Source organism: Streptomyces sp. SN-593 (assembly GCF_016756395.1).
In the GTDB taxonomy this organism is placed as follows: Bacteria; Actinomycetota; Actinomycetes; order Streptomycetales; family Streptomycetaceae; genus Actinacidiphila; species Actinacidiphila reveromycinica.
Genome location: NZ_AP018365.1, coordinates 8,165,858 through 8,281,200 on the forward strand (window position 1 = coordinate 8,165,858; position 115,343 = coordinate 8,281,200).

Consider the following 115,343-nt stretch of genomic DNA (forward strand, 5'->3'; position numbering starts at 1 on the left):
GTGATCCCGGCCCGGTCGACGACCACCACGACCGGCAACCGGTGCAGCCCGATGTCGAACAGCAGTTGGTCCTGGGCCCGGTTGAGGAAGGAGGAGTGGATGGACAGCACGGGGTGCCGACCCGCCATGGCCAGTCCGGCGGCGAGTCCCGCGGCGTGCTGCTCGGCGATGCCGACGTCGAGTAATCGGTCGGGGTAGCGCTCCTGGAAGACGTCGAGTCCCGACGGGCCGCCCATGGCGGGCGTGATCACCACCAGGTCCGGGTCCTCGGCGGCGAGTTCCACCAGGCACGGGCCCAGCACCGAACCGGCCGGCACGCGGCCCCGCGGCAGCACGTACTGGCGGCCGGTGCCGGCGTCGAAGGGGCCGACGCCGTGCATGTGCTCGGTACGGTCGTCGAGGGCGGGCTGGTAGCCGCGGCCCTTCTGGGTCCTGACGTGCACCAGCAGGGGACCGCGCTCCGCGCCGGCGTCGGCCAGAACCTTCTCCAGAGCACCCAGGTCGTGCCCGTCGACGGGTCCCAGGCAGCGGAAACCCAGCGCCTCGAAGACACCCGGCGCCACACCCGGCCGGGAGTCCCGCAGGTGCCGCGCCAGCGCGCCGGTGGTGGGCGCGTAGCTGCGGTTGTTGTCGTTGAGCACGATGGTGACGTCCAGCCCGCGGTCGCCGATGTCGTTGAGCGCCTCCAGCGCCATGCCCGTGGTGAGCGAGCCGTCGCCGGTCACGGTCACCACCCGCCGGTGACGGCTCGCCGGGCCGGCCGCGAAGGCGGTGGCGAGCCCGGCGGCGTAGGACAGGGACGTGCCGGCGTGCGAGTTCTCCACCCAGTCGTGCGGGCTCTCGGCCCGGCTGGGGTACCCGGACAGTCCGTCCAGCTCGCGCAGAGACTCGAAGGCCGGGGCCCGCCCGGTCAACATCTTGTGCACGTACGCCTGGTGACCGGTGTCCCACAAGATGACGTCCTCGGGACTGCGGAAGGCCCGGTGCAGCGCGATCGTCAGCTCGACGACGCCCAGGTTCGATCCCAGGTGGCCGCCGGTGGCCGAGACACTGCTGACGAGCAGTTCACGCACCCGCGCCGCCACACCGGGCAGGTCCTCCGGCTCCAGCCGACGCAGGGAATCGGGCGTCCACACGTCAAGGGCGGTCATGCAGCCGAACCTCCGTCGCCGGGTCGGGGATTCACGGGGCCTGTCGGCGCGACGCCGCCCTGCGCGTGTGAGGCGGGGAGGGGGCGGGTGGCGGATGGGCTCACAGGGGTCAGAGCTCGGTGGAGGTCTGGCCGGTGCCGGGATCGGCCGGCTTCTCCTCCGGGTCCTCGGCCTCGAGCTCCTCGACGTCCTGAAGCGCCTTCAGGTAGAGATCGCGCACCTTGTTCAGTTCCTCGTCATTCAGAAAACGAGAGAATGAGTTCGGCATGTGTGACTTCTCCTCGAATGTCCGTCGGACGTGCGAGAACAAACCAGCAGCCCGCGCCGCAGGTGTGACGGCGGACGCAGGGTGGGACGCTGCCTCAAGACCCCTGATCGAGTGCGCGGTCAGCGTAGCCCAGCGATCACCTGACTGTCTTTAGGCAAATCAAGCCACATAACGGGCTCGATCCGCCCGGAAGCCGGTTCCGGTTCCGGTTCCGGTTCCCGACGGGACCAGTGTCGTACCCGCGGACGTTCACCTGCTGCGGGTGCTGCGGGTGCTGCGGGTGCTGCGGGTGCTGCGGGTGCTGCGGGAGCCGGCCGCCCGTACCCGGGCACTGTGCCGGTCCGTCTCCGTCGCCGTGCCCGGCGAAACGGCCTCACTGGTCCCGCCGGGCACGGACGGGTCGCCGGGTACGCCGGCCCTGGCGCCTTCCCGCTGGTGCCGACCTCGGCGCGGCCGGGGAGCGCACCCGCGCCTGACGGCCGTCTACCGGCCGCCCACCGGGGGCAAGATCGTTCGCGGGGCGGGGAGGTAGCCCGACCGGTGGCCGTGTTCCAGGTAGCGCACCAGGACCTCGTCGGTCAGCGGCGGCAACTCGACCCCGAGCGCGGCCAGTGCGCGCGCGGTGCGGGTGGAGTCGAAGCTCCGCGGGTCCCCGGCCTCGTGCCGGGCGCGGTCCTCGTCCTCCCCGAGGAAGAGCTGGGCGGCGTTGTCGGCCTGGGCCGCGACCCGGGCCCGCCACTCGGCCAACGGCAGCCGCCGTACCCGGTGGCCGAGGCGGGTGGCCACCTCGAACACCCGGTCCAGCCGGGGCGCCCGGGGGTTGGTGAGGTGGTACGTCCCCTCGCCGACCGGTCCTGCCGCCACCGCGACGGCAGTGACCGCCGCGCTCACGTAGTCGACCGGTACCCAGTCCGTGGAGCCGTAGGGCAGGTCCGGCACCGACTCCGCCTGGAGACATCCCTTGATGAGCTGCCAGAGCAGGTCGCGGTCCTGGCAGGCGCCGGTCGCGGTGCTCCCACTGATCCGTCCGGGCCGGTGCACGGCCACCGGGAGCCCGCGGTCGCGGGCCGACGCCACCAACTGCTCGGCCACCCACTTCGTCTGCGCGTACCCGCCGTTCAGGGACTCCACGGGACCGGTCGGCGTCGACTCGGTGATCACGGAGGGGGCCGTGTCCGGCGCGGCCGGGAAGACGCTCGTGGTCGACACGTAGTGCAGCCCCGGCGACGCCGAGTCGGCGAGCAGGCGCAGCAACTCCTCGGTGCCGGCCACGTTGGGGGCGCGCAAATCGCGGTAGCCCGCCGCGAAGTTCACGCGCGCGCCGTTGTGGAGCACCGGGCCGAGGCGCGCCGCCAGGGCCGCCCGTTCGTCCCCGGGCAGGCCCAGCCCGGGGGCGGCCAGGTCGCCGGGCACGGCGTGGACCAGCCGGGCGTAGTGCGGACGCCACAGGCCGTACCGCTCCAGGTTGGCGCGGACCCTGCCGGCCGCCTGGTCCGCGCCGGCGGCCCGGACCAGGCAGTCGACCGGGCCGCCGGTGGCCTCCAGCAGGTCACGCAGCAGGAAGGCACCGAGGAAGCCCGACGCGCCGGTCAGCAGCGGTCGCGGGGACGGCCGCCGGCTGCGGGCGGGCGCGGGGACCGGCGCGGGGCGGGCGGCGGCGGTGATGTCCGCGGCCAGCCGCACCTCTGCGGTCGGGTCCCACGGCGCCGCCTCGGCGTCGGACGCGTTCGGGCCGGGCGCGTCGGCGCCCGCGGTCCCCGAGCCGTCCGCCTCGTCCAGCAGGCGGCCGACGCCCTCGACGGTGGGCGCGGCGAAGAGCTGACGCAGCGACAGCCGCCGCCCGCACCGCTCCTCGATCCGCTGGGCCAGCGTCACGGCGAGCAGGGAGTGGCCGCCCAGGGCGAAGAAGTCGTCGCCGAGGCCGACCTCGGCCACGCCGAGCGTCTGCGCGAAGGCGGCGGCCACCGCGCGTTCGCGTTCCGTGCGGGGCGCACGGCCGGCGACGGGCACACTCCGCCCGGGGGCGGGCAGCGCCTTCCGGTCGACCTTGCCGTTCGGTGTCAGGGGCAGGGTGTCCAGCCGTACGACGGCGGACGGGACCATGTGGCCGGGCAGGACGGTCGCCAGGTGCGCGCGCACGTCCGCCTCGTCCGGCGGGGCGCAGCCTTCCGCGGCCACGGTGTAGGCGACCAGCCGCCGGTCGCCGGGAGCGTCCTCGCGGACCACCGCACAGGCCGCGGCGATGCCGTCCAGTGCGGTGAGGGCGGCCTCCACCTCGCCCGGCTCGATGCGGAAACCGCGCAGCTTCACCTGGTCGTCGACGCGGCCGACGTAGACGAGGCCGTCCTGCCGGGTCCAGCGGACCAGGTCGCCGGTGCGGTACATCCGGGTGCCGGCCGGGCCGAACGGGTCCGGCACGAACCGGGTCGCGGTCAGCGCCGGGCGCCCCAGGTAGCCGCGGGCCACGCCGGCCCCGGCGACGTACAACTCGCCGGTCACGCCGTGCGGCGCGGGCGCGAGCCGGTGGTCCAGGACGTGCACCCGGGTGCCGTCGACCGGCAGGCCGATCGGCACCGTGCGGCCCGGGGCCCGGGGGCCGTCCGGCACGAGGGCACCGCTCATCGTGGCGCAGACCGTGGTCTCGGTGGGCCCGTAGGCGTTGACCAGCACCCGGTCCCGGGCCCAGGAGCGGGCCAGGGCCGGCGGGCACGCCTCGCCGGCGAGGACGACGGTGGTCGCGGCGGGCAGCGACCCGGCCGGCATCACCGCCAGCGCGGCGGGCGGCAGGGTCAGGTGGGTGACGCCGCGGGCGCGGACCAGCGCCGCGAGCGCGGAACCCGGCAGCAGCGCGTCCCGTTCGGCGACCTCCACGCACGCGCCGTTGAGCAGGCCCATGCACAGCTCCCAGAACGCGGCGTCGAAGCTCACCGAGGCGAACTGGAGCACCCGGCTGTCCGGGCGCACGCGCAACCGGTCGCGCTGTGTCGCCGCCATCGCGCCCACGCCCCGGTGGGTGACGACGACGCCCTTGGGCCGCCCGGTGGAGCCCGAGGTGTAGATGACGTACGCGGGGTGCTCCGGCCGCGGCGCCGTGCCGGGGCCGGGCGGGTCGACCGGTCCCGGCGCCGCCGCGAAGTCGGCGGCGTACAGGTGCGGCAGGTCGGTGCCGGGCAGCGCGCCGCGCACCTCGGCTGTGGTGAGCAGCAGCCGCGGGCGGGCGTCCTGGAGCATGTACGCCAGCCGGTCGGCCGGGTAGGCGGGGTCCAGCGGCAGGTACGCCGCCCCCGCCTTGAGCACGCCCATCAGCGCCACGACGAGCGTGTGGTCGCGGGGGAGGGCGACGGCCACCCGGTCCTCCGGCCCCACTCCGAGCGCGGCCAGCCGCCGCGCCAACGTGCCCGCGCGGGCGTCGAGTTCCCGGTAGGTGAGGGTGGTGCGGGCGTCACGGACCGCGGGTGCGTCCGGGGAACGCCGCACCCATCCGGCGAACAGCTCGGGCACGCTCCGCGCGGGGACCCGTTCGGCCGGACCGGTCCCGAGCACGGCGAGGCGGTCGCGCTCGGCCGGGGGCAGCGCCGTGTACGCGTGCAGCGGGCGGCCCGGGTCGGCGGTGACGTCGTCCAGCAGCAGGACCAGGCGCTCGGCGAGCGCACGGACGGTGGCCTCGTCGAACAACTCCGTGGCGTAGTCGACGACACCCCGCAGACCGGCCGGTTCCCCGGCCTCGTCGCGCGTCTCGGTGAGGGTGAAGGACAGGTCGAACTTGCTCACCGCGGGAGCGGCGGGCAGCCCGGTGACCTTCAGTCCCGGCAGGTCGAGCGGCGCGGCGGGGGAGTGGTTCTGAAGGACCAGCATGGTCTGGAACAGCGGGTGGTGGTTCTGCGACCGGGCCGGGTTGAGCAGCTCCACCAGGCGCTCGAAGGGGACGTCCTGGTGGGCGTACGCCGACAGGTCCGTGTCCTTGACCCGCTCCAGCAGTTCGCCGAAGGTGACGTCGCCGCTCAGATCGGTGCGCAGGACCAGGGTGTTGACGAAGAAGCCGACCAGGTCGGCCGCGGCTTCGTCGGTGCGCCCGGCGACCGCCGTGCCCAGCGGGACGTCGTCGCCCGCGCCGTGCCGCGACAGCAGCAGCGCCAGCGCGGCCTGCAGCACCATGAAGACGCTGCACCCGCCCTCCCGGGCCAGCCGCGCGATCGCGCGCGCGGTCGACGGCCCGACGGCGAAGGCGTGCGCGGCGCCGGAGTGCCGCGGCGCCGCCGGCCGGGGCCGGTCCCAGGGCAGTTCGACCAGGTGCGGGAGGTCGCGCAGCGCCTCCCGCCAGTAGGCGAGCTGACGGCTGACCAGGCTGTCCGGGTCGTCCTCGCCGCCGAGCAGGCGCCGCTGCCACAGCGTGTGGTCGGCGTAGTCCACGGGCAGTTCGGGCCACACCGGCGACGCACCGCGCACGCGCGCCCGGTAGGCGGCTGCGAGATCGGCGGCGAGCGGAGCCAGGGACGACCCGTCGGCCGCGATGTGGTGCACCACCAGCACGAGTACGTGGGCGTCGTGGCCCAGGCGCAGCAGGGTCGCCCGCAGGGGCAGCTCGTGCTCGATGTCGAGTGACGCGCCCGCGGCGGCCGCGATCCGCTCCCGCAGCAGGGACTCCTCGACGGCCTCCGCGGTGAGCGGCAGCCGCACCTCGTCCGGAGGGGTGACGTGCTGGCGCGGACCGTCGGCGCCGGCGGGGAAGGAGGTGCGCAACGCCGCGTGCCGCACCACCACGTCGTGCAGCGCCCGACGCAGCGCTCCGGTGTCCAGCGGGCCGTCCAGGCGTACCGCGAAGGGGATGTTGTAGGTGGCGGACGGACCGTCCATGCGGTGCAGGAACCACAACCGCCGCTGCGCGTAGGACAGGGGCAGCACCGGCGGGCGCTCCTGCCGCACGAGCGGGAGCCGCGGCGGTCGCGCCGCGGCCTGGAGAGCGGCGGCGAGCCCGGCGACGGTGGGGTGCTCGAACAGCGCGCGGATCTCGGTCTCGGTGCCCAGCCCGGTCCGGATCCGGCCGACCAGCCGGGTGGCGAGCAGGGAGTGGCCCCCGAGCGCGAAGAAATCGTCGTCGACGCCGACCCGCGGCACGCCCAGCACGTCGGCGAACAGGCCGCACAGGATCTCCTCGTGGGCGCCGCGTGGCGGCCGCCCGGACCCGGGGGCGGACCGCTCGGGCGCCGGGAGCGCCGCGCGGTCGAGTTTGCCGTTGGGCGTCAGCGGCAGCGCGTCCAGCGGCAGGACGCAGGACGGCACCATGTACGCGGGCAACCGCCGGCCCAGGTGCGCGGTCAGCGCGTCCGGGTCCGCGGACACGCCGGCGGCCGGCACGACGTAGGCGGTCAGCCGGGGGTCTCCCGGCCGGTCCTCGCGGACCATGACGCACGCCGCCCGCACCGACGGGTGGGCCCGCAGCACCGCCTCGACCTCGCCCGGCTCGATGCGGTGGCCGCGCAGCTTGACCTGCTGGTCGGCCCTGGCCACGTACGCCAGGTCGCCGTCCGCGGTCCAGCGGACCAGGTCGCCGGTGCGGTACATCCGCGCGCCCGCGGGCCCGAACGGGTCGGCCGCGAACCGCGTCGCGGTCAGCCCGGGCCGCCCCAGGTAGCCGCGGGCCACACCGGGACCCGCCAGGTACAACTCGCCCTCGGCGCCCTGGGGTACCGGGCGCAGCATCGCGTCGAGGACGTACGCCCGCGTGCCGTCCAGCGGGCGGCCGATGGGCGGCACGCCCTCCGTGTCGGCGGGGCGGACCCGGCGCAGTGTGGCGAACGTGGTCGTCTCGGTGGGGCCGTAGGCGTTGTGGAAGACGGTGCGCGGGTGGGCGGCGGCGAGGTGGCCGAGCACGCCGGGGGCCGCCGCCTCGCCGCCGCTGGCCACCAGGCGCAGCAGGCCGAACACGTCGGGGTCGGCCTCGGCGATCAGGTTGAGGAGCGCGGTCGTCACGAACGCCGCCGTCACGCCGTGCCGGGCCACCAGATCCCGGAGGACCGCCGGTTCCAGGGTGCCGGGTGGGGCGACGACGACGCGGCCGCCGTGCAGCAGGGGGGTCCAGATCTCGAAGGTGGAGGCGTCGAAGACGTAGGCGGAGTGCATCAGGACGGCGTCGGCGGCGCCGTTCCAGGCGGAGTCCGCGGCGAGGGCGGCGATGTCGGCGTGGGTGACCGCGACGGCCTTGGGCAGGCCGGTGGAGCCGGAGGTGAACATCACGTAGGCGAGCCGTGCGCCGCCCGCGGCGGGCGGCAGCGCGCCCGCAGTGGGCGGAGCCCCGGCGGTCACCCGGCCGGCGGCGTCGACCGTCACCACCGGGACACCGGCACCGAGCCCGCGTACCCAGGGATGCGCGCCGCGCGCTTCGTCCACGACCAGGGCCCGCACGCCCGCCGCCCGCGCGACGTGCTCCAGCCGGTCCTGCGGCCACTCCGGGTCGAGCGGCACGTAGGCCCCGCCGGCCCGCAGGGCCGCGAGGGAGGCGGTGACCGTGGCCGCCGACCGGCCCAGGAGCACCCCCACACCGTCCTCGGGCCGCAGCCCCCCGCCCGTGAGGGCGCCGGCCACCTCGTCGGCGGCACGGACGAGTTGGCGGTAGGTGAGCTCTTCTCCCGGGCCGGACACCGCCACCGCCCCGGGGTGTTCCCGGGCCCGCCGTGCGACGGCCTCGCCGATGTCCGCCGTGCACACGCCCGGCGGCAGCAGCGCGCCGCGCCCCCGGGCCAGCAGGGCGTCGCGCTCGGCGTCCAGGAGGAGGGGGAGGGCGACGACGGGTGCGTCGAGGTCGGCGGCCATCGCGGTGAGCAGGCGCTCCATCCGGGTGCGGGCGTCGGCGACGGCGCCGCCGTCCAGGACGGACGCCCGGTGGCCGAAGGTGACGCGCAGCCTGTCACCGGGGGCGATGGTGAGGGTGAGCGGGTAGTGCGCCGCGTCGGTGCCGTCGAAGCCGACCACGGCGAGACCGGGCAGGCCCTGCCGGGCGGACCTCAGGGCCTCGGCGTCCATCGGGTAGTTCTCGAAGACCGCGAGCGTGTCGAACAGCTCGTCGAGTCCGGTGGCCCCGCGGATGTCGGTGAGCCCCACGTGCTGGCTGCCGATCAGGCCGGCCTGCTCCTCCTGGAACCGGGTCAGCAACTGCGCCACGGTGTGGCCGGGGCGGATCCGCAGCCGTACCGGGAGGGTGTTGATGAACAGGCCCACCATCGACTCGACGCCCGGGACCTCCGGCGGGCGGCCCGAGACCGTGGTGCCGAACAGCACGTCGGAGCGCCCCGTCAGGTGACCGAGCAGCAGCCCCCAGGCGCCCTGCACCAGCGTGTTGAGAGTGAGTGAGTGGGCACGCGCGGAGCTCCGCAGCCTGGCCGTCGTCGCCTCGTCCAGCTCCAGGACGAGGGTGTCGGGCAACTCGCCCGCCCGGCCGGCCACCGGTGCGCGCCCGGCCAGGAGCGTCGGTGACCCGACGCCGTCCAGCGCGGACCGCCAGACGTCCAGAGCGGCGGCCCTGTCCTGCCCGGCCAGCCAGGCGAGGTAGGTGCGGAACGGGGTGACGCGCGGCAGCGCGGCGTCGTCGCCGTGGCGCGCGTACAGCTCGAACAGCTCGCGCACCAGCAGCGGCATCGACCAGCCGTCGAGCAGGATGTGATGGCTGGTCATGACCAGCCGCAGGTGGCGCGGGCCGGTGCGCACGAGCGTGAACCGCACCAGGGGCGGCGTGGCCAGGTCGAACCTGCGGGCCCGGTCCTCGGTGAGGAACGCGTCCAGCCGCGCCTGGACGGTGCCCGCGTCGTCCGCGGCGGTCAGGTCGCGCACCTCCAGCGGCACGGGCACCTCGGCGGCGATCGCCTGCACCGGCTCGTCGAGGTCCTCGTGCAGGAACCCGGCGCGCAGGTTGGCGTGCCGCCGCAGCAGCGCCGCGACGGCCGCGTGCAGCGCGCCGGGGTCGACCTCGCCCTCCAGGGTGAAGACGAACTGCGAGGTGTACACGTCCACCGCGCTCGCGTCGTACAGCGCGTGGAAGAGCATCCCCGCCTGAGTCGGCGTCAGGGGAAGCACGTCCTCCAGACGGAACCCGGTCACTTGCGTCCACCCCACTTGTTCTGCAGTCGGTCGAGTTGCCCCTGGTCGAGGGAGACCAGGGGCAGGTCGGACGGCGTCCAGCCGCCGGCCTCGGGACGGTCCGCCAGTTCGGCGACGGCCCGCAGGGCGCGGGTGTGGAGCGCGGACAACTCCTCCACGTCCTGCTCCGCGAGCAGGGCGCCGGCCCAGGTCCAGCGGGTCACCAGGCAGGGGCCGTCCGGCAGGTCCTCGGTGTGCGCGTTGACGTCGAGGACGTGGTGCGCGGGCATGCCCGGGTCCTGGCCGCGCGGGCCGCCGCCGTCGAGCACCGGCTGCCAGTCGGCCGCCGGACCGCCGCCGGCCGAGGGCGCGGAGTACCGCCCCAGGTAGTTGAAGCCGATCTGCGGCTGCCGGAAGGCGGCGAGCCGGACCCGGGCCGCGGGGTCGAGGTGGCGCAGCACGCCGTAGCCCAGGCCGTGGTCCGGAATCGCCCTCAGCTGCTCCTTGACGCGCTTGAGGGCGCGCTCGGCCAGTGCCGCGCCGAAGGGCCGCGGGCCGTGCGGATCGACCGGTCCGGGGTGCAGCCGCACCGGATACAGGCTGGTGAACCAGCCGACCGTCCGGGACAGGTCGACGTCGTCGGTGAGGGGTTCACGGCCGTGGCTCTCCAGGTGCAGCAGCACGCCCGCGCCGTCCCGGGCGGAGACCTCCCCCCTGCCGGCCCGCCAGGCGGTCACGGCCAGGGCGAGGGCCGTCAGCAGCACGTCGTCCACTCCGGCGTGGAAGGCGGCCGGCACGCGGGTGAGCAGCGGCTCGGTCCACGTGGCGGGCAGCCGCCCGGTCAGCGTGCGGGAGCGCTCCGCGGTGTCCAGGCCGGGATCGAGGGGCCGGTGCCCGAGCTGCGGGTCGGGCGCGTCCAGGACGCCCTCCCACAGCGGGAGTTCGGCCAGGCGCCGCGGGCTTCCGGCCTGCGCGCGCAGCAGCCGCGCCCACTGCGGGTAGGAGGTGCCGGTGGGGACGAGGTGCGCGTCCCCACCGGAGCCGTCGTCCTCCTCCTGGCGCCACGCGGCGGCCAGGTCCTCGGCGATCACCCGCCAGGAGACCGCGTCGACGGCCAGGTGGTGCACCACCAGGAGCAACCGCCCCTGGGTACGTGGCCCGGTGTCGCACCACACCGCCCGCAGCACGTCGCCGCGTTCGGGCCGCAGCAGGGCACGCGCCCGCTCGCCCTCCTCGGTGACCGCGGCCCGCAGCCCGGCCTCGTCCAGGCCGGCGGCGTCCACGCGGACCAGCCGGTCCCGGGCCGTCACCGCGCCGGGCGGCAGCACGTCGAGGACCGGCGTGTCCCCGGCGCCGCGGTCCAGCCGCAGCCGCAGGGTGTCGTGGTGGTCGACCAGCCGCTGGAGGCACGCGGCGAGCGTGTCCCGCGTCGCTCCCGCGGGGGTGCGCAGCACCGCCGACTGGTTGTACCCGTCCGTGGGGCCGGGCCGCTCCAGGAACCAGGCCGCGATGGGTGTCGGCGGCATCGGGCCGGTGCTCGGCGCGGACGGCACGGCGGTGCGTTCCGTCGCGGTGGCCACGGCCGCGATCGCCCCCGGGGTGCGGTGCACGAACACGTCGCGCGGGCCGATCCGCAGCCCCGCCTCGCGGACCCGGCTGACGAGCTGGATGGACATGATGCTGTCGCCGCCCAGCGCGAAGAAGTCGTCGTCGGCGTGCACGTCGGTGCGGCCCAGGACGGACCCGAAGGCCGCGCACAGGGCGCGTTCCCGCGCGGTGCGCGGCGCCGCCCCCGGCCGGGCGGCGGGCCGCGGCGGTGCCGGCAGCGCCCGCCGGTCGGTCTTGCCGTTGGGCAGCAGCGGCAGCGCGTCGAGCGGCACGAACACCGACGGCACCATGTACGGCGGCAGTGCGGACGACAGGTGGGCGCGCAGCGCGGTGTCGGGCGGCGGGTCGGCGGGCTGCCCGGCGACCGTGTAGGCCACCAGGCGGCGTTCACCCGGCCGGTCCTCGCGGACCACCACGCAGGCGGCGGAGACGCCCTCCAGCGCGGCGAGCGCCGCCTCGATCTCGCCGGGCTCGATGCGCAGGCCGTTCAGCTTGACCTGGTCGTCCGCCCGGGAGACGTAGCTCAGCAGCCCGTCGGCGGTCCGCCGGACGAGGTCGCCGGTGCGGTACATCCGCGCGCCGGGCGGCCCGTACGGGTCGGCCACGAAGTGGGCCGCGGTCAGCGCGGGGCGGTGCAGGTAGCCGCGGGCCAGACCGTCGCCCGCCAGGTACAGCTCGCCGGTCACACCGGGGGGCACGGGGCGCAGGCGCGCGTCGAGCACGTAGGCACGGGTGTTGTCGACGGGCCGCCCCAGTGGTACGCCCCGCTCGCCGCCGTCCCCGGTGGGCCCGTCCCCGGTCGGCCCGTCTTCGGGAGACCCGGCCGCGGACAGGTCCCGCGTGGACAGGTCCCGCGCGGGCGGGAGCCCCGACGCGCACCGGTACGCGGTGGCGTCGACGGTCGCCTCGGTCGGCCCGTACAGGTTGTGCACCCGGGCCCGCCAGGCCCGGGTGACCCGCGCGGCCAGCCGCACCGTCAGCGGCTCGCCGCCGCACAGCACGGCGCGCAGCGCGGGGGGCGGCGCCTCGGCGGCGGTCTCGGCCAGGACGAGCGACAGGTGCGAGGGCACGAACTGGGCGATCGTCACCCCCGCGGTCCGCATCCGGGCCAGCAGCCCGGCCGGGTCGTGGTTGAGGGCCGGGGGCACCGGGCAGGTGGAGCCGCCGTGCAGCAGCGGCAGCCACGTCTCCCACACCGAGGCGTCGAAGCTCGGCGAGGTCCGGGCGAGCACCCGGTCGTCGTCGGTCAGCGCGAGGTGGCCGGCCATCCACGCCATGTGGTTGGTGAGCGAGGCGTGGGTGACGGCGACCCCCTTCGGGCGGCCGGTGGAGCCGGAGGTGTAGATGACGTACGCCAGGTCCCGCGGATCGGACGGGACCCGCGGGGCGGCGGCGCCGGTGGACCAGCCGGCCCGGTCGGCGAGGTCCAGCACCGGCACCGCCGAACCCGCCGGGACGTCCGGTGGCGCACCTCGCGTGACCAGCACCGCGGGCCGGGCGTCGTCGAGCATGTGCGCGATCCGTGCCCGCGGGTACTCCGGGTCGACCGGCAGCGCCGCCGCGCCCGCCTTGGCCACCGCGAGCATGGCGACCACCTGGTCGGCGGTGCCGGGCGCGGCCAGCGCGACGAGGTCGCCGCGGCCCACACCCCGGCCGTGCAGATGGTGTGCCAAGTCGTCGGACTCGGCGTCGAGTGCGGCGAAGGTGAGGGTGCGGGCACCGTCCCGCACGGCCACCGCGGCGGGGGTCCGCGCGCACTGCGCGCGGAAGGCCGCCGGCACGGTGCGCTCCGGCACCGGCCGCCGTGCGCCGCGCGCGGCGCCGCCGAGCGCGGCCTCGTCCGCGGGGTCCAGCACCGGCACGGCGTGCACCCGTCGCTGCGGATCGGCCGCGAGCACCGCGAGCAGCCGGGTCAGCCGGGCGGCCAGGGCGCGCGCCGTGCTCTCCTCGAACAGTTCGGTGGAGAACTCCAGCACGCCGTGCAGCCCGTCCGGTTCGCCCGCCGTGTCCCGGGACTCGGTGAAGGTGAACGTCAGGTCGAACTTGCTGATGCCGGTGTGCACCGGCTGCTCGGAGACCGTGAGGCCGGGCAGGTCCACCGCCGCCGCCTCCTGGTTCTGGAGCGCCAGCATGACCTGGAACAGCGGGTGCCGGTTCTGCGCCCGGTCCGGGCTCAGGGAGTCCACCACCCGCTCGAACGGCAGGTCCTGGTGCGCGTACGCGGCCAGGTCGAACTCCCGCACCCGGTCCAGGACGTCGGCGAAGGTCGGGTCGCCGGTCAGATCGGTGCGCAGCACCAGGGTGTTGACGAAGAAGCCGACCAGGTCGTCCAGCGCCTCGTCGGTGCGCCCGGCCACCGGCGTGCCCAGCGGGATGTCCTCACCGGCCCCGTGCCGGGACAGCAGCACCGCCAGGGCCGCCTGGAGGACCATGAACAGACTGCACCCGCGGGCCCTCGCCAGAGCGGCCAGCGACCGGTGGGCGGCGGCGTCCACGGCGAAGCCGAAGGCTTCACCGCGGTAGCCGGTGACGACCGGGCGCGGCCGGTCGTACGGCAGGTCGAGTTCCTGCGGGACACGTGCCAGCGCCGAGCGCCAGAAGGCGAGTTGGCGCGCGGCGAGGCCGGCCGGGTCCCGCTCGTCGCCGAGCAGGTCGCGCTGCCAGAGGGTGTAGTCGGCGTACTGCACGGGCAGTTCGGTCCAGCCCGGTTCCTCCCCGCCGGTGCGGGCCCGGTACGCCGTGCCCATGTCGCGTACCAGCGGCGCGAAGGACCAGCCGTCGCCCGCGATGTGGTGCAGGACCAGCACCAGGACGTGGGAGTGCGGCGACAGCCGCAACAGGGCCGCCCGCAAAGGGGGTTCGGCGCTCACGTCGAAGCAGTGCGCGACCTCCGCCTCCAGCGCCGCGTCGAGCCGGTCCGGCCGGACGTCGCGCGGCGCGAGGCCGGGTGCGGCCAGGTCGGGGTCGAGCACCTCCTGGCGCGGCACGCCGCCGGTGTCGGGGAACACGGTGCGCAGGCTCTCGTGCCGCGCCACGACGTCCGCGAGCGCGCTCCGGAGCGCCGGCGCGTCCAGCGGTCCGTCCAGGCGCAGCACGAGCGGCACGTTGTACGTGGCGCCCGGCCCCTCCAGCCGGCCGAGGAACCACAGGCGCCGCTGCGCCGCGGACAGGGGCAGCGGGTCCGGCCGGTCCGCGGCCCGGCCCAGCGGGGCCCGCGCCTGCTCGGCGGTGTCGAGCGCGGCCGCGAGCCGTGCCGGCGTGGGGTGCTCGAAGACCGTTCTGACCTGGACCTCCACCCCGAGCAGGGTGCGCAGGCCGGCCGCGAGCCGGGTGGCGAGCAGCGAGTGCCCGCCCAGCGCGAAGAAGTCGTCGTCAGGGCCTGCCGCCCGGACGCCGAGGAGTCCGGCGAACAGGCCGCACACGATCTCCTCGCGGGCGGTGCGGGCGGTCCGCCCGGCCGCCGGGGCGTGCGCGCGCGGTGCCGGCAGCGCCCGCCGGTCCACCTTGCCGTTGGGCGTCAGCGGCAGCGCGGGGAGCAGCACGAACTCCGTCGGCTTCATGTAGGCCGGCAGCGACCGGCCCACCACACGGGCCAGGTCCGCGGGCGCGGGCCGCGCCCCGGCCGCGGGCACCACGTAGGCCACCAGTCGCGGGTCGCCGGGGACGTCCTCGCGCACCGTGGCGAACGCGTCCGCGACGCCTTCGCTCGCGGCCAGCACGCTCTCGACCTCACCGAGTTCGATGCGGTGCCCGCGCAGCTTGACCTGGCCGTCGGCGCGGCCCACGTACGCGACCTGGCCGTCCGGCGTCCAGCGGACCAGGTCGCCGGTCCGGTACATCCGCGCGCCGGCGGGGCCGAACGGGTCGGCCACGAAACGTGTCGCGGTCAGCCCCGGGCGGCCGGTGTAGCCGCGCGCCACGCCGTGCCCGGCGAGGTACAACTCGCCCACGACGCCCGGCGGGACCGGGCCGAGCCGCTCGTCCAGCACGCGCAGCCGCATGCCGTCCAGGGGGCGCCCGATCGGCGGCGGACCCGAGGGCAGGTCCGCCGCCACCGGAAGGCGGGTGGCGAAGGTGGTGGTCTCGGTGGGGCCGTACACGTGCAGGACCCGTAGTCCCGGCACCGTGCCCGCGATCCGCTGCATGGCGTCCGGGGACGCGAGTTCCCCGCCGGCGCACAGCAGGCGCAGCCCGCTGAAGACGCCCGGGTCGGTCTCCGCGAGGACGTTGAACAGGGCGGTGGTGAGGAAGACTGCGGTCACCCCGTGCTCGCCCAGGACGTCGCCGAGCACGCTGGGCTCCAGGGCGCCGGGCGGGGCGACGACGACGCGGCCGCCGTGCAGCAGGGGGGTCCAGATCTCGAAGGTGGAGGCGTCGAAGACGTAGGCGGAGTGCATCAGGACGGCGTCGGCGGTGTCGTCCCAGGCGGAGTCCGCGGCGAGGGCGGCGACGTCGGCGTGGGTCACCGCGACCGCCTTGGGCAGGCCGGTGGAGCCGGAGGTGAACATCACGTAGGCCAGGGCCGCGGGGGAGGGGACCGCGGGCGGTGCGGCGGGAGCGGCCGCCTGGGGGCGCCCGCCGGCGGTGCGCAGCACCCTGCCGGCCGCGTCCACCACCACGACCGGCGTCCGGCGGGCGGCCGCGGTCGCCCAGGGCGAGGCCGCGGCGCTCTCGTCGACCACGAGCACGCGCACGTCGGCGATCCCGGCGACCTGGTCGAGCCGGTCCGACGGCCAGCGCGCGTCCATCGGCACGTAGGCGCCACCGGCCCGGACCACGGCGAGGGACGCCGAGACCACCGCGGGCGAGCGCTCCAGCAGCACGCCGACACGCGTCTCGGAACCCGTGCCCGACGCCCGCACCGCGGCGGCGAGTTCGGCGGAGACACGGTCGAGTTCGGCGTAGGTGAGGCTGCCGGCGCCGGCCGGCGCGACGCCGTCGGCCGCCGCGACCGCCACGGCGTCGGGCGTGCGGCGCACCTGGGCCGCGAAGAGCGCGGGCAGGGTCGTGTCCGCGGCGCCGGCCGGCAGGGCGCGTCCTTCGCTCCAGCCGCGCACCCGCTCCCGTTCCGCGGGGGCGAGCAGGTCGTAGGCGGCCAGCCCGCGGTCGGGGTCGGCCGCGACCTGCTCCAGCAGCCGCAGCAGGCGCTCGGCGAGCGCGCGCACGGTGCCGCGGTCGAACAGGGCCGTGGCGTACTCGATGCCCGCGGACAGGCCGCCCTCGCCGCCGGGGCCCCAGGCCGACCGGCCGTCCCCGCCCTCCTCGGTGAAGGCGAAGGTGAGGTCGAACTTGGTCAGACCGTTGTGGACGAGCCGGTCCTCGACGGCCAGCCCCGGCAGGTCGGGGCGGGAGACCTCCTGGTTCTGCAGCACGACCATGGTCTGGAAGAGCGGGTGGTGGTCGCGGGCCCTGACCGGGTTGAGCACCTCCACCAGCCGCTCGAACGGCACGTCCTGGTGCGCGTACGCTGCCAGGTCGAAGTCCTTGACACGGCGAAGCAGTTGACGGAACGTCGGGCGGCCGGACAGGTCGGAGCGCAGCACGAGGGTGTTGACGAAGAAGCCGACCAGGTCCTCCAGCGCCTCGTCGGTGCGCCCGGCGACGGGGGAGCCGAGCGGGATGTCCTCGCCCGCGCCGTGACGGTGCAGCAGGGTCGCCACCGCCGCCTGGAGGACCATGAAGAGCGTGGCCCCCGATTCGCGTGCCAGGCGGGCGAGTCCGGTGTGCAGGGCGGCGGGGACCTCGAAGTCGTGCACCGCTCCCCGCGGGTCGGCGACCGCGGGACGCGGCCGGTCCAACGGCAGGTCGAGCAGTTCGGGCAGGCCGGCCAGGGCGGTACGCCAGTGGCGGAGCTGCTCACGCAGCACGGGTGTCCCGACGTCGCCGGCGCCCCCGTTCGCGCCCGCGCGCGGATCCGGGCGCCCCTGCCCGCCGGCGCCCCCGTTCGCGCCCGCGTTCCCGTTCCCGTGCCCGTTTCCGTGCGTGTTCCCGTCCCTGTCGGCGTCGCCGAGCAGGGCGTATTGCCACAGGGTGTAGTCGGCGTACTGGAGGACCGGGACGTCCGGTCGCCGCGGCGGCCGGCCCGCCAGGCGCGCCCGGTAGGCGTCGCCGAGTTGCCGGGCGAGCGGAGCCAGCGACCAGCCGTCCCCGGCGATGTGGTGCAGGACCAGCACCAGGACGTGGTGCTCGGGCGCGGACCGCAGCAGACGCGCCCGCAGCGGCAGGTCGGTGCGGACGTCGAACGGCTCGCGCACGGTCGCCAGGACGAGGTCCTCCAGCGCTCCCGGTGCGACGCTCTCAGCCGCAGGTGCCGGCGTGGCCGCCTCGGCGGGCAGGACGCACTGGTACGGCACGCCGTCCCGCTCCGGGAACACGGTGCGCAGCGCCTCGTGGCGGGCCACGACGTCGCCGAGGGCGGAGCGCAGCGCGCCCGCGTCCAGGCTGCCGCGCAGTTCGAGCACGAGCGGGATGTTGTAGGCCGGGCTCGGGCCGTCCAGCCGGCCCAGGAACCACAGGCGCCGCTGGGCGAAGGACAGCGGCAGCGGGTCGGGCCGCCGTTCGGCGACCGTCACCGCGGGCCGGGCCCGGCCGGGGGCGTCGAGGGCGCGCGCCAGGCCGGCGACCGTCGGGTGCTCGAAGAGGGTGCGCACGGCGACCTCGGCGCCCAGCACCGCGCGCACCCGGCTGATCAACCGCATCGCCAGCAGGGAGTGGCCGCCGAGGTCGAAGAAGTCGTCGTGCGGCCCGATCGACGGGCGGTGCAGCACCTCGGCGAAGAGCCCCGCGAGCAGGTCCTCCTGCGGGGTGCCGGGACGCGTACGACTCGTCCCGGCGCCGGTGTCCCGGGGCGGCTCGGGCAGGGCGCGCCGGTCCACCTTGCCGTTGGGCAGCAGCGGGAGGGCGTCCAGCAGCACGACGGCGGCGGGCACCATGAAGTGCGGCAGCACCTCGGCGACGGCCTCGCGCAGCGCCCCGGCCCGGACGCCCGTCCCCGTGGCGACGGCGTAGCCGACCAGGCGGCGCTGCCCGGGCCGGTCCTCGCGGATCACCGCGCGGGCGGCCGCGACACCGGGGTGGGCCAGCAGCGCCGCCTCCACCTCGCCGAGTTCGATGCGGAAGCCGCGGAGCTTGACCTGGTCGTCGGCGCGCGCGACGTACTCCAGCAGCCCGTCGGTGTTCCAGCGGGCCAGGTCGCCGGTGCGGTACATCCGTGCGCCGGCCGGGCCGTACGGGTCGGCGACGAAGCGGGCGGCGGTGAGCGCGGGACGGTTGAGGTAGCCGTGGGCGAGGTTGGGGCCGGCCAGGTACAGCTCGCCGACGGCGCCGGACGGCGCCGGGCGCAGCCGGCCGTCGAGGACGTAGGCGCGCGTGGAGTCCACCGGCCGGCCGATCGGCACGCGGTCCGTGCCGCGGGGGCCGCCGGGACCGGCCCGGTGGGCCGTCGCGTCGATCGTCGCCTCGGTGGGGCCGTACAGGTTGTGCGCCTCGGCCCCCCACACCTCGGTGACGGCGTCGGCGAGCGCGCGCGGCATCGCCTCGCCCCCGCACAGCACGGCCCGCAGCGCGGGCAGCGGCCCGCCCCGTGCCGCCTCCGGCAGGACGATCGCCAGGTGCGAGGGCACGAACTGCGCGACCGTCACCTCGAACCGGCGCATCCAGGACACGAGATGCTCGGGCTCGTGGTTGGCGCCCTCCGGCAGCACGCACACCTCGGCGCCGTTCATCAGCGGCAGCCACACCTCCCACACGGAGGCGTCGAAGCCGGCGGAGGTGCGGGCCAGCACCCGGTCGGCCGCGGTCAGGCGCAGGTGGCGGGCCATCCACGCCATGTGGTTCGCCATGGCCCGGTGCGGCACCACCACGCCCTTGGAGCGGCCGGTGGAGCCCGAGGTGTGGATGACGTAGGCCGGGTCCTCCGCGTGCGGCGGCGCGGGCAGCGGCGCGGCCGGGTCCGCGGGGCGTGCGGCGGCGTCGTCGATCGCCAGCCACGGCAGGTCTCCCGCGGGCAGGCGGGGACGCAGCGCCGCGGTGGTCAGGAGCAGCGAGGGCCGGGCGTCGTCGAGCATGTGCCGGACCCGGGCCGCGGGATAGACGGGATCGATCGGCAGGTAGGCGGCGCCGGCCCGCAGCACGGCCAGCATCGCCATTACCGTCCGCGCCGACGGCGGCGCCGCGAGCGCCACCACGTCCCGGCGCCGCACCCCGCGTTCGCGCAGGAGGCGTGCCCACGCGTCCGCGCGGGCGTCGAGTTCGGCGTACGTCAGGTGCGAGCGGATGTCGCGCACGGCGGGCGCGTGCGGGGTGCGGGCGGCCTGCTCCCGCACCGTTTCGGGCGCGGTGCGGGTGGGGAGCGGCCGGTCCCGGCCGCGCCCCTGCGCGAGCAGGCGGGCGCGTTCGCCGGGGGCGAGGGGGTCGAGCCGGCCGACGGCGCGGTCCGGGTCGGCCACGGCCTGCGCCAGGAGACGGGTGAACCGGTCGCACAGGGCGCGCGCGGTGGCCTCGTCGAACAGGTCGGTGGCGTACTCCAGGTAGCCGGTGAGACCGGCGGCGGCCGTGTCGTCGGCGGCTGCGGGACCGGTGTCGGCGGCTGCGCCACCGGCCGGTGCGGTCCGGTCGGGCCGCGTGCGGCCCGCGTCCGTCCGGGCGGCCTCCCCGTCGCCGGAACCTGCCTCGGTCAGGGAGAACGTCAGGTCGAACTTGCTGACCCCGGGATGACGGGTCCGGTCGCGCACGGCCACGCCGGGCAGGTCGAGGGCCGCCCGCTGCTGGTTCTGCAGCACCAGCATGGTCTGGAACAGCGGGTGGTGTCCGCCGGACCGGTCCGGGTTGAGCTCCTCCACCAGCCGTTCGAACGGCACGTCGCCGTGGCTGAACGCCGCGAGGTCGAACTCCGCCACGCGGCGCAGCAGTTCGCGGAAGGTCGGGTCACCGGACAGGTCGGTGCGCAGGACGACGGTGTTGACAAAGAAGCCGACGAGGTCGTCCAGCGTCTCGTCGGTGCGTCCGGCCACCGCCGTACCCAGCGGGATGTCCTCTCCCGCGCCGTGGGCGTGCAGGGTCGCCGCGAGGGCGGCGTGCAGCACCATGAAGGGGGTGCAGCCCGAGGCGCGGGCCAGCCGGACGAGCGCGGCGTGCACCGGAGCGGGGACCGAGAACGGGTGCGCGCCGCCGCGGTGGCTCGGCACCGCCGGCCGGGAACGGTCCGCCGGCAGGTCCAGCACGTCCGGGGCGCCGCGCAGCGCCTCCCGCCAGAAGGCGAGCTGACGGCCGGCCAGGCTGTCCTCGGCCTCGCCGAGCAGGTCGCGCTGCCAGAGGGTGTAGTCCGCGTACTGTACGGGCAGCGCGGGCCAGTCGGGCGCACCGCCCCCGGTCCGGGCGCGGTAGGCCGCGCCGAGGTCCCGGCACAGCGGCGCCAGCGACCAGCCGTCGGCGACGACATGGTGCAGGACGAGCACCAGCAGCCCGCGGCCGGGGGCCGTGCGCAGCAGGTGGGCGCGGACGGCGGGGTGCTCGCCCGCCAGGTCGAACGGGGCCGAGGTCAGCAGGCGCACCCGCTCGTCGGCCCAGGCGCCGGCACACCGCGCGTCCGCCCCGGCCGGAGGCTCCTCCACGGCCAGGCGCGTCGCCCGTGCCGCCCGCTCCGGGTCCAGGACCACCTGGTGCGGGACGCCGTCCCGCTCGGCGAAGACGGTGCGCAGGCTCTCGTGCCGCGCGAGCACGTCGGCCAGCGCCTCCCCGAGGGCGGCGGCGTCCAGCGGCCCGTCCCACGCCAGCACGAGGGGGACGTTGTAGGCGTCGTCGCCGGAGTCCTCGGCGCGGTGGAGGAACCACAGCCGCTGCTGCGCGAAGGACAGCGGCAGCACCTGCGGCCGCGGCCGCGGGGCCAGCGCGGGGCGGGCGCCCGCAGCGGTGTCCAGGGCGGCGGCGAGCGCGGCCACCGAGGGGTGGTCGAAGACGGTGCGCAGGTCCACCTCGGTGCCGAGCGCGGTCCTGACCCGGCCGATGAGCCGGGTGGCGAGCAGCGAATGGCCGCCGAGCGCGAAGAAGTCGTCGTCGGCGCCCACGGCGGCGACCCCCAGCACGTCCGCGAACAGCCCGGCCAGCACCTCCTCCCGGGCGCCGCGCGGGGCGCGTCCGGTCGGCGTGGCACCGCGGGGGGCGGGCAGCGCGCGGCGGTCGACCTTGCCGTTGGCGTTCAGCGGCAGCGCGTCCAGGACGACGTACGCCGAGGGCAGCATGTACGCGGGCAGCGCGTGACCCAGCCGCCGTGCCGTGGCGGCCTCCCGCGGCGCGGCGGCGCCGCGGGCCGGCACGACGTACGCGACGAGGCGGCGGTCGCCGGGGACGTCCTCGCGGACCACGGCGCACGCGGCGCCGATCCCCGGGTCGGCGAGCAGTGCCCGCTCGATCTCGGCGGGCTCGATGCGGAAGCCGCGGAGCTTGACCTGGTCGTCGGCGCGCGCGACGTACTCCAGCAGCCCGTCGGTGTTCCAGCGGGCCAGGTCGCCGGTGCGGTACATCCGTGCGCCGGCCGGGCCGTACGGGTCGGCGACGAAGCGGGCGGCGGTGAGCGCGGAGCGGCCGAGGTAACCGCGGGCGACGCCGGCGCCGGACACGTACAGCTCGCCGGCCAGGCCGGGCGGCATCGGGCGCAGGTCGGTGTCCAGGACGTACAGCGCCGTCCCGTCCAGCGGGCCGCCGATGGGGGGCACGCCGGCGGCGGTGGCGTCCACGGGATGGCGGGTGGCGAAGGTGGTGGTCTCGGTGGGGCCGTACACGTGCAGGACCCGGGTGTCCGGTACGGCCGCCGCGACCCGCTGCATCAGGTCCCGGGAGGCGGCCTCGCCGCCGGCGCCCACCACGCGCAGCCCGGCGAACGCGGCCGGGTCCGCCTCGGCGACCACGTTGAACAGCGCGGTCGTCAGGAACACCGCGGTGACCCGGTGGCGGGCGACCGCCTCGCGCAGGTCGCGGGCCTCCAACATCCGGCCGGCCGCGACGACGACCCGGCCGCCGCGCAGCAGCGGCGCCCAGATCTCGAAGGTCGTCGCGTCGAACACGTAGGCGGAGTGCAGCAGGACCGCGTCGGCGGCGCCCCCGCCCCACGCGGAGTCGGCCGCCAGGGCCAGGACGTCGGCGTGGGTCACGCCGACCCCCTTGGGCAGGCCGGTGGAGCCCGAGGTGAACATGACGTAGGCCAGCCGGTCGCCGCGCGAGACGCCCGGCACCCGGCCGGGCCGTGGCGGCGCGCCGCGCACCACGGTCCCCCGGGCATCGACGACGATCACCGGCAGCGCGGTGGCCGCGCGCACCCAGGGGGCCCCGGCCGTCGTCTCGTCGACGACCAGGGCGCGGAGCCGGGCGACGTCCGCGACGGCGTGCAGCCGATCGTCGGGCCAGGCGGCGTCCAGCGGCACGTAGGCGGCGCCGGAGAGCACCGCGCCGATCGTGGCGGTCACCAGGGCGGTCGTGCGGCCGACCAGGACGCCGACACCGTCCTCGGCGGCCACCCCCCACCCGCTGAGCGCGGCGGCCAGGTCGTCGGCGGCATGCTCCAGTTCGCGGTAGGACACGGTGCTCCCGCCGTCCTGCACCGCCGGTGCGTCCGGGCTGCGCCGGCACTGCGCGCGGAACGCCTCGGGCACGCTCGCGGCGAGCGGCGGCAGGTCGGCGCCGCGCCCTCGCGCGAGCGGCCGCGCGGCGCCGGGGCCGGCGTCCCACGGGACGGCGCGCAGCGGGGTGTCGTCATCGGCTGAAGCCAGCGCGGTGACGAAGGAGACGACGGCCTGCTGCTGGAGCCGGACGTCGTCCGGGTGGTACAGCTCGGGGGAGGCGTCGAGGCCGATCAGCGGCCCCCTCCCCTCCGATCGCTCGGACACGAAGAGCGAGACGTCGTCCACCGGTCCGATCGACAGCACCCGCGACGAGGCCGGACTGCCCGCGAAGTCGAGGTCGTAGTCGTAGCCCATGACGTTGACGACGATGTCGGTGAGCCGCGCCGGGCCGCCGGCGGTGCGCAGTTCGCGGGCGAGCTGCTCGCGGGAGAACCGGCGGTGCCGCAGCGCTCCGCGCATCTCGGCGGCGGTGGCCCGTATCAGGCCACCGAGGGTCGGGTGCGCGGCGAGGTCCAGGCGTACCGGCAGGATGTTGGCGGTCATCCCGACGGCGTGCCGCATCCCGCCGTGGCGGCCGGTGGAGGCGATGCCCACGGTCACGTCCCGGCGTCCGGTGGCGCGTCCGACGTAGGCGGCCGCAGCGCTCACCAGCACGACGCTCCAGTCGGTGCGGGCGGCGGCCGCCAGGCGTCTGAGACGTTCGAGGACCTCGGGCGGTAACGTTTCTCCGTCGTGCAGCCGGACCTCCGGCGCGCTGGAACCGCTGTCCGCCGCGGACGCGGACGCGGACGCGGAGCGGCGCCGGAGCAGGGGCCGGTCGTCGGAGTCCGCGCCCCGCCCGTCGGCCAGGTCGGCGAACCTGCCGGTCCAGTAGGCGCGGTCGGCCGCGTAGCGGTCGGAGGCCAGGTAGGCGCGTTCGTCGGCCACCAGTTCGCGGACGGAGGCGGCCGGCGGACCGGGCACGTCGAGATCCTCTCCGCGGACGGCCCGACCGTACGCCTCGGCGACGGCGCGGGCGACGGTGGCGCCGCTCAGGCCGTCGATGGCGACGTGGTGGTACCGGGTGTACCAGTAGTGCAGCCGCGGGCCGAGCCGGAGCAGCGCGAAGTGGTGCCGCGGCGCGGAGAGTTCGTCCACGGTCGCCATGTCGGCGGCCATGTACCGCTCGGCCTTCGCCGCGGCGTCCGCGGGGTCCGTGCCGTCTGACAGGTCGACGAACCGGAGCCGGTCCGCCGCGGCGGGGGAGGGGCGGTCCACGCACTGGCGGACACCGCCCTCCCGCTCCTCGAAACGGAGACGGAGGCTGTCGTACCGGGCGACCACGTGCGCGACGGCACGTGCGAGAAGGGAGACGTCCAGGTCGCCGCGAATCACCAGGCATTCCGCGATGTTGTACTTAGGACTGTCAGGATCGACCCGCTGCCCGTACCACACACCCTGTTGGGCCAGGGTGAGTTCGAAGAACTCCGGCGGGAACTCGGAAGGCAGTGAATTCGTGGGGACGGAACGCTCCTCGAGCATGGCGGAGGCACCTCTTCGCGACATGGTGAACGGGTTCGATGAGAGCGGCACGGCTCGATCAGGTCATGCCGGCGCGTGGATATCGGGTGGACGCCGACCGGCGAATAGCGGGCGGAAACCGCCCGGCCGGGAAGGAGAAGACGGAGAATGCCACACCGTCATATGCCCGCCGCATACCGCGAACCCGCCAGGGGGTTCCCGTCCGCCCGGCACGGCCCCAACGGCAGGGGCGGTGCGGGGAATTCGACTGCGGCGATCGGGGTTGCGGAAGCGGCCCGTCCGCCCGGGACGCGCGGCGCGTCCCGGGCGGACGGGGTCAGCCGGCCTCGTTCTCCATGGCCCGGACCAGGCTGGCGGGCCGCATGTCGGTCCACACCTTCTCGATCGAATCCAGACATTCCTGGCGCGTCCCCTCGGGACCGTCGGCGATCCAGCCGTCCGGGCGATCAAGGTGCGCCGGCCACAGCGAGTACTGCCGTTCGTCGTTCACCAGAACGACGAAGGTGCCGGACTCGTCATCGAAAGGATTGGTCATGTCCCCTCCCCGTATCTCTTCTCCTGCAATCGCATTAACGGCCGTGCCGTCCGTCTGCCCGGCGTGCGCCGACGTATTGCCGGCGCACTCGGGCGGCGCGGTCGTTAATCCGCCACTCGCCGCATCCCCTCCGCGGCCTGGTCAGCGTACATGAGCGCGCATCGTGAGTCCGAAAGACTGATTATTCCTTCGGGGTTGGCCGATTCCATGCTGGTGGATCGGGCGTCGCACGGTGTGCCGGAGTGAGGGCGGGGACCGGGGAACCGGGCCTTCGTACGCGGGCGAACCCCTTTTCGAATGCGTGCGAAGGAAGCCCGCATCTGCGGTTTTTCCCGCGGCCGTTCGATGGGTTCCGAGAAGCGTGCATTAATCATTGGGCAATGCTTCACTACTGGTCCGGGCCGGCGGGAGGGAGCACCGCGCCCCCGCCCGGCCGCCCCTCCTCGAATCGGCCGCAGCGTGGCCGATTCCCGCCCCTGCCGGAGGTGGTACGGCGGAGCCGGATGCGTAAGCGGAGCGTGGAGTGCGCCGGGGGAGTGGGCCCGCGCGGTGGCGGGCGGGCTCGCGCGCGGTGGTGCTCCGGGAGCCGGGGCGGGACAGGCGCTCGGCCGGAGAAGGACGGCCGAGCGCCTGGACCCGCGTGGCTTCCGCTGTTTCCGGCTGGCCGGGGCGGGAGGTGCTACGGCAGGTTGCCGGCGGCGGGCGGGTTGCCGGCCTTGCCGACGACCTTGGCGATCCAGGCCATCGCCTCCGGCACGTCGTAGTTGCCGGCGTGCGGTTGGTTCCAGGCGAGTTGGTAGTTCACGTCGCGGACCTGGGGGTCGGCGGCGAGTGCCCGGTCGAGGTTGATCGAGACGGTGAACGAGGTGTCCCGGTCCCGGGTGCCGGCGCGGACGTACCAGTTGGGCGCGGTGTCGGCGGCCGTGGAGCCGATGAAGTCCATCGGGTCGATGAGGTGGACCTGGTCGTCGACGGTGGTGCTCTTCCTCGCGGTGTACTGCTTCCAGGTCAGCCCGGTGTCGTCCAGGCCGCTGCCGTCGCCCGCGACGTCGTTGTGGTCCCAGCCGAACTCGGTGTAGTTCATGTACGTCCGGGTGGACGGGCCGAACAGGTTGGTCTCGGTGCCGCTGGTGGTGTTGCCGTGGACGCCGACCGCGTCGAACGCCGGTGTCGTCTTCAGGGCCTGCTGGGTGGCGACGAACTTCAGGTAGTTCGTCATGTCGACCGCGCGCACGGTGTCCGCCGCGTTGTCGACGTCCAGCCAGTCGTTGACGTACGACGTGGTCGTGCCGCCGCCGGGGCCGGGGGAGGTGATGACGAAGTCCTCGCCCAGTGCCGGGATGGTGCGGGCGGGGTCGGCCCTGAGGTAGGTCTCCGCGGAGCGGACGACCTCCTTCTTGATGGTGTCGAGCATGGTGGCCGCGGTGAGGGGCGAGCCGTCGGGGTTGCGCAGGCCCAGGCCGTTCTCGTACGCGGCGAACTTCGCCGCGATCGTCGCCGCGTCCGCCGGCTGCGGGTTCTGGCCGGTCGCGTCGCGGGTGCCGAGGACGGTGTACAGCCACTCGTAGGCGGTGTCGGCGTTGCCGAGGTCGGTGATCGGGCAGTAGGCGTCGACCGCGAACACGTCGTCGCGCAGCGTGCTGCGGCCTGCCGCGTCGATGCCCGCCGCCCCGATCGCCGCCAGGTACGGGTCGTACTCCCTGTCGTTGCCGGAGGCGCCCAGGATCGAGGCGAGCGCTCCGCCGCCGCTGGTGCCGTTGACGACGATCCGCTCGGCGCTGCCGGGCATGGCCGCGTCGTTGAGGCGGAGGTAGCGCACCGCCGCCTTCGCGTCGACGGCCGCCGCCGGGGCCTTCCCCGGGGAGGAGCCGTCCGCCCCCACGAGGCCGCGGCTGCGGTTCGCGACGTCGACGAGGACGTAGCCGGCCTTGAGCGCCGCGCCGACGTTGCTCGTCGCACTGCTGTAGGACGCGCCCTCGGTGATGCTCGGCCTGATGTAACTGGCCATCCACCCGCCGTTGTTCACGGCGAAGTAGATCGGCGCCCGCTGGTCGCCGAACGCGCTCTCCGGCACGAACACGTTCATGGACTCGTAGCCGCAGCGGGTGTTCTGGATGGTGGTGGTTCCGCCCAGGCCGGGTTGCTGCGGGGCCGCGGCGACCGGGTCGGCGACGTAGCAGATCTCCTTGTAGTACCGCAGGTTGACCGGCTGGCCGTCGATCGTGACGGTGATCGGCGTGTAGGAGGCCGGGTCGAACGCGAGCGCCGCGTCCTGCGCGTCCACGACGTGGCCCGGCACGTGCGGGGTGGACGCGGCGGCCAGCGACGCCGGCGTCACGACCGCCGTGAGGGCGAGAGAACCGGCGATCGCGATGCCGCGCAGGGAGCGCCCGCGGACCGGGGCGCGTCGTGCCGGGGGCCCCGCGGGGGGAAAGGGGGTGCGTCCCAAGGACGCGTGGAGCCGCTGCATGGAGTCTCCTCATCGAGTACCAAGTGCTGCGCCGATGCCTCGGGTCAAGGCGTCGAGCACGCTACAAGATTGGTGACAATGTGGACATCGATTTCACGTCATCTTTTTGTTGACGATTCCTGGCCGCGCTCCGTCGAGCACGAGGGGGAGGTGGTGGCGTGCTTCGGTCGGGGCGGACGCGGTCCGGATGGCCGTCCATGCGGAACGCTGCGGGTCGGCGCTACCATGCGTTACCTTGTGTGTTCCAACGGTCACCTCGGGCTACCGGGTGGGTGGCGGGATCACGGGGGTAGGGGTCATGCCGGACGACGGGGACGAGATCGCCGGCCGCTACCGGCTCGTGCGGCGCATCGGCAGCGGCGGCATGGGCGAGGTGTGGCTGGCCTACGACAGCGGGCTGGAGCGGCAGGTGGCCCTCAAGCGCGCCCGGTCGCAGGAGGGCATGGCCGTCAAGCGGCTGCGGAAGGAGGCACGCAACGCCGCGAGGCTGCACCACCCGCACATCACCTCGGTCTTCGATCTGGTGGACTCGCCGGGGGGTTGCTGGATCGTCATGGAGTACGTGGCGTCGCGCAGCCTGGCCCAGACGCTGGCGGAGCGGGGGACGATGCCGCCCGGTGAAGTGGCCTCGATCGGCTGCCAGTTGGCCGTCGCGCTGGAGGTGTCGCACCGCGCCGGCGTCGTGCACGGCGACGTCACCCCGGACAACGTGCTGATGGCGGAGGGGGACTTCGCCAAGCTCACGGACTTCGGGATCGCCCGCGCACTGTGGCGGGAGGACTCGCGCAGTTGGAACGGCGGCGTCTACGGCAAACCGCGTTACATGGCCCCCGAGGTGGCGCGTGGCCAGCGGTTGACGGCTGCGGCGGACCTGTTCTCGCTGGGCGCCACGCTGCACGCCGCACTGGAGGGGCGGTCGCCCTACGGCACGGCGGAGGACCCGGTGGCCTACCTGGAACTGGCCAGGAAAGGACGTGTCGTGCACAGTGGCCGGGCCGGCGCGCTCTCCGCACCGCTGCGGGCGCTGCTGTCCGGCCGGCCGGAGTCGCGGCCCAGCGCCGCCGAGGCCGCGCGGCAACTGCACGAGCTGGCGGGCGGCGCGTGCGCCTGTGTGCGGCCGCCCGGGGACGGCGACAGACCGCCGGTCCCCCCGGGAGGACAGGCGTGGACCTGGCGCCGCGCCGCGGTGGCGGGCACGGCGGCCCTGGCGCTGGTGGCGGCCACCGCGACCGTGGTGACCGTGGCCCAGCCGTTCCGGGGCCGGGCCGGCTCCTCGGGGGCGGGTGCGCCGGCCGACCCGGGGCGGAACCCCGGCGGGCCGGTCGGCGACGTCTACTCCGCCGATCCGTGCAGCCTGCTGGCACCCGACTCGCTGGCCCGGTACGGATCGGTCGAGATCGACCCGGCCTACGCCAACTTCGACCGCTGCGACCTGCTGGTGGACGAAACCGGCGGTGCCGGGGGGAGCGCCGTGGTCGTCGACGTGTCGGCGACCTTCCTGCTCGCCGGGGCACAGGAGCCGTCCGCCCTGGCGGAGGTGGAACGGGTCGGCTCGGTGACGGTCGTGTCGGAGCCGCTGGAGGACGAGGAGTGCCAACGGCTGCTGCGGACCTCGCAGGGGGCGTGGGTGAGGGTGGTCGCGAAGGCCGCCGCGGGCAGCCCGACCCGGGTGTGCGCGCTCGCCGACACGGCGGCGGACCGGGCGACCGGGGTGCTCAACCGCGGTGGGGTGGCCCGGCGCAGTCCGGTGGCGGCGGCCGACCGGTCCTCGCTGATCCGATCGAACGCGTGCGCGCTGCTGAACGCCGCCGCCCTCGGCCAAGTCGCCGGTCTGGACTCCCGGCACGTGGAGGCGGGGGTGGGCGGTTGGAGCTGCGGATGGCGCGGGTCCGGGAGTTCCGCCGAGGTGGACCTCCGCTTCGACCAGGGGCAGCCGCCCACCGCCGACGACGACGGCCAACCGGTACGGCTCGGCGGACGACAGGCGTTCGTCCGGGCGCAGGGCGGTGAGACGGGCGGTTCGTGTACGGTCAAAGTGCTCTACCGCACGTACCGGGGCGCCCACGGCCTCATCTCCGAAACGCTGCTGCTGGACGTCTCAGGTCCCGGCTCGGCCGCGCAACAGCGCGCCAACGCGACGGCCCTGGCAACCGCGGTGGCCCGCAGCCTGCCCACCGCCGACTGATCCCGACTGATCCCGACCGATCACCGCGGATCGTCGGCCCGGGCTCCGGTTCCCACGGCATCGCAACCCGCCGGACCTTCCCGGCCGAACCGCCGTCCGGCACACCTGATCAGCCCTCGTCCGCCCGCGCCGGCGTCGGAACCACCGGCCCGCGGCCCGACGGCACTCCACCGGGGAGTTCCGTCTTCTCGCCCAGCGCGGCCGGCAGGGATGCCGCCGCAGCGGGACGGCCCTCGGTGAGATGCGCCAGGGCCCGGACCACGGGGGTGAGGACCTCGCGGAAGTCGGCGCGCGCGGCAGCTCCGGGCGGACACGGCCTTCTCCGGCGCCTTGTCCAACGCCCCTGCCGCGAGGGGCGGTTGCGCGTCCGTAGGCTCCTCGGTTCGTCAGAGGAGGGTGACGTCGGTGCGCCGGTGGTCGGGCTTGAACGGGAGCGAGGCGACCACCGCTCCGATGGTCTGCTGCGGGGTGCCGGGCCGGCCCCAGATCACATCGACCGCGGTGCCGGGCGCCGCGTGGGCCCGGTCGATGACGCAGAGCGAGATCGTCGCACGGAGGGCGGGGCTCAGGGTGCGTCCGGTGGCGACCCCGACGGGGGCGCCGGCGATGGTGACCTGGTCGAAGTGGGGGCCGGGCGCGCGGGGGACGTCCATCTGGTCGGGGAGTTCGCCGTCTCGGAACAGGGACGTGAGGACGCCGGCGACATCCTCGGGGTTCCACACCAGGCCGACCAGGACACGTGCGGGTCCGCCGCGTGCGGCCTGGGCGGCGAGGGCGTCGCGGCCGACGAACCGGCGGTCGGGGACATCGTTGCGGAAGCCCCAGCCGAGTTCGCCGGGGGTTCGGAAGTAGTCGGTGAGGCCGTTGGTCGGGACGAAGCTGCCGCCGGGGGTTCCGCGGCGGAACTGGCGGGGGGCGCCGGGGGTGGGGATGGACGCGGGAAGGTAGTCGAGTCCGTTGGTGGCGATGCCGGCCTCGATGTGCTGGACCGGCTGGGAGCGGAAGCCGAGCTGGCGGATGCCGTGCTCCTCGCCCGCGGACAGGACAGCCGTCCACACCGCCTCGGCGTCGTCGGTGGCGCCGTGCAGTTCGTAGCCGAGTTCGCCGGAGATGCCGGTGCGCAGGATGACGACGGGGATGCCGTTGACGTGGGTGGGCCGGCCGCGGCCGAAGTCGATGTCGCGGAGGCCCTCTCCGGTGGCCTTCTCCAGGACCGGCAGGGAGCGGGGGCCCTGAACGCCGAAGATGAACCGCTCGGCGCTGATGTCGGTGGCCTCTGCGTCCCATCCTCCGAGGGAGAGCTGCCACAGCAGCCAGTCGCAGCTTCCGGCGGTGTAGACGAACTCCTGGTCGCCGGTGCGGGTGAGGACGCCTTCGGAGGCGACATAGCCGTTGTCGTCGAGTTGGACGTGGTGCTTGATCCGGCCGGTCCCGAAGCGGGAGAGGTCGCGCATGCCCAACTGACTGAGGAAGGCGAGAGCCTGCGGCCCGCGGACGCGGACCTTGTGGAGGGAGGTCCAGTCGCCGATGTAGCAGGACCGGACGTGGGCGGTGGCTTCCTCGGTCCAGTGGGTGTACTCCAGGGGCAGCAGGATCTGCGCGAATCGCCCGTAGGTGCCCCGTACGTTCAGGATGTCCTGGGCTGCGGCGGCCGGGCTGAACAGCGCGGGCCGTTCGGTCAGGAACGGCCCGTCGGCGCCGCTGGCGGCGAGGGCCTCGTACGCGGCGCGCTGCCTGTCGACGATGCTCATGGTGGGCTCCGGTTCTGGTGCGGGTTGCTGGTGGTGGGCCGGTCGTGTCCGCGGTCGGCTCGCCGGCTGCCCCGAAGGGGGTGATCCGTGCGGTGGGGCGAGGGCCTGTCCGGCGGATCCTGCCGGGCCCGCGGCGCTCGGCGCGCAGAGAGCCGGCCCCGTGACCTGGGGGACTCGGGGGCTGCGGGGCACGACATCGTTCCTTCAGCGGCGGGAAGCCGCGATCAGCGGGTGCGGGGGAGAAGACGGCAGGCCCTCAGGGACCGTGCCGGTCCGTCCCTCCGCGAAGTCGGCCGCCAGCTTCGCCTTCGACGGACGGAATCGCCAGCGATCCGGCCTGCTCCGTCGGAGAAACTCCACCGCGGTCCGGCACCGTGTGATGATGCCTCCATGACGGACGACACGGACAGGAGGATCATCCATTCCCTCCGGTGCGCTCCGCGTGCGGCCTTCCGCCGTATCAGTGAGGTGATCGGCGCGTCCGAACAGACGGTGGCCCGTCGGTACAACGCGCTCCGCCGCGACGGCGTCCTGCGCGTCGTCGGCCGGGTGAACCCGGCGGTGGACGGCCAGGTCGAGTGGGTCGCGCGCCTGCACTGCCGGCCCGGCCGCGTCGACCCGCTCGCCGAATCGCTCGCCCGCAGGCCCGAAATCACCTATGCCAGCATCGCCTCCGGCGGTTCGGAGATCATCTGCATCGTCCGCTCACCCTCGGGCGAGCGTCGGGAGGACCTGCTCCTGAGCCGTCTGCCGCAGGTCGCCTCCGTCCTCGGCGTCAGCGTCGACCTGCTCCTCCACTCCTTCAATGCCCCGGGCACCACGGGCTGGACCGGTCACGAGGCCTCCCTCACCCCGGAGCAGGTGCGGCGCCTCACCGTGGAGCGGCCGGTCCCCGCGGGGCCGGCTGTCGTTCCGACCGCCGAGGACGCCCCACTCCTCGACGCACTGGCGGAGGACGGCCGTGCTTCTCAGACCCGCCTCGCGGAACTCACCGGCTGGTCCACTCCGCGGGTCGCGCGCAGACTCCAAACCCTCGAATCCTCAGGCAGCCTGACCTACGACGTCGACGCTCTACCCGAACGGCTCGGATACGAACTGAACGCCACCCTCTGGATCCGGGTGGACCTGACCGACCTCCACCGCGTCGGCGACGAGATCAGCCGGCACGACGAATGCGCCTTCGCCGGGGCCATGAGCGGGCGGCACAACATCATCGCCGTCATCGTCGCCAGGGACACGGCGGACTTCTACCGCTATCTCACCGGCCGACTCGCCCGCGTCGACGGCATCAAGGGCTACGAGATCAGCATCCGTGTACGCCGCCTGAAGCAGGCCGCCTCCCTCATCCACCACGGCCGTCTCGTCAGTCCGGCCCACGCCTGACGCAGGCCGTTCCTCCGACGGGGCAGGAGCCGGCGCGGTTCGGTGGTGTCGAACTGACCGCCTGGCGGAAAGCGGCGGCGGGTTCACCGCAGACGGACGACGTCCAGGTCGCCGCCGACCAGTACCTGCCCGTCGTACCCCTGCCGGGCCCAGCGCTTCCACTTGCGCGGGTCCAGCGTCTGCTCGGCCATGTCACCGATGTGGCTCAGCACCAACCGGTCCGCCTCGGCGCTCTGCGCGACCTGGCCGACCTCCTGGACTTCGACGTGGCTTTGCAGGAGGTGGTCGGCGAGCGCCTCGGGACCGGACCCTCCACGCACGTTGATGGCCTCGTGGACCAGCACGTCCGAACCCCGGGCCAGGGTGACCACGTTCTCGTGCCGGGCGGTGTCCCCGGAGAAGGTGACCGAGCCGTGGTCGGTGTCGAAGCGGTAGGCGAAGGCGGGGAAGGCGGGGCCGTGCGGCACCAGCACGGCCGTCACACGGACGCGATCGTCCTCCATCACGACGAAAGGCCGCATGACGGGGGACGTGTGCTGGAAGTCCGCGTGCACGGGAAGGGCGATCTCGTGCACGTCGGCGAGGCCGCGCGTCTCCCGGATGCCCGAGTCACGCATGAAGACGTTGGTGCTGTACGCGAAGGCGGCGTTCGCGTGGTCGAAGAAGCCTTCGAGTCCGGGCGTGGGGTCGTGGGGGCTGGTCGTCGGCGACTGGCCTCCCCCGTACGTCGGGGGCAGACCTCCGGCGGGCCCCGGACCGTACACGGGAAGCGGTCCGGTGAGGGTGTCGCCCTGCCCGGGGAGGACGAAGCCGCCGAGGAGGAACACCTGGAACAGCTCCGCGACGTGGTCCGCGTGCAGGTGCGTGACGAAGACCGCTTGCAGGTCGGCCCACGCGAGGCCGGCCCCGACGTACTGCGAGACCGCCTTGCGGCCCGCATCGACCAGGTACGTGGCGCCGTCGACGACGAGGGCCGAGGCGATGCCCGCACGGTTCCTGTCCGGAGGCGGTCCGCCCTGCGTCCCGAGGAGCACCACCGACGTGCCCCGGCGGGCAGGTCCTTCCCGTTGGACGGACGTCTGTGCGACGGCTCGGCCCGCGGGGAGCACGGCGGCGGTGAGGCCGACGCCGCCGGCCGCCGCGAGGAGTCCGCGCCGACTCGTCGCCCGCTCGGGGGTTCGGGCAGCCGTGGCATCGCTCGCCGGGACTTCCGGGCAGCAGGACTTCATGGACATCGCCTCCACGACGCAACACCGGGTCGGGTACCAGGCAGAGCGAGCCTTCACCGCGGACGTCACCGCCGTTGGCCGGCATTGCCGTGGCCGTCACTGCCGTTGGACGTCTCGCGCGGGTGAACGCGTCGTCGCAGCAGGTGCGCCTCCTGCTCGCTCCGACGTGCGGACCGTAACAGTGCCTCACCTGCCTCGGGAGGGGGTCGTTTGTTGCGGACAGTGCAAGCATCGCGTGCATCCAACGCCGCCTTCCGCCGGCGCAACGGGTCCGGGAGCACGCAGGATGCCGGGTTCCGGCGGGATGCCGGGTTCCGGCGGGACCTTGCCCCGGGAGCGGTCAGGACACCGCCGCCGGCAAGCGGGACGTGGAGCAGGACGTGGAACGACCTTCCGACGGCAAGCGGCCGCCCGGAAACATGTGCTGGCGCCGACCCACCCAGTGTCGACGCCAGCGGAACCCGTGCAGTCAGGAAGTGACGGGGTGGGACTTACAGGTGATCTTGAGGCCGTTCCTCTGTGCACAGATCGTCATGTCGTACGTGTGGTTTTCGGGAAGGTTCGGTCCCACCCACGGGCTCACGTACACGGCCGTGTGGCCGCTCGTGGTCGCCACCCGGTTGTCGGCGCTGAGGTAGCCGTAGACGGCGTACCCGTCGGTCAGCGTGTCGGCCACCCTCAGGGCGTCCCCCGGCTGCCCGTTGTAGGGGTCCTGGCTCCACTCGCCCCAGCCCATCACCTCCCCAGTGGAGTTCACGACCACGACGAGCGGGTAGTCCTCGCTCGATACGGCCGTGATCTGCAGCGTCGGCACAGCAGCGTCGGCTGCGCCCCCTCCGGTAGCGAGCACCCCGCCGGTCAACACGGCGACCGTGGCAGCTAAACCGACCATCCTGATACGCATCGTTGCTCCCCCTCCACCTCGCTCGGAACCCTTCCGGCGAGGACACCGCCTTCCACGCAGCGACAGATCCGTCCGGTTGGCGCCGTATTCGGCCAACCTCTCGCCTCCCGTCGTGAGCCGTTCGATCCGGCCCGTCGTCCTGTGCCGTCGGCACGTGGTCGACGGGCCGGGCGACGCCTTGATCCGGCCGTCATCCTCGGTTCGGGTACCGGTGCCGAGGTCCGCTGCGGCGACGTGGTGCGGCCGGCGGCCCCAGCGGCCGGCCGGGTTCTGCCCGCGAAATCCTTTGTCCTGGGTACGTCACAGGAGCCTGGCAAGTGCGGACGCCGGAGTGCCTCGCAAGTAATTTGGAAGTGCCGGACACGTGTGCACGATGCGACGCATGATGCGTGTGCGGCCGACGACATCCAAGGGGGGACGATGACGGACTTCGCGGGTGTGAACCCGCAGCGATTACGGCAACTGGCCGACCGGCTCAAGGATCTGGCGATGGCACTGGCCTCGGACGGCGGCACGATCCGGACGAACTTCGACCGGTGGGGCGGCTCCCTCCCAACGGCGTCACCAACAAGGTGGTCACCAAGGGCTTCAAGTACTCACAGACGCTCGCCACCTGGAGCCGATCCGTCAAAGCCCCGACCACCGACCCGTTCTCCACCGGCAACGCCGCCGCGCAGCAGGCCGTGAACTCGGATGACGCCAAGGACGTCGAGAAGGCGTACTCGCCGGCGCTGGCCCAGGGACTCATACGGTCGGGGAGGGTACCGGCGCCCACCGACCAGTCGTGGTACGACCCCAAGACCCGAACCGTGTCCCCGGACGCTTGGCAGAACACCGATTTCGCCAGCTGGTTCACCGGCACGAGCATCGCCTCCACGACGGACGGCGTCATGGGCGCCCTCGACAGCGGTTTCAGGACGTATGAGGGGTCACTCGATGGCAACTAGCCCACGGCCCGGCACCCGGACCAAGCGGTATCTGGCAGCGGCGGCGGTGCTCGGCCTGCTGGCCGGGTGCTCGGGCGGCGGCCACAAGGCCGACCCGGCCGGCCTGCCGACACCCACCGCGGGGAAGGTCGCCGCCTTCGACCTCGGTGCGCTCAGCGACCGGTACGACCTGAACGAGGAGGTGATGTCCGGCGACACCCTGGTGACCACCGCCGGGTCGGGCGACGTGTACCTGCTGGAATGGGACGGCGCCGACCATCCCGACGTGATGCGGATGACCCCGCGGGGTGTCGTCGGCAAGTACGTCCAGGTCGACCACCGGGTGGACAACGGCTCCATGGTGGTCCGCTCCGACGGCTCCGTCGTCTTCGGCGTCCTCAAGCAGAACCCGCCCACCCAGGTCCGGGAACTGCCCGTGACGGACAAGGACGGCCGCACCACCGCCCTCGCGGTCCCGCCGACCTCCGACAACGCGGTGCCCATCGGCGAACGCCCGGACGGGTCACTCGTCATCAGCGAGGGCGGCGACCTCTGGGCGGTCGAAGCCGGCAAGTCCACCCGCCTCTACCACCAGTCGAAACCGATCTTCACCGGCGCCGTGGTGGACCCGGCGGGAACGGTTTACTCCGCCACCGGGGACCTCTCGGACATCGTGGCGATCCCGGTCGGCAAGGCGCCCCGGCACCTGCACGTGTCCGGCACCCTGCCCGGCGCCCACACGGCGATCGCCTCGCTGCAACTGTCGCACCTGGCACCCGCGGGTGGCGGCGGCTTCTACGCCCTGGCCCAGAACGTCTCCCACTCGTCGGCGGCCGTCGTGTACGTCCACGGGGACCACGCCACGGTGCTGGCGGAGACCCCGAACGACGGCCACTCCTGCACGCCCGGCAAGCAGTACCCCGCCCTGACCAGCACCTGCGGAACGCAGGCGTACATCGCCCAGAGCGGCAAGCACGTCCTGCTCATCGGCAACCTGGTCCACCACAGCCCCGCGGATCCCGCACTCGCACTCGACGCGCCCGTCTCATGAGAGCCGCAGCGTGACGGCCTGGGACGGACGATTCTCCGAGGAGGACACATGAGTTTCCTGAGTCAACCTCTATGCCGCCAGGGGGGCGTCGGCGGTCGTGTTGATCTTGTTGTTGGCTTGGTGGATGTCGGGGTCGTAGCAGGTGCCGGTGCGCCAGCAGGCCCACATCACCCGGAGCCAGGATCGGGCGAGGATTCGGACGGCGTGGGGGTGCCGCTTTTTGCGGGCCCGGGCGTCGTCGTAGATCTTGGCGGCCCACTGGCTGCCGTGTCGGCTGTTGTCGGCGAAGGTCGTGAGCGCGACGCGGGCTCTGCGGTTGGTCGCGAAGCGGAAAGCGACTGTGCGGGACTTGCCCGAGGCGCGGGTCACGGGGACGACGCCGGCTTCGGCGATCAGCTGTTCGCAGGTCTGGGCGCGTTCCAGGAGCGGGCCGATCTCGCCGATGACCTGGCCGAGGCTGATCGTGCCGATGCGCGGCAGGGTGGCGAACAGCGGCGCGTAAGGGTGCGTGGCGGTGGCCTCGGTGATGGCCTTGTCCAGGGCGCGGATGGTCGCGCGTATGCCGTGCACGAGCTGGACCTGGACACGGATGAGGTGCTCGACGACCGTCTCGCTGAGGCGGGAGGCGGCTGTGGGGGCCGAGCGCAGGCGTTCGATGAGGACGCTGCCGGGCTTCTTGCCGGAGTAGCCACGGCGTTTGCACCAGGTTTCCAGGCGCCCCGCGGTGAGCTTGGCGGCGGAGGCCGGGGTCGGGTAGCGCTCCAGGAAGGCCTGGGCGATGTCGCTGTCGAGCTTGCCGAAGACTGCCTTGCCGCCGGGCCAGTGTTCGTCCAGGAGCGCGGCGAGTTGGTTGACGGCGGCGATGCGGGCCTCGATGTGGTCGGCGCGCTGGCGGGTGAGGGCCTGCAGGTCGAGAGTGGCCGGCTCGGTGGGCTCCAGCCGGGGCAGCAGGTGGCCGTCGGTGCGCAGGTAGTCGGCGAGTTTCATGCTGTCGCCGGCGTCGGTCTTGGCTTTGGAAGCGCCCCAGCGTGCCCGCATCGCGTGAAAGGCGTTCGGGTGCACCGGCACCACCGGGTGCCCGGCGGCCAGGAGCCGGTCGACGGCCAGGCCCCTGGTGGTCTCGATGGCGACCGGCAGGTCGGCGGGATCTGCGTGCTTGCGCAGCCGGGCCAGGGTCTTGGCGAACCCTTCCTCGGTGTGGGTCGGTTCCCACCGGTCGATGCGTTTGCCGGTGTCGTCCATGACCGTCACGTCGTGCGTTTCGGTCGCCCAGTCCCATCCGATGAACACGTGCGTCGTACTCCTGTACCGCTGGCGGAGCACCTGCCCGGTGGTGAGGTCGTCTGCCGGGAGCTCATTAATCGGCCCTCTGCGGGGCGTGTCCCTGAAGCCGATCAGACGGCCTCGGCCCGGCAGGGCTGGCAGAACTCACGCTGGCCGTCGAACGGCTCGCGACGATGGCCATGCACCCGCCGGGACCGAGAGGTCACAACCCTACCGAAGAGGGCTGCAGAAGGGATGGTCCTCTAATGAGCGACGTGGACGACTGCAAGAAGGACATGACCGCGGTGGAGACCGCCGAGGGAAACATCAGGTCCGCTGTCGAGAAGGTGAACCAGATGATGACCGGCACCTGGGTCGGGGCCGCGGCAGACAAGTGGGGCACCGACTTCCACGGCCGGATGAGCACGCTGAGCAGACTGTTCGACCAGTTCCCGGCGGAGGAGCAGCGGCTGATCGACAAGGCGCAGAAGGCCGACAAGACACCCAAAGGGGCCTCCTGACCTCGCGGCACCGGCACGCAGCCCCATCGGGCGTGGTACAGCGAAGGGCGCCCGACCGCCGGAGATTCCGGTCAGGCGCTCTTCGCGGGGGAGGGACTGGAGGAAACCCCGCGCTTCCGGGGAGTACGAGACGAGGAGGTTCTTGGTCTGCTGGTGGTACGGCGTCAGCGGCTCGCTGACCTGCGCGTACGGCAGCCCCGGAAGCCCTGTCCGGGCCACCGGCCCGGAGACTGCCCGGATCTTGTACCGCCTGACCGTGGCCCGTCGACTCCGTCCGGCAAGGTGCAGCGCGCCGCGCGGCAGATGGGCGGTGCCCGTGTGAAGTCCCCCGCGGGTGCGGGGACGACCATGCGCGTCCGTGGGCGCGGGCCTCGGCTAGCGGAAGGCCCCCGCGGGTGCGGGTACGCAGCACACCGCTCGACCTCATCGACGCCCCCACCGACAACGACCTCGACGAGACCGAACGGACCATCGCGACCCTCCTGCGCACCGGCATGACCGACGACCAGATCGCCCGCAGGATGTCCATCACCCGTCGCACGGTGCAGCGCCGCATCCGCAGCCTCATGGACCGCCGCGGCGCACGGAGCCGATTCGAACTCGGCATGCACCTCGCCCCGCTGATCGAAAACGCTCTCCCCGACTCCCTGGCACGTCTCCGGTGACCCTCCGCGTCGTTCGGGCCGCGCTTGGTAGGTTCGCTCGACGGATGAGTACCTGTACGGATACATCCCGACGGCCCCTGCTCCTACGGTGAGGGCATGAGCTGCCCGCATCCGCCGTTTCCCGCCCAAACAGTCCCGGAGACATGCCCGGATCCCGCCCGGCACAAGGTGGCGCGCGCGTACGCCCGGGTGGTCGCGACGATCGCGGTGGCCGTGGCCATCACCTATACCGTGCGGTTCCGCAGCACCGACGGCGACCCGGCTGACCGCTCGTTCACCTGGCTGCTGGCCGGCCCCACGTGGTGTATCGGCGCCATCACCGTCGCCAGCATCGCCGCGCTCTTGCTGCCGGCAGATCTGCACCACACGCCGCTTCGGTGGATCGGCCTGTCCGCGGCCGCAGGCGCCGCGACCGTCCTGGCCGGGCTGACAGCCGAGTTCGGCGGATACGTCCTCCTGGACCTGCTCCACGCGGCATCGTAAGCCACACCCACACGGCCCCGATGACGCGCAGAAGCACCACCTACGCGACCAGCACACCGCGAAGAAGACGGTGCCTTGATGGCCCGAGGCTGCCAGGCGCACCCAGGCGCGCAGGAACGATTCGCACCACCCGGTGAACCTATGCGGTCACAGCACCAGCGAGGACGCTGGTCATGCAGGAAGCAGCGAACCGTCTCGCGGACGCCGTATCCACGCTGACCCGTCGGTGGAGCAAGGGCCACGAGGCCCCCCAAGTTGGCCGTTGGTGCCCCGTCCCGGGAAGCCTGGCCGCAGGTGGCACGATCCTCCGCCTCGCCCGCCCCCGCGCCACCGAACCTCGGCGACCGTGGGAGAAGCAAGCCCCGGTGCACAATCTCACCCCGGCGCCGGGGGTGTCGATGAGGCGGCAGACCGTCGGGTAGGAGGCCAACGGCCCGAACACGGCCCGAACACGGCCCGAACACGGCCTTCTCGGCCCGCAGTGTCGCGACGTCCGCGAGGCGGTCCCCACCCGGCGCGACCGCCAAGGCCACGTCCAGCAGGATCTTGCCTGGATCGTGCACCGCCCGGGCCCGCAGCCGTGGCGGAGGCCGGGGACTTCGAGCGGGGCAGTAGGGTTCGGTTGTGGGGAGGGACAACTTCGTGGACGGGCGGGCCATCGGCGACTTCACCGCGACGTGGCGCCGCGTGGAGGACTGGCTGCGAGTTCACGCGCCGGAGGACTTCGCCGCGCTGCGGGGGCCCGCTTCCGCGCGGGACATCGCCGCGGTCGCCGAGGACTTCCCCCCGCACCCCTTCCTCGTCGCGCTGCTGTCGGCCCACGACGGCAGCGAGCTGTCGTCCGGCGCTGAACTGCTGCCGAGGTACGGGCTGCTGCCCGCTGCCCGGATGGCCGGCTGGCGCGCCGCGGGCGCGGGGTGCCCCGAAGCCGAGTGGTGGGTACCGTTCGCCGCCACCTCGACCGGTGAGTACCTGGTGGTCGACCACCGTCAGGGGCCGGGCTACGGAGCGGTGCTGCGGTTCGACCCCGAGTCCGGCGCCGGGGGCGAGCGGTGCTGGCACGATCTCCTGGCCCTGGTCGCGGAACTCGCGGACGTGCTGGAATCCGGCGAGCCGTTGCGGATGCCCGGTGCGGCCGCGCACCGCCCCTGCGCCGGGGGGCAGTTGGGGTGGGAGATCGTCCCGTCCCCGGAAGTGCCCGCCGTGTGGCTGCGCGAGGTGTGGCGCGACGCTGAGAAGCGACTCCTGCGTGCCGCGCCCGCCGCCTGCGCCTCCCTGCGCCCACCCGCCCGGCCGCAGGAGATCCGGTCGGCCGAGACGCCGGACCCGTTCCACGCGCACCTGCGCGCGTTCCTCCTGTTGCACGACGGAGCCGACGGGCCGGACGGCTTCGAGGTCTTCCCGGGCGGCTACCGGCCATACGGCTGTGCGGAGTTGTGTGCCGCGCGGGCGTCGGTGAAGGCGGCCGTGCCGGACACGGCCATCAGGGTGCGGGTGCGCACCGGGACGAAGACGGCAGGTGGGCGCGAGAGCGCCGTCGAGCGCGCGCACGGTCACGGCGAGGCGTCCTCATCCCCGGCGGACCTTCCTCCCGTCCCCACTTCATGGCTGCCCTTCGCGGTCTCGCGGGAGGGCGCAGAACTCCTGCTGTGCCAGGAGCAGGGGGAGTCGTACGGCGCAGTCCTGGCCTGGGACCAGGTCGCGCGGGACTACCGGACGGTTCACCCTGACCTGGCCGCCCTGTGCGAGCGCGTGGGCAGGTAGGGAGAGCGCTCGGGTTCCCGCTGGCGGCTCCGTGGCGGGGGAGAGAGTTCAAATGGCGGCCAGGGCTTACAGCCGGGGTATCAGATCCGACATGACAGCGAGGGGCAGCGAAGGATTGGCGGCTGCCGCCTCCACCACCTGCCAGTCGGCGTCGCTCAGTAGCTCTTCGATGATCGGCGGCGGAAGTGCCGCAGGAGGCGCCGGACGGCAGATCGCAGTCGAGTCGCGAGCATTGTGGATCGTGCACGAACGGCGCCTTTTCACGGTCGCAGACCAGGCAACGCTGTGCGGGTGGCAGCCCCTCGCCGGTGAGCAGCGCCGCCAGTACGGCCGGTGGCGTCGCCTCGTTGGCCGCCACCGCGCGACGGACCTCGGTATGCGGATGCACCGCAAGTCTGGTGGCCGTCTCCGGTGTCGTCCACAACGCGAGCTCCGCGACGACCTGTACGTCCGAGTCGGTGGCCAGCATCTCCACCACGTCGAACGGCAGGCCGGAACAGGCGGCGAGCTTCTCCCGGCGCTCGACGATTGGATCTTTTGCGAGGTGGCGCGCCCACTCCGGGTATCCCGCACGCTCATCAAGCAGGGCGAGCGCGACCTCCGGTTGCGTCGCGGGATCGATGTCTGCGGCGGTCAGCAGACCTGCATACGCAAGCGACACAGCGCTTTCCTCGACACGAGAGGCCAGAGCCACCGCCTGCGCGCGGCTGAGGTCGGCCCGACGAGCCAGGTCCGCAGCAATCTCGGCGTCCGCGACCGCGATCAGCCGGTCGACCAGCTCGGACGGCAGGCTTACGTTGACGGCAAGCCCGCACAGAACATGGTTCACAGAGGCATCCTGCCTGGAACATCACCGAATGGCTCCTGGATTTTGACGCCCAGGTGCTATCGGTGGAGAGGTGGTCCGGACCTGCGGTCGGAGGTGCCCATCTGGTCGTTCTCCCTTCGGATGGATGGGTACGACATTGGCTGGTGCCTCGGCGGCCGAGCTCTCGCTCAGCTTGTGGCCTGGCGAGTGAGGACGGTGTTGGCGAGTGCGAGCTGAGTGACTTGGTGCCGGAGCGCCATGATTTCGGCCTTCTGCGCGGCAACGGTTTCCTTCAGGTCGGACACAGTCCTGCGGAGCCGCTTTTCCGATCCCGGGGGTTGCTTCGTCTCAATGCGGACGGGCTCGTAGAACTCGTGCTTCAGCTCCGCATGGCGCTTTTGGCGGGCCATGCGGTGAACACCAGCTTCGGCCGCGAGAGCGACGACGGGCAGTGCGCCGTCGGAGGCGGTGGGCTGGCCGGTGAGCAGCCGGTCCATGGCGGCACGGATGCGTCTCCGCTCGTGGGTGGATTGCTCGGTCATGACAGGTCCTCGGCAGGTTGGGCGGTGGCGTGGTGAGTGTCGGCGGTGGCGCGGCATTGCTCGGCGGTGATGCGGAGGCCCGTGGCCGGCGGCTGCGGGGAGAGGGCCGCGAGTTTGTTGATGCGGTCGGTCTCTTCCAGCAGTTCGGTCGCGTGGCTGTCAAGGCGGACGGCGTTGCCGCAGCCGGGACGGCAGTCGAACTGGGTTATTCCGACCGTGCACTCTTCCCTCTGCTGATCTCGGGTTCGGTGCGGTTGGCGCCCGGCAAGCGGTGGGCAGATCCCTCCGGGGTGAAGGTGAAGCCGTCCGTGAACAGGGTGCCGCCGTGCCGGAAGGCCCAGAGGACGGGTTCGGCATGAACGGAGGCCGACGACGAGCTTGGATCCGCGGCGAAGCTGTTCCAGAGGTGGAAGCAGAGCAGGGTGTCGTCGCGTTGGTCGGTCGCGTAGGCCAGCGTCTTGGGGTAGTTGGGGTTGTTCCCCCCGAAGAGGACCGAGGGCGGGCCGAACGCCGTGACGACGTCGCTGAGGAGACGGTCCTTGCGGCACCAGGTCTCGCAGCCGCGGCAGATCTCGTGGTACTCGGCCGAGGTGAGGGTCCGGTCGGGTCGCAGCCATCCCTGACGGTGTGCGATCTCGGCGTAGACCGAGGCCACGGCGCCCTCGTGTGCATCACCCCACAGATCTTGTAAGACTCCGCTCACGCCGGTGGAGGAGAATCCTCGGCGGGTTTGCAGGTCCTTCAGTTCCTGCTGCCATGCCTGCTCGGAGGCGTCCGCGAACGCCACCGCGCCGAGGTAGAGCCTGATCGCCGTCTCACCGCCATACATTCCCGGGCGGCGCAGGGCGCCGTTCAGGTGCGTGACCAGGTAGTCGAGCACTTCTTGGGCTGTGCGCCCGTCGTTGCGTCCGGTCGGGTCGGTCACCGTCTGCCTTCCTGTTGGTCCTCGGCGCGTGCTGCGAGGTACTCGGCCCAGTCGCGTCGGGCGTAGGTGACCCAGCGGATCGCGGTGTGGCGGTGCATGCCGGTCAGGTCGGCGAGGATGGGGCTGGGGAGGTCGGCGGCGAGGGCGGTGAGGGCGGAGTTGTGGGCCGCGCGGACCGAGATTCCGTGGCGGTTGAGCTTCTGCGTCATGGCGTGGGTCGAGGTGGGCTTCCCTGGGACCAGGCCCGGGAACAATAGCCGGGGGCCCGGGGTGGCCTGGGCGGACAGGGATGGTGAGCCGGGCAGGGGAGATGCCGAGATCCTCACGGCGCGTTTTGTCCAGCTCAGGGTTCGAACGGCGGGATTGAGCGGTGGGGTCGGCTGGTCGGTGTCTGACGACTGGCCCCCACGGCCAGGGCGCTGTCACGGCTGCGGGTTGCAGGTGCTGCACGCTGTGACCTCGAAGCGGTCGATAACTTTGCGTGCGTCGCCTGCGGTGGCTACGGGGATGATTCTGGTCCACTCGGCGGGGTCGGCGATGGTCTGGCAGCCCACGGTATGGACTTCGGCGGTACTCGGCTGTGGTCGCGTGTCCACGGAGACGACGTAGGTGTTCCCTTGGAGTCGCTCCCGCGAGCGGGGTACGTCGGCGTAGTCCTCGCCAGCGATCTGGGCAAGGGCCAGAGGCGGTACGGACAAGGTGACCTCGGCCGACCAGTGACCGGCTGGGGCTTGACACCACTGGAGAAGCTGGGCGCCGACTCGGCCGCCGCTCTCGGGGAAGACGATGTGCACAAGTGGCGGCTCTACGGCCGACAGGAAATCGGCCAGGCCTACGGAGGGAAGAAAGGTGAGCGTGGCTCTGAAGTGGCCGGCGACCGGCTCGGCCTCTCCGGGAACTTCCATCTCCCAATGGGCGTACAGTTCCTCGGTGAACTCGCTGTAAGGATTGCTTTCCACGGTGGCACCGACGTGGTCGGCCCAGCGGCGTATGTTCTCGCGTTGCTCGTCCACTGTGCTGTCAAGCATGTTTGTGGTCCCCGTGAGGCTGCCGTTGTCCGCGAGGGTCCATGTCAGCGGCGGCAGGCCGAGCCTCGCGCCGTCTGCGAGGAGAGTGGCAAGCAGCTTCTGCGAGCGGTGCTGCAACCGATGGCGGGTGGTGGCGGACGGCTGCTTGGGCGGCCAGTCGTCGCTGGCGGCTACCTCGTTGGGCATCAGACGCGGTTCCTCTCGGCGGGCACCCCGGGCGAGTCGAAGTCCACTGGGCAGTACGGTGGACCTGCCCCGTCGCAGTGCGACGGGAGTGAGGGCCTCACTGTTCCCTGTCGGCTGCAAGGCTCACAGCCCCGCAGCCGTGAGCGCGTCCACCCCGTCCAAAGCCCGTTCCTGTCATGCGGCAGTTCACCCGTATCGTTCCCAAGGCGGCCTCGCCCATAGCCCTTTCAGTGTGCCAGCAACGTCCCTCCCTGGAGCACCAGTTGGGTGTCAGTCGCCCCTTGATGGCTGATGCGGCAGTGGTGCGGCCCTGGTGTGATTATGTGCGTTGTCGAGACGCTGTTGATCACCGACAGAGTCAAGCTAGATCAGCTTCGCTCGCTCTGTATTCCGGGCACGATCCACATGGCCAGGGCATCGCGGCGGTTCCGCCGAAGGTGTCTTGCCGCGGGCGCCGCGACAGCATGACGGACGCGAACGTCGATGCGTCGGCGCGGCGTTGGTCACGAGAGGCGCGGCATGGCCGAGGAGTACGCAGGTGTACCCGGAGCAGATCCCACCTGGCAGGTGGTGAACGGCAGCGGCGGCGCGCACGCGTCGCATGGCGGCTTCGCGAACACCGGGATCTATGCGGACAACTCCCGTACCGTCGTCCTGCCGCCGGAGTTGCTGCGGGCGGCAGCGAAGACGGATGCACCCGCCGGTATCGACAACATCCCGTTGCGGGGGTGCCGCACTTCGCCGGCCGGGCCGACGACTGTACCGACTGGACGAGGCCCTTGCTCGCCCCGGCGCGGCGCTCGTCCAGGCCGTGCGAGGGCTCGGCGGAGTCGGCAAGAGCGAACTGGCCGCGCACTGGGCCGCGACCGGACCCCATCGGTGCCGCCTCGTGCGGTGGTTCACCGCGGACAGCGCGGCCGCCGTGCAGAATCCCCTGGGCGACCTGGCGACCGCTCTCCAGCCCGCGCTGGCCGCGGCCCTGCCCCCTGACGCGCTGGCCGAGTTCGGACTGCAGTGGCTCGCAGCCCACCGCGAATGGCTGGTCGTCCTGGACAACGTCACCGGCCCCGCCGACATCGCACCGTTGATCGCCCGCGCGGACCGTGGCCGCTTCCTGATCACCAGCCGCCTCGCCGCCGGCTGGAACCACTGCGTCACCACGATCCACCTGGACGTCCTCGCGCCCGAGGAGTCCTACGACCTGCTGGCCGGCATACTGGCCGACCGCGACCTCGACGGTGCCTTCGAACTCTGCGCGGAACTGGGCCAACTGCCCTTCGCCCTCGTCCAGTCCACCGCCTACCTGGAGCAGAACCCCCTCCTGCCCCCCGTGGCTACGCGCGCGTAACGCTGCGCCCGCGCGATGGCGTCGTGCATAGGGCAGGTCCCCGTCGGCGGTACGTCGCAGCCCATCGCGGCGGCGCGGGGCCGCGCCGGCCAAGGCGACGCTCACCAGGTGACCACACGGCGCTGTTCACCGTGCGTCCTGCGGATCGGTGGGCGTCCCCGTGCGGGGGCCGGGCAGCAGGTCGTCAGCCCCGAGCCCGTACTGGGCGGCCTGAGCGGTGAACATCCCCTGATACACGCCCTCGATGGCCATCAGCTCCGCATGGGACCCGTCCTCGACGACCCGGCCGTCAGCCAGGACGTAGATGTGGTCGGCGTTCATGGTCGCCGCCAAACGGTGTGTGACGAGGACAACCGCGCGCCCCTCCCGTGCCAAAGACCACAACCCCTGGAACGCGGCGATCTCCGCGTGCGGGTCGAGCGCCGAGGTCGGCTCGTCGACAAGGAGCACCTGAGCGTCGCGGTACAGGGTGCGGGCCGTGCCGAGCTTCTGCCACTGCCCGCCGGAGAGCTGGACCCCGCGCTCGTACCCCTTGAACACGATCGAGTCCCAGCCGTGCGGCAGCGCCTCGATCAGATCGCGCACACCGGCGGTCTCGGCGGCTTGGCGGACCGCCGACATGTCCCTCGGGCGGTCACCGGCACCGATCGCCACGTTCGCCGCGGCGGTCATTTCCCAGCGCGGGAAATCCTGCGCCAGGACACCGACAGCGGCGAACACCTCCCCGCGGTCGGCTTGGCGCACCTCGACGCGCTGCCCGTTCTCACCCTCCCACCACACCTCACCCTCGCCCGGGAGCAGCAGCCCGGCGAGCAGCTTCGTCAACGTCGTCTTGCCCGACCCGTTCACGCCGACCAGGGCGGTGACCGCGCCGCGCCTGATCTCCACGCTGACCCCGTCCACAGCGGGCGCCTCGGCACCGGGGTAGGTGAAGCTCACGTTCTCCGTCCTCAGTGCACGCACCGGCGACGGGAGGGCGGCACCGGCGCGGGGGATCGCGTGCCGGCCGGCGATCTCGATGGCGTCCTCGGTGTCGGTGAGGAACAGCAACTCCTCATAGAGCCGGTTGACTTGCTGCACCAACGACGTGAGCCGCGCCGTCGAGGTGCGGATCGCGATGACCGCGGTCCCACCGACGGCAAGCGGCAGCCGACCGGTCGACAGCAGCCACCACAGCACCCCGTAGCACGCCAGCGACGCCAGACCGGCGAAGCCGCCCGCGACCAGATCGGTCGAGGCCTGCGCGTGGGCCAGGCGCTGCTGCTCCGCCTCCGTCTGCCTCGACATCTCCTCGTAGCTTCCGAGCAGTTTCTCGCCGGCCGCATGGACGCGGATCTCGCCGGCGGCGTGCGGGCGGGTGAGGTAGGCCAGCAGAGAAGCGATCGCCCGCCGGTGGTCGACCCAGTGCAGGCGCGAGAGGTAGTCGCGGCGCGCGGAGCGGACCGCGCCCCACCCCCTGGGCACGGCGATCGCCAGCAGCATGGGCAGCAGCACCCAGTGCAGGGAGGCCAGCACGGCGGCGGCCGCCGCCATGCCGATCACCACGTTCCCCACGCCCACCGACAGACGGAGCATGTTGCGGGCGGAGTCGGTGCCGAACCTCCCTGCCTCCAGAACCCGCTGGACCTCCGGGCGCTCGGTCGCCTCCACCTCGACCTCGGTCACAGCCCTGTAGTAGCGGGCCGACACTGCCCGCTCCACCTGCGGCTCCAGCCGACCCGACATCGCGGTCGACCAGGCGGACAGCACGGCAGTGGCCACGGCCGCGGCCGCCAGCACCACCAGCGACGGAACGGCGTCGTCGAGCTTGTCCCGCGTCGGCCCGTCGGCGAACAGGCGTGTGAGGACGCTGTTGACCGCCACCAGCCCCCACCCGGCCGTCACGCCCTGCCCGACCTGAGCTGCCACGACGCCAGCGAGCGCCCGACGGTCGGCCTGCCACCCGGTGCGCAGCACCATGGCGACCATGCGCGGCAGCGCGGCCGCCATGTGCCCGAACCCCAACCGGGTGAGCGGGCCGGCGTGGCGGACGAAGGACTGGTCGTAACGGAGCCGGCCGCCGTACAACTCCCTCTCAGCGTTGGAGAGACTGTCCGATGCCGACGCTTTCGTCGGCCTTTTGGCTTTGCCGGTGCGTGGTTCGACTGGCGTCAACGTGGTCCCCCTCGCGGACATGATGTTGTCGAGGTGTTCAACGACGCGATCGCGATGTCGAACACACGCACTTTCGGACGGGTCCTGCTCGCGGATACCCAGCGGTTCTCCACCGGCGCGAGTGCACCGGCCGTACCTGGCAAGGCCTCGGCAGCCGCGATGTATTGTCCGAAACGCTGACGCTCGGTGCTGCGAGGTGGGGAACCCGGACCGTTTGCCGCTGAGGTGCCACCGGTGCGACGTAGCAGTGGAGTTGGACGAGTGATCTGCACGGACGGATAACCGTGTGGCCTTGGTCGCGCCGCGCACGGACAATGACTCATGCTGATGGATCACTGGCCCCTGCTGGGGCTGCACCTGAAGACTCCCCACCTGGAGTTGCGGCTGCCCTCCGATGAGGAGCTGGGGCAACTGGCCGACCTGGCGGCCGCGGGCGTTCACGAGCCGGACCGGATGCCGTTCATCGTGCCCTGGACCGATCTGCCGCCCGCTGAGCGGGCGCGCTCCGTGGTGCAGCACCACTGGTTGCGGCGGGGGACCTGGGTCCCGGACAACTGGGCGCTGAACCTCGCTGTCTTCAAGGACGGCCGCGTCGTCGGCCTGCAGGAGGTCGCCGCTCGCGACTTCGCCGTGCTGAGGCAGGTCAGCACCGCCTCCTGGCTCGGTGTGCGCCATCAGGGACAGGGCATCGGAACCGAGATGCGTGCCGCAGTCCTGCACCTGGCCTTCGCCGGTCTGGGCGCGCACGACGCGCTGTCGGGCGCCTTCGAGGACAACCCCAGTTCCTTCGCCGTCTCCAAGAAGCTCGGCTACGAACAGGACGGCGTCGAGCAGTACAGCATCCGCGACGTCCGGGTGACGATGCGGCGCCTGCGGTTGCCCCGCGTCCGTTGGGAGACGCACCGGCACGGGGCCACCACGATCACCGGCCTCGCACCCTGCTTGCCGCTCTTCGGACTGTCGAAGGAGGCCGCGCTCTGAGCCATCGCCAGGAGCATCGCTGATCAGACGTCCCGTGAGCAGAGTCCCGGCGCCCGGCTGGCGCCCGCGGCTTCCAGACAGCACCCGCACCCTGGATGCACAACGTCAGCCCGACCGTTTGAATACCGTCATGGACTCCCCGATCTGGGCCGAACTGCCTGCCACCGACCGTTCCGCCGTGGACAGCTTGATCCACAAGGACCATCGCATCGCGGCGGTCAAGCGCCTGCGGGACGCGTTCCCGGTCGATTCCAGGCCGGGCCTGTACGAAGCGCTCGACGTGGTGGCGGAACGCTACCGGGAGCTCGGCCAGCGGTTCGAGCGCTACCCGACCCCGCCGCTGAACCTGCCGGCACTGACGGAGAAGGTGAAGGCTCTGCCCGGCCGGACGGTGGCCATCGAAGCAGTGTGGGACGGCGACACCGACGGCTGGTGCGTGGACCTGATAGCACTGGCCGACGATCCGCCTGCCGAGCACCGGCTCGCGAGCATCCGGCACGGCAGTGACATGCGGCTGTTCAACGGTTCGGTTCCTCCTTGGCCCGAAGCACAGGAGGCGGACACGGTCGGCCGTGCCCTGGCCGAGCACCTCGCCGTGCCGTTCCACTTCACCAGCCCCGACGAGCCCGACCTTGACGCTCCCCGCTGGAGAACCACCGCGTGAGCAACCCCACCGCCCGGCCCGACAGCCCCACCGCCGCGCCTGCCGCGACAACCCAGCGGCCGTCTCAGCGACGACCTTCGCGGGAGGACCCCCGCGGATGCGGGGACGACCCCGGCGGGGGCGCGGTGTTCGCTGCGTCGTACGGAAGACCCCCGCGGGTGCGGGGACGACCAGGGCACCATCCGCATGACCTACATCTCCCAGGGAAGACCCCCGCGGGTGCGGGGACGACGACAGGCCCGCCGATCGCGCGCACCCACTCCTCGGAAGACCCCCGCGGGTGCGGGGACGACAAACCGCGATGAGAGCCACCGTGGCCCACTCGGGGAAGACCCCCGCGGGTGCGGGGACGACACGAGGGTTAGTGGCACGGACGCCGCCGCGCAAGGAGGACCCCCGCGGGTGCGGGGACGACGGCGGCATCCTCGTCCGAACCTCGCGGCAGCACGGAAGACCCCCGCGGGTGCGGGGACGACAAGGTGTGTGCTGAGCGGGCGTACGCCGAGGTCGGAAGACCCCCGCGGGTGCGGGGACGACCCTCGGGTATGCCTCCGGCCACGCGCCGGGGGCGGAAGACCCCCGCGGGTGCGGGGACGACACCCGCGCGGCGAAGGAGCACCAGGAGCCGATGGGAAGACCCCCGCGGGTGCGGGGACGACCGTGAGCGCGGGGCGAACCCGTCGTCGCTGACGGGAAGACCCCCGCGGGTGCGGGGACGACACGTCGCCGACGTACTCCCACCCCTCCCCCGTCGGAAGACCCCCGCGGGTGCGGGGACGACCCTCGCTCAGCGGGTCCCCCCCCTCCCCACGATCGGGAAGACCCCCGCGGGTGCGGGGACGACAGGGCCAGCGTCGCGCCGATCGCGTCCCACTCGGGAAGACTCCCGCGGGTGCGGGGACGACGGGGCGATCGTCACGTTCCTCCTCGCCGTCGGGGGAAGACCCCCGCGGGTGCGGGGACGACAGTACATGGTGCGGAATGTGGGGCCGCGGAACAGCAAGACCCCCGCGGGTGCGGGGACGACGCCAAGGGCCTGCGCATCCTGGGCAAGCGCTGGGGAAGACCCCCGCGGGTGCGGGGACGACACGGAATCCCGGATCAGCATCGCGAGATGCCAGGGAAGACCCCCGCGGGTGCGGGGACGACAGCCACATGAGCGGCATCGCGATCTCGCTCCCGGGAAGACCCCCGCGGGTGCGGGGACGACAGGTCCGGCCAGAAAGGCGACCACACGGCCCACGGAAGACCCCCGCGGGTGCGGGGACGACCAGTCAACGACTGTCGCGAAGCCGACCTACAGCGGAAGACCCCCGCGGGTGCGGGGACGACAACACCGTCGTCGCGGTGCTGCTGTCGTCGAAGGGAAGACCCCCGCGGGTGCGGGGACGACGTGGCCTGCACCTCCGCCGCGTACAGCCCGGTGAGGAAGACCCCCGCGGGTGCGGGGACGACCTTGACCCGACCGTGGAGGTGCGGATCGCGGACGGAAGACCCCCGCGGGTGCGGGGACGACCCTCCACTCCTGGCGGCCATCCGCCGACCGCCGGGAAGACCCCCGCGGGTGCGGGGACGACTCATCGACGCCACCGAGATGCTGGAAGAGGGCGGGAAGACCCCCGCGGGTGCGGGGACGACAGCCGGCGCTGCTCGTCGCGCTGCTGCAGCTGGGGAAGACCCCCGCGGGTGCGGGGACGACTACCACTAGCGCCAAGCCCGCTACTGGTCTACCGGAAGACCCCCGCGGGTGCGGGGACGACCCTGGGCGCCGAATTCCCCCTCTCCCCCTTCCCGGAAGACCCCCGCGGGTGCGGGGACGACGCTGACGAGCCGTTGAACGAGTGCCTGCGCGAGGGAAGACCCCCGCGGGTGCGGGGACGACACCGCGGGGCCCGACGACCGCGGCCGCCTCCCCGGAAGACCCCCGCGGGTGCGGGGACGACCGGCCACCAGTTCCTCCGCGATGGCGTTCGTGGGGAAGACCCCCGCGGGTGCGGGGACGACCCGCACGGCACGGTCGCACCGATGCGCATCGAGGGAAGACCCCCGCGGGTGCGGGGACGACTCGGCGACGGTGAGCGACATGATGGGCGGGTCCGGAAGACCCCCGCGGGTGCGGGGACGACACATGGCCAATTGCGCCTGAGACAGCGTCGTCAGGAAGACCCCCGCGGGTGCGGGGACGACGCGTCGAGGAGTGGACCCCGCAGGGGCAGACCGGGAGGACCCCCGCGGGTGCGGGGACGACAGGCTGCGGCACCCCCACGGGGCCGCTGACGCCGGAGGACCCCCGCGGGTGCGGGGACGACCGGTAGAGCCGGAAGTCTGCCGGGATCCGCTGGGGAGGACCCCCGCGGGTGCGGGGACGACTTTACCGGCCCGAACAGCAACCGGGCCTGTTCCGGAGGACCCCCGCGGGTGCGGGGACGACTTCACCGCGCCGAGGTCGAACCGGCGCTGCGCCGGAGGACCCCCGCGGGTGCGGGGACGACATTGGGTGCGCGTGGCATACGTCGTCGGGGGGAGGAGGACCCCCGCGGGTGCGGGGACGACGAGATGCGGCTCGCCACCAGGTAGATGACCCCTGGAGGACCCCCGCGGGTGCGGGGACGACACCGCGCTCGTGACCGCCGGCAGCGGCGCCCTGGGAGGACCCCCGCGGGTGCGGGGACGACCGCGCGCTGCTCGCTGGCAATGCGCCGCATGTCGGAGGACCCCCGCGGGTGCGGGGACGACCATCACCAGGCCGCCGCCCGCCGCGACCCACGCGGAGGACCCCCGCGGGTGCGGGGACGACCCGGCCGGTGCCGAAGGCGCCGGCACTCGGGGGGGAGGACCCCCGCGGGTGCGGGGACGACCTCGTGGGTCTGGACATGCTGGTGCAGAATCAGCGGAGGACCCCCGCGGGTGCGGGGACGACAGTCCGGGGGACTCCCGGCCGTACAGCGGCTGAGGAGGACCCCCGCGGGTGCGGGGACGACGACAACATGGAAGCGCCACTCACCCCCGAGGAGGGAGGACCCCCGCGGGTGCGGGGACGACGCTTCTTGAGCTGGGACTCTATCGGGTGGAGGCGCCGATTTTCTTTAGTTGCTCGTGGACGTGTACGGGTTCGGATGGCAGGACAGGCGGAGGGCTGAGCATGGGCTTCGGGAGCATCCGTGGTCGGTTTTCGCTGCTGACAGCCTACGAGTAGGCGGGAGTCCCTTCGCCGTTCCGATCACCCGGGACACCGTGCGCCGACTGCTCCGGCGAGCGTGCCGTCGACCGGGCGGTCGACCGGGCCGGCAATCAGGGTGAGGACGGCAATCCACACGGAGACACTCACGGCGAACTGGAGCCGGCCGGGCCTGAGGAGGTCGCCGGGGTCGCCGAGGTCGCCGTCCGGCTGCTCGGTGACCGCGCCCCCTGCATGACCGGAGTCGTCCTCTCCCGCGACGGTGGCATCCAGTCGTCCTGAGTACCGTCGTACGCGAGATGTCGCACGACCGTGCGGGTTGTCAGGGGTCGAGCGGACGGATGCGGGCGATCCGGTGTCGCGGGTTCTTGAGCAGGTCCTCGGAGAAGTACGGATCCTTGGAGTATTCGGCGCGGAACGCCTCGCCGGCCCGGTCGTTCGTCGCCTCGTCGCCTCGTCGCCGACCGGCGAGAACGCCACCCGCAGTTCCCCGTCCGCGACGGCGACCGCACCGCGCCCATACGTCACGGCGGAGTGGAACCACCGCGGGTTCCGCGTCGCCGACCGGACGTAGACGTCGCCGCCGAGGGCCACCGCCCACACCCGGATGAGCCGGCCGGGCGTCCGGTCGGCGCCCCGATCCGGCGCGACGTGGAAGTCGCCGCCCTACTGGACGCGGCGCAACTGTGCGTCCGTCCATCGAGGAATGTCCTACCGCTTCTCGTGGACCGTTGCGGAGGCGGCGTGTTCGCGGGCCAGCCGTGCCGTCGCCACGCTCCACGCCTGGTCGTCGACGCCCAGTTGGGTGCGCAGGAACGCTGCGGTGGTCTCCAGGACCAGGAGTGCGCGGGTGAGGTTCTCGTCCGTCGTCTCCGCGGAGTCGTAGCCGGATATTCCTCCGAGGCTGTGCTCACCGCCGTGGACGTCGAGGAGGAACTTGGGCCCCGGCGACAGGTGAAAGGCGTCGGTCTGCCACGCGGCTCCGACGACGTTCAGGTGGTGGGCGTGGTCCTGGTCCCCTGCTACGACCAGGGTCGGAGGTGCCATGGTGGTGAAGTCGGTGTCGTTGAGGACGGGGTAGTGACGGGCGGCACGGGGATCGAGGGCATCACCTCCGCGTCCCGGCGCGGCCATCACCACTCCGGCGCTCACTCGCTCGTCCCTCGCGTTCACCCTGTGCCCCGTGGTGGGGTCGCGCGGCTGGGCGCCCAGTATCATGCCCGCCGTGTGGCCGCCCATCGAGTGGCCGACGACGGCGATCCTGCCGGTGTCCATGCGGGCTGCCACGTCCGGGACGACCTTGTCGAGAACACCCAGGTGGTCCAGCACCGACGACACGTCGCGTGCGCGGGATCGCCAGTACAAGGGGGCTTCGGGGTTGTCGGCGTGCCGCAGGCCGAGGGTGGCCGAGTCCAGGTGGGTCGGCTGGAGGACCGCGAACCCGCTGGCCGCGAGATGGTTGGCGAGCGGGGCGTAGCCGTAGAGCGACGAGACGTACTCGGACGGACCGTGCCCGTGCGACAGGACGACGACGGGCAGCGCCCGGTCCGTCAACGGCGCGGTCAGTCGTACCTGAAGTTCCGCCGGGCGGTCGCGGGAGGGGAAGGCGACCGGAGCGACCGAGACGAGCGGTCCGGACAGGTCGACGCCCGCGCGGGCGGGGATGGCGATGTGGTCGGTCATGGAATCTCCAGGGGCTGCGAAACCTGAGGGGCCCTGAGGGCCCCGAGGGGCGTTGCTCCGGAGCACGGGAGCAACGGTTGACCAGGGCGTGGCTCAGCGTGGACTTCTGGCTTCTCGCTTCGGCCGCCGGGCTTCGGTGCATCACCGGCGCGGTGCGTGCGAGAGGCATTCCGGCCCGCCGCTGCCGTGCAGCGCGCGACGGGCCGGGAAGGGGCAGCACGGGGCCGGGTCAGTCCTTGTGCTGGAAGGACGCCTTCTCGACGGCTTCGGTGTCGGCACGGAAGCGGGACCATGCATCGGGGTCGCGGCCGAGGGCGTCGAGGAGGTACGCGGTGACGGCGTCGGCGACGAGGGCGACCCGGTCGGCGTCCGTGTCGGTGGTCTCGCTCACGGCTTCCCCGGCGATGCCGCCCAGGGTGTGCTCTCCGCCGGGGACGACGAGGAGGCGCTTGGGGGCGGGGCTGAGGTCGAAGGCGTCGAGGAACCAGTCCGGTCCCCGCGTGGACATCTTCGACTGGTCCTTGTCGCCCGCGATGACGAGCGCCGGCGTGGTCATGGTGGAGTAGTCCGGCCTCATGAAGGGCAGGTGCCCGACGGCGAACGGCGTGAGCGAGTCGCCCGTGCCGGTCGCGGCAATGAGCACGCCCGCCTTCGCTCCGCCGTGGGAGAAGTCCTCGCCCGCGGTGCCCTGGGCGTCGAACACGCGGGCGCCCAGCAGGGTGCCGACGGTCTGGGCTCCCCAGGAGTGCCCGACGAGGGCGACGCCCGTCCGGTCGGCGCGGTCGATCAGGTCGCCTGCCTCGGCCAGGACGGCGTCGAGGTGGTCCAGCACCGCGTGGAGGTCATCGATGCGCACGCGCCAGATGGCGCCGAAGCGCGGATCGTCGAACCCTATGGCGTTGCGGCGCGAGTCCAGGTGGGTCGGTTGCACGACGACGAAGCCGGCGGCGGCCCAGCGGTCGACCAGCGGCTCGTAGCCGTCCATCGACCACGCGTTGCCGTGGGAGAACACGATGACCGGAAGGCCGCGGCCCTCGGCCGGTGCGGTCACCTTGACCTGGAGGGGCACCGCCCGGTCACCGGTGGGAACGGTGACGGGCTTGATCGCGACGGTCTTCGCCGGGGATGGCGCTGGAGTGATCATGTGCGGACTTTCTGTGGGAAGGCGCGTGCCGCATACTTGGCGGAACGATGTTCCGTCCATGCTAGCGGAACAATGTTCCGCGAACCAGAGGTGAGATCTTGTCCCGATCGGTCGGCTCCAGAGCGGCGGGTGCCGAGCGCACTCGCCAGTCCCTGCTCGCGGCCGCGGCGCAGGTGTTCGTCGAGCAAGGCGTCCAGGCGCCCATCCGCGACATCGCCGGCCGGGCCGGCGTGGGCCTGGGCACCGTGTACCGCCACTTCCCCACCCGGGCGGAGCTGGTCGTCGCCGTCTACCGGCACCAGGTGGACGAGTGCGCGCGACTCGCCGCCGATCTCGCCGGGTCGCCGAGGCCGGGCGAGGCCCTGTCGCGATGGATGGACGCGTTCGTGGAGTTCCTCGTCACGAAGCACGGGCTGGGGGCGGCACTCCAGTCCGAGGACCCCGGCCTGCAGAGCCTGCACTCCTTGATGCTCGACACCCTGGTCCCGGCCTGCGCCTCGCTCCTCGACGCCGCGACGGCCCGGGGCGAGCTCGACCCGGACGTCACCGCGTACACACTGATGCGAGCGGTCGGCAACCTGTGCGTCCTGGGCCCGGGATACGACCGTGAGCACGCGCGGGCCATGGTCGCCCGACTCCTTGCCGGCTGCCGGACGACCATGTCCCCGGACGGTCCCGTGGCGGCCTGACGACGAAGACCCGCCCCCCCACGCTCCCGGGGTGCACGGGTCGGCAGCGGCCGAGTGCGCCGGAACCACGTCCCGCCTGCGGGTTTCCCGTCCGATCGGCCGACGGCCGACAAGCGGCGCGAATACCTCCGCAGCCTGGGCCGGCCACGACGGCGTCGGTCGTGGCCGCTGGAGCGACGGCCCGCAGGTCTGCGGGCTGGGCGTCCAGGGCTCCAGATCGACCAACCCCTGATTCCCGTCGCGGGGCTCGGCGGCGGGCCGTGCCGGGAAAACCGCTGCGGGGCGGGGCGGGCCGTGCCGGGAGATCCGTCGCGTCGCGGGCCGGGTGGGGGAGCCTGGTCCTGCACCGGCCGGGGTGCGCGCTGGAGGCGGCCGGCCTACCGGCCGCACGGTGCTTGGTAGCCGGCCTCGGGCACGTCCTGCCGCCACTGCTGGGGCGTGAGGGTGTCGCGGGTGGTGGCGCACACGCGGGTGACGGCCTGTCCGACGTCGAGGGCGGACGTCTGCACGGTGTGGTCCGCGCCGGCGCTGGCGAGCGTGTGCCCGTCGGGACTGTAGGCGACGGCGGTGACGGGGCCGGTGTGCCCGGCCGTCATGGCGGTTCGGACGGGCACGGCGCGCGCGGGGGCGCTCACGTCCCATAGACGTATCGTCCGGTCGTCGCCGGCGCTGGCGAGCGTGCGGCCGTCGGGGCTGAAGGCCACCGAGTCGACGGCCTCGGTGTGGCCGATGAGCGGCTGGCCCAGGGGCTCGGGACGAGCGGGCCTCCGCAGGTCCCACAGTTGCACGGTGTGGCCGACGCCCGCGGTGGCCAGGGCATTGCCGTCGGGGGCGAACGCGGCTCCGAGGAGTCCGCCGGTGTCCCCGGTGGCGATCGACGGCAGCGGCCGGGGGTGCGCGGGATCGGCCATGTCCCAGAGCCGGACCTTGTCGTCGTAGCTGGTGTCCGCGAGGAGGCGGCCGTCGGGGCTGAAGCCCGCCCACACCACGGTGCTGATCCCCCCGGTGAGGACGGGCCCCACCGCGGCGGGGCGGGTGGGGTCGGCCACGTCCCACAGCCGCAGCCGGTTGCCGGAGTCCCCGGTGGCGAGCAGCGCGCCGCGCGGGGCGAAGGCCAGCGCGTCGACGGAGTCGGTGCCGCCGACCGCGAGCTTGCCGAGCAGTCGGGGCGCCGCGGGGTCGGCGACGTCCCACAGCCGGACGGCGTGGTCGTCGCTGAGCGCGGCGAGCGTGCGCCCGTCGGGGCTGAAGGCGACGCGGGTTGCGGCGCCGGCCCGGGTGTCCAGTGGCGGGCCCCAGGGATGGGGCTGCGCGGGGTCGGTGAGGTTCCACAGCCGGACGGTGCCGTCGCCGGCGGCGCTGGCCAGGGTGCGGCCGTCGGGCGCGTAGGCGATCGCGTTGACGGTGTCGGTGTGGCCGGTCATGGCGGTGCGCGGGAGGCTCCACAGGCGGACGGTGTGGTCGTCGCTGGCGCTGGCGAGGGTGCGGCCGTCGGGGCTGAAGGCCAGCCAGTTGACGAACCCGGTGTGGCCGAGGAGGGGTTGACCGAGTTGGGTGGCGTGGGCGGGGTCGGTTACGTCCCACAGGCGGATGGTGTGGTCGGCGCCGCCGGTGGCGAGGGTGCGGCCGTCGGGGCTGAAGGCGACGGCGAGGAGGGTGTTGGTGTGTCCGGTCAGGGGCCGGCCGAGGCTGTGCGGGTGGGCGGGGTCGGCCACGTCCCACAGCCGCACCGTCCGGTCGTCGCTGACGCTGGCCAACGTCCGGCCGTCCGGGCTGAAGGCGACGGCGTACACGGCTGCCGAGTGTCCGGTCAGTGGTGCTGCCCACAGGGGGTGGCCGGGCGCGGTGACGTTCCACAGGCGGATGGTGTGGTCGTGGCCGGCGCTGGCCACGGTGCGGCCGTCGGGGCTGAAGGCCGCCGAGGCGACGGAGCCGGCGTGGCCGGTCAGCGGTGCGCCCAGAGGCTGCGGGTGGGCGGGGTCACTGACGTCCCACAGGCGCAGGGTGTGGTCGTAGCTGGCGGTGACCAGGGTGCGGCCGTCGCCGCTGAAGGAGACGGAGAAGACGTACCCGGTGTGGCCGGTCAGGGGCGGGCCCCAGGGCTTGGGGTGGGTCGGGTCGGTGACGTTCCACAGGCGGGCGGTGCGGTCGCGGCTGGCGCTGGCCAGGGTGCGGCCGTCCGGGCTGAACTGGAGCCAGTACACCCAGTTGGTGTGTCCTCTCAGCGGCTGCCCCAGCGCGGTGGGGTGGCCGGGATCGGTGAGGTCCCACAGCCGGATGGTGTCGTCGCCCGCGCCGGTGGCCAGGGTGTGCCCGTCGGGGCTGAACGCGACGGCGTAGACGGCCTGGGTGTGGCCGGTCAGCGGGGTGGACAGGGGCACGTTCTGACTGTCGATCAGGCCGGTTGCCGCTTCCCGGCTCGGCCGGGTGCGGTACGAGGCGAGGTCCAGCTCCGCGGCCAGCGACGGGTCGATGGCACGAGTCTGCCCGGCCTGGGCCAGCAACTGCTCCGCCACCGCCTGCACGCGCTCGCTGCGGGCCGTCGAGCGCTGCTGCGCCGCCCAGACCGCCGTCCCGGTGGCGAGAAGCGCGAGTACCGCCAGGGTGGACACCGCGGCGCGGCGGAGCCTTGCCGTCCGGCGGTGGTGGCGCACGGACGCGGTGAGGAACGCGCGGGCTCGATCGCCGAGGGGGAGGCTGCGCTGCCGTCCGGCCCACTCCGCGGCCTCGGTGAGGCGCGCACCGCGCAGGAGCGTGCCCGGATCTCGCCGCTCGCGCTCCCACACCGCGGTGGCCTCGTTGAGTTGCTGGTGCACGAGCAGCCCCGCGCGGTCCTCCGCGATCCAGCCGCTCAGCCGCGGCCAGGCGCCGATCAGCGCCTCGTGGGTGATCTCCACGGTCGTGGCGTCGAGGGTGAGCAGCCGCGCGTCGGCCAGGACGTCGAGCACGGCCCCCGCGCCCGGGTCGGTGGCGAGGTCCGCACGGGGAACCCGGCGCCTGGTGTCCTCGGTGCCGTCGCCGAGGGCGATCAGCTGAAGCAGGACGCTGCGGGCCGTCGCGGCCTGTCGGGGTGTCAGCGTGCGGTAGACGGTTTCCGCGCTCTGGGCGAGGGCCTGCCGCAGACCGCCCGCGGCGAGGTAGCCGTTCTCGGTCAGGGTGGTGCCGCGGCGCCGCCGCCACGTCTCGCGCAGGGCGTGGGACATCAGGGGCAGCACGTTGGGTTGCCCGGCCGCGTCGCCGACCAGCCGTGCCAGCAGGGCGCCCTCCACCGTGCAGCCGGCACGGGTCGCGGGACCGGTGACGGCCCGGCGCAGTTCGTCGGTGGTCATCGGACCGACCAGCAACTGCGCGTCGCGCAGTGCCGCGACCAGTTCGGGGTGTTCCGCGCAGCGGGCGTAGAAGTCGGCCCGCACGCCGAGCACGACGCGGGTGCGGCTGTTGGCCGCCCCCGCCGCGGTCACCAGTGCGGCGATGAAGGCGGCCCGCTCGGAAGGGTCGGTGCACAGCGTGAAGACCTCCTCGAACTGGTCCACGACGAGGAGGAGTTCAGCGCCGGGCCGGTCCCCGGCGGTCAGGTGCAGCGCGGTCAGGTGCAGCGCGCGCGGATCGCGGAGCAGCTCCGCGTGCACGGCGGCGGCCGGCCCCGAGCCGAGCGCACCCAGTCGTGCCGCGCACTCCTCCAGCGGGTGAGGACCGGGAACCATCAGCACCGTCCGCCAGTCGGCGGGCCGGGCCGCGGGCGGCGTACCGGCGGTCGTCCCGCCGAGGCGCGGCAGCAGGCCCGCGCGCAGCAGGGATGATTTCCCCGTGCCCGAGGCCCCGAAGACGGCGAGGAAGCGGTGCGCGTGGATCCGCGCCTCCAGGTCGGCGGTCAGTTCCTCTCGACCGAAGAACCACTCGGCGTCCTCGGGTTGGAAGGTGGCCAAGCCGAAGTAGGGGCAGTCACGGCCCTGTCCGGCCGCCGTGTGGCTCGGCGGCGGCTGCGTGGTCTCCGCCGTGGCCGTCTCCGCGGCCGCCCGGTGCCACCGCTCCTTCCACTCGGCGGCGTCACCGCCGCACGCCCGCACGTACGCCAGGGTGACGGCCAGGCTCGGTAATCGGCGGCCGGCCGCGGCGTCCGCCAACGTCGTCGAGGAGTAGTGGGCGTGCCTGGCCAACTGCCGGTAGGGCGGGGTGCCGGCCTGCTGCCGCAACTGCCGCAGGCCGGCCGCCAGTTGCGTCAACGCGCTGCCGTCGTCGTCCAACGGCCCCTCAGGTCGTGGCATGCGGGTCCCCCTGTCCCCTGGAACGCGTGGGCTTATTGTCCGGAATCCGTTGTCCGCCGGGACAGCCCCGAAACCGGACAACGAATGGCCGGTAGACCAGGCGGCACACGCCTCTTGCCGGCCGCAGCACGCGGACGCCGGCACCGGGCCCGTCACTCGCGGAGGGCAACCGACTCCGAAGAGAGGAAACCCATGAAGACACTTCGCCCCCTTCTCGGCGCCGCTGCCACGGCAGCCGCTCTGGGAGGGCTGCTCCTCGTGCCGGGCACCGCCTCGGCCACCCCCGCGGACACCGCGGTCCCGTCCGTGCAGGCGTACGAGTGGAACACGGCCGTGTCCGGCAGCACGCCGCCGGCTGACTGCCTGGCCAACGCCATCTCCATGACGGGCTCCGAAGCCTGCTTCGAGCGCTACGGTGACGTGCTGTGGGTCAAGGACACCAAGGCCGACGGCCACTCGGCCACCAACTCGTGGGACAACTACCTCGACGGGAGCCTCTACCGGCGGGGCTCCTGCGTGAACAAGCTGGGCTCCGGGCAGTGGGGTTACTGCAACAAGGACATGTACGAGGGCAGCGTCGTCGACTACGCGGCGTGCGTCTACGACGCGGCGACCGGCGGCTGGTACGGCTGCACCGGGTCGCTCTCCATCGTCAACGACGAGTAGGCGGGGAGGAGCCCGTCCAAGGGCGACCCCGGGTGGTGGCCCGCCGGAACACCGGCGGCCGCACCCGGCTCCTCCGCCCCGGCCGCCGAGCCGGGGCGGAGGAGCCTCCGACGTCGGCGGGCTCGTAGGCCGCCGAGTGCTCAGGCCGGGTGGTGTCTCGTGTGTCCGAGGTCCGAGGTCCGGGGCCCCGGCCCGCCTCTCCCGTTCGCCGGCCACCACATCCACCATGCCGGGTCGGCACTGGATGGTCACACCGTGAGTCAAGCGTCCGGACCGAGCCGGCCGTCCGTTCCGCCATGGCGTAGTCGTCCTCGCAAGCGTGCACCGTCGGCAGCGGGCGATGCTCCGTAGAGGAGGCGGTAATCACGGGAGAAGTGGGGCGCGCTGCGGTAGCCGACCGCGGCGGCGGCCTGCGCTGCGGATTCTCCGAGGACGACGATGCGGTGACGGGCCTCGCCGAGGCGAAGACGCTTGAGGTACTGCATGGGGGTCATGGACGTGGCTTCTTTGAAGCGTCTGAACAACGTCGGCCGACTGGTGCGGATCTCGCTGGCGAGCATGCTCATCGACCACGGCTCGGCCATCCGGTCGGTGAGGATGCGCACGGCGTGTGGCACGACGGGGTCGCCGTTGTCGACCGCTGCCAGGACCCGGGGGGCCTGATCGGTTTGCAGGAGGCGCAGCACGATCTCCCGAGCGACCAGGGGCCCGAGGACGGGAATGTGCTCGGGCTCGTCGAGCAGGGTGAGCAGTCGGGCGTAGGCGTCGGCCAGGTCGGGCGTCCATGTGCCGAGCCGGTCCATGCTTCCGGATGGCTGACCGTTGCCCGGCATCGCGGCGGCGACCTCCCCGACGAGCACCGGGGCCAGCTTCCAGCGGGCCGCCAGGAAGCCGCGCCGTGGATCCGTGTCGACGACACCCGCGACGACCGGGATGTCGACCGGAGTGATGATGAACCGGTCACGGCCCCAGACCTGGTCGTCGTCTCCGACGATCGACCGTTTGCGTCCCGCGAGGACGACGGACAGTGACGGGGTGTAGCGCTGGTAGGCGAGTTCGGTCGGTGCGCCGACGTGGCTCAGCCGAAGCCCGAGCGCCTGTGCCCTCACCGGGTTCCGCACATGCCGCAGCACCGCCTCGGCCGCTCGGTCGAGGCTCTGGGCAACACGCTGGTCCATACCGACATCCAACCTCATCACCGCCGGTCGCCCTGGAGACCGGATCCGGCAAGGGACTGATCTCGTCGGACAAGGTGCACGGGGGCTGAGGGCCGGAGGATCGAGGCATGCGAACGAACGAAGATCTCCTGGCCTCCCTCACCGCCGACACCACGCTCGCCGGACGTACCGCGCTGGTCACCGGGTCGTCGGGCGGAATCGGTGAGGCCGTCGCCCGGGTGCTGGCCTCCTCTGGTGCCGAGGTCGTCGTCAGCGGCCGGGACGCCGCGCGGGCGCAAGGCGTCGCGCAGGCGATCGTCGAGGCCGGCGGGCGGGCGCACGCGCTGACCGCGGACCTCGACGCCGAGCCTGCCGACGTCCGGGCCTTTGCCCAGCGGGCCGAGGACGTGCTCGGGGGATCCGTCGACATCCTGGTCAACAACGCCGGCGTGTACCCGGGTTCCTTCACCGAGACGGTCACCGATGACGAGATGCAGACCCTTTGGGCGACCAACATCCGCGCCCCGCACGTCCTGGTCGCCACTCTCGCGCCGCGTATGGCCGGGCGCGGCTCCGGCGCCATTGTGAACATCGGCTCGTGGATGGCCCGGGTGGGGGTCCCGTACAAGGCCCTCTACCCCGCGACCAAGGCGGCTGTGGAGCAGCTGACCCGGGCGTGGGCCGCGGAGTACGGCGCGCGCGGTGTCCGCGTGAACACCGTCGCACCGGGGGCGACCGCCACCCGGGGCAACGCGACGAGGTCGGATCAGCTTGCCGAGATGGCGAAGGGCACTCCTGCGGGCGCTCCGGTACGCCCCGTCGACGTCGCGTACGCGGTCCGGTTCCTCGCCTCCGACGAGGCGGCGTTCATCCACGGCGCCACTCTCGACGTCGACGGCGGGATCGCAGCCACACGCCTGCGCTGACCGAAGCCGAGGCCGGAGCCGGAGCCGGAGCCGGGGCCGGAGTCGGAGTCGGACGCGACCTCCTGACCGACAGGGCCCTGATGCGGTTCCACGGTGGGGCAGGCCGGCACCGGCGGCGCTGTCAGCAGCGCGAGCAGTCGGCTGCGGCCCGCGGGCACCCGCAACTCGCGGCACAACCGCTCACCCGCACGCCAGCCCAGCTCCACGGCGATCGACCGCAACCACCCCTTCAAGCCCGGGATCGACCTGCGGTATCGCTCGGAGAGCCCGTCGACCTGCTCGACGAAGGTCTTGCGTGAACAACTCCTCCGGTCGCAGAAGTACCTCCGCACCCGTAACCGAATCACCACGCCCTTCGAGCCCAACGGCCGATCGGCCAGACGTCGCCGGTACGAACTGTGCGCCCACCGCGCCCACCGCGCCCGCCGCGCCCGCCACCGGCAATCCGGGCACCGAACCGGCCGGCCCGCGACCACCGCCTCCACGACCGACTTGAGCGCCACACGACGGGAGACCGCGAAGAAGCGATAAGGGCTTCGGCCGGCGCGACTTCCGCGACCTGATCGTCCGCGCCCGCATCCAGCTCGACGGACCGATCGCGCTCGTCTGGGACAACGTACGACTTCACCTGACGGCCGGCATGCGCGAGTTCATCGACGCGAACGCCGAGTGGCTCACGGTGGCCCAGTTGCCCACCTGTGCTCCACTTTACCGGCCGCAGGAGCTCGTAAACCGGCTCTGAACTGCGACGACTCGTAGACTACATGTCCGCGATGGGGGGTTGGGGCCGTTGCTGTAAGAACTCCTGACGAAAGGATCTCCAAGGTGGTTGGATTACTCCGGGACTGATGACGTCACCTCAGTGAGACCGACGTTCTCATGTGGCCGTCGACCGAAGGAGGCGGCACATGGCTGTCGTCACGGATCTGATCTGCTACCCCATCAAGGGATGCGCAGGCACTTCGACGAGCGATGCGCTCCTTACGCCGGCGGGCCTCGCGCATGACCGCAACTTCATGGTCATCAGCGAGGACGGGGTCTACCGCACCCAGCGCCGCCACCCGCGCCTCGCCCTGATCCGGCCTGCCGTCAGCGCCGACGGCACTCGACTCACGCTCGACTCGGCCGACAACACGGGCCATTACGGCACAGTACGCCTCGACGTGACCACGTCCGCGCCGCGCCGCGACGTCGACCTGTTCGGCGCCGCCTTCCAGGGGATTGACCAGGGTGACGACGCCGCCGCATGGCTCTCGGAGGTCCTCGGCACCCCCAGCCGTCTGGTCCGCGTGCCACCGGAGCACGACCGGGTCGCCGACGGCCTGACCCCCGGCCCCTCCGGCTATGCCGACAGCAGCGCCGTGCACCTGCTGTCCCGCGCCTCCCTCACCCTCCTCAACCGGCGGATGGCCGAGCGTGGCGCCCCGCCCCTGTCGATGAACCGCTTTCGCCCGAACATCGTCGTCGACAGCCGCGACGGTCTCGGTCATGACAGCGACGGCGGCGACTGGGCAGCCGTACCGCACGCCGAGGACCGCGCACGCCGCATCACCACCGGCGGGGCCGAGTTGGGCTATGCCAAACTCGCGGTGCGCTGTGCGGTCACTCTGGTTGAGCAGGAGGTCGGAGCGCGGCGGGGGCGGGAGCCCCTGCGCACGCTCGCGGGCTACCGGCGAGCGGCGAGCGGAGGCGTGGTGTTCGGCGCGAAGTTCTCCGTGATACGGCCGGGGAAGCTGTCAACCGGCGACGAGGTGGTCGTCCAGGAGTGGGGCGACGCCGAACTGTAAGAGCACTTAGTGCGATGGAAGGTCAGCCGCCCCAGGGCGGCGTCGCGCTCCTCTAACCCCGCTGCATGACGGGCCCTGGCCGCCGCTGTGCCGGCGACCGGTCCTCCGGGGAGACGTCACCGGGGAACCCTGTCCCGCGGGGCCGGCCGGGGTCGGCCCCGCGGGACAGGGAGGCCGCGGCCGGCCGGGGCCGGCCGCGGGGGTGGGGCGGGGGTCAGCCGGTGACGGCGGTGCACTCCGCCCCGTTGAGCAGGTAGCCGGTGGGCGGCGCGTTGGTGGCGCCGACGGTCGCGGTGAAGCCGACCGTCGCCGAGGCGCCCGGGGCCAGTGAGGTCGCCCAGCTCGGGGCCGTGACGAGCACATTCTTCCCGGTCTGGGTGAGGTTGCCGTTCCACAGCGAGCTGATCTGCTGGTCGTTGGCGAAGCTCCAGGCCAGGGACCAGCTCGGGATCGTGGACGAGCCGGTGTTATTCACCGTCGCCGACGCCTGGAAGCCGCCGGCCCAGCTGTTGGTGACGGAGTAGGCCACCGTGCAGGTCGCGCCGCCGCCCGGCGGCACGGTCGGCGGGGTCGTCGGAGGTGTCGTCGGGGGAGTGGTGGGCGGGGTCGTCGGGGGAGTCGTCGGAGGTGTGGAGGTGTCCGAGGTGTCGCCGTAGATGATGCCCCGGCCGTTCGTGCCGAGGTAGACGCGGCCGTAGACCCGCGGGTCGCCGGTGATCGCGCCGCCGGTCCAGCCGTACTGGTGGGCGTCGTCGTTGATCCGCACCCAGCTTGCGCCCGCGTCGGTCGAGCGGTAGATGCCGCGGACCCCGCCCACCTGCGCGCTCGTGTAGAGCGTCTGGTAGGTCGCGCCCGGGGCGGCCTTGCCGAAGCCGATGTTGTCGGCCTGCTGGAGGGCGCTCACCTTGGTGAAGGACGCGCCGGAGTTCGTGGAGTGCCACAGGCCGTACGCGTCGCCGGTGCCGCCGGCCAGCCAGATGTCGCCCTGGGTGCCCGGCAGCGCCTTGAACTGCACGGTTCCGGAGGAGGGCAGGCCGGTCGCCGCGGTCGCCGTGAAGGTGGCGCCCGCGTCGGTGCTGACGTAGAACTTCCCGGCGGAGAAGGCGTAGAACTTCTTGGCGTTGACCCGGTCCGAGCCGATCACCGCGCCCGCGGGCACGCCGGTCGAGGCGCTCCACGAGGTGCCGAAGCCGGTGGTGTGCTGCACGCCGGTGCCCGCCGGGCTCCACAGGAAGGCGCTGCCGTCCGCGGCGGCGGCGACGGTGCCGCCGCCGGTCACCCCGGACGGGTCGGTGCCCGCGAACCAGTCCGCGCCGTCGTCGGTGGAGAAGGCCACGTGCGCGCCGGTGTCGATGTTCCCGACGCGCACCGCGATGGACGCGTTGGTCTCGGCGTAGTCGATGCCGGTGGTCGAGGTGAAGTTCGGCGAGGTGTACATCATCGCCGGCACCTTGGTGATGTCGGTGTGCCGGAAGCCGCCGACGTCGCCGAGCGCGCTGAGCAGCGGTGCGCCGGTCGGCGGGCTGACCAGGCCGTTGACCGCCGTCTCCTCCAGGCCCTTGACGTTGGGCTTGATGGTGATCTTCCCGCCCGAGGCGTCCCAGTCGGTGAGGTCGTCGGTGCCGAAGATCGTGGCGCCGGTCCCGTACCACATCCGGTCGGAGTCGAAGGGGTCGATCTCCAGCGACTCCGTCATCCAGCCGAGCTTCGGTGTCTCCTCCGGCGGGCTCGGATAGGCGCCCCAGGTCAGCCACGGCACCGAGGAGACGTCCATGGTGTAGCGGTCGGAGCGGTTGGGGTAACTGGTGTAGTCCCAGGCGCGGGTCCAGGTGGCACCGCTGTCGGTGGAGCGGAAGATCTGGGTGTCGGGCCACCAGGAGCTGTACCCGGTGACCATCACCGTGCCCGGATGCTGCCGGTCGACGGTCAGCCCGCTGTAGCCGAAGTACGTGTCGGCGTCCGCCATCGGGCTGATGTTCGTCCACGTGCCGGTCTTCGTCGCGTACCGCCAGACCTGCCCCTTGGCGCCGTCGTACGGGCCGCCGGTGTCGCTGGTGGCGAGGTAGAGGTAGCCGTTCACCGAGTCCAGCACGCCCTTGTGGGCGATGTAGCCGGTCGGCTGGCCGGCCAGCCGGGACCAGGTCGCGCCGCCGTCGGTGGAGCGGTAGACGGTGTTGGCCTTGTCGGCGACGCCCACGTAGACCGTCTGCGTGGCCGACCCCTTCGTCCCCGTGGTCGGGTCGAAGGTCACCCAGACCACGCCCTGGTTGTCGCTGTTGTAGCCGCTGGTGTCGGTCGGGTCGTCGGCGTAGTTCCCGGGGTTGGGGAACGCCGTCACCTGGGACCAGGTCACGCCGGAGTCGGTGCTGCGCCACAGGCCGTGGCCGCTGGGAGTGCCCAGGTACAGCACGCTGTCCTTGTTCGGGTCGATCGCGAGCCGCTCGCCCATGCCGCGGCCGGGCATGTTCCCGCCCAGCTTGAAGGGCAGTTCGGTGGCCTGCCAGGTGGTGCCCCGGTCGCTGGAGCGCAGGACGGCGCCGTTCCCCGGGTCCCAGGAGTTGGTGTACGTGCCGACCGCCGCGTACACCTTGTCGGGCGCGAGCGCGTCGCTGGCCAGGCTCACCACGCCGGTGCGGTCCCAGTGCGCCCAGTCCACCGAGTCCAGCAGCGGGGTCCACGACTGGGAGGACTCGTTCCAGCGGTAGGCGCCGCCGATGTCGGTACGGGCGTAGGCGAGGTTCTTCTCCGACTGGTTGAAGACGATGCCGGGGACGAAGCCGCCCCCGCCGATCTGCACGTTCTTCCAGTTGTAGGTGTCGGCGACCGCGGTGGGGGCGGCGGTCGACGTGCCGGTGGCGGCCGCGGTGGCCGTGGCCGCGGTGACGGCGCCGCCGATCAGGGAGAGGGCCGCGACGAGCGCGGCAACGGGTCTGCGGAGCATGGGTGTCCTCGGGAGGTGGGGGGACGGACGGGAGAACCTCTCTGGGAGTAGTGGGAGCGCTCCCATGAGGTGGGTCCGATGCTAGCGCTCCGGTCGGCGGCCGAGAAGGCGTCCGGCGGCCACCTCTTCCGGTGGCCCGATCGCAGTGGTGTAGACCAATCGATGCCTGCCGCCACCGGCGAAGGCGGCCATCGACGGCGGGTCGTGACGGAAGATCAGGAGGATGGCGTACGCGGTCCGGTTCCTCGCCTCCGACGATGCGGCGTTCGTCCACGGCGCCACTCTCGACGTCGACGGCGGGATCGCAGCCGCACGCCTGCGCTGACCGAGGCCGAGGCCGAGGCCGGAGCTGGAGCCGGAGCCCGAGCCGCACGCGGCCTCCTGACCGACAGGGCCCTGGTGCGGTTCCACGGTGGCGGTGGTCTCCCGGGCCGCAGGGGTGCAGGGGTGCAGCTTCGGGGGCTTACGTTCCCGGCGCGGGGTCGTGGGGTGCGGCGGAGGGGGTCATGTGGACCGGCTGGGTGCCGGATTGGACGGCGAAGAGGACGCTGGAGTCGCGCGCGGTGTTGGTCTGGGTCAGGTGGGTGGTGGGCGCGGTGGTGGGCAGGAGGGCGCTGCGGACCTCCTCGACGAGGCGCGCGAGCGGGTCGCGGTGGGCCGGGTTCTCGCGCAGCAGGGACTCCAGTTCCGCTGCCCAGGTCGCGGTCAGGGCCCGCCGTACGGCATCGGGGGCGTCGGCCGACTCGACCAGCGCGGCATGGCTGTCGAGCCTGGTCGCGACCTCGCGGCGGCGTCGGCCGGAGCGGCGGAACAGGTCGGCGACGCGTCCCCGTACGCTCTGCCACAGTTCCGTGCTCATCGCGGTGACCACCGCGACCGCCCCGGCGCCCGCGAGTGCAGCCAGTTCGTCCTCCACGTCGACCACTTCTCCTCACCGGGGCGTTCGGTCGTGGACCGTCAGGTCGCCGTTCTGCGTTGCGTAGACGACGCCGTGCCCCGAAGCCTTGTTGACCATCTTCGAGCTGCCCGCCGGGCGCTCCGATTCCCCGCCGGGCGGTTGCGCGGCTGCCGCCGGGAGCCCGGGCAGGTGCAGCCAGGCGCCGGCGGCGTACTCCTTCTCGGTGACCTCCACCCGCCGGAACGACTCGGGGTCGATGCCCGGGTAGCCGTGCCGGACCGTCTCGTCGTAGAAGTGCTGCGAGACCAGCAGCGACGCGGGCACCGTGGCGGGCGCGGTGGCCAGCGCCTCGCGGGCCGGGCGTGCGTCGAGCAGCCGGGCGAGCACCTCCAGCGGGCCGCCGGCGACTCGGGTGGGCGCGAGCCAGACGTCGCCCGCGTGCAGGGCGACCCTCAGGCGGATGCGTGTGGAGGCGGCGGCTGTCCGGTTGTGGGCGCCCAGCCGGACCGCCAGTTCGTGGAAGAACGGGTGGATCAGTCGGGACTTGGGAACGCACGCAGGCGCCACCATCCGCAGGCCGTCGCCGAGGTCCTCGATCAGGCACGCCTTCGCGTCGATCCCGCTCTCCCCGAGCGCTTCCCGGAACGCGGCCGCCAGCACCTCGCGTATGCGCAGCAGGGACACGTCGCCCCGGCCTCCCGAACCCTCGATGTCCACGGCCACCATGGGCCGGTACTCCGGTGCCGCGTCCATACGTCCCCTTCCGGTCCTGCCTCGCGCTCCCACTGTGCACCAGCCGCCCGCCCCCGTACCCGTATCCGTACGGGATTCGCCGGATTCCCCGTGGGCGAAGGCCGCCGACAGCCGTGCCCGTACAGTTGGCGAGGTGCACACTGGTGCCGTGGCGGGCGGCGGTCATCGGCGGAACGGGCGGTGGCCGCGTGAGAGCTGGGCGTGGCCCTCGGCGAGCGTGCTTGGCGGGCTGACGCCGGCGGCGCGCGGGCGGCTGCTCGCGCTGGGCTCCCTCGCCCGTTACCCGACCGGCCGGGTGGTGATCCGGGAGGCGGAGGAGACCACGTTCGTGCTGGTCCTGCTCGACGGGGTGGTCAAGGCGACCGCCCGCACCGACGACCACCGCGACGCGTTGCTGGCGGTGCGGATGGGCGGGGACCTGGTCGGCGAGTTCGCCGCGGTCGACGGGCGGCCGCGGTCGGCGACGGTGACGACGTGCGGGGCGGTGGTCGCGCGCGTCGTGACTCGGGCGGATTTCCTCGGCTGCATGCGACAGGAGCCGGGGATCGCCCAGGCAGTCAACGCGTCGATCGTCGCGAAGCTGCGGGTGGCGACGAGCCACCGCGTCGACTTCACCGGCTGCGACGCGCCGACCCGGCTGGCCCGGGTGCTCTACCAGGTGATCATGACGTATGGGGAGCGCACCGGAGCGGACCGCGCCGTCATCCGCTGGCCGATCACGCAGCCCGAACTGGCCACCCTCGCGGGAGCGGCGGAGCCCACCGTGCAGAAGGCGCTGCGAAGGCTCCGTGAAGCAGGTGTGGTGTCCACGGGCTACCGCACCTTCTGGGTCGAGAATCTCACGGAGTTGCGCCGACTGGCCTTCACTTGAGGAGCGTTCGGCAACGGGCCTTCACCGTGCGGACGTGCGTCCGGTTCGAATCCGGCGTGCAGAAACCGTACTTGGACGGTATCCGGCCGGTGGACGGCCGTTAGCTTGACGCTGGAGCGGCCGGGCTGTGGACGGCCGGACGACACAGGGGGAGCCATGCCAGACGCGGACGACACCACCTCCTCTCCCACCGGGGCGGGCTCGGTGCACCGGATCGACATCGGCGGCAGCGTCACCGGCTCGGTGGTCGCGGGCGACCACAACGTGGTGGTGGACGCACGGCACGGCTCGCAGGTGACCGTGGTGGCGGCTGCCGAGCGGCCCCGCCCGGAGCGGCGGGAACGGGCCGAGGTACTGCCGCGGGCCCTGCCCGCGCCGGTCGGCCGGGAGGAGGCGGAACAGGCGCTGGCCGCGGCCGTCCGCGGCGGAGGACCAGTGCAGGTGTGGGGGTCGCCGGGGGTCGGCAAGACCACGCTGCTGCGGCACGCCGCAAGGTCCCTGCCCCCCGGCGCCGACGGGACCGTGTTCCTCAGCGGTGCCCGGCGCGACGTCGAGGACCTCGCGCAGGACATCTTCGAGGCCTGTTACGAGGCACCCGGATACGCCCCGGGCCGGGCCGAGTTGACCCGTCTGATGGCGGGGGTGCGGGTGACGGTGTACGTGGACGACGCCGAGATGTCGTCCGATCAGTTGCTGGAGTTGCTGGACACCGCTCCCGACGCGACCTTCGTCCTCGCCACCGCGGAAAGGACGCTGTGGAGCGGCGGCACCGCGCTTGAGCTGACCGGCCTCTCGCAGGATGCCGGACGGAGGCTTCTGGAGCGGGAGTTGGGCGGTGCGTTGGCGGACACGGAGCGGGACGCGGCTGCCGCGTTGTGGCAAGCGGCTGCCGGCCGGCCACTACCGCTGCTGCGGGCTGCGGCCCTGGCCCGCTCCGACGGTTCCGACTCCCGCCGAGAAGGCGGCCCCAGGCTCCCGCGGGTCGCGGAGGTCACCTGCCTGCTCCCGGCACTGCTCGACCAGTTGGCTTCGGATCAGCCGGTGATGGGGGTGCTGCACCTGCTCGCGACTTTCGACGAGGCCGAGGTCGCGGCCGCACACGTGGGGGCGTTGGCCGAGGTGTCGGACCCCGCTGCGGTGTGCGACCACCTGGTGCGCCTGGGACTGGCCCGTCTCGGTGAGCACGGATACGCGTCGGTCGCCGACACGGTGCCGGTGGTGCGCGGGCGGTTCACTGCGCCGTTCCCGGCCGAGCGGCTGTGCGTCCACTTCGCCCAATGGGCGGCGCTCCCCGGCACAACCCCGTCCGAACTGGCTGCTCACGCACCTGTGTTCGAGCGGGTCGCCGAGGCGGCCGAGGCCGCGGGACGGCCCGACCTGGCGGTGCGGCTGGCGCAGGCCGCGGCGCCGGGGCTCGCCCGCTCGCTCAGGTTCGCGGCGTGGGGGCGGATGCTCGGCCGCGGCTGGTTCGCGGCGCGCGCGGCGGGCGACCGGCCGGCCCAGGCGTACTTCCTCCACGAGCAGGCCGTGCGGGCCCTGTTGATCGGAAGGCGGGTGGCGTATGCGGCGCTGCTGGGCGAAGCCGTCTCGCTCGGCCACAAGTTGGCAGCAGGCGCGGCGCACGCCTCCGCCGGCGGGACGGCCCAGGCCGGGGCCGGCCAACCGCCCTTCGACCTCCACCAGTACATGGCCCAGCACACCGCCGGCTCTGCCCACTCCGGAGCGTCGGCCGGCCATGGTGCCCTGGCCCAGCCACCGGGGGGTGCCGGCAACGCCGGTTCCTGGGGCGGCGCATCCGGACACGGCGGCAGCGGCGCGTCCGCCGCGTCGGGCCACGGCACGGCAGGTCCGGCCACCGCGTCGGGGCACGGGGCCGGCAGTACGGCGACCACGTCGAGCCACGCACCCGCCGGTTCGGCCACGGCCTCCGGCCACGGCACGGCAGGCGCGTCCGCCGCCCCGGGCCACGGGGCAGGTGGCACCTCGGCGCTCTCCGGGCACGGTGCGACCGCCGGCAGCGCTGCACACACGTCGGCCGCGGGCGGTGGCTCCTGGGGCGGTGGCACGGGGGCCACCTCGCACCTCGCGGCCTCCTCCGGCGCTGCGACCGCGTCGTCCGGTGCTGCAACGGCCGCGGGGGCGGCCGCCACAGGCGTGAGCACCCTGGTCATGACCGTCGTCTCCCTGATCGCCGCCGCCGCGCTCGTCGGCGGCATCGGCTACGCGGTCAGCTCCTCGGACTCGCACGACAGTCACAGCCAATCGGCCGACGCGCACGGCGCGGCGCAGCCGACCCCGCCGTTCACCTTCTCGCTCCCCCCGGAGCTGACGGACACCTCGACGCCCACCGACGATCCGCTCACGTCACCGCCGGGGTGCGAGGAGGAGAACGACGCGCATGAGAAGGCCGACTCCGCCATGGCGACGGCGCCGACGACGAATCCGGGTGCGGACGAGGCATGGGCCGCCTCGGAGCAGCAGTTGTCGCTGGACCTGGCCGCAGCCGCCGACACGGCGACCGACCCGCAGATCAAGGCAGCCATCCAGAAGGAGTCCGACGACGAAGCGTCCCTCTCGACCGCGATCACCGACGACGACCAGGCGGCGATGAGCCAGTACATCGACGCCGTCTACAACGACGACGCCGCGGTCATCAACCTCTGCTAACTCTAGGAGCCGTCATGGTCCCGCCCGCCCAACCCCCGCGCGCAGGAGACGAGTTCACCGTCTCGATCGGCGGCGACGCATCCGGCCCCGTCGTCGTCGGCCGCGACAACCACGTCGAGGTCCATCAACCGGCCCCCGTATCCGTACCAGAACCGCCCCCGGACGCCGCGGCCTCCACCCAGACCAACACCGCGAAGGACCACGGCACCGTCTACGCCGTCACCGGCGGCGACATGCACATCCACCAGGTGCCCGACGGGAACCTCTCATGACTCACCTCGTGGAGTAGCGGCTCGCTCGGGATCGCTGCCGCGCCGGTGCCGGACGCACTGTCCACGGGCCTCGCGCTCCGCTGGTCGTCGGCCACCTCTACGAGCGCATCCTCTACGAGCACGTCGGCCGCCGCTCTTCGGCGCGGTGTCCGGAGCTGACCACGTCACCGGCCCGACGTGCTCGGCGTCGAGGACGTCGAACCGCGTCCGCTCGGTCCGCGGCGCGGGACGTCCCGAGCACCGGGCAACCTTGAGCAGTCGGACGTTCTCAGCCCGCGGCCACGCCGGCTCCTCCGACACGCCTCCGCCCCCGCACCCTCCTCCGTGCATCCAATGAACTTCAGGGGGAAAAATCGGTGCTTTCTGCACCTACTCCTGATATGGCTGCCAAATGGTCTTCGGGGTGGAAGTCTGGAAGCAACCGGCAGGAGTGGGGGGCTGGAGTGTTGCGCTCAGTGCGGTGGGCAGTGGCGGTCGGCGGGGTGGCGGCTGCGTTCGTGTTGTGCCTGTGGGGGGCCCGCGTGGTGTCGTGGGGGTGGATGCCGCGGGGGGAGGCTGACCGGTGGGTGGTGGCGACGGCGTTTGCGACGGTCGTGACCGGTGCGGTCGGTGCGGCCGTGTTCTGGTGGGCGGGACGGGAAGAGGCTCCCGCGGCGCCGCACTCAGGCCGGCGACGTGTCCGGCAGCGGGCGACGGCGTCCGGCCGGTCACGGATCAGTCAGACCGGGGGGAACCGGAACGCGCCCGTGAGCGGTGTGGGGGCGGGTCCCGGCCGTGTCGTGCAGGATGCGGCTGCCTCAGATGACGCGGAGGTCACCCAGACCGGGGGCGACCAGAACACGGCCGGGCCGACCCGGTGACGGCGGGTGGGAGCAGGCGGGGCCGTATCGGCCAGGAGGCGACGGCCAGGGGCCACGCGAAGATCGTCCAGGTCGGCGGAGATCACATAGAAGTTGCCGGGGACTATCTTGCGGGGCCGGGTCCGGCGCCGCGGGCGCTGGCGTCGCTGCCGCCGGTGGTGGGTGAGCTGACTGGCCGTGACGAGGAACTACGTCGGCTGCTGGCGCTGCTCGATCCGGCAAGCGGGGCAGCGGGTGCGGGGGCGGTGGTGGTGTCGGCGGTGGCCGGGCTGGCCGGGGTGGGCAAGACGACCCTGGCGGTGCATGCCGCTCACCAGGCCGTCGGCCGGGGCTGGTTTCCCGGCGGTCATCTGTTCCTGGATCTGCGCGGGTACGAGCCGGCGGGGCAGGTCACGGCGGAGCAGGCGCTGGGTGCGCTACTGCGGGCGGTGTGCGGGGCCGATGCCGAACTGCCGGATGACCTGGGTGAGCAGGCAGGGCTGTACCGGTCCCAGATGGCGGATCTGAGCCTGGAGCGCGGGGCGGTGCTGCTGGTCCTGGACAGCGCGTCGACCGCTGCGCAGGTGGAGCCTTTGCTGCCGGGCGGGGCAGAGCACCGGGTGCTGGTCACCAGTCGCCATACCCTGGCCTCGCTGCCCGCCACCCTGCTCGACCTGGCCGTCCTGGAACCCGCCGACGCCGCCGCCATGATCGCGAAGTTCCTGGGCGCGGGTGACGTGCGGCCAGGGCGGGAGCCGGGGGCACTGGCCGAACTTGCCGGGTACTGCGGCCATCTGCCGCTGGCCCTGCAGATCACCGCCGCCAACCTCAAGGCCGACCCGCGGCGTTCCCTGGCCGGCTTGGCCGCGGAACTCAGGGACGAGCAGGCCCGGCTGGGTCTGTCCTACAGCGACGAGGGGCAGACCCTGGCGGTGCGGGCCTCGTTCGAACTGTCCTACCGGCGCCTGCCCGCGGCCCAGGCACGGCTGTTCCGGCTGCTGTCGCTCAACCCCACCCCCGAGTCGTCCCTCGACGCCGTCGCCGCCCTGACCTGCACACCAGCGGACGAGGCCCGCCGGATCGCGGTCGGGCTTGCCCAGGCCCACCTGATCGAACCCGTGACCGAGGACCGGTGGCGGATGCACGACCTGATGCGCCTGTACGCCACCGACTTGGCCACCCACCCGGACGGCTACACCGACCAGAGCGATCAGAACAGCCGGGACGACCAGGCAGAGGCTCTCGACCGGCTCCTGGACCACTTCGCGAACACTGCGGACGCCGCCAACGACCACCTGCGGGCCCTGCCCGGCCAGCCGGTACCCGATCGCTTCCGGGACCGCGCCGACGCGCTGGCCTGGCTGGAGGCCGAACACACCAACCTCGTCACCGCCGTCACCCGCACCGCCACCACCCACCCCCGCATCGCCCTCACACTGGCCATATCGCTGGCCGTATTCCTCGGCCGGGGTCGCCATTTCGGCGACGCCATCACCACCGGACACCACGCCCTGGCCGCCGCACGCCGACTGGGCGACCGGCACCGCGAGGGGATCGCGCTGAACAACTTCGGCAACGCCCTGTGGGAGGTCCGCAGGTTCGAAGAGGCGATCGCCGCCTACGACCAGGTCGCCGGCATCTTCCGGGAGACCGGCGACCGGCACCGCGAGGCGGTGGCGCTGGGCAACCTCGGCAACGCCCTGGCCGAGGTGCGCAGGTTCCAGGAGTCCGTCGCCTCCCTCACCCAGGTCGCCGGCATCTTCCGGGAGATCGGCGATCGCCACGGGGAGGGGATGGCGCTGGGCAATCTCGGTGTCACTCTGGCCGAGGTGGGCAGGTTCGAGGAGGCGATCGACGCCCACCATCAGGACCTTGCCATCTGCCGGGAGACCGGCGACCGCCACGGGGAAGGGGCGGCACTGAACAACCTCGGCATCGCCCTGCGGAAGCTGCGCAGGCTCGAGGAGTCCGTCGCCTCCCTCACCCAGGCCGCTGACATCTTCCGGGAGATCGGCGATCGCCACGGGGAGGGGATGGCGCTGGGCAATCTCGGTGTCACTCTGGCCGAGGTGGGCAGGTTCGAGGAGGCGATCGCCGCCTACAACCAGGACCTGGCCATCTGCCGGGAGACCGGCGACCGCCACGGCGAGGGGATCGCGCTGAACAACCTCGGCATCGCCCTGCGGAAGCTGCGCAGGTTCGAGGAGGCCGTCGCCGCCCACAACCAGGCAGTCCTCATCTACCGGGAGACCGGCGACCGGCACCGCGAAGGCGAGGCGCTGAACGACCTCGCGGACGTCCTGAAGGAAGCGCGTGTTTCCGGCCGGATACGGCGCCTGTGGCATGCAGTCACCGGCACAAGACGAGCGGACACGGATCAACCACCGACGACGGACCTCTGAACGATGCCGCTCGACTACCCCCGGCGGCCCGTCAGAGCCTGCGACACCCGCCGGAGCGTCGGTCATCTCCGCGGATCGGCGGGAGGGTCCTGTAGGGCCCGGTTTTCCTGACGACGGACGCCCGGGGCGCGCGCACGCTGACGCCGAACCGTCCGCACCGAAGGAAGCCCGTCGGCGCCGCACTGTGGGCCGCCCTGCGCGACGCCCTGACCGTGGCCCGGAGCCGACCGCGGCGTGCACGCGCTCGTCCTCACCGGCGCGGGGAACGCCGTCAGCTCGGGCGCGAACCTCCCGCGTGCGCCCGGGCGGCCCGGGCGGCCCGGACGGCCCGGATGGACGTGAGCGTGCGCTGGCAGGCGGACGCGGCATCGTCCCGGCGCGCACGCCACGGGCCCGCGGGGACCGCGCGTCGTCCGCGGGCGCGCGGGTCCTGGCGCCTCTGCTCCTGCGGAGAACCGACCTGTCAAGACGACTTCGCGTCTCGCGATCTGGTCCACTCTTGACCGTTCCCGCTCGTGGATGTCAGTCTCTCGCTCATGCCGTGGACCCCGCTGACCAGCTGCCGGGTGGTTGATTACATGTTGATCGCCACCAGCGCGTGTCGCTCCTGCTGACGTTTCTTCCCGCCGACCGTTCTCCCCGGTCGATTGCCGGATTTCGTCAGGCTGTCCACCCCGCTCGTTCCGCCGTTCCCAGCGCCCAGTTCCTTGCGGCCCTGATGTGTGAGCGAACCCGCTTCCCCTTCGTGAACTTCTCGTAACGCGCCACCTGTTCCCACTGCGCCGCGCGTTGCCCTTGAGCGTTGCCCCTGTGCGTTGCCGTTCGCGCCCACCGAGTGGGTGCGAACGTCCCGTGACGCGCTCCCTGTTCTCGCTGCTCCCATGCCCTGCTGCCATGCCCCGCCGCCGTGCGCGCCGCCGCGCCCACCGGGGGTGGTTCCGTGCGGCCCAAGAAGGAAGACAGTCCAGGCCATGACCATGTTCCGTCCGCGCCGTCCATCGCTCGTGCTCGGTGCCCTTGCCACCGCCTCCGCCCTGCTCCTGACAGCGTGCGGTTCATCGGCCGGTGGCTCGAACTCGTCGCAGTCGGGGAGCGGTTCGCCGCAGACCGGCGGCACCCTGACGTTCTACGACCCCGTGCAGTACGAGGACTGGCAGACCACCAACTCGCTGTGGTCGGTGAGCCAGGTGGCCGACAACATCGGGGAACGTCTCATCTGGCAGGACCCCAGGACCGGCAAGCTGGAGCCGTGGCTCGCGAAGTCGTGGTCGATCAGCGCCGACCACAAGACCTACACCTTCCACCTCAAGCCGGACGTCAAGTTCACCGACGGCACCGCGCTGACCTCCCAAGTGGTCAAGGACAACTTCGACCAGCACGGCTTCGGCGACAAGAAGCTGGGCATCCCGGTCGACCAGTTCTGGAACGGCTACGCCGGCACCAAGGTCGTCGACGCCACGACGTTCGAGATCAAGCTGAACACGCCGGACGCCGGCTTCCTCCAGGTGCTGTCGAACTACCGGGCCTCCACGATCCTTGCCGAGTCGTACGTCAAGCGGAACCTGGCCGGGCAGAGCAAGGTCCAGAACTGGGTCGGCACCGGCCCGTTCAGGTACGCCGGCGGCGACGGCGTCAACGAGGTCATCCTCAAGCCGAACCCGCACTACACCTCCTGGCCGACCGGCTCGGCCCACACCGGCCAGCCGTACCTGAACGAGATCGACTTCAAGTACGTCCCGGAGGAGAGCACCCGCATCGGTGCGTTGCAGTCCGGCCAGGCGCAGATCGTCCGCAACCTGTCGCCCACCGATGAGCAGACCGTCGGCTCCTTCGGCGGCCAACTGGAGTCGTTCGGCGTGCAGGGCGAGACGAACGCGCTCGCCGTCCAGGTCAGGCCCGGCCTCATCACCGACGACAAGCAGGTGCGGCTCGCCCTCAACGCGGCCACCGACCGCAAGGAGATCAACCAGGCCGTCCTGTCGTCGCACTACGGCATCCCGATCGGCCCGCTCGTCAAGGGCACGCCGGACGCACCCGACCTGTCGAGCTATCTCGCCTACGACCCGGGCAAGGCCAAGCAGTTGCTGCAGAGCGCCGGTTGGGCGGCGAACTCGGACGGCTACCGCTACAAGGACGGTCAGCAACTGCACTTCGACATCTGGGTCGCGCCCTTCTACCAGGTCTCCGAGCAGGTGCTCGAGGTACTCCAGTCGGAGTGGAAGAAGGTCGGCGTCAAACTGTCGATCCACAGCGTCTCGCTCGACCAGTACGAGGCGATCACAGCGGCCGGCGGTACGGGCGGCGAGAAGTTCTCGTTCAGCCAGTCCCAGACCTCGACGGCCGACCCGAACGTCCTGCGCGTCGACTACGACACCACCCGGGCCAACGGGCTGGGCCAGGACGCGAAGGACCCGGACGCGAAGCTGAACGAGTTGGTGCGCGACCAGGCCGAGACGTTCGACCCGGACAAGCGCGCGGCGGCGGTCAAGGAGACCGGCGAGTACCTGTACCAGCAGGGCTACAGCATCCCGCTCTACGACGAGACGCAGGTCTTCGGCCTGTCGTCCAAGGTGCACGGCTTCGGCACTGAGTCGACGGCTCGCGCCTGGCTGTACGACACCTGGCTGGGCAAGTGACGCGCGGGAATCGGCGAAGGGGCCGGTGAGAACACGTGGGAAGCTACATCCTCAAGCGACTGGCACAGGCGCTCGCCGTCCTGTGGGCGGCGTACACCCTGTCCTTCATCCTCCTGAGCGTGCTGCCCGGCGACGCCATCAGAAACCGGATCAACGCCCCGGACTCCCTGATGACGCCGCAGCAGGCGCAGACGCTCCTGGACTACTACGGATCGAACCGGCCGCTCGTCGAGCAGTACTTCCGCGACCTGTACGGCCTGTTCACCGGTGACCTCGGCTACTCCATCACCAACGGCGGCAAGGTGTGGAGCCTGCTGACGCTCAACCTGCCCTCGACGGCGAAGCTCACCGGTCTGGGCCTGGTGTTCGGGCTGGTCTTCGCGGTGATCGTCGCGCTGCTGATCAACTACGCCAAGTTCGGTTGGCTGCGCGACGTCTTCAGCTTCCTGCCGGCGCTCTTCACCTCGGTGCCGATCTTCGTCATCGGCATCGTCGTGCTGAACGTCTTCGCCTTCGACCTGCACGTGATCCCGCCGGTGGACGACCACACCTTCACGGCGCTGATCGCACCGGCGGCGACGGTGGGGCTGGTGGTCTCGGGGCCGCTGGCCCAGGTCCTGAGCAACTCCATCCGGCTGACCCGGGGCCAGCCGTTCGTCCACGTCATGCACGCCAAGGGAGCGGGGGAGGGCTACATCTTCCGCAAGGACATCCTGCGGAACTCCCTGCTGCCGGTGCTGACGCTGCTCGGCCTGACGATCGGCGAGCTGCTCGCCGGCGCGGTCGTCACCGAGACCGTCTACGGCCGCGCCGGCCTGGGACAGCTCATCGTGACATCGGTCAACACCCAGGACCTGCCGGTCGTCCAGGGCATCGTGCTGCTGACGACGGCGATCTACGTGACCGTCAACTTCTTCACCGACATCGTCTACACCGTCATCGACCCGCGGATCGCGCTCGACGCGAAGACGACCCGCGTCACGCGCGCCAGGCGGGCCGCGACGGCCCAGGAACCCGGCACGTTCCCCGCCGAGGCGGCTGAACCCTCCGACACGCGCGACCCGGTTGAGGTGGCAAGGCCATGACCACAACTGCAGGAACCACCGACCTCCTCGACGCCGGACCCAGGGAGCCGGCTCCCGCCGACCTCGGCAGGTCCCGTGCCGTGACCGGCCTGATGTGGCTCGCCCGGCACTGGAGCCTGGTGCTGGCGGTCGCGATCGTGGCGCTCATCCTGCTGTGGGCCCTCGTGCCCGGACTGTTCACCAGCCAGGACCCGCTGGCCATCCAGCCCACGCAGAAGTTCCTCCACCCCTCGTCAAAGCACTGGTTCGGCACCGACCAGCTCGGCCACGACGAGTACACGCGCATCGTCTACGGGGCCCGCCCGTCGCTGGCCAGCTCCGCCCTGGCCGTCGCCATCGGTGTCGTCGTCGGCTCCCTCGTCGGCGCCGTCTCCGGGTGGTTCGGCCGGTGGGTGGACGCGGTGATCATGCGCGGCATCGACGTCGTGCTGTCGATCCCCGGCTTCCTGTTCGCGATCGTCATCGTCGTCGTCCTCGGCTTCGGCATCATGCAGGCAGCGGTCGCGGTCGGCCTCACCTCCTCGGCCACCTTCGCCCGCCTGATCCGCGGCGAGGTGCTCAAGGCCAAGGCCAGCACCTACGTCGAGGCGGCGGTGACCAGCGGCACCTCCTCGCCGGCGATCCTGCGGCGCCACGTGCTGCCCAACTCGATCGCCCCGACCATCTCGCTCATCACGTTGCAGTTCGGCGTGGCCATCATGTGGATCGCGTCGCTGAGCTTCCTCGGACTGGGCGCCCAACCGCCGCAGCCCGAATGGGGCCGCCTGGTCACCGACGGCCGCAACTACATCGCCACCGCCGACTGGCTCACGCTCTGGCCGGCCGTCGTGATCACCGTGGCGGTTCTGGCCACCAACCACATCTCGCACTTCATCAGCAAGCGGAGCAGCACATGACCCCCACCAACGGCTCCGCCCCCGGGAACGCCGGCGACACGAGCGGCGAACGCCTGCTGGTGGTCGAGAACCTGCACGTCGCCTACAAGGTCGACCGGCGGCTCAAGCCGACCCTGCACGACGTCAGCTTCAGCGTCGCCCCGGGGGAGGTGATCGCGCTCGTCGGCGAGTCCGGTTCGGGCAAGACCACCACCGGCCATGCCGTCCTCGGACTGCTGCCGGAGAACGGCCGCGTCACCGGCGGCCGGATCACCTTCCGCGACCAGGTGCTGACCGACCTGTCCCCGAGAGGATGGCGCTCGCTGCGGGGCCGTGCCGTCAGCCTGATCCCGCAGGACCCGACCGTCTCGCTCGACCCACTGCGCCGCGTGGGCGAGCAGGTCGAGGACACGCTGCTGCTGCACAGCGACCTCGGCGCCGCGCAGCGCCGGCGACAGGTCCACGAACTGTTCGAGACCGTCGGCTTCCGTGACGTCGAACTCCGGTACCGGCAGTACCCGCACGAGCTGTCGGGCGGCATGAAGCAGCGGGTCCTGATCGCCTCCGCGATCGCCGCCGAGCCCGACCTGATCATCGCCGACGAGCCGACCTCGGGCCTGGACGCCACCGTCCAGAAGCAGGTGCTCGACCTCATCGGCGACCTGCGCCGCCGCAACCGCACGGCCGTCGTCCTGGTCACCCACGACCTGGGAGTCGCCGCCGACCGCGCCGACCGCATCGGCGTCATGGAGCGCGGGCGGCTGGTGGAGGTCGGCACCCCCGACCAGATCTTCACCAGCCCGCGGCACCCGTACACCAAGCGGCTCATCGGGGCGGTGCCGGGACGCAGCGCGGCGCCCGTCCGCGACACCGCGGCGGTCGAGGAGCGCGAGCCCGTCATCACCGTCACGGACCTGCGCAAGTCGTACGGCGGCATCGACGCCGTCGCCGGCACGTCGTTCGAGGTACGCCGGGGCGAGACGTTCTCGATCGTCGGCGAATCCGGCAGCGGCAAGTCGACGACAGCCCGCGTGCTCGTCGGGCTCACGGAAGCGACCTCGGGTTCCGTGTCCGTCCTCGGCAAGGACATCACCCGGCTCGACCGGCGCGGCTACCGGCCGCTGCGCAAGGACGTCCAGATCGTCCACCAGAATCCGTACTCGTCCTTCGACCCGCGGTTCGACGTGTTCGACGTCGTCGAGGAACCGCTGCGGGCCTTCCAGCCCCCGCAACTGCCGTGGAAGCGCAGGAAGGCCAACCGCGACCGGATCGTGGCCGCGCTGGAGGCGGCCGCCCTGCCGCCGTCGTTCGCCGACCTGCACCCGGCGGAGCTCTCGGGCGGCCAGCGCCAGCGCGTCGCCCTCGCCCGGGCACTCGTGGTCGAGCCGAAGATCCTCGTGCTCGACGAACCCATCTCGGCGCTCGACGTCTCGGTCGCGGCGCAGATCCTCCACCTGCTGGGGGACCTCCAGCGCGAGCGCGGGCTGACCTACGTCTTCATCTCGCACGACCTGGCCGTCGTGCGGGCGATCTCGAACCACGTGGCGGTCATGCAGAACGGGCGGATCGTCGAACAGGGGCCCGTCGACGACGTCTTCAGCCGGCCGTCGTCGCCGTACACGCAGAACCTGCTGGGGGCGATCGCCGGCCGGAAACTCGTCCACCTCTAAACGATCGAGGATCATGAACACCACTGTTGCCTCACCCTCCCTCCAGCAGGCCCGGGCCGCGTTCGCCGCGGTCTTCGCGGAATTCGCCGAAGGAGCAGGGGAGCGGGACCTCAACCGGGAGAACCCCGTCTCCCTCGTCCGGGCGCTCGCGGACGCCGGCTTCGGCCGACTGCGCGTGCCGGCCGAGCTCGGCGGCTTCGGCGTGGACCTCCCGACACTGTTCGAGCTGCTCGCACAGGCCGGCGAGGCCGACTCCAACGTGCCGCAGATCCTGCGCGGCCACTTCACCACCGTCGAGATCCTGCGGCACGCCGAGGACCAGGAGACCGCGGCCCACTGGCTGCGCAAGGTCGCCGCCGGCGCCGTCTTCGGAAACGCGCAGTCGGAACACGGCGGACCGGCGTTCGAGACCACGACGAGAGTCGAGTCCGTCGACGGGCGGCACCTCGTGTCGGGGACGAAGTTCTACTCGACGGGGTCACTGTACGCCGACTACATCCGCGTCGCGGTCGCGGACGACGAGGGCAACCGCTGGTTCGCCGTCGTACCCGCCCGGCACCCCGGCGTCGCCCACCTCGACGACTGGGACGGCGTCGGACAGCGCCTGACGGGCAGCGGCACGACGGTCTTCGACCGGGTGCCCGTCGCGGACCACGGCGAACTCGGCCGCTACAAGGAGGACCTGCGCTCGCTCAACTCCTTCGTGCAGCTCGTGCACCTGGCCAACCTGACGGGCATCGCCCGCAGCCTGGTGGCCGAGACCGCCGCCGTGGTGCGGGCTCGCAGCCGCACCAGTCTCCACGCCCTGTCCGACCAGGCCGCCTCGGACCCCGACGTACTCGGCGTGATCGGGCGCCTGTACGCACACCGGTTCACCGCCGACGCCGTGCTGCGCCAGGTGTCCGAGGCACTCCAGAGCGCCGAGGCCGCCGACACCCCCGACGCCTTCGCCCAGGCCTACATCGAGACCTCGGCCGCGCAGGTCGCGCTCGTCGACACCGTTCTGGAGGCCGCCAACCTCGCCTTCCACGCCGGTGGTTCCTCCGCCGTGCGCGAGCGGGCCCACCTGGACCGCCACTGGCGCAACGCCCGCACGCTCGCCTCGCACAACCCCGTCGTCTACAAGCCCCGGGTGATCGGCGACTTCGTCGTCAACGGAGCCGGCCCCGTCAACGGCTACGACCGGGGTCGCGCCTCCGCGGCCGCCGGCAACTGAGAGGTCCGCATGGCCAAGCAGCTCCACATCAACGTCAACATCCTCAACTCCGGTGTCTTCGGCGGCGCCTGGCGCCTGCCGGGCAGCGACGCGCTCGCCGCCTACTCGATCGACCACTACACCTCGATCGCCGAGAAGGCCGAGGAGGCCGCCCTCGACGCCGTGTTCCTGGCCGACGGCCCGGTCATCGAGCCGATCATCCGGCACCGTCCCGGCAACAGCTTCGAGCCCTCGACCGTGCTGGCGCGCATCGCCGCCCGGACCTCGCGCATCGGCCTCATCGGCACCCTCTCCTCCAGCTACAACGACCCCGCCGAACTGGCCCGCCGGATCGGGGACCTCGACCACGTCAGCGGCGGCCGGGTCGGCTGGAACGTCGTGACCACGGCCGGCGCCGCCGCCGCCCGCAACTTCGGCCGCGACGAGGAGCCCGAGCACGCGCTGCGCTACCGCCGCGCCGGCGACTTCACCGAGCGCGTCGTGCGCCAGTGGGCCGCCCGCGAGGAGTTCACCTCACCGCAGGGCCGACCCGTGGTGGTGCAGGCCGGCGGGTCGCGCGACGGCAGGCGGCTCGCCTCCCGGGTCGGCGAGGTCGTCTTCTCCGCCGCCCAGGACATCGACGAGGCCAAGTCCTTCCGTGACGAGATCCGCGCCGGCACCGCCGAGTTCGGGCGCCGCCCGGAGGACGTCGTGATCCTGCCCGGCCTCTCCACCGTGGTCGGCAGCACCGAGCAGGAGGCACGCGAACGCCGCGAACTGCTCGACGACCTGCTGCCGCTGGCGTACGGCCGGACCCGGCTCGCGGGCCAGCTCGGCTTCCCGCTCGACGACCTCGACCTCGACCGGCCGATTCCGCGGGAGCTGCTGACCGACCCGGACGAGGCCGGCGGTTCGCAGAGCTTCTACAGAATCGTGCGCGCGATCATCGAGAGCGAGCATCCGACGCTGCGCCAACTGCTGCGCCGGCTCTCGGGCAGCAGCGGCCACCGCATCGTCGTCGGCACACCCGAGCAGATCGCCGACGACATCGAGCACTGGTTCCGCTACGGCGCCGCCGACGGCTTCAACATCATGCCCGACGTCCTGCCGTCCGGCTTCGACCACTTCGTCGACGGTGTGGTCCCCGAACTCCGGCGCCGCGGCCTGTTCCGCAAGGAGTACGAGGCGGACACGCTGCGCGGCCACCTCGGCTTCCCGATCCCGCCGGCCCCCATCGCCTTCGACGTGTCCGAGCAGGCGCTCGCGACCGCACGCTGAGCCAGGAGAGAACACCTGATGAGCATCGTCATCGTCGGTCTCGCGATCGGCAGCACCATCCCGCTCCCGGAGGCCGCCGACATCACGAAGGCCGCCGCGGACGCCGGGGTCACCGCGATCCGCGTCCAGGACGGCGCGCCGGGCCGGACCCTGGACGCCTCCGTCGTCGCCTCGTACCTGGCCGGTACGAAGACCGCGCCGGGGCCGGGCCCCGGGTGGATCCTGGAGGCGTCGACGAACGGCAACGCGCCGACGAACCTCGCGCGCCGCGCGAACTCGCTCGACCGGGCCACCGGCGGGCGTGCGGCGCTCGCCCTGCGCGCCGGCGACGGCGACGAGGTCAGCGACCCGGTCGCCCCGCGGCCGGGCGGGGACCGGTCGGCTCGCTGGGACGAGTACGCCCGGATACTCAAGGGCCTGTGGACGTCCTTCCCGGCCGCCGCGCTCGTCGGCGACCAGGACGGCGAGGTCTTCGCCGAGCACACCCTCATCAGGCCGATCGACTTCGAGGGCGACTACTACCGGGTGGCCGGGCCGCTGGACGGCCCCGCCTCGCCCCAGGGCGGCCCGCTGCTCGTCGCGGACGATCCGGACATCCTCGGATGGGACGTCGTCGCCCGCAGCGCCGACGTGGTCGTCGTCGACCCCGAGGCGGCGCCGACGGCCGGCGCCGACCTGTCCGCCGCGCTGGCGCGGGCGGGCCGGCCGCGCCAGGACGTCGCGCTGCTGGTCCGCGTCGATGCGGCCGGGCCGCGGGCGGTGACGGCCGACCTGTCGGCCTTCGTGGCCGAACACGAGCTGGACGGCGTCGAGTTCACACCCGCGGGCGGCAAGGACGACGTGCTCGCCCTGATCACCGGTGTCGTGCCGACGCTCGCCCCGAGCACCGGCGAGACCCTGCGCGGCGCCTTCTCGCTGCCGCATCCGGCCTGACCGGTCCACGGATCGCCTGCGGCGGCCGCCGGCCGCCCGAGGCGCCGCGACCCGCACCACCACGATCCCCACCCGTCCGACGAGGACCCGACGCACAGTTCAGGAGGTGCGACTGATGCCGGCCCGAGCAGCCACCGCGGCCACGAGCGCCACCGCGGCCCAGAGCGCCGCCGCGGCGGTCGACGCCGCCGACGGGCAGCCGCTGGTGGCGCGCACGAAGGAGTACGCCCTGGAGCAGCTTGCCCCCGCGGCGCTCCGGACCGACCGCGAGCGCGTCTCACGGGAGACCGTCGAAGACCTCCGCGGCCTGGGGCTGCTCAACCACCTGGCGCCGCCGCGGTTCGGCGGCGCCGGCCTCGACCGCTACGCCGACCGCCGGCTGCACGAGGTGCTCGCCTACGCCGACCTCAACGTCTGGCTCGTCTGGGCCCAGCACGCCCCGACCGTCGCGCGGATCGCGGGCACGCCGCGTTCCGCGGCCGGCGGCACCCACCCCCTGGTCGAACCCGTGCTGCGGGGCACGATGCTGATCGGCGCGGCACTCAGCGACGTGCGCCGCTATCCGACCGGCAACCTGACCGCGCGGCGCTCCCGCGACGGATGGGTCTTCAACGGCACGGTCTCGTGGCTGAGCGGTTGGGGCCTCAACGAGGCCGTGGCCCTGGCCGCGGTGGACCCGGAGTCCGAAGACGTCGTCCTGGCCCTCATACCGGTCGACGAGCACTTCCGCGCGACGCCGCTGGCGCTCCAGGCGGTGTCAGGAAGCCGCACCGAGCGTGTCGGCGTCCTCGACGCGGTCGTCCCGGACGCCTACGTGCTTGCCGTGAGGCCCCTGGCCGACTGGCGGCACGACGACATCTCGACCGCGGGCAACGCCGGCCCGCAGTTCTTCGGGCTCGGTCGGCGCATCCTCGACGAGATCGCCGACGAACCGCACGGTACCGGCGTCGCCGACGCCTGGCGGCCTTACCTGCGGGGCCTGCGGGCCCGGGTCTACGAGCTGGCGGACGCCGTGCTCGACGGCGGCGATCCCGACGCGTCGCTCCCGGAGCGGCTCTCGCTCAAGGTCCGCGCCCGCGAGGCTCTGACCACGCTCAGCCGCGCACTCGTGGTGGCCCGCGCAGGCCGGGGACTGGTCGCGGACGACACCGCGCAACTGCACGCCCGCTCCGCCTTGTTCCTCCAGGTACAGGGCCAGACCAGGACCGAGCGCGCCGCGCAGCTCGACTCGGTCGCCGACAGCGTTCCACGGCTCCCCTGAGGAGTCACCCCGGCCAGTCCACCAGCAACCGGTACGAAACGGGACACCGACATGAGCTACCTGTGGTACATACCCAACCAGATCGAGCCCGGCCACCGGGGCGACGACACGAGCGAGCGCGAGGGCTGGGGCACACTCGACCACTCCACCGACCTGGCCCGCACCGCCGAGGACCACGGCTGGGAGGGCGCGCTGCTGGGCACCGGCTGGGGCCGCCCCGACACGTTCACGCTGGGCGCCGCGCTGGCCGCCCGCACCACGACCTTCAAACCGCTGATCGCGGTGCGGCCCGGCTACTGGCAGCCCGCGCACTTCGCGAGCTCCGCCGCCACGCTCGACCACCTGAGCGGCGGGCGCGTGCTCGTCAACATCGTCAGCGGCCTCGACAACCTCGCGGCCTACGGCGACTACACCACCGACCCGGCCAACCGCTACGAGCGCACCCGGGAGTTCGTCCAGTTGGTCCGGCGCCTGTGGACAGAGGAGAACGTCACCTACAAGGGCGAGCACTTCGCCGTCGACGGCTCCACCGTGCTGCCGCACCCCTACGGCCACCCCGACCGGCACCCCACTCTCTACTTCGGCGGTGCGTCCGAGCCCGCCGAGCGGGTGTCCGCCGCCGAGGCGGACGTGCAACTGTTCTGGGGCGAGCCGCTGGAGGGCCTGGCCGGACGCATCGAGCGGCTGAAGAAGCTGGAGGCCAGGGCCGAGCACCGGCACAAGCCGCTGGAGTTCGGCCTGCGCATCACCACGCTCGTCCGCGACAGCACCGAGGAGGCGTGGCGCGACGCCGAGGCCAAGGTCGCCGGCATGGCCGAGAAGGCCGTGGACGGCCGTCCCGGCGATGCCGCCGTCGGCAACCGAGGGACCGCGGTGGGCCAGCGGCGTCTGCTCGAACTCGCCGAGCGCGGCGAGGTGCTCGACACCTGCCTCTACACCACGCCGGGCACGGTGGGCGGCGGCGGAGCGGGTACCACCTGGCTGGTCGGTTCGGCCGACGAGGTCGCGCAGGCACTCCAGCGCTACCGCGAGCTCGGCATCTCCCACTTCATCCTGTCGGACACGCCCTACAAGCAGGAGATCATCCGCCTCGGCGACGAACTGCTGCCCAGGCTCCGCGCACAGGAGAGCACCCGATGAGCGCCGGCCCCGCCCCGATCCTCCTCCCGGAAGCGACCCCGAGCGCCATGATCCGCACCGATGCCGCGACGACCAGTGCGGCAGGTATCCGCTACGGCGACCCCGACGTCGTCCTCCGCGCGACGTCGCCGGTCATCGAGCACCAGCTCCGGCACCGCTCGGTGCGCGAGTTCCTGCCGACGCCCGTCACCGAGGAGGAACTGCGGGCCGTCGTGGCGGCGGCGTCGTCCGCGTCGACGTCCTCGAACCTCCAGGCATGGAGCGTCATCGCGGTGACCGACCCCGAGCGCAAGCGGCGGCTGTCTCACCTGGCGGCGCGGCAGAAGTTCATCACCCAGGCGCCGTTGTTCCTGGTATGGGTGGCCGACCTCGACCGCCACCACCGCTTGGCGGAGCGCAACGGCAGGCCGCTGGACGCCACGGTCTACCTGGAATCCACGCTGCTGGGCGTCATCGACACCGCGCTGGCCGCCCAGAACGCGGTCGTGGCGCTGGAATCACTCGGCCTGGGGTCGGTCTTCGTGGGCGCGGTGCGCAACCACCCCGCGCAGTTCGCCGTCGAACTGGGCCTGCCGCCGCACAGCGTGGCCGTCTTCGGGCTCGCGGTCGGGCACCCCGACCCCGCCGAGGACGCCGACGTCAAACCCCGCCTGCCGCAGAGCGCCGTACTGCACCGCGAGACCTACGACGCCGGCCGGGCCGACACCGACCTGCCGGCGTACGACGAGCGCCTGGCCGCCTACAACCGGGCGCACGGACTCACCGGCGCGTGGACGGAACGCATCCTGCGCCGGCTCGCCGGTGCCGCCGACCTGGCCGGACGCGACACGCTGCGCGACAGCCTCGAACGCCGCGGCCTGCCCTCCCGCTGAACCACCGTCCCGGGCCCCTCGTCCCCCCGTTCCCGGGCCAACCATCCGGAGCCTTCCATGAGCAGCGACCAGTTCCACCTCAACTTCTCCCTGATGTCGCCCGGCCACTACCGCGCCGCCTGGCGGCTGGCCGACGCCGACCCGTACGCCTACCTGGACGTCGACCACTACGTGCACCTGGCGAAGATCGCCGAAGCGGCCGGCATCGACGCCTTGTTCCAGGGGGACAGCCCCGCGCTCGGGCCCGACGTCGCCACCGGAACCTCCGGCGGCCTCGACGGGTTCACCCTGCTGGCGGTGATCGCCGGCGCCACCGAGCGGATCGGCCTGCTGCCGACCGTCTCGACGACCTACAGCACGCCCTACAGCCTGGCCCGGCGCTTCCAGACCCTCGACCACCTCACCAGGGGCCGCGCCGCGCTCAACGTGGTGACCACCGGCAACCCGGCGGCAGCCGCGAACTTCGGGGCGTCCGCCCACCCCGACCGCGACGTCCGCTACCGCCGCGCGCACGAGTTCCTCGACGTCATCACGCGGCTGTGGGAGTCGTGGGAACCCGACGCGATCGTCGCGGACAAGGCCACCGGCCAGTTCGGCGACCGCAGCCGCATCCACGCCATCGACCACCACGGCGAGTTCTTCGACGTCGCCGGCCCGCTGCCGGTGCCCACCTCGCCGCAGGTCCGCCCCGTCGTCTCCCAGGCGGGTGAGACGCCGGCCGGCCTGGAACTCGCCGCCGAGTACGCCGACGTGGTGTTCGCCGCCGGCCACACCGTCGCCAAGGCCAGGGCCTCGCGTGACGACGTCCGCGCACGCGCGCGGGCACACGGCCGCGACGCCGACGCCGTCAAGTACTCGCTCGGCCTCATCGTGCTGGTGGGTACCGATCAGGAGGACGCCGAGCGCCGGCACGACGAACTCGACGCCACGCTGCCCCCGATCGAGTACCTCGTCTCGGCGGTGCTGTCCTCGCTCGGCCTGCCGGCCGACGCGTTCGGCCCCGACGACGTGATCCGGCTGGAGGACGTGCCGGCCGAGCCGAACCTCAGGGCCTTCTCGGTCGGCACGTACAACAACGCGCGCGCGGTGCTGGCCGAGGGCCCGCGCACGCTGCGCGAACTGGTGGCCCACACCGCGGGCATCGGGACCCACCGGTTGCTCGTCGGTTCGCCCGAGCACATCGCCGACGACCTGGAGTCGTGGTGGCGCCAAGGAGCCGCCGACGGCTTCACGGTGATGTTCGCCGACACGCGCGTCGACCTCGAACGCTTCGCCACCCTCGTGGTGCCGATCCTCAAGGAGCGCGGCCTGTTCCACCGGGAGTACCCGCAAGGCACCCTGCGCGACCGTCTCGGCCTGCCGGTGCCCGCCGCCCGTTCGGCCGGCCGCCGCCCCGTCGCGAGTCCGGCCGGCAGGTGACCGCGATCCACGACGGTCATCCGCCCCCCGGGCCGCTCGACGAAGCCCGTTGCACACCCCTCGGAAGGCTCTCATGACTCTGGATGTGGCAGACGCCGTGCCGGAAAGCCCGTCGACTCCCGCCGAGCCGCTGACCATCCCCCGGCTGCGTCCCGCGATCGCGCCGATCCTCGCGCGACTGGCCGCCTCCGCCGCGCGGCGCGAGGAGACACGCGAACACCCCTTCGACGACGTACGCGCCCTGGCACGCGCGGGCGCCGCCCTGGCCGTGGTGCCGCGTGAGGAGGGCGGCGCGGGAGGCTCGCTGCGCGACGCCGTGGAGGTCGTCATCGAGATCGCGCGCGCCGACTCCAACGTCGCCCAGGCGCTGCGCGGCACGTTCATGGCCGCGTGGGCCGTGGTGTCCCGGCCGGACGCCCCCCACCGCGACGAGACACTGGGACGGCTGCGGCGCGGACACATCCTCGCCGGCACCGGAAACGAGCGGAGCGGCGGCGCCAGCGGTTCGGTGAACACCACCGCCGTGCGCAGCGGCGACCACTGGGTGCTGAACGGCGAGAAGTACTACTCCACCGGCGGGCTGTACGCCGACTGGTTCGGCGGCACGGCGAGGACCCCCGAGGGAGCCGTCCTGCGCTTCACGGTGCCGGTCGACCGCGAGGGCGTCCAACGCCTCGACGACTTCGACGCGGTCGGCCAGCGGCTCACCGCCAGCGGCACCACCCGCCTGACCGACGTCCTCGTCGGCGACGACGAGGCGATCCTCACCGACGGGAACGCCCCGGTCGCCGACAACCCGTGGCAGGGCAGCTACCCCCAACTGCACCTCGCGGCGATCGAGGCGGGCATCGCCGCCCGGGTCCTGGACGACGCGCTGTGGTGGGTGCGGGAGAAGGCCCGGCCCATCAAGCACAGTTCGGCCGACCGGAGCGTCGACGACCCGTACATCCGGCGCCGCGTCGGCGAGATGGCGGCGCATGCCCGTGCGGCGCGCTCGGCCGTCGTGCTCGCCGCGGAGGAACTCGACGAGGTGCGCGGCCTGCACGGCGAGGAAGCACACCGCGCCGGTGCCCGCGCCGCGGCCGCCGTCGCGGAGGCCGCGGTCGTCGCCGTCGACGCGGCGCTCTCGGCCGCGCCGCTGCTCTTCGACGTGGGGGGCGGCACCCTCACGGACCGCGAGTGGGGCTACGACCGCCACTGGCGGAACGCCCGCGTCGTCGCCAACCACAACCCCCGCGACTGGAAACTCGCCGTCGCCGGCGCCTACCGGCTCGGCGCCGCCGAACCCCCCACCACCGGCCTCTTCTGAACGCCCCCGAAAGGAACCGCGATACCCATGTCCATCGGGCTGACCCGCCACCTCGGCCGCACCGGCGTCCGCGTCACACCGCTCACCCTCGGCACCATGAACTTCGGTCGCTACGCCGAGGAGAAGGAGAGCCTGGAGATCATCGGCGCCGCGCTCGACGCGGGGATCACCGTCGTCGACACCGCCGACGTCTACGGCCACGGCAGCAGCGAGGAGATCGTCGGCAAGGCCATCCGGCACCGCCGAGACGACGTCTTCCTGGCCACGAAGTTCCACGGCCAGGTCGGTGACAACCCCCAGCACGCCGGCAACAGCCGCCGCTGGATCGTCCGGGCCGTCGAGAACAGCCTGCGCCGCCTCGGCACCGACCACCTCGACCTCTACCAGGTGCACCGGCCCGACGAGCACACCGACCTGCTGGAGACCCTCCGCACCCTCGACGACCTGATCCGGCAGGGCAAGGTCCGCTACTACGGCACCTCGGTCTTCCCGGCCCACCAGAAGGTCGAAGCGCACTGGCTGGCCGAGAAGCACGGCCTCACCGCCCCGCACACCGAGCAGGTGCCGTACTCGCTCCTCGTCCGCGGGGTCGAGCGCGAGGTCTTCCCCACCGCCCGGAAGTACGGCGAGGGCGTCCTCTCCTACGGCCCGCTGGCCGCCGGCTGGCTGTCGGGCACGTACCGCCTCGGCGGGGAGCAGCCCCGGTCGGCCCGCGCCGAGCTGATCCCGGGCCGCTTCGACATCTCCCTCGCGCACAACCGGCGCAAGCTCGCCGCCGCCGACGCGCTCGCCGGACTGGCCGAGGACAACGGGCTGACGCTGCCCGAGCTGGCGGTCGCCTTCGCCCTCAACCATCCGGCGGTCAGCAGCGTGATCATCGGGCCGCGCACCCACGCCCACCTGGAGGCCTACCTCAAGGCGGCCACGGTCGAGTTGAGCCCGGAGATCCTGGACGCCGTCGACGAGATCGTCCAACCCGGCACCCAGTTCCTGGAACGCGACACCGGTCGCGACACCCCCTCGCTGCTGCCGGCCGCGCTGCGCCGCTGAGCGCTCCCGCCCATCCCCGCACGCGAGCCCCGACCGGATCCGGCAGAACCGACAAGCCCGACACGCAACGTACGGAGTACCCGATGAGTGAGCAGTACCCGAACTACGAGGACGTCTTCAAGGCGGCCGACGACCGCTACGCGTCCCTGCCCTACCGCCGCACCGGCCGGTCCGGACTCGACCTGCCGGCCCTCTCCCTGGGCCTGTGGCAGAAGTTCGGCGCCGACTACGCCTACGACACCCAGCGCGACATCATCCTGCACGCCTTCGACCTGGGCATCTCCCACATCGACAACGCCAACCGCTACGGCCCGCCGCACCGCGCCGCCGAGCGGACCCTCGGCCGCCTCCTGCGCCGGGAGCTGGCCCCCTACCGCCACGAGCTGGTCCTGTCCAGCAAGGCCGGCGGCGTCTTCGGGCCCAACCCGAACCTCCGCGGCGGCAGCCGCAAGGCGCTGCTGTCCTCGCTGGAGCTGAGCCTGCGCGACCTCGGCACCGACTACGTCGACATCTTCTACCACCACACCCCCGACGAGACGACGCCGCTGGAGGAGACCGCGGGCGCGCTCGCCACCGCCGTCAAGGCGGGCAAGGCGCTGTACGTCGGCATCTCCAACTACCGGCCCGACCGCGCCGAGGCCATCGCCCGGCTGCTTCGGGCCGAGGGCGTGCCGCTGCTCATCCACCAGCCGCGCTACTCCCTGTACGACCGCAGCATCGACCGGAACGGCCTCGCCGACCTGGCCGTCGAGGAGGGCTTCGGCCTCATCGTCTACTCGCCGCTGGCCCAGGGACTGCTCACCGACAAGTACCTGGAGAGCATCCCGGACGGCGCCCGCGCCCAGAACAGCGACTTCCTCAAGCCCGACCAGATCGACGAGACCTACCGCAGCCGCACGGCGCAGTTGAACAAGCTCGCCGAGGGCCGCGGCCAGTCGCTCGCCCAACTCGCCCTGCAGTGGGTGCTGCGCAACCCCGCCGTGACCTCGGCGCTGATAGGAGTCAGCTCCAAGGAGCAGCTCGACCACAACCTGGAGGCGCTGAACGGGCCGGAGTTCACCGACGAGGAACTCGCCGTCATCGACGAGTACGGCGTGCACGGAACCGGCCAGCGGAGCTGACGCCGCGGGGAACCCAGCCGAACCCGGGTGCTCCGGATCGTCCGCACGGGCGGTTCGGGGCTCCCCGGTCCCGGGCACCCGCAGGTCCGTACCCGACGCTCCGGTGAGCGCTTCCGCCATCCGTCCAGAACAGTCGAGGCACTCCAGAACAGGTCGAGGCACGATGAAACCACCTGACCCGCCCCCGTCCGCCCCCCACGCAGGGGCCGGTCAGCCGCCTGCCGCGCGGACGACCGTGCGCGTGCCCCGCGAGGGGTGGCGGCGTGCCGGCCGTGCCGACGAGCCGGACGGCCGGCGGCTCGTGATCGTCTTCGCGATCACCCAGACCCTGGGCTACGGGTGCCTGTCGCAGGGCTTCTCGGTGCTCCTGATCCCGATGTCCCACGATCTGCACAGTTCGCGCACCGCCATCACCGTGGCCTCGACGATCTCCACGCTCGTCGGCGCCTTCGCGGCCTACCCGGTCGGCCGGGTCATGGACTTGTACGGTGGGCGGGCCCTGATGACCACCGGCTCCATGTGCGGCGTGACGGGCGTCTTCCTGTGGTCGTGGTCGACCGGACTGCCCGGGCTGTACGCGGCGTTCGTGCTCATCGGCCTGGCCCTGGCGATGTCGACGTACGACGCGGCGTTCGCCGTCGTGGTGGTCGCCACCGCGAAGGACCGCCGGGACGGCGCCATCGTGACCATCACCATGATCACGGGCTTCCTGACCAGCTTCTTCTATCCGCTCGTCGGGTGGCTGCAGGGCGGGCTCGGCTGGCGCACCACGCTCGACGTGCTGGCGGTCGTCATGATGCTCGTCGTCGTCCCCGCGCACCTGTGGGCCGTACCGGGACATGCCACCCACCGCAGCCGGATCGCCCGGCGCACCGGGTTCCGGTTGGGCGACGCGATCAGGACGGCGCGGTTCTGGCTGCTGCTCGTCTCGTTCGTCGCTCAGGCCGGCACCACGTCCGGCTTCCTGGTCATGATGGTGACCTACTTCCAGAACGTCGGCTTCGGCGCCCACACGGCCGCGACACTGCCGCTCGCGGTCGGGGTCCTCCAGCTCACCTCGCGCCTGGCGCTGGCACCCCTGTCGGCGCGGTTCGGCATGCTGCCCGTCACGACGTTCTCCTTCGCCGCGCAGGCGCTCGGGCTGCTCCTTCTGCCGCTTGCCGGTACGTCCGTCCTGCCCACGGTCCTGTGCATCATGGCCTTCGGACTCGGCTACGGGATCAGCGTGGTCGCCCGGCCGTCGGTCGTGGCCGGCACCTTCGGCGTCACGCGGTTCGCGAGCATCATGGCCGTGACGGCGGTGCCGATGGCACTCGCCCGTGCGGGGACACCGCTGGTCGCCGCGTGGTTGGAGGACTGGCGGTTCCTGGTCCTGCTGGGTTCGGTCACCGCTGTCGCGGCCGTCGCCCTCCTGCCGCTCGTGCGCTACCAGCACCGACCGGCCGAGGGCCCCGCGTGAGGCGGCCGACGGCGTCGACCTCCGAGCCCGCGTACGACCGCGGCCGGCGGCCGCGGGAGATACCACAGCCCGTGCCGCCTTCCCCCACCTTCGAACGGACAGTGATCCATGACATCTCCGACTGAGGCATCGGCCGGCACGGCGGGCACCGGACCGGTGCCCGCGGCCGTGACCGCGGACGCGGGCGCGGAGGGGGCCGGAGCGGCGGCCGGCCGCCCCTTCAGGCTCGGCTTCCTGCTCCACCTCGACTCCGACCTCACCCCCGCCGCGGCGTACCGCCAGGCCGTCGACCTGTTCGTCGACGCCGAACGACTCGGGTACGACTCCGGCTGGGTCATCCACCGCCACTTCCGTCAGGGGAACGAGCACGTCTCCGCCCCGCTCGTTCTCCTGGCCGCGATCGCCGAGCACACCACCCGGATCCGGCTCGGCACCGGCGTGCTCGTCCTGCCGCTCGCGGACCCCTTGACCGTCGCGGAGGACGCCGCCGTGGTCGACGAACTCAGCGGCGGGCGGCTCGAACTCGGCGTCGGCTCAGGTCCGTTCCCGACCGCCTGGGAGGCATTCGGCCGCAGCCTCCAGGACCGGTACCGGCTCTTCGACGAGAGCGTGGCGAGACTTCACCGGATCCTCGAAGGGCATCCGGTCAACAGCGCCGGAGAGGTGCTGCACCCACCCGGTGCCGGTGTGCGGCGGCGGCTGTGGCAGGCGACCACGAGCGAGCCGACGCGGGCCCTCGGCGCGGCCGTCGCCGCCGCGAAGGCCGGCGACGGGTTGCAGCTCTCCCGGGCCGGCGACTGGCCCGGCCGGCAGAGCGCCCAGCAGCAGGCGGAGATCGCCGCCGCGTACCGCACGGCCGCCGCCGAGGCGGGGTGCGAGCCGCGCGTGCAGATCTCGCGCGCGGTCTATCCGCACCCCGACCGGGCCGCGGCGATCCGCGCCGTCACACCCGGCGTGCGCCGCTGGCAGTCATGGGCTCCCCAGCGCCGTGACGTCGCCGATCTCGGCGTCGAGGAGTACCTGGAGCGCGACCGGTCGCTGCTCGGGCCGTCGGAGGCCGTCGCGGAGTCCCTCGCCGCCGACCCGTCCCTCGCCGACGCCACCGATCTGCTCGTCAGTTTCGTCCCCGGCGTCCCCGACTACGGCGAGCACCTCCGCCTGCTCGCCGCCACCGCCCAGGAGGTCGCGCCGCTGCTCGGCTGGCGTCCCCTCCAGACCCCGTGAGCGGGCGTCCCCGCACCCCGTGCGCAGCGACGGCGGAGCGTGCGGGGACAGCTTGCCGCCGGATACGACGGACCCGCCGTCCGCCACGAACCGGCAGTGCCGGTCACCACGAACGGCTGTGACCGGCGCTGTCGCAAACAGACACGGTAGCGGGACAGCCCTCAGCCTTCGGTCACGGCTGCTCGCCGGAGGCGGTCGACGTAGAAGCGCAGGAACGGGTCCTCGGTGCTCTTCTCCGGCGCCCCTGCGGGAGCGGACACCGGCGGCAGCGTCGCGTCCTCGGCGAACAGCGCGGCACCGACGGCGTCGACGAGCCGCGGGACGCCGGTCGGCAGCGACTGCGTGTCGCCGACGGGTATGCCGAAGCTCATGGCGGCGCCGGCGGAGAACACGTGGATGCGGGTCACCCAGGGAGCCGTGCCCGGTTCGCGCTCCTGGAACTCGTAGCCGCTGCCCAGGTACGGCCAGCGGCCCAGGTCGGCGTTCTCCAGCCCGGCCGGCGGTCGGTAGCGGTGCTCCCAGAGGGCGATCTGATCGGCTACGGGCGCCAGTTCGGCCTGGGTGTGCGGGTCGTACTGGTAGCCCGTACCGGCGATCAGGAAGTCGAACCGGTACGTGCCGTCGTCGGCCTCCACCCGCACGCCGTCCTCGGTGGCGACGGCCTTGTGCCAACCGGCCGAGAGGTGCACCACGAAGCCGTCGAACGCGGTCGCCCGCCGGACGGACGCCAAGGTGCAACTGCGGCCCGCCCGAGCGGTGGTGGCCTTGAGCCTCCACCGATCGGCGTCCGGGCGCCGGTGGAAGTTCTCGCGCGCGCCGACGTTCGCCGGCCCCAGGGGGGAGTCGCCCTGAATGAGCAGCTTCTCGCGCCGGGTGAACAGGTGTACTTCGGCGGCGCCGTTCTCGAGCGCTGCGGCCGCGGCATCCAGCGCGGACGCGCCGGCGCCGATGACACCGAGCTTCCTGCCCGCGAGGCTTTCGAAATCGATGGGCTCGCCGGTGTGTGCGTACAACGCGCGCGGCAGACCGTCGAAAGCCTCAGGGAAGGAGAAACCGCCAGTGCCTTCGACGCCGTTCGCGAAAACCAGCCGGCGGGTGCTTTCGGTGCGGCGCTCCTCGGTGCCGTTCTCGTCGGTGACGGCGAGTTCCAGGGCGAGTCCGTGTTCCCCCGGTGCGACGCTCACCAGGCGGGTGCGGTGCCGTACCGGTACCCGCAGGGTGTCCCCGATCCAGTCGAGGTAGGCCGCCCACGCAAGGCGCGGGACGCGGTCGAGAGCGTCGTAGGCGGCCCGCCCGTGGCGTTCCTCGTACCAGGCGCGGAAGCTCAGTTCCGGGTGGCCGAACTCGGGCTCGGGCCAGATCTTCGGCGTACGCAGCGTGGGCATGCGCGCGACGGTCCGCCAGACACCGGTTGCGCCCGGGGGAGCGGCGTCGATCACGGAGACCCGGCCGATGCCGGCGCGCCGCAGGGCGAAGCCGACGCCCAGCCCGGCCTGTCCACCACCCACGACGACGACGTCGTGATCGGTGCCGGTCTCGCGCACCCAATTGACCGGGTCGGGCCCGAAGTGCCGCAGGAAACGGGCGCCGCGGGATTCTGGCGCGGTATCAGAAGTCATGTCGACGAGGTTTTCCAGTCGGAATGGAATTGCGGAGAGGATTTCATCGATGGGCGGATTTCTCGGCCGAAGCGACGAGTACCAGCACCAAGCCGACCCGGCCCTGCGGGCGGCGGCACCCGTGGTCGCCGCCGCCCGTGCGGTGCGTCCGGCATGCTCGCCGGCCGGCGGACCGGCGGACCGGCGGACCGGCGGACCGGCCGACCGGGCCCGGGGCAGGCCCGCGGGCCGGCGGTCCGGCGGTGAGCCGACGTCACTGACGCGGCGCCAGCTCCCCTGTCCGCGAGTGGTGGTTGCTGCCGGACCTGGAAGCTGTCCCCGATCAGGCGGCGGCGAGGCTGCGGTGACGGGCCGTCAGCGTCGCGGAGAAGGCGTCGGCGACCCGGTAGACCTCGCTGGCGGTGTCCTCCTGGACGGTGACGGTGCCGTCCGCCGCGACGGTGATGTGCTTGTCGACCACGAACCAGCCGGGCAGCACATGGTCGGCGCCCATGGAGTTGAGCACCGGCCGCAGGGCGTAGTCCACGGACAGGACGTGGGCGGGGCTGCCGCCGGTGGCCAGTGGCAGCACCGCCTTGCCGGCGAGGGCGTACTGGGGCAGCAGGTCCAGGAGGGTCTTGAGCAGACCGGAGTAGGCCGACTTGTAGATGGGTGTTCCTATCACCACGCCGTCGGCCTCTTCGAACAGCCGGGCCGCGGCCTGGATCGCGGGGTGCCCGGGGTCGGCGCCCAGGAGCGCCTCGGCGGGCAACGTGCGGACGTCGAGCGGGACCACGTGGTGACCCTGCCGGGTCAGGCGCGTGTCGAGGTGGCGCAGCAGGCGGCCGGTGCGCGAGGTCGGGGACGGGCTTCCCGAGACGGAGAGCACGGTGGGCATGGGAGCTCCTTCACAGCGGGCAGGGCGGCGGCCCACGCCGGAACGCCGGACGCGGGCTGCGGTGCCGTTCCGACCGAGGCGGCGGAAACGGGAGGTGGAGGTTGAGCGGGGGAGGATGGCCGGACCGATGGGAAGTCAGGAGGGCCGAGCAGCCGGACCTTGATGGAGGGTCACGGCGGGGGAACGCGCGAAGAAGGCCCGATCAGCGGGCGGCGCGGGGCGAACAGAGACCGCTGGACACGCGCACGAGGTCGACATGGCGTCGACGCGTGAGGTCCTTGCGCTGGTTCATGTACGGGATTCAATCAGGTGGGAGCCGATCGGTCGAGTAAGGCTCCGCCGTGATCTCGAACACGTTGCCGTCGACCAAGTGGCGGACCGCTCGGCCGGGACGGTCGGTTCCCATGCGAGCCGGCAGCAGAACGCCGTGTGCCAGATGACCCGCATGCCGATGGAGGAGGTCCCGGACGAGGAGCGGGACCACACGCCGGCGACCAACCTCAGCGCGACGTTCCACCTGTGCCCAGGGACCGGCCGTCGTCACCGCTTGGCCGGCCGGGAAACGTCCCGGCAGTTGCCGGACGGAGCGTCACACCTGAGTCGAACAGAAAGCGCCAGTTGACTATGGTGCCGCTGAGTCCTCTGTGACGGCGGCGGCGATCAGCGCCACGAGATTGTCCGTCCAGCAGTCCGACTCCTTGGTCGCCACATCGACTCCGCAGCCACCGCATACGAGGTTGGGGCCGTCCTGGCCGGCGGCTCCGCAGCAACCGGACAGACGCCGCGAATCGGGATGTCGTGCGGCTCCGGGAAGGTCACCCGGATGCAAGATCAACAGAGTTGCGTCAAAATTGACCTTGAAGGTCCCCGCAGCCATCCGAGGGGAGGCGATCGCGTGGACCGCCGACCGCTCCGGCCCTTGTAGTGCTTCCCCGGGCGCCACCTCGTTTGTCAGGGGCCGCCTGCACATGGCACAGCGGAAGATGGTCATCACGTACTCCTTCTCGTCTCGGCATCGTGTGAGATGAACTTCCCTCGGTAGTCACGTCTCCGCGGTGGCTCGCCACCTGGCAGTGACACCCCCCTCCTCCCAGTGCCACCAGCCTTCGGCCTCTCCGTGTTCCAGGAGCTTACGGATACGGGGCAGATCCGCGTCCGGTGGAACATCGAGAGCCACCATCCGGAACTGCTCGATTCCCTCGCCCGTTGTGCCCAGACGGTGGAACGTCTCCAGCACGGTCGGCCGGGCGGCAGCCGAGCCGCCGTCCTTCAGGACTACCAGCCCGGATGGTGCAGTTCTCCGAAGCCCGCACCGTCTCGCCGGCCCAGCGGACACCTTCGTCGTCGACCTCGACCCGGATGACATCGTCGCTGGCGATTCCGCGGGCGAACCAGGGGGTGGTGTCCAGACGCGCGGTTACGATGCCGAAATCACGGGCTCGGACGTGGGAGTGTGGCCGGAGAATGTCACCGAATCTGGACGGTGGCGCAGGCGAACGTCGTGTCCTGGAGCAGCGCCGGCGTGATGGCGACGTTTGTCAGGTGCTCCGCCAGAGCGAACGCCGCGAGTGAGGACAGATCCGTTTCCGGAGTCCCTTCATCGAGATGGAAGCCGATTCGCTCCATGACGTCGAGGACTTCGTCGGGCCCGGTGCCCCAGCGGTCCTCCGGGAACATGGGGTCGAAGCACAATCGCAGGACCTGGTCCTCCGCCCAGAGGAACGTGCCGACGCCGTTGATATTGACGAAGTGGGAGACCCAGTTCGTCCCCCCTGAGGCTGGCACTGCTCGTTCTTCGGTGACCCCGAGGTAGCCGTTGGGCTCGATCAGCAGTGTCCAGCCGCCCACGGTCGTCGTGGCGACCAACTGCCGATCCCCCTCCTCCGGGTCGTACTGAGTGAAGGCGGCGTCGACAACTGCGGAAATGCCCTGCAGGGGCGCCACCGGTCGTCCTTCGAGCCGGGACATCACCTCAGCAGGCGACAGCCCCCGCACCAGGGTGAAGCAATAGGCCCCGGCGATGTCTGGAAAGTCCTCTTCGAGCCACGCGTAGTCCGCTCCGGTCTTCGTCATGCCGCAAATCCTCGCCCCTGCGTCTGACAGCGGTCGGTGCCCGGTCTCCGACCGAGCGGGAAGCTGTCCGGGAAGCGGTCGTTCTTCGCTCAGTGAGGTTTTCTCAACGATGAGCCGGTGGTGTGGCAAGAGCGGTCTGCTGCGGGGGTGTTGACAGGCGTGAAGCCCCTGGTAGGAACGGAGTCGACCAAGATCCCGAACGCCAGAGGCTTCACGTGGTTCCCTATGCTGACGTGTTCGATTTCCCCCGTGAGGTAGTGGTGCACCTCGCCTGTCTGGTGGCAGACCGACGCCGGGACGTGCACACCCCGCAACGCTCCCGGGCTCTGACCCCGTTCCAGGGCGGCGTCGTTCTGGTGATCCGTCCGGTTTGATCACGTGGCGCCGAGGGTGGCGATTAGTCAGGTGGGTCTCCTAAGCCGTGGCAGTTGCGTATTCCCTCGTCTGGGACAGTGTTCGAGTGAACGAGGAACCAGCCGCGCCGATGCCCGTCATCCTCGGCATAGACGATCTGCGGCCGCTGCCCAGGGCAACCCGGATCGCCCGTACCAGCATCGAGGGCATTCAGCTCTTGCGGGAGCATCGCGACGGGTTCATCGACGAGCTTTGGCTCGATCACGATCTCGGCGGGGATGACAGCATCATGCCCGTGGTGACCCTCATGGAAGAAGCCGCCTTCAGTGGACGGCCGTTCGACATTGGGACGGTCTTCGTGCACAGCGCCAACCCGATCGGCGCCGAGGCCGTCGTCCGGGCCCTGACACGCTGGAATTACCACGTCCGACGTGCGACAGCGTAGCGCCGGGGTGGTCACCACACTCCCGAGTGTTCGGAGGAGCCCTCCCGTTTGATCACCTGATGTCGGGGGTGGTGGGTTCCGGGCGGTGCGGCCGACCCCGGGATGGCGGCGCCGCCCAGCGCAGCGCGGACAGGCTGCGCAACCACCCAACGAACCGGGGGAGGGCGGGGAAGCCGGCGGATCTCCGCGTCGGAGGGGAGGAACGGTACGAACTTCGCATCGCCCGGTCGGGCGGGTGGCTCATGCCCTGAGGTGCGACCGTCGGCGGTAGTGCAAGGGGGCTTCGCCGACCTCGCGTTTGAACGCGGTGCTGAATGCGCTCTCCGAGCTGTAGCCGAGTTCGGCGGCGAGGGCGCCGACACGGACGTCGGGATTGCGGAGGGCGCGCTGGGCGAGGAGCATCCGCCAGCGCGACAGGTAGGCCAGCGGCGTGGTGCCGGCGACCGCGCGGAACCGTGCGGCGAAACTGGTGCGTGACATGCCGGCGGCGTGTGCCAGCTCGGACAGTTGCCAGGTCGCGCCGGGTTGCTCGTGGATCAGGCGCAGGGCCGGGCGGAGGGAGTCGTCGGCGAGCAGCCGCAGCCATCCGGCCGGTGGTTCCTCCTGTTCCAGGTAGGAGCGGAGCATTTCGAGGAGCAGGAGCTGCCCGTTCTGGCGGATGGCGAATCGTGAGCCGAGCCGTCCGCTGGAGGCCTCGTCGAAGAGCCGCTCGACGATGCCGCCGAGACGCGAGGCGGCCGAGGTGGAGGCGTGGACGTGGACGAGTCCGGGCAGGGCGCTGCCGAGCAGCGCGAGTCCTGCCGGGCTCACCTGAATCCAGCCGCCGACGAGCACGTCGTCGGTGGCGAGGTCGGCCGAGGCCAGGTCGACGGAGTCGAAGCCGGCCTCGGGGATCAGCTCGACCGGTGGTTCGTCACCGCGCCCGCCGCGTACGTCGAGCAGGGCACGGTGGTTGAGGAGCACGACATCGCCCGGGGCGAGTTCGACCGGGCCGTCCGGGCCGCCGGGCCCGTCGGCGCTGAGCCGGGCCGACCCGGCGACCAGTGCCACCAGCTTGAGCGGTTGGGAGATCGGGCCGCGCGAAAACCACGGCCTGCGGACCGCGAAACCGCCCGTCATCATCCCCCGCACTTCGACCATGTCGAAGACATCGGAGAGCACATCTGTCACGGCGGCATCGGGCATGCGCGTACTCTCGCGCAGAAAATACGGACGCACAACCATTCGGCGTCCCGGCCTGGCGACCGAGACTGGAGGCATGACAGCACAGCAGACCCCCCTGGGCACACCGTTCACCGCCGCCTCCACCGCCGCCGACGTCCTCGACGGTCTTGACCTGAGCGGGCAGGAGGTGATCGTCACCGGCGGTCACGGCCGGCTCGGCCGAGAGGTCACCCGTGCCCTCGCCGCCGCCGGTGCCGGGGTGACCGTGGCGGCGCGCGACCCGGAACGGGCAGCCGCGGCGGTGGACGGACTCGCGGGGGTACGCGTCGAGCGTCTCGACCTCACCGACCTCGCTTCGATCGACGATTTCGCCCGCCGCCGGCTCGCCTCGCGGCAGCCCGTGCACGTTCTGGTCAACAACGCCGCGGTGCCGTTCCACCCGCGGCCGGTACGCGACGCACGCGGTCGGGAACTGCAGTTCTCGACCTCCCACCTCGGCCACTTCCACCTCACCCGAGCGCTGCTGCCGGCTCTGCGCGCGGCGGAAGGCGCCCGGGTCGTCACGGTGTCCTCGGGCGCGGCCCGGTTCGGCGAGATCCGCTGGGACGACCTGGACTTCGAAACCGGGTACGACCCCGCCTCGGCATACGGCCAGGCCAAGCGGGCCAACGTCCTGTTCAGCGTCGAACTCGACCGCCGCCACGCCGAACAGGGCATCCGGGCCTTCGCAGCCCACCCCGGCGTCGTCATCGGCCCCGGCCCCTTCACCCCGCAACAGGTCGCCTCCTACCGCGCGCAGGGACTGATCGACGACAACGGCGACACCGTCATCGACCCCGTGGCCGGCAAGAAGACGATCGAGCAGGGTGCGGCGACCCTCGTCTTCGGCGCGGCCAGCCCGCTGCTGGACGGACTCGGCGGGGTCTACCTCAAGGACAGCGATGTCGCCGTGATCGACGACGAGCCGCGCCCACTGACCGCCGACAGCATCCCGGCGGACGCGAACTCGGCGATGCTCGACCCCGACGACGCCCGCCGGCTGTGGGAGGTGAGCGAGCGACTGCTGTCCTGAAGGAGGGTTCTGCTCCCGTGTGAACCCGGTGGCTCGGGACCGGGGGACGGCAGCGGCCGGAGCATCGCCGGCGGTGCGTCGAGGCGGCCCGCAGGGTGTCGACCTTCGCGACGGCCCGGGCATGGGCGCCGGAGCAAAGCCACTGGCGCGGGGAGCACCGGTCGGGAACGGGCGGTGAGCGGCTGTTCCCGACCGGTGCCGGGGGTGAACCGTCGGGGACGGTGGCGTGATCAGAGCGTTCGTCGGGTGGCGCGCAGGACGACGTCGCTGACGTGGTGGGGGCTGGCGGCCCCGGCGGGCCGTGGCCGGGTCTCGTGGGTCTCGACGTGCCAGGCGTCGGGGTCGGCGGTGAGCGCGGCGGCGACCTCGTCGAGCCCGACGAACGCCTGCGGGTCGTACATCCGGGTCTGGGCGGCCACGTCCACCGGATCGTGCAGCGGGGTGAGGTCGTGGTGGACGACCAGGAGGGTGCCGCCGGGGGCGACGGCGGCGAGCAGGCTGCGCAGACCGCGCTGGTCGGGCGTGCGCTTGAACGAGCCGTACTGCAAGGAGACCAGGTCGAAGGTATCGGTGCCGAAGGGGGCGGGATCGTTCGCGTCGCTGCGGACGAGGGTGACGGAGAGCCCGCGGCGTTCGGCCTCGGTCCGCACCCGGGCGAGCGCGTTGCCGGAGATGTCGGTGGCGGTCACCTTCCAGCCGTGCTCGGCCAGCCAGAGGGCGTCGGCGCCCTCACCGGTGCCGACGTCGAGCGCCCGGCCCGGGGTCAGCTCGGTGGCCTCGCGGACGAGCGTGCCGTTGGGGTTGCCGCTCCACGTCCGGTCAGGACCCCCGTAGCGCTGGTCCCAGTCGGCCTCCTCGCCCGAGTGCCGGGCGGCGGCGCGCAGGTCCTCCTCGGCGAGGTCGAAGGCGATCATGGCGCCGACCTGGCTGCCTCGGGCGGCCGACGGCAGCACCTGCGCACTCGGGTCGGTGAGGTTGCCGGCCGCGTAGACCCCCGGTACGGAGGTCTCTCCGCGCGGGTCGACCGTCAGCGCGTCACCGGCGCCGGTCGGGTGCGGAGCGGCGGCGAGCCCGACGCCGGCCAGCACCTCGGCGCGTGCGCGGAACCGGGGGCCGACCACGACGGCATCGGCTTCGAGGACGCGGCCGCCGGCGAGTTCGACCCCTGACACCTCGCCGTCCGGGCCGGTGAGGACCCGGACGACCTCGCTGCGCTCGACGGGGACGCCGGAGGCGGCAAGGGCCTCGACCGCGTCGTCGTCGAGCCCGGTCGGGTCGTGCAGCACGACGGTCAGCCGGTCGGTCAGGTGCCGGAACAGCGGCGTCGGGTGAAGCCCCAGGGGGTGCGTGACGATCTGCACCAGGCGTTGGTCGCGCACCTCGAAGCCGTGGCAGAACGGGCAGTGGACCACGCCACGCCCCCACTGCTCGGCGACGCCGTCGATCGGGGGGAGCTCGTCGGACAGGCCGGTCGCGGCGAGGACGCGGCGGGCGACCAGCGTGTGCCCGCCGGTGAGGTCGAGCCGGAACCGGCCGTCGTCGCGGCGGTGCACCCCCACGACCCGGCCGGTGAGCACCTCCCCGCCGTGGGCGCGTACCTCCGCGCGCCCGATCCCCGTCAGCTCACCGGGCGTTGCGCCCTCGTGCCCGAGGTAGCCGTGCATGTGTGCGGCCGGGGCGTTGCGCGGGGTGCCGTCGTCGACCACGACGACGCCACGGCGTTGGCGGGCGAGTTGCAGGGCGGCGGCCAGGCCGGCGGCCGAGCCGCCGATGACGGCGACGTCGCAGTGACGTTCCAGGACGGGGTACTGGGGGTGGCCGGTGTGCTCGGGGTGGGCCGTCCGCCGGCTCGGCGCGGGATGCTCGCTCATGGCGACGACGCTACAGCGGCCTGCGAGATCGGCAAACGACCTTGCACAATTCGCAAGATGCGCGAGGATGGGGGGATGAACGCAGTCGCCGACATCGAGGCTCTGGCGCGGTCGCGCCTGCGCAGCATGCGCACCACCCTGGGGTACTCCCTGGACGAACTGGCCGAGCGCACCAACCTGAGCGCGTCGACCATCAGCCGCGTCGAGACGGGCAAGCGCACGCTCAGCCTCGACGTGCTCGTGCCGCTGGCCGGCGCCCTCCAGATGAGTCTCGACCTGCTCTTCGAGGCGCCCACCGACGACGACGTCGTCATCCGGCCGGTCGCCCACAGCAATGGCACGCGGACGACGTGGCCGCTGAGTCGTCCCGACGGCCGCACGGTCGCGATGAAGATGCGTCTGGAGCGGTCCGATGAGCAGCCCTGCCTGCGGGTCCATCCGGGCCACGACTGGTTCCTGGTGCTGGAGGGGAGTGTGCGGCTGTGGCTGGGCGAGCGGCAGATCGACGTCGACACCGGTGAGGCGGCGGAGTTCACGACAATGGTCCCGCACGCGATCACGGCCCTGTACGGTCCGGCCGAGTTGATCATGGTCTTCGACCGCGAAGGGCAGCGGGCACACGTGCACCAGTGAGAGGGGGCGCCCCCTCCAGGGCCCACGCGCACGCGTCCGGTACCCCTTTCACCGGCGGGGCCGGGAGAACCGGCCCTGCCTTGCGCGTGCCCCCGCGTGCTCCCCATCCCTGGAGGCGACATCCCTGGAGGCGACGTCGTGGCCGATCGGGCGGGGACCGGTCAGGCGGTGGGACCGTCGAGTGCGGGCAGCAGGACGACCTTGCCGTGGGGGTGGCCCGAGAGGCTGAGGGCCATGGCGTCGCGCCACTGACTCAGCGGGTAGGACTGCGCGATCGGGAGGCGGAACGCTCCTTCGGCGGCGAGGGAGGCGTACTCCGGCAAGAGGACGTCGAGCGGTGTGAGGCCGGGCCTCAGTTCGTCGATGTTGACGCGGGCGCCGAGTTCCCGGGCCTCGGCGTGGTTGCTGATCGTCACCACGCGCTTCGGGTCGCCGCCGGCCAGGGCGATGAGGTCGGGCAGCGTCCCCGGGCTCGGCCGGGGCGCGTCGAGCACGAGGTCGACGCTCTCGCCACCGGTGAGCGCGCGCACCCGTTCGGGCATGCCCTCGCCGTAGCCCGTGACGTGTGCGCCGAACCCTTCGAGGTCGGCGGCGAAGGTGGGGCCGGCCGTGGCGATCACACGCGCACCTTGGCGCAGTGCGAGCTGTACGGCGGCGTAGCCGACCATGCCGCCGGCGCCGTGGACGAGAAGTGTGTGGCCGGGTTCGAGGCCCATGAGCTCCAGCGTCCACGCGGCCGTCTGCACGACCATCGGCAGGGTGGCGGCCCGTATCGGGTCGAGTCCGTCGGGCACCTGGGCCCAACCGTTCAGGACGGCGACGTCCGCGGCTCCCGCGCTCGGCTGCCCCGCGAAGTCGGCGGTGCCGAAGACGGTGTCGCCGACCTTGACCGCGTCACGACCGGTGCCACGCCCCGGGTCGGTGTCCGCGCCGATCGCGTCGACGACGCCGGCCACGTCGCAACCGATGCCGCGAGGCAGGGTCCCCGGCATGAACCCGCGGCACAGTTCCCAGTCCGCGGGGTTGAGTCCGGTGGCGAGGACCCGGACGCGCACAGTGCCGCTCGGCGGGTCCGGGATCTCGGTGCGCTCCTCGCGCAGGACGTCGCCCGGCTCCCCGGTCTCATGGAAGCGGACAACACGGGACGAAACAGCGGACATGATCTCTCCTTCGCGGCGTAGCTTCAGTCACTGACCCTACAGGAAGCGTCAGTGACTGACACCCACTAGGATGTGGCCATGCCGAGAAGTGGTGCCCCAGCGCGGGCGAGACTGCGCGAGGCGGCGCTGGAGCTGTACGGCGAGCAGGGTTTCGACGCCACGACCACGGCGGAGATCGCCGCTCGGGCGGGAGTGACGGAGCGGACCTACTTCCGGCACTTCGTCGACAAGCGCGAGGTGCTGTTCGACGGCGAACGGGAGCTGATCGACACGATGACCGCCGCGATCGCGTCGGCGCCGGCCGGTCTCCCGCCGCTCGCCCTCGTCCTACGCGCGTACGGTGCCGCGGTACCGCTCTTCGTCGCGGGCCGCCCCGTGGCCGAACGCCGGGCGCGGATCATCGAGACCTCTCCCGCACTGCGGGAAAGGGCCCACGCCAAGTCGGCCACGCTCACCGAGGCACTCACCGGCGCGCTCGGCACACGCGGAATCCCCGAGCCCACCGCGCGCCTGGCGGCACGAGCCGGCGCCGCCGTCTTCGAGCACGGAAGCGGCGCCTGGGACGGCGTGACGGCTGCGGACCTCACGGCGCTCATCACGCAAGCCGCCGACGAGCTGGGCCGGCTGGCCACCGAACTGCCCTGACCGCGACCGCCCTTGCCCACCCGGTGGCCACCGCACCGCGGACGCCCCTCGACGCCGTCTCTCGGCGGCAGTACGACGCATCGCCCCGGTGGCTGACAGGCGCCAGGCCGGGCCCCCGCGCGCAACCACGTCGCCACGGCGACGGTTTCGCGGTCGGTAGTCCCGGCGGTGCGGATTCCACGTACGCGCTGGCGGGCCCTCCGTCGAACGGGAACGCGCGCCTGACCTCCTGACGGCGTGTCCGGTTCCCACTGCTCCACACTCCGACATCGGCGCTGCGGCGACCGCGGACGCCGCCGGTGACCGGTCACGGGAAATCCGGCCCGGAAATGCCCCGGAGAAGCCGGTCGGAGGTGGGAGACCCGGGGGAGATATCGGGAGGACCGGGAGTATTCCGCCGCGGTGGCGGTGATCTTCCTCGTGGGCGCCTGGCCTGGGAAATGCCCAGGTCAGGCGCCCATGGGGAGGGGCTAGAAGAAGCCCTGGGCCTTCGGGGAGTACGAGACGAGGAGGTTCTTGGTCTGCTGGTAGTGCTCCAGCATCATCTTGTGGTTCTCCCGGCCGATCCCGGAGTTCTTGTAGCCGCCGAACGCCGCGTGGGCGGGGTACGCGTGGTAGCAGTTCGTCCAGACCCGGCCGGCCTTGATCTCCCGGCCCATCCGGTAGGCCGTGTTGGCGTCGCGGGTCCAGACGCCCGCGCCCAGGCCGTAGAGCGTGTCGTTGGCGAGCTTCAGCGCCTCGTCGACCGAGTCGAACGTCGTCACCGACACCACCGGGCCGAAGATCTCCTCCTGGAAGATCCGCATGTCGTTGGTGCCGCGGAAGATCGTCGGCTCGACGTAGAAGCCGCCCTCCAGCCCCTCGACGGTGCGGGCGGCGCCGCCGGTCAGCACCTCCGCGCCCTCCTGCCGGCCGATGTCGATGTAGGAGAGGATCTTCTCGTACTGGTCGTTGCTGGCCTGGGCGCCCAGCATGGTCGCCGGGTCGAGCGGGTCGCCGCCCTTGATCGCGCGGGTGCGCTCCACGCAGCGGGCCATGAACGCGTCGTAGATCCCGGAGTGGATCAGCGCGCGCGACGGGCAGGTGCAGACCTCGCCCTGGTTCAGCGCGAACATCACGAAGCCCTCGACGGCCTTGTCCAGGTAGTCGTCGTCGGCCGCCGTCACGTCCGGCAGGAAGATGTTCGGGCTCTTGCCGCCCAGCTCCAACGTGACCGGGATGATGTTCTCACTGGCGTACTGCATGATCAGCCGGCCGGTGGTGGTCTCGCCGGTGAACGCCACCTTCGCCACCCGCGGGCTGGACGCCAGCGGCTTGCCTGCCTCCACCCCGAAGCCGTTGACGACGTTGACCACGCCCGGCGGCAGCAGGTCCGCGATCAGCTCGATCACCAGCAGCAGGCTCGCCGGGGTCTGCTCGGCGGGCTTGATGACCACGCAGTTGCCCGCGGCCAGCGCCGGCGCCAGCTTCCAGGTCGCCATGAGGATCGGGAAGTTCCACGGGATGATCTGCCCGACCACGCCCAGCGGCTCGTGGAAGTGGTACGCCACCGTGTCCGCGTCGATCTCGCCGATCGAGCCCTCCTGCGCCCGGATCGCGCCCGCGAAGTAGCGGAAGTGGTCCACCGCGAGGGGGAGGTCCGCGGCGAGCGTCTCCCGGACCGGCTTGCCGTTCTCCCAGGTCTCGGCGACCGCCAGCTTCTCGAGGTTCTCCTCGATGCGGTCCGCGATCTTGTTGAGCACGATCGCGCGCTGCGTGGTGGACGTACGGCCCCAGGGGCCGGCGGCCGCGTGCGCCGCGTCCAGCGCGGCCTCGATGTCCGGTGCGGTCGAGCGGGCGACCTGGCAGAAGGTCTCGCCCGTCACCGGTGACGGGTTGTCGAAGTACTGGCCCTCGGCGGGCGCGACCCACTCGCCCCCGATGAAGTTGTCATAGCGGGCGGCGTAGCTGACGATGCTGCCCTCGGTGCCGGGTTGCGCGTAGACCATGACGGCGCTCCTGAAATACGCAGAGGTACGACGCGACCACTGTGGACGGCGGAGGTTGGCGAAAGGTTGGCGCGGGCGAACACCGAAGGCGGGCGCGGTCCCACGCCCCCCCGGGCACCCCAGGGGCACCCACTCAGGGCACCCGCCCACCCCCGGGCGCCCTCCGGTGGCCCCGCCTACCGCCGCGACGCGCCGATCCGGCTCACCGCGATGCCCCGCCGGACGTCGCCGGGGCCCAGCAGCCTCAGCGCGTGCTCGTGCACCTCCGTGTCGTAGGGCGCCCGCTCGCCGTAGCGCAGCGCGTCCTCCGGGCTGCTCGCGGCCAGCACTGCCTCGCGCACCACCACCTCCAGGTGCTCGCGCCAGGCCACCACGCCCGGCGCCTCCGACAGCGGCAGCAGCGGCCCCCGGTAGCGTTCGACCGCCGTACGGGTGTCACCGCGGCCGAGCGCCTCCAGTACCTCGACCGCGTCGCACACGGCCGGCTCGGTCAGCGCATACGTCCGCGTGGCGACCGCGCCGTCCAGCGCGTGCCGCAGCCGCGACACCTCGGCCTTGAAGGTGGACGCGGTCACCGGCCGGTCCCCGTAGAGCGACGCGCGCAGCCGCTCCGGGGTGAAACCGCCCGGCTCCAGCGCCAGCAGCGCCAGGATCTCCAACTGCCGCGGCGGCAGGTGCAGCGGGGCGCCGGCCCGGCTCACCCGCGCCGGGCCCAGGCAGCGCAGCTCCACCCCCGGCCGCGGCCGGTCCGGTCCGGCCCCGTCCCGCAGCCGCGCCTCGATCGCCGACGCCAGGGTGCGGACGGTCGGCAGCGCCAGCGGGTGCGAACGGTCCCAGGTGGTGGACAGGTCGAGCACGCCCAGCACCCGGCCGTCCGGGCCGTGGATCGGTGCGCAGTAGCAGACCCAGCCGTGCAGGGCCGCGACCAGGTGCTCGGCGGAGAACACGGTGCTGGGCAGGCCGTTGCGCAGCGCCAGCGACAGCGCGTTGGTGCCCATCGCACCCTCGTCCCACCGCCCGCCCGGCGCGAAGTTGACCCGCTCGGCCCGGCGCCGCATCACCCGGCCGCCGCAGGTCCACAGGATGGTGCCGCACTCGTCGGTGACCGCGGCGACGAAACCGGCGTCCTCGGCGATGCTCAACAGCTCACCGGCCAGGTCGGTGACCGGCCGGTACAGCGGGGAGCGCGCCCAGCCGGCCGTGCGGCCGCCCGCGGCCGGCGGCGCGCTCTCCCGGCCCGGGTCCACCGTCGGCAGCGAGCGCGCCCACGACTCGGCCACCTCCGCCCGTACCGGCGGCGCGTCCGCCGCGCCCCGCCCGGCGGACCGCAACTGCGGCACCAACCGGGCCCATTCGTGCTCCAGCAGCGTCCGGCGCCGCTTGAGCGCACCCATCTCCGCCATCGTCATCCCGACTTCGTCGTCGTTCGACCGTCGCCCCGCCAGGCCACCCAGGGCGTGTCCGCAAAGTCCCCGCCTCTCATTCAAGGGGCGCGCCGCCGCCCCGTCGAGCCCCGCGGACGGAATCGGGCGGATCGGCGCGGCCCCCGGGCCCGCACGTGCGCCGCCGGCGGGGTCCGCGAGTGGGGGCAGACGGCGTCCGCCAGGGGAGCGGGCGGGGTCCGCGAGGCGGGGCAGACTGCGTCCGCCAGAGGGAGCCGACGACGTCCGCGAGGGGAGCCGGGGGCAGAGCGGTGGGGGAGCGGCGGAAGAGTGTCCGACGCCACTCCGGTTCCGGGAATGGATCACGGGTCCCGGCCGCTCAACGATGCGGAGGGCCCGCCGATCCGCGAGACCCCGTACGGACAAGGAAGTTGGACCATGTACAAGAAGATCCTCGCCGCTGTCGACGGCACGTCCCACGGTGCGGCCGTGGTCGAGGCCGTCGCCTCCCTCGCCAAGCTGACCGGCGCCGAGGTCCAGGTCATACACATCCGCCCCTCCCAGGTGATCGGCGGCGCGATCGCCAGCACCGTGGTGCCGGTCGAGGAGAGCGACGAGAGCCGCCGCGTGGTCGACGAGGCCGTCGCGCGGCTGCGGGGCGAGGGGATCACCGCGGACGGCGAGGTCGACGAGGGCCTGCGCGAGGAGCTGGCCGCGATCCTCACCGAGCGCGCCGACGCGCTGGGCAGCGACCTCATCGCGGTCGGCCCCGGCCACTACAGCGGCATCTCCGGCCTGCTGCACCCGAGCGTGAGCCGCGGCGTCGCGAAGGTGGCGCACGTCTCGGTGCTGCTGGTGCGCGCCGACGAGGCGTAACCCTCCCCGGCACGACAAGCGGCCGCGCGGCCCGTCCGGACCCTCCGGGCGGGCCGCGCGCGTGCCGCCGGGCGTAGGGTGCGGGCCTGCCGGGCGTACGGCGCCGGTCCGCCGGGGGTGCGGCGCGGGCCGTACGGGACCGGGTCCGCCGTCCGTACGCCGCCGGGGGCGGGAGCGCCGGCCGCTACCGTGAGCGCATGACGACCCATTCCGGCTCCGACCTGCCCGCCGATCCCGCCGATCCCGCCGCGCTGCCGAGGACCGAGTTCGCCTTCCCGGGCCCGCTGCGGGACAAGCTCGTCGCGGCGGTCCTCGACGGCACCAAGACCGCGACCACCGGACTCGTCGCGGACTACGAGCACGAGGGCGAGGCACTGCCGCGGGTCGGCGACCGGTCGGCGGTGGTGGACTCCGACGACCGGCCGGTCGCGGTGATCGAGGTGACGGACGTACGGGTCGTACCGCTCGGGGAGGTGGACCTCGCGCACGCCCTGGACGAGGGGGAGGGGGACGACAGCGTCGCCTCGTGGCGGGCCGGCCACGAGCGGTTCTGGCACGGCCCGGAGGTCCGCGAGGCGCTGGGCGACCCCGGGTTCACCGTGGACGACGCCACGCGGGTGGTGCTGGAGCGGTTCCGCGTCGTCAGGGACCTGCGCGCCGCGCGGTGACGGCGGGGGACGTGCGGGCCCGCCCGGCTCCTTCCCGCCCTCAACGGCTCCTCCCCGGCTCCGCCCGGGTGGCTGACGGCCGCCGTCACCGGCTCGGGGCCCCTGCGGCTCGCGGCCTGGGCTCCGCCCTCCGGTTCGCCCCGGTTCGCCGCCGTTCGCCTGTCGGCGCGTCGGCCCCGTCCGCCCGCGGAAGCGCCCCGGCTACCCGAGCGGGGCGAAGAGGCGCTGGGCGGCCACCGCCGCGCCGCCGCGCGCCCACTCCTCGAACGGCAGGGGGCGGACCACCAGGTCGCAGTCGGCCGCCGCGCCGAACGCGTGGGCGGCGAAGGTCCGCCGGATCTGCTCCTCGTACAGGTCGTAGGAGGACACGCCCTCGCCGGAGATGACGATCCGCTCGGGGCCGACGAGGTTGGCGACCGAGGCGAGGGCGAGCCCCATCGCCCGGCCGGCCCGGGCGAAGACCGCCCGCACCTCGCGGTGGCCGGCGTGGGCGAGCCGGACCGCGCCGGCCATGCCGAGCCCGGGGTCGCCGGCCGCCTCCCGCGCCTGCTCGGTGATGGCCCGGCTGGAGGCGACCGCCTCCACGCAGCCGGTGTTGCCGCAGGTGCACACCCGGTCGGTGCCGCCGACCGGCAGGTGCCCCACCTCCCCGGAGACGCCGTGCGCCCCGGACACCACCCGGCCGTCGATCGACAGGCCGCAGCCGATGCCGGCGCCGACGGTGACCAGGGCGAACGAGGAGAGCCCGACGCCCGCGCCGAACCACTGCTCGGCGACGGTCAGGGCGCGGACGTCGTTCTCGACCAGGGTCGGGAGGCCCGTCGCGGCCTCCACGAGCCGGGCGAGCGGCAC

At 72.9% G+C, this 115,343-nt stretch carries 74 protein-coding genes, 5 pseudogenes and 1 CRISPR repeat array (2 of these 80 running past the window's edge); of the genes and pseudogenes, 42 read left to right on the plus strand and 37 right to left on the minus strand.

From position 1 onward, the window contains the following. The 6 genes from RVR_RS34525 to RVR_RS34550 all read right to left on the minus strand — a co-directional run. On the minus strand, positions 1–1,151 hold the 5' portion of the coding sequence (locus RVR_RS34525; RefSeq protein WP_202237857.1) for a 1-deoxy-D-xylulose-5-phosphate synthase. The gene continues 649 nt to the left of window position 1, outside the view; 1,151 of the gene's 1,800 nt are visible here — the first part of the coding sequence; the start codon lies at positions 1,149–1,151; its stop codon lies off the left edge, out of view. A gap of 109 nt (positions 1,152–1,260) precedes the next feature. Further along, positions 1,261–1,419: a hypothetical protein gene (locus RVR_RS34530; protein ID WP_202237858.1), complete on the minus strand. Its 159-nt coding sequence runs from the start codon at positions 1,417–1,419 to the stop codon at positions 1,261–1,263. Between the two features lie 483 nt (positions 1,420–1,902). Next, positions 1,903–9,510, minus strand: a complete 7,608-nt coding sequence (locus tag RVR_RS34535; RefSeq protein WP_202237859.1) for a non-ribosomal peptide synthetase — start codon at positions 9,508–9,510, stop codon at positions 1,903–1,905. Beyond that, complete coding sequence (locus RVR_RS34540; RefSeq protein WP_202239717.1) at positions 9,507–24,233, minus strand: non-ribosomal peptide synthetase; 14,727 nt, start codon at positions 24,231–24,233, stop codon at positions 9,507–9,509. Before RVR_RS34540 ends, RVR_RS34535 begins: the two co-directional genes overlap by 4 nt. A gap of 316 nt (positions 24,234–24,549) precedes the next feature. Then, positions 24,550–24,768 (minus strand): MbtH family protein, encoded by a 219-nt coding sequence (locus RVR_RS34545; RefSeq protein WP_202237860.1) that lies wholly within the window; start codon positions 24,766–24,768, stop codon positions 24,550–24,552. Positions 24,769–25,447: 679 nt separating this feature from the next. Next, positions 25,448–27,238, minus strand: coding sequence for a subtype B tannase (locus RVR_RS34550; RefSeq protein ID WP_202237861.1), 1,791 nt, complete (start codon positions 27,236–27,238; stop codon positions 25,448–25,450). A gap of 298 nt (positions 27,239–27,536) precedes the next feature. On the opposite strand from RVR_RS34550, the gene RVR_RS34555 reads away from it, so the two are divergent. Beyond that, positions 27,537–29,423: a serine/threonine-protein kinase gene (locus RVR_RS34555; protein ID WP_202237862.1), complete on the plus strand. Its 1,887-nt coding sequence runs from the start codon at positions 27,537–27,539 to the stop codon at positions 29,421–29,423. Between the two features lie 386 nt (positions 29,424–29,809). On the opposite strand, the gene RVR_RS34560 is transcribed toward RVR_RS34555, so the two are convergent. Continuing rightward, positions 29,810–31,174, minus strand: a complete 1,365-nt coding sequence (locus RVR_RS34560) for an aminomethyltransferase family protein (protein WP_202237863.1) — start codon at positions 31,172–31,174, stop codon at positions 29,810–29,812. Positions 31,175–31,564: 390 nt separating this feature from the next. On the opposite strand from RVR_RS34560, the gene RVR_RS34565 reads away from it, so the two are divergent. Then, a complete protein-coding gene (locus RVR_RS34565; RefSeq protein ID WP_202237864.1) occupies positions 31,565–32,557 on the plus strand; it encodes an Lrp/AsnC family transcriptional regulator in 993 nt (330 codons plus the stop codon). Positions 32,558–32,640: 83 nt separating this feature from the next. Here RVR_RS34565 and RVR_RS34570 read toward each other — a convergent pair whose 3' ends face one another. Together RVR_RS34570 and RVR_RS34575 are read right to left on the minus strand one after the other, a co-directional pair. Continuing rightward, complete coding sequence (locus RVR_RS34570; protein ID WP_202237865.1) at positions 32,641–33,792, minus strand: MBL fold metallo-hydrolase; 1,152 nt, start codon at positions 33,790–33,792, stop codon at positions 32,641–32,643. 463 nt (positions 33,793–34,255) lie between these two features. Continuing rightward, entirely contained in the window at positions 34,256–34,690 is a 435-nt protein-coding gene (locus tag RVR_RS34575) for a hypothetical protein (protein ID WP_202237866.1), read from the minus strand. Positions 34,691–35,226: 536 nt separating this feature from the next. Here RVR_RS34575 and RVR_RS34580 point away from each other — a divergent pair. Together RVR_RS34580 and RVR_RS34585 are read left to right on the plus strand one after the other, a co-directional pair. After that, positions 35,227–35,637, plus strand: a complete 411-nt coding sequence (locus tag RVR_RS34580) for a hypothetical protein (RefSeq protein WP_202237867.1) — start codon at positions 35,227–35,229, stop codon at positions 35,635–35,637. Further along, positions 35,627–36,667 (plus strand): hypothetical protein, encoded by a 1,041-nt coding sequence (locus tag RVR_RS34585; protein ID WP_202237868.1) that lies wholly within the window; start codon positions 35,627–35,629, stop codon positions 36,665–36,667. Before RVR_RS34580 ends, RVR_RS34585 begins: the two co-directional genes overlap by 11 nt. 69 nt (positions 36,668–36,736) lie before the next feature. On the opposite strand, the gene RVR_RS34590 is transcribed toward RVR_RS34585, so the two are convergent. Continuing rightward, entirely contained in the window at positions 36,737–37,957 is a 1,221-nt protein-coding gene (locus RVR_RS34590) for an IS110 family RNA-guided transposase (RefSeq protein ID WP_202233593.1), read from the minus strand. 239 nt (positions 37,958–38,196) lie between these two features. Between RVR_RS34590 and RVR_RS34595 the strand changes: the two genes are divergently transcribed. The 3 genes from RVR_RS34595 to RVR_RS34605 all read left to right on the plus strand — a co-directional run bounded on the left by RVR_RS34595 (position 38,197) and on the right by RVR_RS34605 (position 39,599). Next, positions 38,197–38,451 (plus strand): hypothetical protein, encoded by a 255-nt coding sequence (locus RVR_RS34595; RefSeq protein WP_202237869.1) that lies wholly within the window; start codon positions 38,197–38,199, stop codon positions 38,449–38,451. Positions 38,452–38,846: 395 nt separating this feature from the next. Next, positions 38,847–39,116 carry a helix-turn-helix domain-containing protein gene (locus RVR_RS34600; RefSeq protein WP_202237870.1) on the plus strand — a complete coding sequence of 90 codons (270 nt, stop codon included), beginning with the start codon at positions 38,847–38,849 and terminating at the stop codon, positions 39,114–39,116. Positions 39,117–39,212: 96 nt separating this feature from the next. After that, positions 39,213–39,599, plus strand: a complete 387-nt coding sequence (locus RVR_RS34605) for a hypothetical protein (RefSeq protein WP_202237871.1) — start codon at positions 39,213–39,215, stop codon at positions 39,597–39,599. A 382-nt stretch (positions 39,600–39,981) separates the two neighbouring features. Here RVR_RS34605 and RVR_RS39255 read toward each other — a convergent pair. Then, positions 39,982–40,183: pseudogene (locus RVR_RS39255) on the minus strand (hypothetical protein); the annotation flags it as partial. Between the two features lie 40 nt (positions 40,184–40,223). Between RVR_RS39255 and RVR_RS34615 the strand changes: the two are divergent. Further along, positions 40,224–41,363, plus strand: a complete 1,140-nt coding sequence (locus RVR_RS34615; RefSeq protein WP_202237872.1) for an SMI1/KNR4 family protein — start codon at positions 40,224–40,226, stop codon at positions 41,361–41,363. Between the two features lie 181 nt (positions 41,364–41,544). Here the strand turns inward: RVR_RS34615 and RVR_RS38230 are convergent. The 5 genes and pseudogenes from RVR_RS38230 to RVR_RS34635 all read right to left on the minus strand — a co-directional run. Continuing rightward, positions 41,545–42,192: pseudogene (locus tag RVR_RS38230) on the minus strand (hypothetical protein); the annotation flags it as partial. Positions 42,193–42,359: 167 nt separating this feature from the next. Beyond that, positions 42,360–42,713, minus strand: a complete 354-nt coding sequence (locus tag RVR_RS34620) for a hypothetical protein (RefSeq protein WP_202237873.1) — start codon at positions 42,711–42,713, stop codon at positions 42,360–42,362. A 205-nt stretch (positions 42,714–42,918) separates the two neighbouring features. Then, on the minus strand, positions 42,919–43,638 hold the full coding sequence (locus tag RVR_RS34625) for a hypothetical protein (protein ID WP_202237874.1): 720 nt from the start codon (positions 43,636–43,638) through the stop codon (positions 42,919–42,921). Next, positions 43,635–43,847 carry a hypothetical protein gene (locus RVR_RS34630; protein ID WP_202237875.1) on the minus strand — a complete coding sequence of 71 codons (213 nt, stop codon included), beginning with the start codon at positions 43,845–43,847 and terminating at the stop codon, positions 43,635–43,637. Before RVR_RS34630 ends, RVR_RS34625 begins: the two co-directional genes overlap by 4 nt. 213 nt (positions 43,848–44,060) lie before the next feature. After that, positions 44,061–44,852 carry a hypothetical protein gene (locus RVR_RS34635; protein WP_202237876.1) on the minus strand — a complete coding sequence of 264 codons (792 nt, stop codon included), beginning with the start codon at positions 44,850–44,852 and terminating at the stop codon, positions 44,061–44,063. An 811-nt stretch (positions 44,853–45,663) separates the two neighbouring features. On the opposite strand from RVR_RS34635, the gene RVR_RS34640 reads away from it, so the two are divergent. Beyond that, entirely contained in the window at positions 45,664–46,200 is a 537-nt protein-coding gene (locus tag RVR_RS34640; protein ID WP_202237877.1) for a hypothetical protein, read from the plus strand. A gap of 126 nt (positions 46,201–46,326) precedes the next feature. Here RVR_RS34640 and RVR_RS34645 read toward each other — a convergent pair whose 3' ends face one another. Next, complete coding sequence (locus RVR_RS34645) at positions 46,327–48,375, minus strand: ATP-binding cassette domain-containing protein (protein WP_202237878.1); 2,049 nt, start codon at positions 48,373–48,375, stop codon at positions 46,327–46,329. Between the two features lie 306 nt (positions 48,376–48,681). Here RVR_RS34645 and RVR_RS34650 point away from each other — a divergent pair, with 306 nt between their 5' ends. Both RVR_RS34650 and RVR_RS34655 read left to right on the plus strand, forming a co-directional pair. Next, complete coding sequence (locus RVR_RS34650) at positions 48,682–49,335, plus strand: GNAT family N-acetyltransferase (protein ID WP_346731497.1); 654 nt, start codon at positions 48,682–48,684, stop codon at positions 49,333–49,335. 130 nt (positions 49,336–49,465) lie between these two features. Then, positions 49,466–49,999, plus strand: a complete 534-nt coding sequence (locus RVR_RS34655) for a hypothetical protein (protein WP_202237880.1) — start codon at positions 49,466–49,468, stop codon at positions 49,997–49,999. 82 nt (positions 50,000–50,081) lie between these two features. Then, positions 50,082–53,041: a CRISPR direct-repeat array (repeat unit 28 nt; unit sequence GGAAGACCCCCGCGGGTGCGGGGACGAC). Positions 53,042–53,219: 178 nt separating this feature from the next. On the opposite strand, the pseudogene RVR_RS39260 reads toward RVR_RS34655, so the two are convergent. From RVR_RS39260 to RVR_RS34670, 3 genes and pseudogenes are all read right to left on the minus strand, one after another. After that, a pseudogene (locus RVR_RS39260) lies at positions 53,220–53,825 on the minus strand (DUF2255 family protein); the annotation flags it as partial. 63 nt (positions 53,826–53,888) lie between these two features. Beyond that, a complete protein-coding gene (locus RVR_RS34665; protein WP_202237881.1) occupies positions 53,889–54,860 on the minus strand; it encodes an alpha/beta hydrolase family protein in 972 nt (323 codons plus the stop codon). A 229-nt stretch (positions 54,861–55,089) separates the two neighbouring features. Next, positions 55,090–56,004, minus strand: coding sequence for an alpha/beta hydrolase family protein (locus tag RVR_RS34670; RefSeq protein WP_202237882.1), 915 nt, complete (start codon positions 56,002–56,004; stop codon positions 55,090–55,092). Between the two features lie 98 nt (positions 56,005–56,102). Here RVR_RS34670 and RVR_RS34675 point away from each other — a divergent pair, with 98 nt between their 5' ends. Next, positions 56,103–56,693: a TetR/AcrR family transcriptional regulator gene (locus tag RVR_RS34675; RefSeq protein ID WP_202237883.1), complete on the plus strand. Its 591-nt coding sequence runs from the start codon at positions 56,103–56,105 to the stop codon at positions 56,691–56,693. A gap of 377 nt (positions 56,694–57,070) precedes the next feature. Here the strand turns inward: RVR_RS34675 and RVR_RS38775 are convergent, their stop codons facing one another. Next, the gene (locus RVR_RS38775; protein WP_202237884.1) at positions 57,071–60,958 is read right to left on the minus strand and encodes an nSTAND1 domain-containing NTPase; all 3,888 of its coding nucleotides are present in this window, start codon (positions 60,956–60,958) and stop codon (positions 57,071–57,073) included. A 192-nt stretch (positions 60,959–61,150) separates the two neighbouring features. On the opposite strand from RVR_RS38775, the gene RVR_RS34685 reads away from it, so the two are divergent. After that, positions 61,151–61,624 (plus strand): hypothetical protein, encoded by a 474-nt coding sequence (locus tag RVR_RS34685; protein ID WP_202237885.1) that lies wholly within the window; start codon positions 61,151–61,153, stop codon positions 61,622–61,624. 260 nt (positions 61,625–61,884) lie between these two features. Here the strand turns inward: RVR_RS34685 and RVR_RS34690 are convergent, their stop codons facing one another. Further along, positions 61,885–62,802 carry an AraC family transcriptional regulator gene (locus RVR_RS34690; RefSeq protein ID WP_202237886.1) on the minus strand — a complete coding sequence of 306 codons (918 nt, stop codon included), beginning with the start codon at positions 62,800–62,802 and terminating at the stop codon, positions 61,885–61,887. 107 nt (positions 62,803–62,909) lie between these two features. On the opposite strand from RVR_RS34690, the gene RVR_RS34695 reads away from it, so the two are divergent. The 3 genes and pseudogenes from RVR_RS34695 (at position 62,910) to RVR_RS34705 (ending at position 65,494) form a co-directional block, all read left to right on the plus strand. Continuing rightward, on the plus strand, positions 62,910–63,707 hold the full coding sequence (locus tag RVR_RS34695) for an SDR family NAD(P)-dependent oxidoreductase (RefSeq protein WP_202237887.1): 798 nt from the start codon (positions 62,910–62,912) through the stop codon (positions 63,705–63,707). Positions 63,708–64,236: 529 nt separating this feature from the next. Then, positions 64,237–64,431 (plus strand): annotated as a pseudogene (locus RVR_RS39265) (transposase domain-containing protein); the annotation flags it as partial. A 184-nt stretch (positions 64,432–64,615) separates the two neighbouring features. Then, on the plus strand, positions 64,616–65,494 hold the full coding sequence (locus RVR_RS34705) for an MOSC domain-containing protein (protein ID WP_202237888.1): 879 nt from the start codon (positions 64,616–64,618) through the stop codon (positions 65,492–65,494). A gap of 214 nt (positions 65,495–65,708) precedes the next feature. On the opposite strand, the gene RVR_RS34710 is transcribed toward RVR_RS34705, so the two are convergent. The 3 genes from RVR_RS34710 to RVR_RS34725 all read right to left on the minus strand — a co-directional run bounded on the left by RVR_RS34710 (position 65,709) and on the right by RVR_RS34725 (position 70,086). Beyond that, entirely contained in the window at positions 65,709–68,435 is a 2,727-nt protein-coding gene (locus RVR_RS34710; RefSeq protein ID WP_202237889.1) for a cellulose binding domain-containing protein, read from the minus strand. Between the two features lie 463 nt (positions 68,436–68,898). After that, positions 68,899–69,360 carry a hypothetical protein gene (locus tag RVR_RS34720; RefSeq protein WP_237405150.1) on the minus strand — a complete coding sequence of 154 codons (462 nt, stop codon included), beginning with the start codon at positions 69,358–69,360 and terminating at the stop codon, positions 68,899–68,901. Between the two features lie 6 nt (positions 69,361–69,366). Beyond that, on the minus strand, positions 69,367–70,086 hold the full coding sequence (locus RVR_RS34725; protein WP_202237890.1) for a hypothetical protein: 720 nt from the start codon (positions 70,084–70,086) through the stop codon (positions 69,367–69,369). A gap of 133 nt (positions 70,087–70,219) precedes the next feature. Between RVR_RS34725 and RVR_RS34730 the strand changes: the two genes are divergently transcribed. From RVR_RS34730 to RVR_RS34825, 20 genes are all read left to right on the plus strand, one after another. Next, a complete protein-coding gene (locus RVR_RS34730; RefSeq protein ID WP_237405151.1) occupies positions 70,220–70,957 on the plus strand; it encodes a Crp/Fnr family transcriptional regulator in 738 nt (245 codons plus the stop codon). A 156-nt stretch (positions 70,958–71,113) separates the two neighbouring features. After that, complete coding sequence (locus tag RVR_RS34735; RefSeq protein ID WP_202237891.1) at positions 71,114–73,624, plus strand: ATP-binding protein; 2,511 nt, start codon at positions 71,114–71,116, stop codon at positions 73,622–73,624. Between the two features lie 14 nt (positions 73,625–73,638). Further along, a complete protein-coding gene (locus RVR_RS34740) occupies positions 73,639–73,896 on the plus strand; it encodes a hypothetical protein (protein ID WP_202237892.1) in 258 nt (85 codons plus the stop codon). A 1,018-nt stretch (positions 73,897–74,914) separates the two neighbouring features. Continuing rightward, positions 74,915–77,137, plus strand: a complete 2,223-nt coding sequence (locus tag RVR_RS34745; RefSeq protein ID WP_202237893.1) for a tetratricopeptide repeat protein — start codon at positions 74,915–74,917, stop codon at positions 77,135–77,137. Positions 77,138–78,108: 971 nt separating this feature from the next. Next, the gene (locus RVR_RS34750; RefSeq protein WP_202237894.1) at positions 78,109–79,773 is read left to right on the plus strand and encodes an ABC transporter substrate-binding protein; all 1,665 of its coding nucleotides are present in this window, start codon (positions 78,109–78,111) and stop codon (positions 79,771–79,773) included. Between the two features lie 35 nt (positions 79,774–79,808). Further along, entirely contained in the window at positions 79,809–80,858 is a 1,050-nt protein-coding gene (locus RVR_RS34755) for an ABC transporter permease (RefSeq protein WP_202237895.1), read from the plus strand. Continuing rightward, the gene (locus RVR_RS34760) at positions 80,855–81,754 is read left to right on the plus strand and encodes an ABC transporter permease (RefSeq protein WP_202237896.1); all 900 of its coding nucleotides are present in this window, start codon (positions 80,855–80,857) and stop codon (positions 81,752–81,754) included. The genes RVR_RS34755 and RVR_RS34760 overlap by 4 nt, the downstream gene beginning before the upstream one ends. Continuing rightward, positions 81,751–83,403 (plus strand): dipeptide ABC transporter ATP-binding protein, encoded by a 1,653-nt coding sequence (locus RVR_RS34765; RefSeq protein ID WP_202237897.1) that lies wholly within the window; start codon positions 81,751–81,753, stop codon positions 83,401–83,403. Before RVR_RS34760 ends, RVR_RS34765 begins: the two co-directional genes overlap by 4 nt. 13 nt (positions 83,404–83,416) lie before the next feature. Continuing rightward, positions 83,417–84,619 (plus strand): acyl-CoA dehydrogenase family protein, encoded by a 1,203-nt coding sequence (locus RVR_RS34770; RefSeq protein ID WP_202237898.1) that lies wholly within the window; start codon positions 83,417–83,419, stop codon positions 84,617–84,619. Between the two features lie 9 nt (positions 84,620–84,628). Further along, on the plus strand, positions 84,629–85,876 hold the full coding sequence (locus RVR_RS34775; RefSeq protein ID WP_202237899.1) for an LLM class flavin-dependent oxidoreductase: 1,248 nt from the start codon (positions 84,629–84,631) through the stop codon (positions 85,874–85,876). An 18-nt stretch (positions 85,877–85,894) separates the two neighbouring features. Further along, a complete protein-coding gene (locus RVR_RS34780; RefSeq protein ID WP_202237900.1) occupies positions 85,895–86,809 on the plus strand; it encodes an LLM class flavin-dependent oxidoreductase in 915 nt (304 codons plus the stop codon). Positions 86,810–86,924: 115 nt separating this feature from the next. Beyond that, positions 86,925–88,070 carry an acyl-CoA dehydrogenase family protein gene (locus tag RVR_RS34785; protein WP_202237901.1) on the plus strand — a complete coding sequence of 382 codons (1,146 nt, stop codon included), beginning with the start codon at positions 86,925–86,927 and terminating at the stop codon, positions 88,068–88,070. Positions 88,071–88,121: 51 nt separating this feature from the next. Beyond that, the gene (locus tag RVR_RS34790; RefSeq protein WP_202237902.1) at positions 88,122–89,210 is read left to right on the plus strand and encodes an LLM class flavin-dependent oxidoreductase; all 1,089 of its coding nucleotides are present in this window, start codon (positions 88,122–88,124) and stop codon (positions 89,208–89,210) included. Continuing rightward, complete coding sequence (locus RVR_RS34795) at positions 89,207–90,082, plus strand: NADPH-dependent oxidoreductase (RefSeq protein WP_202237903.1); 876 nt, start codon at positions 89,207–89,209, stop codon at positions 90,080–90,082. Before RVR_RS34790 ends, RVR_RS34795 begins: the two co-directional genes overlap by 4 nt. A 57-nt stretch (positions 90,083–90,139) precedes the next feature. Beyond that, positions 90,140–91,501, plus strand: a complete 1,362-nt coding sequence (locus RVR_RS34800) for an NtaA/DmoA family FMN-dependent monooxygenase (RefSeq protein WP_202237904.1) — start codon at positions 90,140–90,142, stop codon at positions 91,499–91,501. Positions 91,502–91,574: 73 nt separating this feature from the next. Further along, entirely contained in the window at positions 91,575–92,810 is a 1,236-nt protein-coding gene (locus RVR_RS34805; protein ID WP_202237905.1) for an acyl-CoA dehydrogenase family protein, read from the plus strand. Between the two features lie 27 nt (positions 92,811–92,837). Beyond that, a complete protein-coding gene (locus RVR_RS34810; RefSeq protein WP_237405152.1) occupies positions 92,838–93,860 on the plus strand; it encodes an aldo/keto reductase in 1,023 nt (340 codons plus the stop codon). Between the two features lie 83 nt (positions 93,861–93,943). Next, on the plus strand, positions 93,944–94,981 hold the full coding sequence (locus RVR_RS34815) for an aldo/keto reductase (protein ID WP_202237906.1): 1,038 nt from the start codon (positions 93,944–93,946) through the stop codon (positions 94,979–94,981). A 241-nt stretch (positions 94,982–95,222) separates the two neighbouring features. Next, entirely contained in the window at positions 95,223–96,440 is a 1,218-nt protein-coding gene (locus RVR_RS34820) for an MFS transporter (protein WP_202237907.1), read from the plus strand. A 108-nt stretch (positions 96,441–96,548) separates the two neighbouring features. Beyond that, positions 96,549–97,664 (plus strand): LLM class flavin-dependent oxidoreductase, encoded by a 1,116-nt coding sequence (locus tag RVR_RS34825; RefSeq protein ID WP_202237908.1) that lies wholly within the window; start codon positions 96,549–96,551, stop codon positions 97,662–97,664. 161 nt (positions 97,665–97,825) lie between these two features. Here the strand turns inward: RVR_RS34825 and RVR_RS34830 are convergent, their stop codons facing one another. From RVR_RS34830 to RVR_RS34845, 6 genes and pseudogenes are all read right to left on the minus strand, one after another. Then, positions 97,826–99,283: an NAD(P)-binding domain-containing protein gene (locus tag RVR_RS34830; RefSeq protein ID WP_202237909.1), complete on the minus strand. Its 1,458-nt coding sequence runs from the start codon at positions 99,281–99,283 to the stop codon at positions 97,826–97,828. Positions 99,284–99,605: 322 nt separating this feature from the next. Beyond that, a complete protein-coding gene (ssuE, locus tag RVR_RS34835; protein WP_202237910.1) occupies positions 99,606–100,160 on the minus strand; it encodes an NADPH-dependent FMN reductase in 555 nt (184 codons plus the stop codon). Positions 100,161–100,362: 202 nt separating this feature from the next. After that, positions 100,363–100,452, minus strand: a complete 90-nt coding sequence (locus RVR_RS39270; protein WP_351891410.1) for a putative leader peptide — start codon at positions 100,450–100,452, stop codon at positions 100,363–100,365. A 750-nt stretch (positions 100,453–101,202) separates the two neighbouring features. Then, a complete protein-coding gene (locus tag RVR_RS34840; protein ID WP_346731498.1) occupies positions 101,203–101,526 on the minus strand; it encodes a DUF4265 domain-containing protein in 324 nt (107 codons plus the stop codon). Further along, positions 101,501–101,626, minus strand: a pseudogene (locus RVR_RS39010) (DUF4265 domain-containing protein); the annotation flags it as partial. The pseudogene RVR_RS39010 and the gene RVR_RS34840, both read right to left, overlap by 26 nt. A gap of 1 nt (position 101,627) precedes the next feature. After that, positions 101,628–102,233 (minus strand): DUF6461 domain-containing protein, encoded by a 606-nt coding sequence (locus RVR_RS34845; protein WP_202237911.1) that lies wholly within the window; start codon positions 102,231–102,233, stop codon positions 101,628–101,630. A gap of 460 nt (positions 102,234–102,693) precedes the next feature. On the opposite strand from RVR_RS34845, the gene RVR_RS34850 reads away from it, so the two are divergent. Further along, entirely contained in the window at positions 102,694–103,032 is a 339-nt protein-coding gene (locus RVR_RS34850; RefSeq protein WP_202237912.1) for a cyclic-phosphate processing receiver domain-containing protein, read from the plus strand. Positions 103,033–103,272: 240 nt separating this feature from the next. Here the strand turns inward: RVR_RS34850 and RVR_RS34855 are convergent, their stop codons facing one another. Continuing rightward, on the minus strand, positions 103,273–104,217 hold the full coding sequence (locus tag RVR_RS34855) for an AraC family transcriptional regulator (protein WP_202237913.1): 945 nt from the start codon (positions 104,215–104,217) through the stop codon (positions 103,273–103,275). Positions 104,218–104,290: 73 nt separating this feature from the next. On the opposite strand from RVR_RS34855, the gene RVR_RS34860 reads away from it, so the two are divergent. Continuing rightward, the gene (locus tag RVR_RS34860) at positions 104,291–105,268 is read left to right on the plus strand and encodes an SDR family NAD(P)-dependent oxidoreductase (RefSeq protein WP_202237914.1); all 978 of its coding nucleotides are present in this window, start codon (positions 104,291–104,293) and stop codon (positions 105,266–105,268) included. 230 nt (positions 105,269–105,498) lie between these two features. Here the strand turns inward: RVR_RS34860 and RVR_RS34865 are convergent, their stop codons facing one another. Next, the gene (locus RVR_RS34865) at positions 105,499–107,139 is read right to left on the minus strand and encodes a bifunctional NAD(P)/FAD-dependent oxidoreductase/class I SAM-dependent methyltransferase (RefSeq protein ID WP_202237915.1); all 1,641 of its coding nucleotides are present in this window, start codon (positions 107,137–107,139) and stop codon (positions 105,499–105,501) included. 75 nt (positions 107,140–107,214) lie between these two features. On the opposite strand from RVR_RS34865, the gene RVR_RS34870 reads away from it, so the two are divergent. Further along, positions 107,215–107,772, plus strand: a complete 558-nt coding sequence (locus tag RVR_RS34870) for a helix-turn-helix domain-containing protein (protein ID WP_202237916.1) — start codon at positions 107,215–107,217, stop codon at positions 107,770–107,772. 161 nt (positions 107,773–107,933) lie between these two features. Here RVR_RS34870 and RVR_RS34875 read toward each other — a convergent pair whose 3' ends face one another. Then, positions 107,934–108,932 carry an NADP-dependent oxidoreductase gene (locus tag RVR_RS34875; protein WP_202237917.1) on the minus strand — a complete coding sequence of 333 codons (999 nt, stop codon included), beginning with the start codon at positions 108,930–108,932 and terminating at the stop codon, positions 107,934–107,936. A gap of 78 nt (positions 108,933–109,010) precedes the next feature. On the opposite strand from RVR_RS34875, the gene RVR_RS34880 reads away from it, so the two are divergent. Continuing rightward, the gene (locus RVR_RS34880) at positions 109,011–109,577 is read left to right on the plus strand and encodes a TetR/AcrR family transcriptional regulator (RefSeq protein ID WP_202237918.1); all 567 of its coding nucleotides are present in this window, start codon (positions 109,011–109,013) and stop codon (positions 109,575–109,577) included. Between the two features lie 470 nt (positions 109,578–110,047). Here RVR_RS34880 and adh read toward each other — a convergent pair whose 3' ends face one another. Beyond that, positions 110,048–111,565: an aldehyde dehydrogenase gene (gene adh, locus RVR_RS34885; RefSeq protein WP_202237919.1), complete on the minus strand. Its 1,518-nt coding sequence runs from the start codon at positions 111,563–111,565 to the stop codon at positions 110,048–110,050. A 176-nt stretch (positions 111,566–111,741) separates the two neighbouring features. Next, positions 111,742–112,974: a transcriptional regulator gene (locus RVR_RS34890; protein WP_237405153.1), complete on the minus strand. Its 1,233-nt coding sequence runs from the start codon at positions 112,972–112,974 to the stop codon at positions 111,742–111,744. 411 nt (positions 112,975–113,385) lie between these two features. On the opposite strand from RVR_RS34890, the gene RVR_RS34895 reads away from it, so the two are divergent. Next, positions 113,386–113,823: a universal stress protein gene (locus RVR_RS34895; RefSeq protein ID WP_202237920.1), complete on the plus strand. Its 438-nt coding sequence runs from the start codon at positions 113,386–113,388 to the stop codon at positions 113,821–113,823. Between the two features lie 197 nt (positions 113,824–114,020). Further along, positions 114,021–114,491: an ASCH domain-containing protein gene (locus tag RVR_RS34900; RefSeq protein ID WP_202237921.1), complete on the plus strand. Its 471-nt coding sequence runs from the start codon at positions 114,021–114,023 to the stop codon at positions 114,489–114,491. A gap of 201 nt (positions 114,492–114,692) precedes the next feature. On the opposite strand, the gene RVR_RS34905 is transcribed toward RVR_RS34900, so the two are convergent. Next, a protein-coding gene (locus RVR_RS34905) for an ROK family transcriptional regulator (RefSeq protein ID WP_202237922.1) crosses the window boundary here: on the minus strand, positions 114,693–115,343 show its 3' portion. It continues 534 nt past the right edge of the window; 651 of the gene's 1,185 nt are visible here — the last part of the coding sequence; the start codon falls outside the window, past its right edge; it ends in the stop codon at positions 114,693–114,695.

Bases quoted from the DNA above. Each gene is read 5' to 3' on its own strand.
- RVR_RS34705 (WP_202237888.1), top strand. From the start codon at position 64,616: ATGGCTGTCGTCACGGATCTGATCTGCTACCCCATCAAGGGATGCGCA.
- RVR_RS34855 (WP_202237913.1), bottom strand. From the start codon at position 104,217: ATGCCCGATGCCGCCGTGACAGATGTGCTCTCCGATGTCTTCGACATG.
- RVR_RS34655 (WP_202237880.1), top strand. From the start codon at position 49,466: ATGGACTCCCCGATCTGGGCCGAACTGCCTGCCACCGACCGTTCCGCC.
- adh (WP_202237919.1), bottom strand. From the start codon at position 111,565: ATGGTCTACGCGCAACCCGGCACCGAGGGCAGCATCGTCAGCTACGCC.
- RVR_RS34760 (WP_202237896.1), top strand. From the start codon at position 80,855: ATGACCACAACTGCAGGAACCACCGACCTCCTCGACGCCGGACCCAGG.
- RVR_RS34865 (WP_202237915.1), bottom strand. From the start codon at position 107,139: ATGAGCGAGCATCCCGCGCCGAGCCGGCGGACGGCCCACCCCGAGCAC.
- RVR_RS34630 (WP_202237875.1), bottom strand. From the start codon at position 43,847: ATGACGCAGAAGCTCAACCGCCACGGAATCTCGGTCCGCGCGGCCCAC.
- RVR_RS34815 (WP_202237906.1), top strand. From the start codon at position 93,944: ATGAGTGAGCAGTACCCGAACTACGAGGACGTCTTCAAGGCGGCCGAC.
- RVR_RS34870 (WP_202237916.1), top strand. From the start codon at position 107,215: ATGAACGCAGTCGCCGACATCGAGGCTCTGGCGCGGTCGCGCCTGCGC.
- RVR_RS34825 (WP_202237908.1), top strand. From the start codon at position 96,549: ATGACATCTCCGACTGAGGCATCGGCCGGCACGGCGGGCACCGGACCG.
- RVR_RS34530 (WP_202237858.1), bottom strand. From the start codon at position 1,419: ATGCCGAACTCATTCTCTCGTTTTCTGAATGACGAGGAACTGAACAAG.
- RVR_RS34575 (WP_202237866.1), bottom strand. From the start codon at position 34,690: ATGCGTATCAGGATGGTCGGTTTAGCTGCCACGGTCGCCGTGTTGACC.
- ssuE (WP_202237910.1), bottom strand. From the start codon at position 100,160: ATGCCCACCGTGCTCTCCGTCTCGGGAAGCCCGTCCCCGACCTCGCGC.
- RVR_RS34645 (WP_202237878.1), bottom strand. From the start codon at position 48,375: ATGTCCGCGAGGGGGACCACGTTGACGCCAGTCGAACCACGCACCGGC.
- RVR_RS34605 (WP_202237871.1), top strand. From the start codon at position 39,213: ATGAGCTGCCCGCATCCGCCGTTTCCCGCCCAAACAGTCCCGGAGACA.
- RVR_RS34880 (WP_202237918.1), top strand. From the start codon at position 109,011: ATGCCGAGAAGTGGTGCCCCAGCGCGGGCGAGACTGCGCGAGGCGGCG.
- RVR_RS34550 (WP_202237861.1), bottom strand. From the start codon at position 27,238: ATGCAGCGGCTCCACGCGTCCTTGGGACGCACCCCCTTTCCCCCCGCG.
- RVR_RS34860 (WP_202237914.1), top strand. From the start codon at position 104,291: ATGACAGCACAGCAGACCCCCCTGGGCACACCGTTCACCGCCGCCTCC.
- RVR_RS34595 (WP_202237869.1), top strand. From the start codon at position 38,197: ATGAGCGACGTGGACGACTGCAAGAAGGACATGACCGCGGTGGAGACC.
- RVR_RS34555 (WP_202237862.1), top strand. From the start codon at position 27,537: ATGCCGGACGACGGGGACGAGATCGCCGGCCGCTACCGGCTCGTGCGG.
- RVR_RS34780 (WP_202237900.1), top strand. From the start codon at position 85,895: ATGAGCATCGTCATCGTCGGTCTCGCGATCGGCAGCACCATCCCGCTC.
- RVR_RS34570 (WP_202237865.1), bottom strand. From the start codon at position 33,792: ATGTCCATGAAGTCCTGCTGCCCGGAAGTCCCGGCGAGCGATGCCACG.
- RVR_RS39270 (WP_351891410.1), bottom strand. From the start codon at position 100,452: ATGAACCAGCGCAAGGACCTCACGCGTCGACGCCATGTCGACCTCGTG.
- RVR_RS34790 (WP_202237902.1), top strand. From the start codon at position 88,122: ATGAGCTACCTGTGGTACATACCCAACCAGATCGAGCCCGGCCACCGG.
- RVR_RS34685 (WP_202237885.1), top strand. From the start codon at position 61,151: ATGAAGACACTTCGCCCCCTTCTCGGCGCCGCTGCCACGGCAGCCGCT.
- RVR_RS34805 (WP_202237905.1), top strand. From the start codon at position 91,575: ATGACTCTGGATGTGGCAGACGCCGTGCCGGAAAGCCCGTCGACTCCC.
- RVR_RS34875 (WP_202237917.1), bottom strand. From the start codon at position 108,932: ATGTCCGCTGTTTCGTCCCGTGTTGTCCGCTTCCATGAGACCGGGGAG.
- RVR_RS34560 (WP_202237863.1), bottom strand. From the start codon at position 31,174: ATGAGCATCGTCGACAGGCAGCGCGCCGCGTACGAGGCCCTCGCCGCC.
- RVR_RS34845 (WP_202237911.1), bottom strand. From the start codon at position 102,233: ATGACGAAGACCGGAGCGGACTACGCGTGGCTCGAAGAGGACTTTCCA.
- RVR_RS34810 (WP_237405152.1), top strand. From the start codon at position 92,838: ATGTCCATCGGGCTGACCCGCCACCTCGGCCGCACCGGCGTCCGCGTC.
- RVR_RS34830 (WP_202237909.1), bottom strand. From the start codon at position 99,283: ATGACTTCTGATACCGCGCCAGAATCCCGCGGCGCCCGTTTCCTGCGG.
- RVR_RS34890 (WP_237405153.1), bottom strand. From the start codon at position 112,974: ATGACGATGGCGGAGATGGGTGCGCTCAAGCGGCGCCGGACGCTGCTG.
- RVR_RS34670 (WP_202237882.1), bottom strand. From the start codon at position 56,004: ATGATCACTCCAGCGCCATCCCCGGCGAAGACCGTCGCGATCAAGCCC.
- RVR_RS34740 (WP_202237892.1), top strand. From the start codon at position 73,639: ATGGTCCCGCCCGCCCAACCCCCGCGCGCAGGAGACGAGTTCACCGTC.
- RVR_RS34765 (WP_202237897.1), top strand. From the start codon at position 81,751: ATGACCCCCACCAACGGCTCCGCCCCCGGGAACGCCGGCGACACGAGC.
- RVR_RS34620 (WP_202237873.1), bottom strand. From the start codon at position 42,713: ATGACCGAGCAATCCACCCACGAGCGGAGACGCATCCGTGCCGCCATG.
- RVR_RS34665 (WP_202237881.1), bottom strand. From the start codon at position 54,860: ATGACCGACCACATCGCCATCCCCGCCCGCGCGGGCGTCGACCTGTCC.
- RVR_RS34750 (WP_202237894.1), top strand. From the start codon at position 78,109: ATGACCATGTTCCGTCCGCGCCGTCCATCGCTCGTGCTCGGTGCCCTT.
- RVR_RS34795 (WP_202237903.1), top strand. From the start codon at position 89,207: ATGAGCGCCGGCCCCGCCCCGATCCTCCTCCCGGAAGCGACCCCGAGC.
- RVR_RS34695 (WP_202237887.1), top strand. From the start codon at position 62,910: ATGCGAACGAACGAAGATCTCCTGGCCTCCCTCACCGCCGACACCACG.
- RVR_RS34735 (WP_202237891.1), top strand. From the start codon at position 71,114: ATGCCAGACGCGGACGACACCACCTCCTCTCCCACCGGGGCGGGCTCG.
- RVR_RS34725 (WP_202237890.1), bottom strand. From the start codon at position 70,086: ATGGACGCGGCACCGGAGTACCGGCCCATGGTGGCCGTGGACATCGAG.
- RVR_RS34900 (WP_202237921.1), top strand. From the start codon at position 114,021: ATGACGACCCATTCCGGCTCCGACCTGCCCGCCGATCCCGCCGATCCC.
- RVR_RS34710 (WP_202237889.1), bottom strand. From the start codon at position 68,435: ATGCTCCGCAGACCCGTTGCCGCGCTCGTCGCGGCCCTCTCCCTGATC.
- RVR_RS34785 (WP_202237901.1), top strand. From the start codon at position 86,925: ATGCCGGCCCGAGCAGCCACCGCGGCCACGAGCGCCACCGCGGCCCAG.
- RVR_RS34635 (WP_202237876.1), bottom strand. From the start codon at position 44,852: ATGCCCAACGAGGTAGCCGCCAGCGACGACTGGCCGCCCAAGCAGCCG.
- RVR_RS34840 (WP_346731498.1), bottom strand. From the start codon at position 101,526: ATGTCATCCGGGTCGAGGTCGACGACGAAGGTGTCCGCTGGGCCGGCG.
- RVR_RS34770 (WP_202237898.1), top strand. From the start codon at position 83,417: ATGAACACCACTGTTGCCTCACCCTCCCTCCAGCAGGCCCGGGCCGCG.
- RVR_RS34650 (WP_346731497.1), top strand. From the start codon at position 48,682: ATGGATCACTGGCCCCTGCTGGGGCTGCACCTGAAGACTCCCCACCTG.
- RVR_RS34585 (WP_202237868.1), top strand. From the start codon at position 35,627: ATGGCAACTAGCCCACGGCCCGGCACCCGGACCAAGCGGTATCTGGCA.
- RVR_RS38775 (WP_202237884.1), bottom strand. From the start codon at position 60,958: ATGCCACGACCTGAGGGGCCGTTGGACGACGACGGCAGCGCGTTGACG.
- RVR_RS34775 (WP_202237899.1), top strand. From the start codon at position 84,629: ATGGCCAAGCAGCTCCACATCAACGTCAACATCCTCAACTCCGGTGTC.
- RVR_RS34545 (WP_202237860.1), bottom strand. From the start codon at position 24,768: ATGACCAATCCTTTCGATGACGAGTCCGGCACCTTCGTCGTTCTGGTG.
- RVR_RS34565 (WP_202237864.1), top strand. From the start codon at position 31,565: ATGACGGACGACACGGACAGGAGGATCATCCATTCCCTCCGGTGCGCT.
- RVR_RS34540 (WP_202239717.1), bottom strand. From the start codon at position 24,233: ATGCTCGAGGAGCGTTCCGTCCCCACGAATTCACTGCCTTCCGAGTTC.
- RVR_RS34800 (WP_202237904.1), top strand. From the start codon at position 90,140: ATGAGCAGCGACCAGTTCCACCTCAACTTCTCCCTGATGTCGCCCGGC.
- RVR_RS34895 (WP_202237920.1), top strand. From the start codon at position 113,386: ATGTACAAGAAGATCCTCGCCGCTGTCGACGGCACGTCCCACGGTGCG.
- RVR_RS34690 (WP_202237886.1), bottom strand. From the start codon at position 62,802: ATGGACCAGCGTGTTGCCCAGAGCCTCGACCGAGCGGCCGAGGCGGTG.